General features: G+C 57.9%; 106 protein-coding genes and 1 pseudogene (2 of these 107 cut by a window edge). 38 read left to right on the top strand and 69 right to left on the bottom strand.

The features are described from left to right. Positions 1-1,098 carry the 3' portion of a type II toxin-antitoxin system HipA family toxin YjjJ gene (gene yjjJ / locus EXZ61_RS01325; protein WP_142808375.1) on the top strand. It extends 240 nt beyond the left edge of the window, so the window shows 1,098 of its 1,338 coding nt (coding positions 241-1,338); its start codon lies off the left edge, out of view; it ends in the stop codon at positions 1,096-1,098. 18 nt (positions 1,099-1,116) lie between these two features. On the opposite strand, the gene EXZ61_RS01320 is transcribed toward yjjJ, so the two are convergent. Further along, positions 1,117-1,407, bottom strand: a complete 291-nt coding sequence (locus EXZ61_RS01320; protein ID WP_142808374.1) for a hypothetical protein — start codon at positions 1,405-1,407, stop codon at positions 1,117-1,119. A gap of 124 nt (positions 1,408-1,531) precedes the next feature. On the opposite strand from EXZ61_RS01320, the gene EXZ61_RS01315 reads away from it, so the two are divergent. Further along, positions 1,532-2,371, top strand: coding sequence for a helix-turn-helix transcriptional regulator (locus EXZ61_RS01315; RefSeq protein WP_142808373.1), 840 nt, complete (start codon positions 1,532-1,534; stop codon positions 2,369-2,371). A 42-nt stretch (positions 2,372-2,413) separates the two neighbouring features. Here the strand turns inward: EXZ61_RS01315 and EXZ61_RS01310 are convergent, their stop codons facing one another. After that, complete coding sequence (locus EXZ61_RS01310; RefSeq protein ID WP_142808372.1) at positions 2,414-2,809, bottom strand: VOC family protein; 396 nt, start codon at positions 2,807-2,809, stop codon at positions 2,414-2,416. Positions 2,810-2,956: 147 nt separating this feature from the next. On the opposite strand from EXZ61_RS01310, the gene EXZ61_RS01305 reads away from it, so the two are divergent. Further along, complete coding sequence (locus EXZ61_RS01305; protein ID WP_142808371.1) at positions 2,957-4,087, top strand: Fic family protein; 1,131 nt, start codon at positions 2,957-2,959, stop codon at positions 4,085-4,087. Between the two features lie 157 nt (positions 4,088-4,244). Further along, complete coding sequence (locus EXZ61_RS01300) at positions 4,245-5,348, top strand: PDDEXK nuclease domain-containing protein (protein WP_142808370.1); 1,104 nt, start codon at positions 4,245-4,247, stop codon at positions 5,346-5,348. A gap of 61 nt (positions 5,349-5,409) precedes the next feature. Here the strand turns inward: EXZ61_RS01300 and EXZ61_RS01295 are convergent, their stop codons facing one another. Then, on the bottom strand, positions 5,410-5,790 hold the full coding sequence (locus EXZ61_RS01295) for a VOC family protein (RefSeq protein WP_142808369.1): 381 nt from the start codon (positions 5,788-5,790) through the stop codon (positions 5,410-5,412). 259 nt (positions 5,791-6,049) lie between these two features. Here EXZ61_RS01295 and EXZ61_RS01290 point away from each other — a divergent pair, with 259 nt between their 5' ends. Beyond that, on the top strand, positions 6,050-6,616 hold the full coding sequence (locus tag EXZ61_RS01290) for a YdeI/OmpD-associated family protein (RefSeq protein ID WP_142808368.1): 567 nt from the start codon (positions 6,050-6,052) through the stop codon (positions 6,614-6,616). Between the two features lie 366 nt (positions 6,617-6,982). Here EXZ61_RS01290 and EXZ61_RS01285 read toward each other — a convergent pair whose 3' ends face one another. The 3 genes from EXZ61_RS01285 to EXZ61_RS22325 all read right to left on the bottom strand — a co-directional run bounded on the left by EXZ61_RS01285 (position 6,983) and on the right by EXZ61_RS22325 (position 9,724). Further along, positions 6,983-9,244, bottom strand: a complete 2,262-nt coding sequence (locus EXZ61_RS01285) for a GGDEF domain-containing protein (RefSeq protein ID WP_142808367.1) — start codon at positions 9,242-9,244, stop codon at positions 6,983-6,985. 70 nt (positions 9,245-9,314) lie between these two features. Continuing rightward, the gene (locus EXZ61_RS01280; RefSeq protein ID WP_237219050.1) at positions 9,315-9,596 is read right to left on the bottom strand and encodes a 3'-5' exonuclease; all 282 of its coding nucleotides are present in this window, start codon (positions 9,594-9,596) and stop codon (positions 9,315-9,317) included. Further along, the gene (locus EXZ61_RS22325; RefSeq protein ID WP_281063817.1) at positions 9,593-9,724 is read right to left on the bottom strand and encodes a hypothetical protein; all 132 of its coding nucleotides are present in this window, start codon (positions 9,722-9,724) and stop codon (positions 9,593-9,595) included. Before EXZ61_RS22325 ends, EXZ61_RS01280 begins: the two co-directional genes overlap by 4 nt. A gap of 195 nt (positions 9,725-9,919) precedes the next feature. Between EXZ61_RS22325 and EXZ61_RS01275 the strand changes: the two genes are divergently transcribed. The 3 genes from EXZ61_RS01275 to EXZ61_RS01265 all read left to right on the top strand — a co-directional run bounded on the left by EXZ61_RS01275 (position 9,920) and on the right by EXZ61_RS01265 (position 13,012). Next, on the top strand, positions 9,920-11,422 hold the full coding sequence (locus EXZ61_RS01275; RefSeq protein WP_142808366.1) for an FAD-linked oxidase C-terminal domain-containing protein: 1,503 nt from the start codon (positions 9,920-9,922) through the stop codon (positions 11,420-11,422). A 176-nt stretch (positions 11,423-11,598) separates the two neighbouring features. Continuing rightward, the gene (locus EXZ61_RS01270; protein WP_142808365.1) at positions 11,599-11,895 is read left to right on the top strand and encodes a Bor family protein; all 297 of its coding nucleotides are present in this window, start codon (positions 11,599-11,601) and stop codon (positions 11,893-11,895) included. A 109-nt stretch (positions 11,896-12,004) separates the two neighbouring features. Beyond that, positions 12,005-13,012, top strand: coding sequence for an asparaginase (locus tag EXZ61_RS01265; protein ID WP_142808364.1), 1,008 nt, complete (start codon positions 12,005-12,007; stop codon positions 13,010-13,012). Here the strand turns inward: EXZ61_RS01265 and EXZ61_RS01260 are convergent. From EXZ61_RS01260 to EXZ61_RS01215, 10 genes are all read right to left on the bottom strand, one after another. Continuing rightward, positions 13,009-14,661, bottom strand: a complete 1,653-nt coding sequence (locus tag EXZ61_RS01260; protein WP_142808363.1) for a methyl-accepting chemotaxis protein — start codon at positions 14,659-14,661, stop codon at positions 13,009-13,011. The genes EXZ61_RS01265 and EXZ61_RS01260 overlap by 4 nt on opposite strands. Before the next feature lie 133 nt (positions 14,662-14,794). Beyond that, complete coding sequence (locus tag EXZ61_RS01255; RefSeq protein ID WP_142808362.1) at positions 14,795-15,415, bottom strand: glutathione S-transferase family protein; 621 nt, start codon at positions 15,413-15,415, stop codon at positions 14,795-14,797. A gap of 37 nt (positions 15,416-15,452) precedes the next feature. Beyond that, positions 15,453-16,157 (bottom strand): glutathione S-transferase family protein, encoded by a 705-nt coding sequence (locus EXZ61_RS01250; RefSeq protein WP_142808361.1) that lies wholly within the window; start codon positions 16,155-16,157, stop codon positions 15,453-15,455. 63 nt (positions 16,158-16,220) lie between these two features. Further along, positions 16,221-17,735, bottom strand: coding sequence for a DUF1501 domain-containing protein (locus EXZ61_RS01245; protein ID WP_142808360.1), 1,515 nt, complete (start codon positions 17,733-17,735; stop codon positions 16,221-16,223). A 6-nt stretch (positions 17,736-17,741) separates the two neighbouring features. Continuing rightward, on the bottom strand, positions 17,742-19,562 hold the full coding sequence (locus tag EXZ61_RS01240; protein WP_142808359.1) for a DUF1800 domain-containing protein: 1,821 nt from the start codon (positions 19,560-19,562) through the stop codon (positions 17,742-17,744). A gap of 161 nt (positions 19,563-19,723) precedes the next feature. After that, complete coding sequence (gene pyrF, locus EXZ61_RS01235) at positions 19,724-20,563, bottom strand: orotidine-5'-phosphate decarboxylase (protein WP_142808358.1); 840 nt, start codon at positions 20,561-20,563, stop codon at positions 19,724-19,726. Positions 20,564-20,569: 6 nt separating this feature from the next. Then, positions 20,570-21,592, bottom strand: coding sequence for a uracil-DNA glycosylase (locus tag EXZ61_RS01230; RefSeq protein ID WP_142808357.1), 1,023 nt, complete (start codon positions 21,590-21,592; stop codon positions 20,570-20,572). A 14-nt stretch (positions 21,593-21,606) separates the two neighbouring features. Next, the gene (gene rimI / locus EXZ61_RS01225) at positions 21,607-22,083 is read right to left on the bottom strand and encodes a ribosomal protein S18-alanine N-acetyltransferase (protein ID WP_142808356.1); all 477 of its coding nucleotides are present in this window, start codon (positions 22,081-22,083) and stop codon (positions 21,607-21,609) included. Beyond that, on the bottom strand, positions 22,073-22,822 hold the full coding sequence (tsaB, locus tag EXZ61_RS01220; RefSeq protein ID WP_142808355.1) for a tRNA (adenosine(37)-N6)-threonylcarbamoyltransferase complex dimerization subunit type 1 TsaB: 750 nt from the start codon (positions 22,820-22,822) through the stop codon (positions 22,073-22,075). Before tsaB ends, rimI begins: the two co-directional genes overlap by 11 nt. A 14-nt stretch (positions 22,823-22,836) precedes the next feature. After that, positions 22,837-23,892 carry a DMT family transporter gene (locus tag EXZ61_RS01215; protein WP_142808354.1) on the bottom strand — a complete coding sequence of 352 codons (1,056 nt, stop codon included), beginning with the start codon at positions 23,890-23,892 and terminating at the stop codon, positions 22,837-22,839. Between the two features lie 49 nt (positions 23,893-23,941). Here EXZ61_RS01215 and dacB point away from each other — a divergent pair, with 49 nt between their 5' ends. Further along, positions 23,942-25,459: a D-alanyl-D-alanine carboxypeptidase/D-alanyl-D-alanine endopeptidase gene (gene dacB, locus EXZ61_RS01210; RefSeq protein WP_142808353.1), complete on the top strand. Its 1,518-nt coding sequence runs from the start codon at positions 23,942-23,944 to the stop codon at positions 25,457-25,459. A 52-nt stretch (positions 25,460-25,511) separates the two neighbouring features. Here the strand turns inward: dacB and EXZ61_RS01205 are convergent, their stop codons facing one another. The 10 genes and pseudogenes from EXZ61_RS01205 to EXZ61_RS01165 form a co-directional block, all read right to left on the bottom strand. Beyond that, positions 25,512-26,411: a DUF3108 domain-containing protein gene (locus EXZ61_RS01205; protein ID WP_142808352.1), complete on the bottom strand. Its 900-nt coding sequence runs from the start codon at positions 26,409-26,411 to the stop codon at positions 25,512-25,514. Further along, the gene (locus EXZ61_RS21840; RefSeq protein WP_168224663.1) at positions 26,408-28,702 is read right to left on the bottom strand and encodes a pilus assembly protein; all 2,295 of its coding nucleotides are present in this window, start codon (positions 28,700-28,702) and stop codon (positions 26,408-26,410) included. Before EXZ61_RS21840 ends, EXZ61_RS01205 begins: the two co-directional genes overlap by 4 nt. 2,556 nt (positions 28,703-31,258) lie before the next feature. Beyond that, on the bottom strand, positions 31,259-31,783 hold the full coding sequence (locus EXZ61_RS01195; protein WP_142808350.1) for a pilus assembly PilX family protein: 525 nt from the start codon (positions 31,781-31,783) through the stop codon (positions 31,259-31,261). Between the two features lie 14 nt (positions 31,784-31,797). Continuing rightward, positions 31,798-32,985 carry a PilW family protein gene (locus EXZ61_RS01190; RefSeq protein ID WP_168224662.1) on the bottom strand — a complete coding sequence of 396 codons (1,188 nt, stop codon included), beginning with the start codon at positions 32,983-32,985 and terminating at the stop codon, positions 31,798-31,800. Between the two features lie 13 nt (positions 32,986-32,998). After that, positions 32,999-33,328 carry a hypothetical protein gene (locus tag EXZ61_RS01185; RefSeq protein WP_237219049.1) on the bottom strand — a complete coding sequence of 110 codons (330 nt, stop codon included), beginning with the start codon at positions 33,326-33,328 and terminating at the stop codon, positions 32,999-33,001. Between the two features lie 96 nt (positions 33,329-33,424). Next, positions 33,425-33,484, bottom strand: a pseudogene (locus tag EXZ61_RS22540) (hypothetical protein); the annotation flags it as partial. A gap of 4 nt (positions 33,485-33,488) precedes the next feature. Then, positions 33,489-34,094 (bottom strand): GspH/FimT family pseudopilin, encoded by a 606-nt coding sequence (locus EXZ61_RS01180; protein WP_168224661.1) that lies wholly within the window; start codon positions 34,092-34,094, stop codon positions 33,489-33,491. Then, complete coding sequence (locus EXZ61_RS22535) at positions 34,088-34,486, bottom strand: type IV pilin protein (protein WP_425353636.1); 399 nt, start codon at positions 34,484-34,486, stop codon at positions 34,088-34,090. Before EXZ61_RS22535 ends, EXZ61_RS01180 begins: the two co-directional genes overlap by 7 nt. Positions 34,487-34,774: 288 nt before the next feature. Next, positions 34,775-35,284, bottom strand: coding sequence for a hypothetical protein (locus EXZ61_RS01170; protein ID WP_142808346.1), 510 nt, complete (start codon positions 35,282-35,284; stop codon positions 34,775-34,777). 850 nt (positions 35,285-36,134) lie between these two features. Next, positions 36,135-37,112, bottom strand: coding sequence for a sensor domain-containing diguanylate cyclase (locus tag EXZ61_RS01165; protein WP_142808345.1), 978 nt, complete (start codon positions 37,110-37,112; stop codon positions 36,135-36,137). Positions 37,113-37,475: 363 nt separating this feature from the next. Between EXZ61_RS01165 and EXZ61_RS01160 the strand changes: the two genes are divergently transcribed. Further along, complete coding sequence (locus tag EXZ61_RS01160; protein ID WP_142808344.1) at positions 37,476-37,766, top strand: SemiSWEET transporter; 291 nt, start codon at positions 37,476-37,478, stop codon at positions 37,764-37,766. A 40-nt stretch (positions 37,767-37,806) separates the two neighbouring features. Here EXZ61_RS01160 and EXZ61_RS01155 read toward each other — a convergent pair whose 3' ends face one another. Genes EXZ61_RS01155 through purE form a run of 3 tightly spaced genes read right to left on the bottom strand, consistent with a single transcriptional unit; the run spans position 37,807 to position 40,589 of the window. Further along, on the bottom strand, positions 37,807-38,844 hold the full coding sequence (locus EXZ61_RS01155) for an L-threonylcarbamoyladenylate synthase (protein ID WP_142808343.1): 1,038 nt from the start codon (positions 38,842-38,844) through the stop codon (positions 37,807-37,809). Positions 38,845-38,886: 42 nt separating this feature from the next. Beyond that, positions 38,887-40,086: a 5-(carboxyamino)imidazole ribonucleotide synthase gene (locus EXZ61_RS01150; protein WP_142808342.1), complete on the bottom strand. Its 1,200-nt coding sequence runs from the start codon at positions 40,084-40,086 to the stop codon at positions 38,887-38,889. Next, on the bottom strand, positions 40,083-40,589 hold the full coding sequence (gene purE, locus EXZ61_RS01145; protein WP_142808341.1) for a 5-(carboxyamino)imidazole ribonucleotide mutase: 507 nt from the start codon (positions 40,587-40,589) through the stop codon (positions 40,083-40,085). Before purE ends, EXZ61_RS01150 begins: the two co-directional genes overlap by 4 nt. A gap of 127 nt (positions 40,590-40,716) precedes the next feature. Between purE and trxA the strand changes: the two genes are divergently transcribed. Both trxA and EXZ61_RS22320 read left to right on the top strand, forming a co-directional pair. After that, entirely contained in the window at positions 40,717-41,673 is a 957-nt protein-coding gene (gene trxA, locus EXZ61_RS01140) for a thioredoxin (RefSeq protein WP_142808340.1), read from the top strand. A 228-nt stretch (positions 41,674-41,901) separates the two neighbouring features. Beyond that, on the top strand, positions 41,902-43,548 hold the full coding sequence (locus tag EXZ61_RS22320) for a methyl-accepting chemotaxis protein (protein WP_281063816.1): 1,647 nt from the start codon (positions 41,902-41,904) through the stop codon (positions 43,546-43,548). A 74-nt stretch (positions 43,549-43,622) separates the two neighbouring features. On the opposite strand, the gene EXZ61_RS01130 is transcribed toward EXZ61_RS22320, so the two are convergent. Further along, positions 43,623-44,237 carry a glutathione S-transferase family protein gene (locus tag EXZ61_RS01130; RefSeq protein ID WP_142808339.1) on the bottom strand — a complete coding sequence of 205 codons (615 nt, stop codon included), beginning with the start codon at positions 44,235-44,237 and terminating at the stop codon, positions 43,623-43,625. A 98-nt stretch (positions 44,238-44,335) separates the two neighbouring features. Here EXZ61_RS01130 and purB point away from each other — a divergent pair, with 98 nt between their 5' ends. Beyond that, positions 44,336-45,715 (top strand): adenylosuccinate lyase, encoded by a 1,380-nt coding sequence (gene purB, locus EXZ61_RS01125; RefSeq protein ID WP_142808338.1) that lies wholly within the window; start codon positions 44,336-44,338, stop codon positions 45,713-45,715. Beyond that, the gene (locus EXZ61_RS01120) at positions 45,715-46,275 is read left to right on the top strand and encodes a YaeQ family protein (RefSeq protein ID WP_142808337.1); all 561 of its coding nucleotides are present in this window, start codon (positions 45,715-45,717) and stop codon (positions 46,273-46,275) included. The genes purB and EXZ61_RS01120 overlap by 1 nt, the downstream gene beginning before the upstream one ends. A 32-nt stretch (positions 46,276-46,307) precedes the next feature. On the opposite strand, the gene EXZ61_RS01115 is transcribed toward EXZ61_RS01120, so the two are convergent. Next, positions 46,308-46,742 (bottom strand): DUF3717 domain-containing protein, encoded by a 435-nt coding sequence (locus tag EXZ61_RS01115; RefSeq protein ID WP_142808336.1) that lies wholly within the window; start codon positions 46,740-46,742, stop codon positions 46,308-46,310. Between the two features lie 364 nt (positions 46,743-47,106). On the opposite strand from EXZ61_RS01115, the gene EXZ61_RS01110 reads away from it, so the two are divergent. Together EXZ61_RS01110 and EXZ61_RS01105 are read left to right on the top strand one after the other, a co-directional pair. Then, complete coding sequence (locus EXZ61_RS01110; protein WP_142808335.1) at positions 47,107-47,814, top strand: TerC family protein; 708 nt, start codon at positions 47,107-47,109, stop codon at positions 47,812-47,814. 71 nt (positions 47,815-47,885) lie between these two features. Further along, positions 47,886-48,236: a phage holin family protein gene (locus EXZ61_RS01105; RefSeq protein ID WP_142808334.1), complete on the top strand. Its 351-nt coding sequence runs from the start codon at positions 47,886-47,888 to the stop codon at positions 48,234-48,236. Here EXZ61_RS01105 and EXZ61_RS01100 read toward each other — a convergent pair. From EXZ61_RS01100 to sucC, 11 genes are all read right to left on the bottom strand, one after another. After that, a complete protein-coding gene (locus EXZ61_RS01100; RefSeq protein ID WP_237219048.1) occupies positions 48,207-49,706 on the bottom strand; it encodes a M48 family metalloprotease in 1,500 nt (499 codons plus the stop codon). The genes EXZ61_RS01105 and EXZ61_RS01100 overlap by 30 nt on opposite strands. Positions 49,707-50,072: 366 nt before the next feature. Then, positions 50,073-50,603, bottom strand: a complete 531-nt coding sequence (locus EXZ61_RS01095; protein WP_142808333.1) for a pilin — start codon at positions 50,601-50,603, stop codon at positions 50,073-50,075. A gap of 189 nt (positions 50,604-50,792) precedes the next feature. Continuing rightward, positions 50,793-53,213 (bottom strand): GspE/PulE family protein, encoded by a 2,421-nt coding sequence (locus EXZ61_RS01090; protein WP_142808332.1) that lies wholly within the window; start codon positions 53,211-53,213, stop codon positions 50,793-50,795. Next, entirely contained in the window at positions 53,210-54,001 is a 792-nt protein-coding gene (locus tag EXZ61_RS01085; RefSeq protein ID WP_142808331.1) for an MBL fold metallo-hydrolase, read from the bottom strand. The genes EXZ61_RS01090 and EXZ61_RS01085 overlap by 4 nt, the downstream gene beginning before the upstream one ends. Before the next feature lie 9 nt (positions 54,002-54,010). Continuing rightward, on the bottom strand, positions 54,011-56,251 hold the full coding sequence (locus EXZ61_RS01080) for a CHASE2 domain-containing protein (RefSeq protein WP_142808330.1): 2,241 nt from the start codon (positions 56,249-56,251) through the stop codon (positions 54,011-54,013). Between the two features lie 54 nt (positions 56,252-56,305). Beyond that, positions 56,306-56,983, bottom strand: a complete 678-nt coding sequence (locus tag EXZ61_RS01075) for an FHA domain-containing protein (protein ID WP_142808329.1) — start codon at positions 56,981-56,983, stop codon at positions 56,306-56,308. A gap of 47 nt (positions 56,984-57,030) precedes the next feature. Beyond that, positions 57,031-57,816 carry a Stp1/IreP family PP2C-type Ser/Thr phosphatase gene (locus EXZ61_RS01070; protein ID WP_142808328.1) on the bottom strand — a complete coding sequence of 262 codons (786 nt, stop codon included), beginning with the start codon at positions 57,814-57,816 and terminating at the stop codon, positions 57,031-57,033. A gap of 4 nt (positions 57,817-57,820) precedes the next feature. Next, complete coding sequence (locus EXZ61_RS01065; protein ID WP_142808327.1) at positions 57,821-60,466, bottom strand: CHASE2 domain-containing serine/threonine-protein kinase; 2,646 nt, start codon at positions 60,464-60,466, stop codon at positions 57,821-57,823. A 187-nt stretch (positions 60,467-60,653) separates the two neighbouring features. Further along, on the bottom strand, positions 60,654-61,337 hold the full coding sequence (locus EXZ61_RS01060; RefSeq protein ID WP_142808326.1) for a TerC family protein: 684 nt from the start codon (positions 61,335-61,337) through the stop codon (positions 60,654-60,656). 101 nt (positions 61,338-61,438) lie between these two features. Next, positions 61,439-62,332 carry a succinate--CoA ligase subunit alpha gene (gene sucD / locus EXZ61_RS01055; RefSeq protein WP_142808325.1) on the bottom strand — a complete coding sequence of 298 codons (894 nt, stop codon included), beginning with the start codon at positions 62,330-62,332 and terminating at the stop codon, positions 61,439-61,441. Between the two features lie 11 nt (positions 62,333-62,343). Continuing rightward, on the bottom strand, positions 62,344-63,513 hold the full coding sequence (gene sucC / locus EXZ61_RS01050) for an ADP-forming succinate--CoA ligase subunit beta (protein ID WP_142808324.1): 1,170 nt from the start codon (positions 63,511-63,513) through the stop codon (positions 62,344-62,346). Between the two features lie 193 nt (positions 63,514-63,706). On the opposite strand from sucC, the gene argC reads away from it, so the two are divergent. Continuing rightward, complete coding sequence (gene argC, locus EXZ61_RS01045; protein WP_142808323.1) at positions 63,707-64,642, top strand: N-acetyl-gamma-glutamyl-phosphate reductase; 936 nt, start codon at positions 63,707-63,709, stop codon at positions 64,640-64,642. Positions 64,643-64,723: 81 nt separating this feature from the next. Here argC and recX read toward each other — a convergent pair whose 3' ends face one another. After that, positions 64,724-65,170 (bottom strand): recombination regulator RecX, encoded by a 447-nt coding sequence (gene recX / locus EXZ61_RS01040; protein WP_425353598.1) that lies wholly within the window; start codon positions 65,168-65,170, stop codon positions 64,724-64,726. A 69-nt stretch (positions 65,171-65,239) separates the two neighbouring features. Continuing rightward, positions 65,240-66,328, bottom strand: coding sequence for a recombinase RecA (gene recA / locus EXZ61_RS01035; protein ID WP_142808322.1), 1,089 nt, complete (start codon positions 66,326-66,328; stop codon positions 65,240-65,242). 145 nt (positions 66,329-66,473) lie between these two features. Here recA and EXZ61_RS01030 point away from each other — a divergent pair, with 145 nt between their 5' ends. From EXZ61_RS01030 to EXZ61_RS01020, 3 genes are all read left to right on the top strand, one after another. Further along, on the top strand, positions 66,474-66,950 hold the full coding sequence (locus tag EXZ61_RS01030) for a MarR family winged helix-turn-helix transcriptional regulator (protein ID WP_142808321.1): 477 nt from the start codon (positions 66,474-66,476) through the stop codon (positions 66,948-66,950). 92 nt (positions 66,951-67,042) lie between these two features. Beyond that, positions 67,043-67,717, top strand: coding sequence for a response regulator (locus EXZ61_RS01025; protein WP_142808320.1), 675 nt, complete (start codon positions 67,043-67,045; stop codon positions 67,715-67,717). A gap of 45 nt (positions 67,718-67,762) precedes the next feature. Further along, entirely contained in the window at positions 67,763-69,202 is a 1,440-nt protein-coding gene (locus EXZ61_RS01020; RefSeq protein ID WP_142808319.1) for a sensor histidine kinase, read from the top strand. 3 nt (positions 69,203-69,205) lie between these two features. On the opposite strand, the gene EXZ61_RS01015 is transcribed toward EXZ61_RS01020, so the two are convergent. The 3 genes from EXZ61_RS01015 to EXZ61_RS01005 all read right to left on the bottom strand — a co-directional run bounded on the left by EXZ61_RS01015 (position 69,206) and on the right by EXZ61_RS01005 (position 71,196). Continuing rightward, positions 69,206-69,865, bottom strand: a complete 660-nt coding sequence (locus EXZ61_RS01015; protein ID WP_142808318.1) for an SPOR domain-containing protein — start codon at positions 69,863-69,865, stop codon at positions 69,206-69,208. A gap of 4 nt (positions 69,866-69,869) precedes the next feature. Then, positions 69,870-70,634, bottom strand: a complete 765-nt coding sequence (locus EXZ61_RS01010) for a biotin--[acetyl-CoA-carboxylase] ligase (RefSeq protein WP_237219047.1) — start codon at positions 70,632-70,634, stop codon at positions 69,870-69,872. A 67-nt stretch (positions 70,635-70,701) separates the two neighbouring features. Continuing rightward, positions 70,702-71,196, bottom strand: a complete 495-nt coding sequence (locus tag EXZ61_RS01005; RefSeq protein WP_142808316.1) for an SET domain-containing protein — start codon at positions 71,194-71,196, stop codon at positions 70,702-70,704. A 102-nt stretch (positions 71,197-71,298) separates the two neighbouring features. Between EXZ61_RS01005 and EXZ61_RS01000 the strand changes: the two genes are divergently transcribed. The 4 genes from EXZ61_RS01000 to EXZ61_RS00985 are packed head-to-tail and all read left to right on the top strand — an operon-like array spanning position 71,299 to position 76,337. Next, positions 71,299-74,247: a DNA topoisomerase III gene (locus EXZ61_RS01000; protein WP_425353597.1), complete on the top strand. Its 2,949-nt coding sequence runs from the start codon at positions 71,299-71,301 to the stop codon at positions 74,245-74,247. Between the two features lie 47 nt (positions 74,248-74,294). Continuing rightward, complete coding sequence (locus EXZ61_RS00995; protein WP_142808315.1) at positions 74,295-75,251, top strand: cation diffusion facilitator family transporter; 957 nt, start codon at positions 74,295-74,297, stop codon at positions 75,249-75,251. Then, positions 75,248-75,736 (top strand): TlpA family protein disulfide reductase, encoded by a 489-nt coding sequence (locus EXZ61_RS00990; RefSeq protein WP_142808314.1) that lies wholly within the window; start codon positions 75,248-75,250, stop codon positions 75,734-75,736. Before EXZ61_RS00995 ends, EXZ61_RS00990 begins: the two co-directional genes overlap by 4 nt. Positions 75,737-75,746: 10 nt before the next feature. Beyond that, positions 75,747-76,337 (top strand): 1-acyl-sn-glycerol-3-phosphate acyltransferase, encoded by a 591-nt coding sequence (locus EXZ61_RS00985; protein WP_142808313.1) that lies wholly within the window; start codon positions 75,747-75,749, stop codon positions 76,335-76,337. Here the strand turns inward: EXZ61_RS00985 and EXZ61_RS00980 are convergent. The 6 genes from EXZ61_RS00980 to EXZ61_RS00955 all read right to left on the bottom strand — a co-directional run bounded on the left by EXZ61_RS00980 (position 76,334) and on the right by EXZ61_RS00955 (position 82,427). Next, positions 76,334-77,209 (bottom strand): D-hexose-6-phosphate mutarotase, encoded by an 876-nt coding sequence (locus tag EXZ61_RS00980; protein WP_168224660.1) that lies wholly within the window; start codon positions 77,207-77,209, stop codon positions 76,334-76,336. The two genes, EXZ61_RS00985 and EXZ61_RS00980, sit on opposite strands and share 4 nt — an antisense overlap. A 16-nt stretch (positions 77,210-77,225) precedes the next feature. Next, the gene (locus EXZ61_RS00975; protein WP_142808311.1) at positions 77,226-78,143 is read right to left on the bottom strand and encodes a glucosamine kinase nucleotide-binding domain-containing protein; all 918 of its coding nucleotides are present in this window, start codon (positions 78,141-78,143) and stop codon (positions 77,226-77,228) included. Further along, on the bottom strand, positions 78,140-79,279 hold the full coding sequence (locus EXZ61_RS00970) for an ABC transporter ATP-binding protein (RefSeq protein ID WP_142808310.1): 1,140 nt from the start codon (positions 79,277-79,279) through the stop codon (positions 78,140-78,142). Before EXZ61_RS00970 ends, EXZ61_RS00975 begins: the two co-directional genes overlap by 4 nt. A gap of 13 nt (positions 79,280-79,292) precedes the next feature. Next, on the bottom strand, positions 79,293-80,126 hold the full coding sequence (locus EXZ61_RS00965) for a carbohydrate ABC transporter permease (RefSeq protein ID WP_142814038.1): 834 nt from the start codon (positions 80,124-80,126) through the stop codon (positions 79,293-79,295). A gap of 40 nt (positions 80,127-80,166) precedes the next feature. After that, positions 80,167-81,081, bottom strand: a complete 915-nt coding sequence (locus tag EXZ61_RS00960; protein ID WP_142808309.1) for a carbohydrate ABC transporter permease — start codon at positions 81,079-81,081, stop codon at positions 80,167-80,169. A gap of 95 nt (positions 81,082-81,176) precedes the next feature. Beyond that, positions 81,177-82,427, bottom strand: coding sequence for an ABC transporter substrate-binding protein (locus EXZ61_RS00955; RefSeq protein WP_142808308.1), 1,251 nt, complete (start codon positions 82,425-82,427; stop codon positions 81,177-81,179). Positions 82,428-82,755: 328 nt separating this feature from the next. Here EXZ61_RS00955 and EXZ61_RS00950 point away from each other — a divergent pair, with 328 nt between their 5' ends. The 3 genes from EXZ61_RS00950 to EXZ61_RS00940 are packed head-to-tail and all read left to right on the top strand — an operon-like array spanning position 82,756 to position 86,174. Beyond that, positions 82,756-83,979, top strand: coding sequence for an ABC transporter substrate-binding protein (locus tag EXZ61_RS00950; protein WP_237219046.1), 1,224 nt, complete (start codon positions 82,756-82,758; stop codon positions 83,977-83,979). Positions 83,980-83,989: 10 nt separating this feature from the next. After that, positions 83,990-84,709 carry a response regulator gene (locus EXZ61_RS00945; protein ID WP_142808306.1) on the top strand — a complete coding sequence of 240 codons (720 nt, stop codon included), beginning with the start codon at positions 83,990-83,992 and terminating at the stop codon, positions 84,707-84,709. Then, a complete protein-coding gene (locus EXZ61_RS00940) occupies positions 84,702-86,174 on the top strand; it encodes an ATP-binding protein (RefSeq protein ID WP_142808305.1) in 1,473 nt (490 codons plus the stop codon). Before EXZ61_RS00945 ends, EXZ61_RS00940 begins: the two co-directional genes overlap by 8 nt. A gap of 18 nt (positions 86,175-86,192) precedes the next feature. On the opposite strand, the gene nagA is transcribed toward EXZ61_RS00940, so the two are convergent. The 8 genes from nagA to EXZ61_RS00900 form a co-directional block, all read right to left on the bottom strand. Continuing rightward, entirely contained in the window at positions 86,193-87,317 is a 1,125-nt protein-coding gene (nagA, locus tag EXZ61_RS00935; RefSeq protein WP_142808304.1) for an N-acetylglucosamine-6-phosphate deacetylase, read from the bottom strand. Further along, positions 87,310-88,074, bottom strand: coding sequence for a GntR family transcriptional regulator (locus tag EXZ61_RS00930; RefSeq protein WP_342590561.1), 765 nt, complete (start codon positions 88,072-88,074; stop codon positions 87,310-87,312). The genes nagA and EXZ61_RS00930 overlap by 8 nt, the downstream gene beginning before the upstream one ends. Positions 88,075-88,185: 111 nt before the next feature. Further along, positions 88,186-89,685 (bottom strand): amino acid permease, encoded by a 1,500-nt coding sequence (locus EXZ61_RS00925; protein ID WP_142808303.1) that lies wholly within the window; start codon positions 89,683-89,685, stop codon positions 88,186-88,188. Between the two features lie 292 nt (positions 89,686-89,977). Then, positions 89,978-91,351 (bottom strand): aldehyde dehydrogenase family protein, encoded by a 1,374-nt coding sequence (locus tag EXZ61_RS00920; RefSeq protein ID WP_142808302.1) that lies wholly within the window; start codon positions 91,349-91,351, stop codon positions 89,978-89,980. 46 nt (positions 91,352-91,397) lie between these two features. After that, positions 91,398-92,213, bottom strand: a complete 816-nt coding sequence (locus EXZ61_RS00915; RefSeq protein WP_142808301.1) for a gamma-glutamyl-gamma-aminobutyrate hydrolase family protein — start codon at positions 92,211-92,213, stop codon at positions 91,398-91,400. 3 nt (positions 92,214-92,216) lie between these two features. Beyond that, entirely contained in the window at positions 92,217-93,350 is a 1,134-nt protein-coding gene (locus EXZ61_RS00910; protein WP_142808300.1) for an iron-containing alcohol dehydrogenase, read from the bottom strand. Beyond that, entirely contained in the window at positions 93,347-93,868 is a 522-nt protein-coding gene (locus EXZ61_RS00905; RefSeq protein WP_237219045.1) for a GNAT family N-acetyltransferase, read from the bottom strand. The genes EXZ61_RS00910 and EXZ61_RS00905 overlap by 4 nt, the downstream gene beginning before the upstream one ends. Then, entirely contained in the window at positions 93,855-95,243 is a 1,389-nt protein-coding gene (locus EXZ61_RS00900) for a glutamine synthetase family protein (protein ID WP_142808299.1), read from the bottom strand. The genes EXZ61_RS00905 and EXZ61_RS00900 overlap by 14 nt, the downstream gene beginning before the upstream one ends. Positions 95,244-95,491: 248 nt before the next feature. Between EXZ61_RS00900 and EXZ61_RS00895 the strand changes: the two genes are divergently transcribed. Beyond that, positions 95,492-96,427: a helix-turn-helix domain-containing protein gene (locus EXZ61_RS00895; protein ID WP_168224658.1), complete on the top strand. Its 936-nt coding sequence runs from the start codon at positions 95,492-95,494 to the stop codon at positions 96,425-96,427. Positions 96,428-96,435: 8 nt separating this feature from the next. Here EXZ61_RS00895 and EXZ61_RS00890 read toward each other — a convergent pair whose 3' ends face one another. The 5 genes from EXZ61_RS00890 to EXZ61_RS00870 form a co-directional block, all read right to left on the bottom strand. Further along, on the bottom strand, positions 96,436-97,233 hold the full coding sequence (locus EXZ61_RS00890; RefSeq protein WP_142808297.1) for a substrate-binding periplasmic protein: 798 nt from the start codon (positions 97,231-97,233) through the stop codon (positions 96,436-96,438). A 101-nt stretch (positions 97,234-97,334) separates the two neighbouring features. Next, complete coding sequence (locus EXZ61_RS00885) at positions 97,335-98,441, bottom strand: 2-aminoethylphosphonate--pyruvate transaminase (protein WP_142808296.1); 1,107 nt, start codon at positions 98,439-98,441, stop codon at positions 97,335-97,337. Between the two features lie 47 nt (positions 98,442-98,488). Beyond that, positions 98,489-100,207, bottom strand: a complete 1,719-nt coding sequence (locus EXZ61_RS00880) for a putative 2-aminoethylphosphonate ABC transporter permease subunit (protein WP_142808295.1) — start codon at positions 100,205-100,207, stop codon at positions 98,489-98,491. Further along, complete coding sequence (locus EXZ61_RS00875) at positions 100,207-101,259, bottom strand: putative 2-aminoethylphosphonate ABC transporter ATP-binding protein (protein WP_142808294.1); 1,053 nt, start codon at positions 101,257-101,259, stop codon at positions 100,207-100,209. The genes EXZ61_RS00880 and EXZ61_RS00875 overlap by 1 nt, the downstream gene beginning before the upstream one ends. A gap of 68 nt (positions 101,260-101,327) precedes the next feature. Beyond that, positions 101,328-102,365, bottom strand: a complete 1,038-nt coding sequence (locus EXZ61_RS00870) for a putative 2-aminoethylphosphonate ABC transporter substrate-binding protein (protein ID WP_425353596.1) — start codon at positions 102,363-102,365, stop codon at positions 101,328-101,330. Between the two features lie 183 nt (positions 102,366-102,548). Between EXZ61_RS00870 and EXZ61_RS00865 the strand changes: the two genes are divergently transcribed. The 7 genes from EXZ61_RS00865 (at position 102,549) to EXZ61_RS00835 (ending at position 109,448) form a co-directional block, all read left to right on the top strand. Then, on the top strand, positions 102,549-103,262 hold the full coding sequence (locus tag EXZ61_RS00865) for a phosphonate utilization associated transcriptional regulator (protein WP_142808293.1): 714 nt from the start codon (positions 102,549-102,551) through the stop codon (positions 103,260-103,262). A gap of 25 nt (positions 103,263-103,287) precedes the next feature. Beyond that, positions 103,288-104,514, top strand: a complete 1,227-nt coding sequence (phnA, locus tag EXZ61_RS00860) for a phosphonoacetate hydrolase (RefSeq protein ID WP_237219044.1) — start codon at positions 103,288-103,290, stop codon at positions 104,512-104,514. 69 nt (positions 104,515-104,583) lie between these two features. Further along, entirely contained in the window at positions 104,584-106,002 is a 1,419-nt protein-coding gene (gene phnY / locus EXZ61_RS00855; protein WP_142814034.1) for a phosphonoacetaldehyde dehydrogenase, read from the top strand. Between the two features lie 8 nt (positions 106,003-106,010). Next, the gene (locus tag EXZ61_RS00850) at positions 106,011-106,577 is read left to right on the top strand and encodes a phosphonate degradation HD-domain oxygenase (RefSeq protein ID WP_142808291.1); all 567 of its coding nucleotides are present in this window, start codon (positions 106,011-106,013) and stop codon (positions 106,575-106,577) included. A 19-nt stretch (positions 106,578-106,596) separates the two neighbouring features. Beyond that, on the top strand, positions 106,597-107,985 hold the full coding sequence (locus EXZ61_RS00845) for an FAD-dependent oxidoreductase (protein WP_142808290.1): 1,389 nt from the start codon (positions 106,597-106,599) through the stop codon (positions 107,983-107,985). A 15-nt stretch (positions 107,986-108,000) separates the two neighbouring features. After that, positions 108,001-108,840 (top strand): DMT family transporter, encoded by an 840-nt coding sequence (locus tag EXZ61_RS00840; protein ID WP_142808289.1) that lies wholly within the window; start codon positions 108,001-108,003, stop codon positions 108,838-108,840. Between the two features lie 131 nt (positions 108,841-108,971). Continuing rightward, positions 108,972-109,448, top strand: a complete 477-nt coding sequence (locus EXZ61_RS00835; protein ID WP_142808288.1) for an FKBP-type peptidyl-prolyl cis-trans isomerase — start codon at positions 108,972-108,974, stop codon at positions 109,446-109,448. 20 nt (positions 109,449-109,468) lie between these two features. Here the strand turns inward: EXZ61_RS00835 and EXZ61_RS00830 are convergent, their stop codons facing one another. Beyond that, positions 109,469-110,392, bottom strand: coding sequence for a LysR family transcriptional regulator (locus EXZ61_RS00830; protein ID WP_142808287.1), 924 nt, complete (start codon positions 110,390-110,392; stop codon positions 109,469-109,471). A gap of 110 nt (positions 110,393-110,502) precedes the next feature. Here EXZ61_RS00830 and EXZ61_RS00825 point away from each other — a divergent pair, with 110 nt between their 5' ends. The 3 genes from EXZ61_RS00825 to maiA are packed head-to-tail and all read left to right on the top strand — an operon-like array spanning position 110,503 to position 113,035. Beyond that, positions 110,503-111,045 (top strand): VOC family protein, encoded by a 543-nt coding sequence (locus EXZ61_RS00825; protein ID WP_142808286.1) that lies wholly within the window; start codon positions 110,503-110,505, stop codon positions 111,043-111,045. A 12-nt stretch (positions 111,046-111,057) separates the two neighbouring features. Further along, positions 111,058-112,377, top strand: a complete 1,320-nt coding sequence (gene fahA / locus EXZ61_RS00820; protein ID WP_201799103.1) for a fumarylacetoacetase — start codon at positions 111,058-111,060, stop codon at positions 112,375-112,377. A 10-nt stretch (positions 112,378-112,387) separates the two neighbouring features. Next, a complete protein-coding gene (gene maiA / locus EXZ61_RS00815; RefSeq protein ID WP_142808284.1) occupies positions 112,388-113,035 on the top strand; it encodes a maleylacetoacetate isomerase in 648 nt (215 codons plus the stop codon). Between the two features lie 109 nt (positions 113,036-113,144). Here the strand turns inward: maiA and EXZ61_RS00810 are convergent, their stop codons facing one another. Both EXZ61_RS00810 and EXZ61_RS00805 read right to left on the bottom strand, forming a co-directional pair. Then, the gene (locus tag EXZ61_RS00810; RefSeq protein WP_142808283.1) at positions 113,145-113,897 is read right to left on the bottom strand and encodes an amino acid ABC transporter substrate-binding protein; all 753 of its coding nucleotides are present in this window, start codon (positions 113,895-113,897) and stop codon (positions 113,145-113,147) included. A gap of 118 nt (positions 113,898-114,015) precedes the next feature. Then, positions 114,016-114,522 carry the 3' portion of an ABC transporter ATP-binding protein gene (locus tag EXZ61_RS00805; protein WP_142808282.1) on the bottom strand. 552 nt of this gene lie beyond the right edge of the window, so only the last 507 of its 1,059 coding nucleotides appear in the window; its start codon lies beyond the right edge, outside the window; it ends in the stop codon at positions 114,016-114,018.

Here is a 114,522-nt window from a genome sequence, read left to right as displayed (position 1 = left end):
GACGCACAAGGCCAAGCCAGCCCTTTTGCCAAGCTCGTGCCATTGGCAGGCGGCGCGGTGTGGGTGGACGAAGAAGACGGACTGAGCAAGCGTTTTGATGGCCTACCCTGGTTTCTGGACGATATGCGCCCCCAAGGTTTTATGGGCCGCACCTTTGCGCACAGCCACCCCGATTTACAGCTGGGCAATGACCCGCGCTACTGGAGTGATGACGACGTGCTGCGCGCCTTGGCCCTGTATGGGGATGACCTGCCGGGCAACCTGGTGGTGGGCGAGCCTGCCTTTGCGCGCTTCCACACCCTGGCCGACCGCGCCAGCCGCGCCGCCTCCAGTGAGGACTACCCTGCCTTGGCCGACGCGGCCATGCAAGGCACCTTGGGTGGCTCATCTGCCGGGGGCGAGCAGCCCAAGTTTTGCGCCATCACCGCCGGACGCCCGGTGCTGGTGAAGTTCTCACCCGCGGGCGGCGCACCTGCCGACCAGCGCACGCGCGACCTGTTGGTGTGTGAACACCTGGCCTTGCAAACGCTGGCCAACGCCGGGGTGTCGGCAGCCACAACGCAGATATGCACCGGCGCGGGTCGCGTGTTTCTTGAGGCCGAGCGCTTTGACCGCACCGCCCAAGGCCCCGGCCATGGAGGCGGCCCGGTTGGCCGCGTCGGCATGGTGTCGCTGATGGTGTACGACGCTGAATACGTGGGCGCCATGGACAACTGGGCCGCCACTGCCGACCGCATGCAAGAGCGCCAGTTGCTGCGCCCCGACGACGCCCGCACCCTGCGCCTGCTGGAAGCCTATGGCGTGCTCATCGCCAACACCGACCGCCACTACGGCAACATCTCTCTGCTGCTGCAAGACGACGACTGGGTGCTGTCCCCCGCCTACGACATGCTGCCTATGCTCTACGCCCCCGTAGGCGGCGAGTTGGTACCGCGCAACTTTGCCGAGCGCCCCCTACAACCCACGGCCGCCACACTGCCCGAATGGCCCCGCGCCATAGCACTAGCGCGCACGTTCTGGGCCGCGGCGGCAAACGATGCGCGCATCTCGGCCGGGTTCAGGCAAATATGTGCGGAGAACTTGGCGCACTTGGGCTAGCCACGCCAATTGCGCGCATCAAGCAAGCCGCTTCTTCGCCGTGATGAAGTACAGCAGCGGGCCAAATGAACCGAGGGCGAGGCAGGCTATGGCCCAAGGCACAAAGGGGCGGCCTGTGGCTTGGGCGTCGCGGCGGATGAAGACCAGCAGCAAGCACATGGTGATCACCAGGTCGGCAAATATCTGCCAGCTGGCTGGGTCACGCGTGTAAAACGCCAACCACTCAAGCAGGCCGCCGTAGTGCGCCAGGGTGTAGACGGTCAGGGCACCAAAAGCTATCAGTACGGTGCTCAACAGAGCTTTGTTCATAAATATTCCTTGTGTAGTGGTGTCTGCAACAAACGCCGACCCGCCAAGTGTGCGCAGGCATTTGCATAGCCGCAATTACGTGGCAGGTAATTGCGAACGCGCAGCCCTGTGATTCAATGGTGCTATGGACCCCAGCACCGCCCGCCTGCCAGATAGCTTGCCCGATAGCCTGCAAACCACGCTACAAACTGCGCGCAAGTCCAAGCGCCTGAGCCAGCTAGAACTGGCCCTGCGTATGGGCGTGAGCCAGCGGCATGTGAGCTTTGTGGAGAGCGGCCGCGCCCAGCCCAGCCGGGAGCTGCTGCTGAGCTGGTTGCACGAGCTGCAAGCACCGCTGGCGCTGCGCAACGTGGCGCTGCAACAGGCCGGGTTTGCCCCGGTCTACCGTGGCAGCGAGCTGGCAGACGCCGTGCTGGCCCCGGTGCGCGAGGCACTGGGCCGCTTGCTGCAAGCGCACGACCCCATGCCCGCCATGGTGATGGACGCCGCGTGGAACGTGCTGCAAATGAACCGTGGCGCCCAGTGGCTGGCCACCACCCTCATGCCCTGGCTGGCCGATGTGCCACCCGGCACGCCCATCAACATGATCGACGCCATGCTGCACCCCGAGGGCATGACGCAGCACATCACCAACCTCGAAGAAGTGGCCCCCGCCCTGCTGGCCCACATGCGCGACGACGCCAGCGTGGTGCCCGACATACTGCCCCGCGTGGAGCAGCTGGCGCAGCAACTCCAGAAGCGCCTGGGCAAGCGCGTGCTCAAGCCCTGGCCGCGCCAAATGGCGCCGGTGCTCACCACCCGCTTTGCCACCCCGCACGGCGAGCTGGCGTTCTTCAGCATGTTCTCCACCTTTGGCACGCCGCAAGACATCACGCTGGCATCCCTGCGTGTGGAGCATGTGTTTCCGGCGGATGCGGCTACGCGGGCTGTGTTGACAGCGCAATTGAGCCAAATCGAGCCCTAGCGCCCATCAATCAAGCGCAAGCAGCTATCCAAACTGCAGCAACTACACCTTGGGTGGGCGGAACAGGGCGCAGAGTTTGTTGCCGTCGGGGTCGCGCAGGTAGGCTAGGTAGAGCTTGCCCACGGAGCCGTCGCGCCAGCCGGGTGGGTCTTCGCAAGTAGTGCCGCCGTTGGCTACACCTGCGGCGTGAAACGCGTCGGCCTGCTCGATTGACGCCATGGTGAAGCCGATGGTGCTGCCGTTGCCGTGCGTGGCGGGCTCGCCATTGAGCGGCTGGGTAATGCCGAAGGATCCGGTGGGCGTGCGGTAGAAGTAGCGGCCAACAATGCCGTTGTGCACATTGATACCGGGCTTGACGCCCAGGGTGCCCAACAGGGCGTCGTAAAAGCGTTTGGACGCTTCGAGGTCGTTAACACCAACAATGATGTGGCTGAACATGGGGGCTCCTTTGTTTTATGCCATGGGTGTGCAGAGTTCTACCAGAAAGCCGTTGATGTCGGCCACGGCACGCTCCAAAAAGCGTTGCGGTGAATAAGCGCAATATTCACCGCACATTAAGCGGCGAATGTACCGCATAATCGCCGCATGTTCCCCGACAAGCCCCCACGCGGCCGCACCTACCTCTGGCAACGCCCCGACTGGCCACAGTGGCGGTTTGACGCGGCTGCCCTGGCCGCGCCACTGGCGCAGGTGCACCGCGCGCAAGGCCATCTGGCGGGCCGCATGGCTGAGTTAGGGTTGGCGCAGCGCGACCAGGCCACGCTGCAAGCACTCACCCAAGAAGTCATCACCACCAGCGCCATTGAAGGCGAAGCGCTGAACCTGGACGCCGTGCGCTCGTCTATCGCCCGCAGGCTGGGCGTAGACATCGGCGCGCTCGCACCCGCCGACCGCAACGTGGACGGCGTGGTCGACATGGTGCTGGACGCCACCCAGCAGCACGCCCAGCCGCTCACGGCCGAGCGCCTGTTTGGCTGGCACGCGGCGCTGTTCCCCACCGGCTACAGCGGCCGGGTGCGCATCCAAGTGGGTGCGTGGCGAAACGACGCCGCGGGCCCCATGCAAGTAGTGTCTGGCCCCGTGGGCCGAGAGAAAGTGCACTTTGAGGCCCCACCCGCCAATGCGCTACCCGCAGAGACTGCTGCCTTTCTGAAATGGTTTAACGCCGCCCCCGTGGGCGACGCCCTTGTCCACGCGGGGCTAGCCCACCTGTGGCTCGTCACCCTGCACCCGTTTGACGACGGCAATGGCCGCATCAGCCGCGCCGTAGGCGACATGGCGCTGGCGCGTGCAGAAGGCACAGCCCAGCGCTTCTACAGCCTCAGCGCCCAAATACAGCGCGAGCGCAAACAGTATTACGACCAGCTAGAGGCCACCCAGTGCGGCACGCTGGATGTGACACCTTGGCTGGACTGGTTCTTGGCGTGCCTGCTGCGCGCCGTGCAAGGTGCCGATGGCTTGCTCGCAAGCGTATTGGACAAGGCCCAGTTCTGGCAGCGCTGGGCGGGCACGCCCATGAACGCACGGCAAACGCTGGTGCTGAACAAAGTGCTGGACGGCATGGAAGGCAAGCTCACCAACGCCAAGTGGGCCGCCATTGGCAAGTGCTCGGCAGACACGGCGCTGCGCGACATCAACGACCTGCTGGCGCTCGGCGTGCTGCGCAAGCTGGAGGGTGGCGGACGCAGCACGGGCTACGAAATAGTAGCCAAATAGCACTCTAGCGCCCATGAAATAAGCGCGAGCAGCTATCAAAAGCATAGTATCTACGCCATGGGCGTGAACAGCGCAAACTCAAAGCTGGGCGCCATTTGACTGGTTATAAATACAGTATAAAGGCGAGGTGTCAAAAGCCCTTGTTACAGGAGCAGCCATGAAAAAAACGCCGACCATTCCCGCCGCAGACAAGGCCGAGTCCACGCTGTTTGCCAACATCCGCACGCTGATCGAGTCCGCTCGCAACACGGTCGCCCGTGGTGTTGATCTGGTGCAGGTGCACACCAACTTTGAGATTGGCCGGCACATAGTTGAGTTTGAACAGCAAGGCGTCGAGCGGGCCACATATGGAGATGCACTGCTTAACTTGCTGGCCGACGGATTAACAGCAGAGTTTGGTAAAGGCTTTGGGCGAAGCAACATCGCTTATTGCCGCAGCTTTTACCTGGCTTACCGGGAGCGTGTACCAATTGTCCAGACACCGTCTGGACAATTGGCATTACAAAGCGGCGCTGCTCCATTTCAGATTGGCCAGACAGCGTCTGGACAATCTGAACGCCCGTTTTCCCTCAGCTGGTCCCACTACGTCTTCTTGCTGGGCATCAAGAAAGCGGATGAACGCAGCTTCTACGAAATCGAGGCCACCCACCAGAACTGGACGCTGCGCGAGCTGCGCCGCCAGTTCCAAAGCGGCCTGTACGAGCGCCTTGCCCTGAGCCGCGACCAAGACGGCATTCGCCAACTGGCCCAACAAGGGCAGATCGTCAGCCAGCCTAAAGACCTGCTCAAAGAACCGCTGGTTCTGGAGTTCTTGGGCCTGTCAGAGCAGGCCCGGTTTTCAGAGTCTGACCTTGAGGCGGCCATCATCAACCAGATCGAACACTTCTTGCTGGAGCTGGGCAAGGGCTTTCTGTTTGAGGCACGTCAAAAGCGTTTCACCTTTGACGACGACCACTTCTTTGTAGACCTGGTGTTTTACAACCGACTGCTGCGCTGCTATGTGCTCATCGACCTGAAGCTTGGCAAGCTCACGCACCAAGATTTGGGCCAGATGCAGATGTACGTGAACTACTTTGACCGCCACGTCAAAACCGATGCCGAAGCCGCCACAGTGGGCATCGTGCTGTGCAAGAAGAAGCACGAGGCGCTGGTGGAAATCACCCTGCCCAAAGACGCCAACATCCACGCCCGGGAATACCAACTCTATTTGCCCAGCAAAGAAGAACTGCAGCAAAAACTTGCGGAGTGGACCGGAATTTGAGAGACAAATAAGCCGATAGCGCCCGTGGAATAAGCGCAAGCAGCTATTAAAAGCGTAGTAACTACGCCATAGGCGTGCACAGCTCCACCAAAAAGCCGTTGATGTCGGCCACGTAGGCAATCGTCTGGCCCCAGGGCATGACCTCCACCGGGCGCATGGGCGTGGCACCGGCGGCCACGGCGCGCTCTAGCGCAGCGGGCACATCGGGCGTGCACAGCGCAATCTCAAAGCTGGGCGCATGGGCGTTGGCCGCCTGCGGGTTCTTGCCCAGCTGCTGCATCAGGCGGTGGGCTGAAAACGCCAGCGCCGTGCTGCCCGTCTCTAGCTCGCCGTAGTCCCCGCTTTCATGCAGAAACCGCGTGGTGAGGCCAAAGGCCGCTTGGTAAAACTTGAGCGTGGCGGGTACGTCGGGAACGTAGAGGATGGTGTAGCCGAGTTGCATGGTCAGTTGTCCTTTGGTTTGTGATGTGCACACGATACGCTGGCGACCCGTGTGCGCATGGGCACACAATGCGAAGCACCAGCCCTTTTGAACCAAGAGATTCTGCAATGAAAACACTTTTGACATCGCTGCAGCTCTGCCCCCAAACAACTGCCCTCGGTGGCGATGCCAGCTGCGCCGCAAACTCCAGCGAAACTGATTCTTGCAAGGAAAATTGGCCAGTAGCGCCCGTGGAATAAGCGCAAGCAGCTATCAATTCATGAGCAATCCAACACACCTCACATTTGAAACGCCCGAGCAGCTTCACGCGTGGCTGCAGGTGAACCACGCCAGCGAGACTGAGCTCTTTGTGCGCATCTTCAAAAAGGGGACCGGGCAGCCCAGCGTGACGTGGGACGACTGCGTGGTGGCCGCCATCGCATGGGGCTGGATTGACGGGGTGCGCAAAGCACTGGACGAAACCTCGTTTCTGCAACGCCTAACGCCACGGCGTAAGCGCTCCAACTGGTCGCAAAAGAATGTGCAACATGCCGAGCGGTTGATAGCGCAAGGGCGCATGCAAGCCGCTGGCCTGGCGCAAGTAGAAGCCGCGCGCAGCGATGGGCGCTGGGCCAGCGCCTACGCAGGCAGCGCCACCATGGTGATACCCGAAGACTTTTTGGCAGCACTCCAAAACGACCCCGCTGCCCTGGCCTTCTACGCCACGCTCAAACGTCAAAGCTTGTTCACGATCTACCACCGACTGCACAGCGCCAAGCGGCCTGAGACACGGGAGAAGCGGATGACGGAGGTGTTGGCTAAGTTGGGAAGGGCCGAAACTCCTTGACGTGTGTGCGCTATGACTAGCAGCGTGACAAAGCTAGTTTTTAGCGCCCATTGAGCTGCTGCTCAAACTCGCCATCGCGCACCAGTTTGAGGTTGTCGGAGTACCCCGCCTCGTCGATCTTGAAGGCTTAGCTGCAATGGGGGCAGATGATTTCGTGCATGGGGAGGGGGCCACGTCTTGTTGGTTGGATGGGTCTTTTGCCCGCTTGTTGCGGGCCGTGTAATGAGCAAAACAGCGTCTGAAACGTTTGAAACGCCAGCCCATTTACACGTGTGTCTGCAGGCAAACCATGCTAGCGAGGCTGAGCCAGCGCCAGGGACGTGCAAACGCTGGTTTTGTGAGCAAAATTTGCTCACATCCTGTAATTTAAGTGGCTAACTTAACTTCCCGAAGCTCCTTCATCCAAGTTCTGTATATCTGATGCTTGTTGGGGCCAATAGTCATTCCCTTTGGGAATAGCCTAGGTAGAAGGCTATGGAAGTCAGTTGTACTGACATTTCCGATTTTTTCCATTTCAAGGGAACTTTTACCGTAAGTAACAGCGTAGCTTGATCCGCGGTTACGTTCAAAGAAAGAAAAACTAATAGAACTCAATAATTTATATGCCTCATCGAATTTACCAAGTCGGGCCTTTGTCAATGCAGCATTCGCAGCAAAGAACTGATTCTTGGGCTCTTGCGAATGGGCATTGCCGAAAGCAATATCTGCTAAAGGAAATTTATTTGGATCATCCGCAGCCAAAATAGAAAGCCCAAGTTGGTTTTCCATGGAGGAATCAGTCACTCCATAAGATTTGAATGCTTTGTAATCAGCAAGGCACTCTTCAACCTTGCCGCGATTTTTCCATTCCGCCAGAGTCTCTGAGGGTTTGAAAAACTTGGGTAACGGTTTGTCAGCTGATGCTACCAAGGCCGCCCTTGCAAAGTGCAGCGCAATATCAGCAGTGATGTTGACACCAGCAGGCGTCGACATTGGCATAAAAATTCCTACTCGTGATTTTGTGTGTGTTTCTAGCTTTTTGATTAACGATTCAATATAAGACTGGGCATCTGTCTCTGGATCACTCTCCGGGTCAGGATCCGCTTCAGATTCAATTGGGGGTAAAACCTTCAATGTCACGTAAACATTAAAGCCATCGCCAGCGAAGATCTCAGTTCCAGAAGGAAATATCATGTGAATCGCTGCCGCAAAGTCAGCAAGGAGTAGCGACCTCGCTTCCAAGTCAAGAAAAGGCGGAAATCCAGGAAAAATATACAGTACTGCCAATAATGACTGCCTTGCTATTAAATCTTGGACATTTTCAACAAGTTTCGCACTTCCTGCTATATTCAGTTTTTGATGCCTTGGCTCAACAAATATCGGCTTTGATCCAAGCGGCACACGCCTAAGCAAAGCACCAGTAGGAATCGGTTCGTCGGTCTGCCGACTAACGATCAGGCAGGTGCTAATATTTTCTTGGGCATTTAGCACCCGAATTTTGGCTGATTCAATTGGTATATATGAGCCTAGGCGCTTTTTGCTTCGCCCGTCATCGATGAAGCAATCTTTGTCGCCTGTAAACGGTGGGTAGTAGACTTGGTAAAGATCTCCAGGTTTAACATTGACAGTCCTGCCGATATCAATTACTGCTATGTCTGAGGCCGGATGATATTCAATAACGCGACCATGACTAAGGCTAATATCATCAAAGTATCTAACGCAATCCCGCCCATCATTTTTTGCCCTATAAAGAGCGAGATCTGCTTTTTTTCGAACGTTGTCCATTAGGGATTCGATTGTCGTCCCATCGTGGGTAGAGACCTCATGGGCCACGCCAATGCTAGCAAGTATCTTCTTTGGGAAATTTTCTGTAGCGCCGCCACCTGGATTTATTTCGCTGATTTCTTGGTCGGTTGGAATAGATGGCGTGCGAATTGTTTTTAATATTAATTCTGAAATTTGGTTTAATTGAGTTCTATGGTTACTGCCAATTGAAATGAGTTCAAACTCTTCGCCGCCCGGCCGACTAAGAATGAAGGTATTCGCAGTACTTTTTTCTAATTGGGACTTCGCATGCTTGAGTCTCGATGAGAATATTCTTAAGATCGAATCGCCAACCCCATGACCGAAAGTATCGTTAACCTGTTTGAAATGATCTATATCAAAACTAAAAACAGCCACCGAGTTGTTGCCAGACGTGGATTGGTCTATGTTCTGATCGTCTTCTAGTACAGACAGTCGCTGAAAATATTGCTCGATGCCTAATTTAACGCCGTTGCGATTTAGTAATCCAGTCAGAGAATCATGATTTGCCGCATATTCAAGATTCGCAGCTTTTAATATTCTTTTTAAATCTTGGAGCATTGATTCAATAGTTGATGCCCTCGTCGCTTTCTTAACTTTGACTTTCACGACCAATTGATTCTTGGCCAACCAAAAGAAGACAACGCATTCGTTTTCAAGGTTTAATTTTGTGTAACCAGATTTTGGCTTTTCATTTAGTGCTGAAATAAGGCTTTGATCTACTATTGCTTCGTCATTTGTCGCTTCAATCCAATTTCCTTTCCTCGCAAGCATTAGTTCTGAGAACTTAAAGATGTTGGATTTCCCGAGTTCTTCTTGGAAATAAGATTTTTCTACATAGTCCATATGTTGCTCTACTAATTGATGGGTTAGTTTTGAAGTGAGGTTTAAAATATATGGGTAACAGTTTCAAGTGTTAAAAGGTTAGGCGTTCTAGCTGTCGTCGGAATCTCCCGTTGCCTCCCGACCCGATCACCAACCTCTGCGTAGCCCTCGTAGCCGCCACATAAGGCACCCCCGCCGCGTCCTTCTCGTCCTCCCCGGGCGCAGGCATGTGCCCCACGCCGGGTGGCGCCACCACGGGAAATTCCAAGCCTTTGCTGACCATAATGGTCATGACCTTGATCTTGTTGCTGGTGGGGTCTAAGTCGTCGACGCGAAGTCTGTAGTCGACTGACAGTTTGCTGGAGATAGTCACTCGCAGCTCACTTGATTGAGCAGCCCAATGTCGTCGTCGAGCTTGCTTTCTAGCCGCTCGGCCAGTCGGCGCTCGCCGCTGGTCATGCGCGATACGCACGCGCTGAGCGCTGGTAAGAGGGTTGCCATGCCGGTTGCTCCGTCCCTGAAATAGTTTTTTACAACATTATGGGTGCTAAATAGTGTGCGTCGATGGGCTTGGCGCTGCCCATGCATTGTTCTTTTCACAAAGCCGTGCAAGTTTCTTCACGCAGCGGGCGGGCAATTTGGCTTACAGTGGTTTTCAACTCACTATGCCCAACTCTTGCCTAGCCCTGCCCTGTTATGACCGCCACGCCCACGCTCCAAGCCCCTGATACGCTACTAAAACAAGAGCTGCTCGCGCATATTCTACGGGCGCTAGAGGCACATTTACCCTCACACGCGCTCTTGTACCAGCGTGAAGACACCACGCCCTATGAGTGTGACGGGCTCACGGCTTACCGCGAGCGGCCGCTCTTGGTGGCGCTGCCTGAGACCGAGGCGCAGGTGCAGGCGGTGCTGCGGGCGTGCCATGCCTTGAACGTGCCGGTGGTGGCGCGCGGTGCGGGCACGGGTTTGTCGGGCGGGGCCATGCCGCATGCGCTGGGGGTGACGCTGTCGCTGGCCAAGTTCAACAAGATTGTGCGCATTGACCCGCGCAGCCGCACGGCGGTGGTGCAGTGTGGCGTGCGCAACCTGGCCATTAGCGAGGCGGCCGCGCCGCATGGCCTGTATTACGCGCCTGACCCCAGTAGCCAGATTGCCTGCACCATTGGCGGCAATGTGGCCGAGAACTCGGGCGGCGTGCATTGCCTGAAATATGGGCTCACGCTGCACAACGTGCAAAAGGTGCGCGGCTTCACCATGCAGGGCGAGCCGGTGACCTTTGGCTCGGACGCGCTGGACGATGCGGGCTACGACTTGCTGAGCGTGGTGGTGGGCAGCGAGGGCATGCTGGCCGTGGCCATGGAGGTCACAGTCAAGCTGATTCCCAAGCCGCAAATTGCGCGCTGCATCATGGCCAGTTTTGACGATGTGCGCAAAGCGGGCGACGCTGTGGCGGCGGTGATTGCGGCGGGCATTATTCCGGCGGGGCTAGAGATGATGGACAAGCCCATGACCGCAGCGGTAGAAGACTTTGTGCACGCGGGCTATGACCTGACCGCCGAGGCCATTTTGCTGTGCGAGAGCGATGGCACGGTGGAAGAGGTGGAGGAAGAAATTGGCCGAATGAGCGAGGTGCTGCGCCGCCATGGCGCCACCGCCATTGCCGTGAGCCAAAACGAGGCGGAGCGCCTGCGGTTTTGGAGTGGGCGCAAAAACGCGTTTCCGGCCAGCGGGCGCATTAGCCCCGACTACATGTGCATGGACAGCACCATTCCGCGCTCGCGCTTGGCGGACATTTTGCTGGCCATTGCCGAGATGGAAAAGAAGTACCAGCTGCGCTGCGCCAATGTGTTCCACGCGGGCGATGGCAATTTGCACCCGCTCATCATGTTTGACGCGAACGACCCCGACCAGCTGCACCGCTGCGAGTTGTTTGGTGCCGATATTTTGGAGACCAGCGTGGCCATGGGTGGCACAGTAACAGGCGAGCACGGCGTGGGCATTGAAAAGCTCAACAGTATGTGTGTGCAGTTCAGCGCGCAAGAAAACGCGCAGATGCTGGGCCTGAAACTCGCGTTTGACCCGCAAGGCTTGCTCAACCCCGGCAAGGTAATTCCTACGCTGCACCGCTGCGCGGAGTACGGCAAGATGCTGGTGCGCGGTGGCCAGATCAAGCACCCTGACTTGCCCCGCTTTTAAGCGTTGCGCGGGCTGGTGCCGTGGGCGAATACCCCACGCATTTGCGCAATACGCTGGCTTGCAAAACAGGCCTACTTCGGGGTGTACGGGCTGGGGCTTGCTTCCTATAATGAATTTGCCCTTGGCCCGCTAGGGGTCGGCATGGTTCGATCAAACTTCCTTACGGAGAACTCCTTATGTTGAAAGCTTTGTTGGCAACGGCGTGTGCTGGTGTGCTGTTGATGGGGTGCGCAAACCAGCGCTTTAACATTGCCGGGGAGACGCCGGCGGCGACCTCTGCCAAGCTGACCGATAGCCAAACGTTTTGGGTAGACGGCATTGGCCAAAACACCACCGTAGACGCAGCCCAGGTGTGCGGCGGTGCCAACAAGGTGGTGGCTGTGGAAGTAGAGCAAACCGGCTCTGACGTGATGTTGAACATCGTGACCTTGGGCATTTACTCGCCCCGCACTGTGCGCGTGCATTGCAAGTAAGCATTGCGCTGCCAACCGAACGCCCTTTTGAAGGGCGTTTTTTTTGCCTGGGCTATGCTTGGGCCTCGCTTTCCTTTCCCCATTAGCCCAACCGCCAGGAGCCCACGCCGTGCAACTTGAACCCCTTATTGAGCTGACCCGTGGTGGCATGGCCGAGTGCCTGCATTTTGGTGCGGTGGCCGTGGTGAACACCAAAGGCGAGCTGGTGGCCCATGTGGGCAACCCGCACATGGTGACGTTTACCCGCTCCACCTTGAAGGCGCTGCAAGCCTTGCCCTTTGTGCAGGCCAAGGGGCCGCAGCACTTTGGTTTTAGCAAACCGCAAATTGCGCTACTGTGCGCCAGCCACAACGGCGAGCCCATGCATGTGATGCAGGCGCAAGGCATGCTGGACAAGATCGACCTGGACTACACCGCGCTGCGCTGCGGCTGCCATGTGCCTAGCCTGTTTGCAGCACTTGACCAAGGGCCACCGGCTGACCTGAAGTTTGATGAGCGCCACAACAACTGCAGCGGCAAGCACACGGGCTTTTTGGCGCATTGCGTGCTGCACGGCATGCGCTTGGACGACTACATTGACCCCATGCACCCGCTGCAGCAAGCCATTCGCACCGAGGTGGCCCGCGCCGTGGGCATGGACGCGCAAGACATGCCCATGGGCATTGACGGCTGCTCGGCGCCCAACTACGCCATGCCTTTGTCTAAGCTGGCCTATGGTTATGCGCGCTTGGCCAGCGGCGCGCAAGACGCGGAGTTTGGCGAGAGCTTTGCCTTGCTGTCAGACGCCATGACCGGCCACCCCGAGATGGTGAGCGGCACCGCCCGCAACGACCTGGACTTTATGACGGTGGGCCGTGGCGACTGGGTGACCAAAGTGGGGGCCGACGGGGTGCAGGTGGTGGGCAGCAAGAGCCGGGGCGAGGCCTTTGCGATCAAGATTTTGGATGGCAACAAGCCCGCCTTGTTTGCCGCTGCAGTAGAGGTGCTAGACCAGTTGGGCTGGATGGACGATGCGCAACGCACGGCCCTGCAACCCTGGCGCGCACAAACCTTGCGCAATGCCCGCCAAGTGCATGTGGGCGACCGCCTGCCGGTGTTTAAGCTGCAAACGGCTTAAAAGGTTTCCCAAGCGTCATCCCCGCCCTTGGGCGTGACCTTGGGTGGGCCGGACTTGGCAGCGGCCAAGCGCGGTGCGGGGGCGGCAGGCTTAGCAGGGGCGGCTACACGCAAGGGCGCGCGTGCGGCGGGTGCTTTGGGCGCGGCAATGCGTGGTGCGCTCATGGCTGGGCGCTGCGGCGCAGGGGCGGCACGGGGCGCTGCGCGCGGAGCCGCGCGACGGGGCGTTCCAGCCCCAGCGGAAAACACGGCCACGGTTTGTACCAGCTCTTGCGCTTGGCTTTTGAGGCTGCTGGCCGCAGCGGCCATTTGTTCCACCAGTGCGGCGTTTTGCTGGGTGGCTTGGTCCATTTGCGTGACAGCTTCACCCACCTCGGCCACACCGGCGGCTTGTTCGCTGCTGGCGGCGCTGATCTCGCCCATGATATCGGTCACGCGCTTGATGGAGCTGACCACCTCGGTCATGGTGGCACCGGCTTGGTCTACCAGCGCGGTGCCCTGCTCCACGCGCTCTACGCTGGCGCCAATGAGGCTCTTGATTTCTTTGGCAGCCTCGGCGCTGCGCCCTGCCAGCGAGCGCACCTCACTGGCCACCACGGCAAAGCCACGGCCCTGCTCACCGGCACGGGCGGCCTCAACCGCCGCATTGAGCGCCAAGATGTTGGTTTGGAAGGCAATGCCGTCAATGACGCTGATGATGTCTGAGATCTTGCGGCTGGATTCGTTAATGCCCTGCATGGTGTTGACCACCTGCGCTACTACCTCGCCACCTTGAATAGCCACGGTGCTGGCGCTCATGGCCAGTTGGTTGGCTTGGCGGGCGTTGTCGGCAGACTGCTTCACGGTGCTGGTGAGCGCGGCCATGCTGCTGGCGGTGCGCTGCAGGTTGCTGGCGGTTTGCTCGGTGCGGTCGCTCAGGTCTTGGTTGCCGCTGGCAATCTCAGATGAGGCCACTTCGATGCTGGATGCGCCAGAGCGCACGGCCGATACCGCTGCGTCCATGCGCTCTAGCGTGGCACGCAAGGCACTGCCCCCTTCACTGCTGGTTTGCACACCGATCACGCTCAGGGATATGCCGTCGGCCCGGTTGATGCCGGCCACCAAACGCGAGAGTTCTTTGCCTTGATTAGCCAACTCGTTTTGGTGGTTGGCCAGCGCAGCGCAGACCACGGCCTGGGCCACGACATACAGCGCGTGGACCCACACCCGGGAGTTGGCCGCGTCGGCCGCGAAGTACACGCCAGCCCCGGCGGCTTGCATGCTATCAAACGCGAAGTGGTGCACGATGAAGAGCACTGCGCCATACGCAATGAGCTTCCAGTCGCCATAAATCAAGAGCACACCCATGACGACAAATACGCCAAAGTGGGACTCGCTGGCCCCTTGCGCCAGCTGCATGTGCAAAGCCACCGTGGCGACCAGCAGGGTGGTCAGGCCAAAGCGGCTGACGGGGGTGCCGCCCGACATGGAGAGGAGACCGAAACCTGCAAGAAGAAGAAACAAGCTCAGCCCTAAGGCCAAGCCAATCGAGCCCATTTGCAAACCTAGGGCCAAAGAGACCGCAGCCCCAAGGGCCATGACTGCAAGAAGCGCCTTGTCCCCATACAGCGCCGAGGTGGACTTGTTGCTTGCATTACTTTGATCCGACATAGCGTGGTCTCCAAAGAAAACAAAAAACTGCAGCGGTAGCGCGCCAGTCTAGGCCCATTCGCGCTTTGCTGCTTGCTTATTTTTGTGTGCTTTGGATGGCCTCATCGCGCGCCACGGGCCGGGCCAGCGCGGCCTAGACCTTGGCGCTGGGGCGCGCGTTGATGCGGTCGCGCCAGTCTTGCAAGGCTGCCAAACCGTGGCGATCGGGGCTAAAGCGCATCAAGCCGCGCGCGAATTCCAGGGCGCAGAAGGCGGTAATGTCGGCAATGGTGAAGCGCGCGCCCGCCATAAAGGGCTGGCCTTGCAATATCTGGTCAAACCACCGGGCCAGCTCCAGCACTTTTTCACCCTGCGAGCGGCCAAACTCGGCAAACTGCGGCTGCTCAAGCGCTGCCAAGCCGGGGTGGGTGTGGCGAATGCAGTTGGCAATGCCTGCAAGCAAATACAGCTCGGCCCGGCGGTCGGCCATTTCAATGAAGGCGCGCTCGTCATAGTCCACGCCCATGAGGTTGGGCTCGGGGTGCAGGCCTTCGAGGTAGGTGCAAATGGCGCGTGTTTCGGTCAGCACGCGGCCGTCATCCAACTCCAGCGCCGGGACTTTGGCCAAGGGGCTTTTGACCAAATAGTCGGGGCTGCGGTGCTCGCCCGCGTTGAGGTCGACGTTGACCATTTCTATGCCGGTGATGTTTTTCTCAACCAAGAACATCAGCACACGGCGGGGGCTGGGGGCGCGGTAAGCGCAGTAGAGCTTCATGGCATACCTCTTTCAAACGATGAAAAGCAAACAACCGTCAGGACTTGGCAGACTGCCCCATTTCCACCATGGTGCGGGCCTTGTCGGCAAAGGCTTGGGCTTTGGCGTCGCCATCTTTGCGCAGGTCCAGCGCCGACGGCGGCGCATTGAGCCCGCGCTGTGAGGCGGGCCGCTGGCGAATGGCTTCTAGCCAGCGCTGCAGGTGCGGCAGGTCAGACACATCCACGCCCGACCAGCGGTGGGTGCGGGCCCAAGCCCAGTTGGCAATATCGGCAATGGAGTAGTCGCCTGCCAAGTATTCGTGGTGGGCCAAGTGGCCGTCGAGCACGCGCAAAAGGCGCTTGCTCTCGCCTTGGTAGCGGTCTATGGCGGCTTGAATTTTTTCTGGGAAGTAGCGGTAAAACACATTGGCCTGCCCCATCATGGGCCCCACACCGCCCATTTGGAACATGAGCCACTGCAGCACTTGCGAACGGCCCTTGGCGTCGGTCGGCATGAGCTGCCCGGTCTTTTCCGCCAAGTAAATGAGAATGGCGCCGGACTCAAACACCGCAAAGTCGTCGGCGGCGCGGTCCACGATGGCGGGAATGCGGCCATTGGGGTTGATGGCCAAGAAGGTGGGCGTTTTCTGCTCGCCCTTGGACAGGTCTAGCACCTGCAAGGTGTAGGGCAGGCCTAGCTCTTCAAGCGCGATGGAGACTTTGTGGCCGTTGGGCGTGGCCGCGGTGTACAGGTCGATCATGGGGCTCCTGGGCGGGGTGTGATGCTGGCGCATCGTACTCCCAGCCAGGCGCCCACCCTGTCATCAAGGTGCCTTCATAAACCCCATGTCACGGGGGTAGCCCGTGGTGCCACCAAAGTTGTTGATGTTGGCCACCACTTGGTGGAGCTTGCTGTCATCCACCCCAAACCATTTGGCCATGGTGGCTGCGTATTGGTCTACCGACGTAGTGGGCAGCAAGCGGCCTTGGCCTACGTGCCATTGGTCTTCGGGTGCTGATGTGTTGGTCACACTCACGGGTGGCGGTGTGCCATAAAACGCCCCGCCCTTGACCGCACCACCCACGATGAAGTGGTGGCTGCCCCAGCCGTGGTCGGAGCCATCGCCGTTGGAGGTGAGGGTGCGACCAAAGTCGGATGCGGTGAAGGTGGTGACCTTGTCGTCCAGCCCCATGTCTTTGGTGGCCGAGTAGAACGCAGCAATGGCCTTGTCCACTTGGTCCAAGAGCGCAGGGTGCGCGCTGATCAAGTTGTCATGCAGGTCAAAACCACCAATGGAGACCATGAACACCTGCCTGCGCACACCCAAGGTGGCGCGGCCATTGATGAGTTGGGCCACCATTTTCAGTTGCTTGCCTAAGTTGGTGTTGGGAAACGGCGTGCTGGGGTTAGGCATGGGCTGTCCCGCCGCTGTTCGTACTGTGAGCTCCGCGTCCATAGACCGCTTGGTAATGGCGTTGTACTCTTTGCCGAAGCTGTGCGCCGTGGTGGGGTCTTGAATGATGGAGGCCAGTGCGTTGCGCACGTCTTGTGAGCCAAACAAGGTGTTGTCAGTTGCGGGCTTGATCTTGATCGCCCCGGTCGAACTTATCTGGTACTGCAAGGTCTTGCTGCCCGACAAAAACACCGCGTTGCCGGTGACGGACATACATGTAAACAAAGCGCCAGCACTGCTGTTGACCGTGGTGATGGGGGTGCCTGCCTGTGTGTCATACACCACATCGTCACCCAGCTTGCCGCCCCACCCTACCTTGGCCCCCTCGGGTGCGGAAGACTGCCAAATGGACTGCTGGTCATTGTGGGAGAACAGCTGGGGCGGGCATGGGTAAAGCGTGCGGTTTTTGCTGTCGTACTGTGCGCGGGTCAGGGGTTTAATCAGCGGACCCACATTGAGCTGAATGGCTGCATTGCCCGCATTGAACAGCCCTGCCATGGCTGTCATTTGCGGATGCAAAGCAAACTCCCGCACCACGCCCTGCGGGTCTACCGGAGCTGTGGCGGGGGCCTTGGGCACTAGGCGTGTGGCCGCCAAGTCGCTCCTGGCTAAGGCAATGCCGCCGCTGGCGGCTGGAAGCCGTATGGCCGCGTATTTGTCGTAGCTGGCTTGGTCGTAGGTGACGACGGTGTTGGCGTAGTCATTGGCCCCATACAGAAAAACGCAGACCAGTGCCTTGTAGTCGCCCGGGTCCGTAATGGCGGCCGCTTCACCCAATGCGGCAAGGTTCAAGCCCATAGGCAGGGCCGCACCCACCAAGGCTGCGTGGCCGGTGCTGCGCAAGAAGTTGCGGCGCGAAACGTAGGCAGAAAAATCTGGTGGCATAACGTTCTACTTTTGGATGAGGTATTCGGCCGAGGCCATGGTCAAGAGCACGGCGGCACAGATGCGGTTGCGCTTCAGCACGGCCGAGCTGGTGTTGGTGACCGGGGTCTTGTTCAAGGCGTCCACGATGGTCTTGACGGTCGTGGTTGACAACTGGCCTGCACATAGCAAGAGGTTGATGCGGTTCACCAAGCTGCTTGCGTTGTCCACGATGGCCAATTCGGCGGTGTAAGGCGCTGCGACTGTGTCGACCACTCCGCTGTCCCAGGTGCGAATGCCCACGTCGACAAACCCGAACATGGTGTTGAGGTAGCCCCCCACACTGGTTTCATTGACCTGCTGGAACTCTGGAGCCAAGGTGCCCGCAGTGAGTGAGGCAAACGGCGGCGTGTAACCGGGCCTGAAAAAGTTAAACACCGAGGGTGCCCGCAAAGGGCTTTGCCCCAGCGAGGTGCTAGGGTCGCTCAGGTCACCCACCATGCCCACCTCAGTGGGAGATGTGGCGCCAAACGTGCGCCCCCACTGCGCCAAGCGCACCATGGGCTCGCGCAGCTTGCCAAACTCTGGATGGGTTAGGCCCGCAGCACCCCGTGCCTCCGTGTCGGTCAGTATGGCGGCAAACACGTAGGCCAAGTCTCCACGCACGCCACTGCCGTTGTTGGCAAACACCGCGGCTACCCGCCCGACATAAGCGGGGCTTGGGTTGCTGGTGACCAAGCGCTGAATCAATTGCTTACAAATAAAGGGGGCGGTATTGGCGTGGTTGAACAAGGCGTCCAGTGCCGTTTTGAGCGCACCATCCGCCGGAAAGGCAGGAATGTTGATTCCGGTGCTTAGGCTGTTGTTGAACTTCAGCGTAGCGGCGAGCCCTGAATGGTTGCTGTCGTTCACAACCATAGGCAAACGCGCCAAGTTGATGCTGGGAATCTTGCGTGAACCAATGGTCGTGGGCGTGTTCTTGGTCCAGTCGATGTCATAGCCGGTGAACACGCGGGCCAGGTTACTGACATCATCGGCGTTGTAGCTATCAACAGGCTTCCCACCTACCAAAACGGGGGTGCCGTCCATATGGAGGTTCACCAAGCCGATGGTGAACAACTGCATCACCTCACGGGCATAGTTTTCGTCGGGCAAGCGGCCTGAAGCAGGGTCTTCTTTGCGATTGCCTTTGGTATTCAGGAAATAGCCCATGGCGGGCATCAAGGTGATGGCTTCCAACAGGTCGCGGTAGTTGCCGGTGGCGTATTTGCACAGGGTGTCCCAGTAGTGGGCCATGGCGTGGCCGCGCCACGTCATCTCAATGCTGGTGAGCGAGACCACAAAAATCTCGGACAGAGCCAAGGCCCAGCGTTTGCGCACAGCGGCGTTGCCCGTGAGCAGCTGGTTCCATACCATACGGTCGCCGGTGTAGGAGACGTCGTAGTAGTTTTTGGGGTTGTTAACGTCTGCATAACCACTGGCAGTGAGCCAGTCCCAGCCTGTGGTGTACGAGGCAGCGATTTGCGTTTGCAGCCAGGGTGCGTAGCCTTGCGCTTTGACGGCGGCGATTTCGGCATCGCTTGCAGAGAACTGGGCTTGCAACAAGAAGCGCGCCGCCTCTTGGTCGGTGGCTGGCTTCACTGGGGCTGCGGTGTTGGGCAAATTGACGTTGGGCCCGGGCACCTGCGGCAAGCTGCTAGTCGTGCTTGAGGTGCTCCCGCCGCCACACGCCGCAAGCGCTGCGCTAGCAAGCACACTAAGCAAGGCGGTAGAGGGCACGCCCGGGCCAGCGCGCTGCGGCGTTGTGGGAGGTGCCACAGCTTCTATGACAGTCGAATCTTCATTCACGGGAGGAGTCCTTCACAACGACGCACAGGCCAATTGGGTGGGCCTACGCGCGAAGTCTAGAAGGGGATCCAGATGTTTAGCGCTTGCTTACAAAATGAAACGTAAACAGCCAGTGCAAACTGTGACGAGATGTGCGCCGCTTGCTATCAATTTAGCTGGGTTTAAACCTTGGCAGCTTGCAAGATGTCACGCGTCTTGATGGCTTCTGCACGCGCGGCTTGCACAAAGTCGGCGCCACTGCTGGCGTAGAGCACGGCGCGCGACGAGTTCACGCTGACGGGGGCTGTGGTGCCTTGCGCGTCGCCGCGCCAGCCCGCCTTGACCGTGGCCAAAGCATCACCGCCTTGCGCACCCACGCCAGGAATCAGCAAGGGCACGGTAGGTGCGAGGGCACGCACCCGTTCAATTTCTGCCGGGTAGGTGGCACCCACCACCAAGCCCAGTTGTCCATTGAGGTTCCATGGGCCTTGCGCCAGGGCGGCAATGTGCTCGAACAAGGTGGGTTGCCCCTCTACCGAGGCCAAACGCTGGTTTTGAAAGTCGTCGCCACCGGGGTTGGAGGTGCGGCACAGCAGGTACGCGCCTTTGCCGTGGTACTTGAGGTAGGGCTGGATGGAGTCAAAGCCCATGAAGGGCGAGAGCGTGACAGCATCGGCACCGTAGCGCTCAAAAGCCTCTTTGGCATATTGCTCGGCGGTGCTGCCAATGTCGCCACGCTTGGCGTCCAGAATGATGGGCACGTTGGGCGCAGCGCGGCGCATATGGGCCATCAAGCGCTCCAACTGCGCTTCGGCGCGGTGGGCGGCGAAGTAGGCAATTTGTGGTTTGAAGGCCATGACCAAGTCGGCCGTGGCGTCCACGATGGCGGCGCAAAAGTCGTAAATTTTGCTGGCGTCGCCGTGGAGGTGGGCGGGGAATCTGCTGGGCTCAGGGTCTAGGCCCACGCACAAGAGGGAGCCGTTTTGGCGCTCGGCAGTGCGCAGCTGGTCAAGAAAGGTCATGGGGGTCTATTGTAGGGAGCCGTCTACCGTGGCCATGGCCAGACACAGGTCGGCCCAGGCTTTGGCTTTGTCGGGGCTGTTGCGCAGCAAGGCTTTGGGATGGTAGGTCACCACCACCGGCACGCTACGGTAGCGGTACACCGTGCCGCGCAGCTTGCCCAGCGGTTGCGTGGCCAAGCCGGGCTGCTCTGACAACAAAAGCTGCATGGCAAATCGGCCCATGGCCACGATGACCTTGGGCTGCACCAGGGCCAGCTCGCGGTTCAGGTAGGCCGCGCACTGCGCCAGGTCTGCCGCCTGCGGGATTTGGCTGTGCGGTGGGCGGCACTTGACCACATTGGTGAGGTAGGCCAATTGCTCCGCCTTGGCGGCTGGGTCACCTGCTGCTTGGGCATCTGGGGCCGCGTCTTGCGCTTGGCCCACACGGCTCAGGTGGCAGGCTTTGAGCATATTGCCCATGAGCGTGCCAGCGGCTTGGGCGAACGGGGCGGCTTCGCGGTCTTCGTCTTCATCGGGCGGGTCGCCCACAAACATCCAGTCGGCACGGGCAGCCAGCGGCGCGGCCAAGCTAGCAACCCCTGCAAAAGCGGGCGCACACAAGGTGCTGTTTTTACGGCCTGCACACAAACCACAGGCCGAGCACTGCGCGGCGGTGGCGGCCAAACCCGACCAGTCGGCTTGGGCAATTTCTGCGTTGTCCACGGCCACGATGGCCGGCGCAGCGGGGCGCGCAGCAGGAGTGGCCACGGGCGCACGACCAGGCGCTGTGGCACTGGGGGCGGCCTGCGGCTTGGGCTCAGGCGCGCGAGGGGCGCTTGCGTAGCCCAAGCTGGGATCGTTGTCGTATGCCTCGTCGTAGCGGTAGGCCTCATCGTCGTCATAGTCTGCCAACGCGGGCTGGGGCGCACTGGCCACCGCCTCAGGCTGCAGCAACTCTGCGGGGGGCACAAAGGCAGTTTCGGGCAGCCACACATGCACGCCCATTTCTTGGAGCATGGCGCGCTGGCGGGAGTCGAGTTCAAGTGGCATAGGGCTGCATCATTTCACAGGTTCATGCACATGACCACCGCGTCTTCACGCGTGCCACGGTCGGCGGGGTAGTACTGCTTGCGCTGCCCCACCCGGCGAAAGCCGTGCGCTTCATAGACTTCAAGCGCACGCACATTGCCCACGCGCGCTTCCAGCCATAGCCACTGCGAGCTCTGGCCGCGTGCCCAGGTGGCCAAGGCATCGAGCATCACGCGGGCCCAGCCTTGGCGTTGGTACTCAGGTGCCACCGTGATGTTGAGCAGGTGCACTTCGTCCACCCCTTTCATGGCCACAAAGTAGCCCACCAGCGTGTCGCCTGCCAACAGCAGCTGAATTTGGTTGCCTGACTGCATGGCGTCCACAAAATTGGCGCGGTTCCATGGGTGGGCGTAGGTGCGCTGCTCCACCAAGAGCAAGGGATCTAACAAAGCCTCGGTCAGCGTCTCAAAGCGCACCTCGACCACGGTTTGCGACACGCCCTCAGCCCCCATGCGCCTGCGCCGAGGCCAGCTGCACCGCTGCTTTTTCGGCCATGCGCTCCACCGTGGTTTTGGCGACCTTGTCGCGAATGTAGGTGGGCAAGGCGTGGTCTGCCGGAACGCTCTGGCCTTGCGCCATCAGGCCAGGGGCCAAGCGCAACAAGGCGGCAGCCGTGGGCATGGCCGGTACGCACTGCACTTTAGGCGAGGCTTGCAGCATGGGCGCCAAGCGATCGGCGTACACGCCAAACACATTGCCCGCCCACAAAGCGGCGCCAGTCGCGGGGGCCAGCGCTTCGGGGCGCAGCAAGCTGGCTTCTTGCAGGCATTGCCACACGCCGCTGTCGTAGGCGTAGCGGGCGGTGTACATCTCGTCCATACGAGCGTCCAGCAAGGCGGTGACTTCCAGCTGGCTGCTTGCCGCAAACGCGCTGTGGCGCGCGTCTTCGGCCACCACCAAGAGCGAATCAACGGGCAACACAGGCACCTTGGCGCCAAACGCCAGCCCCTGCACCACCGAGCACGCTGTTCGCAAGCCGGTGAACGAGCCCGGGCCGCAGCCAAAGCCAATGGCGCTGAGGTCCGCAAACGTGAGCTGCGCCTGGGCCATGAGGTCCAAAATGGTGGCGATCAAGCTATTGGACGCCTGCGCGCCACCCGCGCCGCTGTGCAGCCACTGCTGGGCATCGCGGCCACGTGACACGCCCACCGACATCAGCTCGGTGCTGGTGTCCAATACCAAAAAGTTCATAGATTGAGTCAAAACTAGCCCCTAGCGCCCGTAGATGCTGCGCGAGCAGCTTCCAAATCAATAGCATTCACCTTAGGCGCGCTCTGGCGCACGCCAAACACAATTCCAGCTGTCACCAGCCCCAGGCCTACCAGCACGTTCCAAGGCAGGCCTTCCCCCAGCAACACGGCTGCCGCCAGTGCCGACAAGCCAGGCACCACCGCCGTGAGCATGGTGGAGCGCACGGGGCCAAAGGTCTGGATCATTTTGGTAAAGCCAATGCCCGACACGGCCACGGAGCCCACGCCTTGAAACAGCATATGAAAGACCATCAAGCCTAGTGGGGCGGCAAGCAGGCGTCCGGGCACCGCCTCCAAGACCAAGAGCGCTGTGTACACCGGCACATAGGTCACAAAGGCAAACGCGGTGATGGCAGTCGTGGCCCGCACCGCGTCTAGCGCATAGCGGCGCACTTGCACGCTGTACACCGACCACACCATGGCTGCTAGCACGAAAAGCACATCACCCTTCCACACCCCGCCACCCGAAAATGCATGGAGCAAGCTGCTCCCGCCCACCAGCAAGTCGCCACCCACAATCAGCGCCAAGCCCAAGGCCCGCGCGGGGGTGATGCGGTCATGCAAAAACACCATAGCCAGCAGCGCCGTCCACAAAGGCAAGCTGCCCGGCATGAGCACCGAGGCATGTGCAGCGGGCGCATACACAAAGCCGCTGTAGGCCACCATGGCGTAGAGCAAGCCGCCAAACACCCCAATGCGCCATGTGGTCGACCACGGCAGGGGCGACAGGCCCCACACTGAGCTACGGGCATGGCCCTTGAACCCCATGCGTGCGCCCTGAGCCCCTTGGCGTGACAGGTACCAGCCCCACGGCAGCAGCACCAAACTTGCACCCCAGATACGCAGGTAGGCAATATCAAACGGGCCCAGCAAAGCGCCACGCGCCGGGTCTGCACTGGCGCGCGCAATGACAATGAACGAGGTCCAAATCAGCACCGTGACGACAGCAGCAATAAGGCCCACAGTTCTGGTTGAAAAACGGGCAGCAGCGGGAGGAGGCGTCAAAGGCATAGGAGGCTGATTATCCCCGCTGGCCCCGGACCATCTCAGATAATGGGTGATGACCTTTCTACCCACTTTGCCAAGCCGGGTGCGCCGTGCTGTAGCGGGCGCCCTACGTGGCGCGACATCGGCCTCCCTCTTGTGCGCGACGTTCTCCATGGCCTGGGCGCAAAACCTGCCCCCCGAGGCACAAGCTGCGCTGGCGCGCGCCAAAGTGCCAGAAGACGCGGTGAGCGTGCTGCTGGTGGACGCCCAAAACCCCAATGCCGCGCCGCGCCTGAACCTGCGCACCAGCCAGCCCATGAACCCAGCCTCGGTCATGAAGCTGGTCACCACCTATGCCGGGCTCGACCTATTGGGGCCCGCCTACAGCTGGCGCACGCCCGTGTTTGTGGATGGCACCGTGCGTGAGGGCACGCTGCAAGGCAATCTGTACATCAAGGGCCAAGGCGACCCCAAGCTGGTGATGGAGCGGTTATGGCTGCTGCTGCGCCGGGTGCAGGGCCTGGGCATCAAAGCCATCGCGGGTGACATCGTGCTTGACCGCAGTGCGTTTGACGTACCCGATGCCGATCCTGCCAGCTTTGACGGCGAGCCACTGCGCCCCTACAACGCCAGCCCCGACGCGCTCTTGCTCAACTACAAAGCCCTGGTGATGACCTTCACCCCGGATCGCAGCAGCAACACAACGGTGGTGCAGTTCGACCCACCCTTGGCGGGCGTGCTGCTGCAAACCACAGTGCCGCTCAGCAATGGCGACTGCGGCGACTACCGTGGCGTACTTAAAGCCGATTTTTCCGACCCCAAGCGCATCCGCTTTACCGGCGGCTACCCGGCCAGCTGCGGCGAGAAAGTCTGGCCCGTGGCCTATGCGGACCCCAAGACCTATGCGGTGCGCGCGGTGCAAGGCCTGTGGCAAGACCTGGGCGGCAAGCTCTCTGGCAGCGTGCGCTTGGGCACAGTGCCAGCCGCCTTGGCGGCAGCAAAGCCTGCCTTTGAAACCGAATCGGCCCCTTTGGCCGAGGTGATCCGCGACATCAACAAATACAGCAACAACGTGATGGCCCAGCAGCTGTTCTTAACCCTGGGGCGCGAAGTACCGCTGGGGACGCTGGCGAGCACCCCACCGCGCGAGGCGGGCGAACCCGCCCCCGTGCCGGGCAACTTTGCCGCCAGCCGCGCCGTGGTGCAGCGCTGGTGGAAAGAACGCATCAGCCCGCAAGACGTGCCGGTGCTGGACAACGGCTCAGGTCTGTCCAGAAGCGAACGCATCAGCGCCCAAGGCCTAGGGCGCTTGCTGCACACCGCGTATGCCTCGCCTTGGATGTCGGAGCTCATGTCTTCTCTGCCCATTACCGGTGTAGACGGCACACTCAAGCGCGTCAAAACCCGCAACGGTGGCAGCGCCCATTTGAAGACCGGCACCTTAAGCAACGTGGTGGCAGTGGCTGGCTATGTAGACGGTGCCAGCGGCAAGCGCTACGTGCTGGTGGTCCTCATCAACCACCCCAACGCCAGCGCAGCCCGCCCCGCCATTGAGGCGCTGGTGGATTGGGCGGCAAGGGACGGCGGTTAGCAACGCGATCTACATTCTGTTCTTGCGTTGAACCTGGCAGACAAGCGTTCCGTTAGCTAAGTTTCCGTTCCAATTCGGTCGACAACTTTAAGTCCTGAACGCGCCCGTCACCATCTCGGCTTTGAATCCTAATGGGTAGGAAGTCGAAGTCGACAGCGTACCAAACGGTAATACCCGCTAAGTTGGCTTGATCAACAACTCCCCCAATTTTCGCTGCCCTGAATCGTCCAGCTGGGAGTATCAAATCATCCATCGATTCCAGCTGCCAGTACATAAGCTTGGCTTCAGATTTGAATTGAACACGGTAATGCCAAGTTTGTCCGAGCTTCGAGGGTGACTGGGACATGGATTGCTTGGCTTGATTTCTTAGTGACCAAACAATGGAGAGCTGATCCTGTGTGTCACCGGACACCTGCAGTAGGTCTGCAGGCTCCGTTCGCCCGCTGATGTAACGAGGGCGAAACAAGTCGTTTGCTACACCGCTGCTTGTGGTCTCCCACTTATCTTCACCTAGATGCCAAACTGCTCGCGTTACATAACTGCCCGACTGCACTTGAAGATTTAAGTTCATGGTCCCCAGACGCATGTCCAATCCTGCAATGTCTGCCAATTCATAAGCGAGGTTTAGTTCACCATCCACCTGCTTCAGATCAGTAGCGCCCGCCACATCAGGGTTAGGAAGCCCATCTGAGGCGACGGAGTTTGGAGCGGCATCAATGACCCTTGGGGCTGAAGTGCTTGGAGCAGTCACATCATGGTGGGGCACTCCCACGGTCAAAACGTTGTCAGTCACTAGACGAATTGATAAATCATTCTCCGAGTGTTTGATTGGCTTCAACTGCGGGAGCACCAAATCCGGCTTTAGCAGTAGCAGGTGACCCACAAGCACAAGGACCACAACAGTCAGTAAGCGCGGTCCGATAAGCTGCATGCTGCGGGAATGCCATGTCATTTAGCGGTGATTTCTCGCCAACTTGCACGGGTGTTTCCAGGTGGAAGATTGGGTGTTGGCACTACTACCTCTTTGACCGATCCCGTTGGCGTCGTTGTTGGCTGCAGACTGTCCCCGGTACTGGCTTGCGGAACTTTGACCTGCGCGATAACACTGCCGTCTGACGAATTCAGGTAGATCACCCCTACAACTGGCGTCTGGAAGTCATATCCGGGTCCTACTGGCAGTCCATTGGTTGAATTTGCAAAATATGCTTTAGACGTACCTCCAGATCCACAGGTGTTATCTTGTGGCTGTGTAGAGATAATTACTAAGGTCTTCCCAATTAATGCCAATGGGGTTATTACCTTCTCTCCGGATCCGGCTAGGTCTACCAAGAAGCCGTTGCTGCTCACAGATCCACAAGTTCCAACGCATTTGATACTTAGGTCATCCGTCGTCACATAAGGTGTGAGCAGGGATCTCAAACTAGTTGTTACGTTAGTGCTGGACAAACTGTCACGTATCGCATATACCGTTTGCTGCTGTGTATTCGCAAAATCACTTGAGCCAATGAGTCGACCGGTTCCGTAGTAGGCATACGCATCCACTCCGACCTTACCCAGTTCTGGCGGCATAGTAATTGGTTGAACATTTCCATCAGTATCTTTGGCCACACCAATTTTGTATACAGAATCTGTGGTTTCGTCATTAATATTAAATCTCCACATATTCCCATACAAGTCCCCACCATAGACTCTGGCGATGGTTTGATCGACATTTGGTCTTTCAGTCCAACCGCTTATTGGGGTCAGCCCCAAAGGTTTCGTAGCGTCAGCAGTGCCAGCATTGATGGTCTTGATCGACTCGCCGGTCTCTGCATTAACAACGAATAGTGCCGCTTGGCCGGTGCTGTTGTTGTAGCCCGAGGTCAAAAATACGGCCCAGGTGCCATCAGCCATTTTGCCAATGACCGGCTGGCCAAAAGTAAATCCAATACTGCAACCACTACGCGCACAGTTTGAATCATCGAGTTCCCACAGGCTGCGTGGCGACTCAGGATTGGTTATATCTAGTGCGTAGTATCCTTTTCCACCAGCACCCAAGCCTCCGACCAAAATAGTATGCCAAGTTCCGTCTGCAAACTTAACATCGCCGACTCGAGGTGTGCCGTCAACATAAAAACGATGATTGCTTGCGTAACCAACATCTGCCAAGCGGCTAAGGTTAGATATTACTTTCGTAGGAATGTAAGCCCAGGCCTCTTTTCCCTGTTTAGCCAATTGGATACTATCAGCGCTGCTGGGCGGAGCATAAAAGGCATGCAACATGCCATCATTGGCGCCAACATAAATCATGTTCTGACGATTTGCGTTATTAGATTTGAAAGTGTAATAACCGTCATCAGCATATTCAAAGTAAGGTGCTCCAACAAACTGGGGTTTTGAATTAACAATATCGCCTAGCACATTGGTGCGCGACCGATATAGCTTGCCACTCACACCTACGGCAAATCCTTCACTCTGGCGCTGCCCACGCAGGTAATTAACGAGACTCGCAACAGTGGCTTGTGCTTTTTGATCAACTGCCGCAGGGCTAGTTGTCATCGTTGCGTACTGCGATAAAGAGGTCGCACCGCCAAGGAGCCCTTGAAGAGCACTATTCAAATCGCTAGATACCGCGCCAGTTGTGCAGTTTTTCGTTGCTAACGTGAAGGGCCCCAACTTGTTAACCGCACTGGTATCGCGCACGTAGATTTTTCTGTCGTCGCACGCGTTTTGTGTTTGCGCATTTAGTTTTTGCTGCGCAGACCACAGTACTGTCGACAAGTCGCTGGAATCAAATGCTCTGAGATCGCCGACCCACTCCACCGTCTTGTAAAGGGACCCAAAGTTCAAACCCGTTTTTGTGATGTTGATTTGGTCACTGATCGTATTTGCGGAAGACGAACCAGTGCTGGCATTGATGGCCTGCAACGCAGACTGAATCCCGCTAACGACCGAATCTGGATCCGTCGCACTGAAATATTTCCCCCGCCCATTCACCGCGGTGTGCCAGAAATCATCAATTGATTTTGGCGAATTCCAAAGCGCGTCATTGCCCGAATAGTTGATAGTAGGGTCTGGCCAAACGGGCCAGCTTTTGTTGAGCGCTCGAATGTCTGCAAACGAGCCTGTGTTTGAGGTTGCATAGTCAGGCTTGTATGGCAAGGTCCCAGACACGCCCAAGCCCACCACGTAAGTCGACATATGCTGCCATGTTGCACGGTCATCCAGCGGACCAAAGCCCGTGGGTGGCACGATGTTTGGCATGCCGGGGCGTAGATCGGTGGCATAGTAATACTGAGCCACGTCTGCCAATGAATTGGAACTCCCTCCTGTCGCGGAATATGGAACATAGACGGGAGCAAGATACTCCACCTTGGGAGGCGGCACCGGTGTAGGGCTTGGCAGGGCCTTACAGCTGCTGGTTGAAACTGCAGGGCCAACGACAGGGGTTTGGTCAACGACGGTGCCGTTGTCGTAGGTAAATGTTGTGTTCGTGGTGCTTTGCGAACTGGAGTACCAGCCAGTCACAGTCGCGTTAGCGCAAGTGGTAGCAACCCAATTGTTTGCAAGTGTCGCAGGAGCGGCTATGCATGCACCTGGTGTCACAGCACTTGGGATCGACTCGCAGAGCGTCTTGCTGTAATTCGCCGGAGGGCCAGCATTATTTGTGTTCCCACTCACGCACGTTGTGGGATCTACTGCGGGGGTAACCACGCTGAGATTGGACGGGTAGTCACAGGTGGACGTAACATTGCCGGCAACAGTGGGGCCGCCCCCTGTGTATGTACAGGACGAAGGGTTAGTGACTACCGTACCACCACACTGTGCCCCCGGAAGCGCTGGATTGCAAGAACCAACGTTTCGGCATTCCGTGGATGTTGTAGCGTTTATAGCACCAGCGGTGCACGAGGCGGCATTGGTCCAGGCTGTAGGGAACCCGGGCGCGTCGGCGCAAGTCAGATTGCCGCTTGCAGCAAAAGATTGGGTACACGCATTTACGGTTGTGACGACTGGGCTGCTCGCAGTGGTACTTGGCGTGCCTGTGCCGGGCGCATTGGTTGTGCAGGTTGTGATGTGGTAATTCGGGCTACCGGAATTGCTCGCGGTACACGTGTTGCCAGCAACAAAGGTAGGAGCAGTGATGGTATTGACCTGGCACCCATTGACACCCACTGTGCATGGCGAGGACTGAACAACAGACGTCGCGCCGGAACATACCACGCGAATGAAATTTGGGGCAACGGGCTCTTGGGCGATACATGAACCGGATGGAACGGCCACTGTCTTGGTTAAAGCGCTAGGGCCACAGTTTGTCAGTCCCGAGCAATCGCGAACAGGTTGTGAAACTTCCAGCGCAGGGTTGTACCAAACGTTCTGGGTAGTACTCTGAGTCTGCGTAGGAATAACGTATTGCAGCGTCTGCTTGGTTACCTTGTAGCTGCTCTGCCTAAACGATACCGTGCGCGACTGCGCTTGCGTGGAATTGTTCGTCGCACTAGTGACCTGGGTAAGCACTTTGGGTGTGACAGTACGCTTAACCGTGGTGGTCCTATAGCCCGGGACCGTTAAGTTACAAGAAGGATAGCTGAAGGTCGTAGTGACCGATGCAGTTTTGGTGTAAGGCAGTTGCAACAATGTGCCATCAAATACGCCTGCGGGCACCAGTCCGGCGGAGTCTGTATCCGCAGTGCGGGGGTAGTTGGCACCCCCGTCCCGGTTGCCAACGGATGCAGTTCCGTCTATGGTTGTAGGTCCGCCAGCGAGGCCTCCTTTTTCGGCCGCGACGTTCCAATAGCCGTCGGTGGTCATGATGGTGAAATTCTTTTGGCACGCGTATTGCACCGGGTCTGTATTCATGCCCGCGTTGATACCATCTGTTTTACCGGCGAAGTGACGCCCTACCCGTGCCAAACCTTCCCGAGCGGGGGAGCTACCCGCAGGTACTTGACCATAAAACTTGTTGTACCAAAGCGTGCGCTGCGCAGAGTTAAAGTCGGCTAGCGGCTGGTATCGGCTGCTTTGCACTGAAGTCGTAGCGCTACCGTTGGTATCCAACGTTGGATTGACGGTGAGAAACCCCACACGATAGGTATTGCTCAATGACTGAAACGCGAGGCCAATTGAGCTCTTTGCCAGATTGATACGCGTTCTGTAGTAGGTGTACCAAATGGCAAAGTTTTGTCGCTCATCCGCCCTGCCAGTCGGCCCAGAGGTGGGACCTACAAGCACACGGCGCCAAGTGCCCCCTGTAGAAGACACGCTCGCTGCGGACGTATCAGTGACATTGCACGGGGCGGTATTGTAGGTGTACGCCGGTGGGGAACTTGTAGGCACAAAGTAATAGTAATAAGCTGGCTGCGCTGGGTCAGCCACTGCGGTAACTACGTTTTGAACGGTTTTTTCATCGTGGGCCCTAAAGCTAGTGCTAAGGTTCACCGTGATGCTGGGATCTATGAAATAGCTGTAAGGCGCGCTCGTAAAACTCGGCGTCGGCATTGCTGCATTGGCGGCATCCTTGGGCACGGTGTACGTTCGGTTGCGGTTGTAGTACAGCGAATTGCATTCGCTAGACTTGTAGCCAATAGATTGCTTGGCGCCCACAACCTCCAACTGATCCGGCATATGCGTCCATGACATTGAGTTAGACGTATCCAGCATCAACATGATATTGGGCGATGCACCGCCAGTGCTAACCCCAACCAGCGGCACACTCGCTATTTCGGTTGTTTGTGCATATGCTGTCCCAACGGCCAAAGCAAGCGAAACTGGGACCGCTATGCGGGCCAGAGCCCTTGAAAAATAGGTGTTCATAAACAGCCCTCAATAAACCATAACTTGTATATAACTTAGCGTGCTGCGAGGCCCGAGCACTCTTGCTGTAATGCGGTAAAAGGGCGTTTTTATGGCTCCTTGCGCATTCTGATTTTGAGTCTTGGATCCGCCGGTCGATGAGTTGCCCCATACACATTCTTGGCCAGTAGCAGACAAGCTACCTGCTGTGCTGCACATCCGATGGATGACGTAGCTCACCGCATTGCCCGTACCGTCATCGGCGCTTGCCAGAACAGAGTTACCAGCAGTGTCCCAGTCATACTTTGTAGGGTCAAAGCCCACCGTCCAAACCGGGAAATAACCAGCCGTCGCATCCGTCGCTGTCAACTGCGTAGGCGTTCGGGTCAACAACCAAGCCCTCGCAACCTCCACTCCGATGTCACCAACCGAAGTTGCGTTGCGCTTAAACCCAAGGTTGCCAACGATCTCCAATGTGCGATTGTTCGCGTGAAACATTCCTGCAATCGCAAGCAACATGATTGTCAAAGTGACCATCACGACTAATAAAGACACCCCACGCTGCCTTTTCATTGGTTTCGCCCCCACAATGCATTGCGCAATGGCACAACACTTTCTGCCACCGAATATCGATACCGCCGCCAGTTAAGTGGGCTATCTGGGTTGGTGTCTGCCGCACCGCCTATGTCCGTCATGACGAAACCGCCTCCCATCCATGCGGGACTTGCAGTAGTCACGTTTGCCGGCTCGTAATTACGGCTGCGCGTTAATATTGCGTAACGAATAGCCAGCACCCGGGTCCAATCTACCGCCGCACCACTCAGGTCTGGCCTGTGGGTCTCATCCGGGTTGTACCATTCATCTGCACCAATGCGGCCGTCGCCATTGAGATCGTAACCATATTGAGCCTGCAGATTAACAGCGCCTTCCGCCACCTCGCGTGCCCGTGGCGTTGGATAAACACCGTCAACTGGCAATACGCTAAACCGCTGGAGGGCAGGGTTTTGTGCACTATTTGGGCTGGCAGTTGAGATTCGCCACTGATTTGCTTGAGGGGCCGGTCCGAGGTTAAACGCAGCAATAAACTCTATCCCCGTGACTCCACCAGCCTGGTTAAATACAGGGGTACTTGTAGTGCCTGCTGGCTTGTAAAAACTCTGATACGAGGTGGTGTCGTGCCCAAACGCTTTATCTGTCAACACGACAGATGAATCGGTGGAGGTGACTTGAACAATCCGACAATCAGTAAATCCACTGTTACCTAAAATCACGACGTCGCCATTATTGAAACCTGCCCGACTGCTCACCTTTGTTACATTGAATGTAGATCCGCCTAATACAGCTTCTGAGGCCACTCTGTAGTCAGAATTTCCATACAAGGTGACGATTTGGTCTGATGCACCATCAATACCTCGGATGATTTGCACCCCAGTTAGGCGTAAGCCACCAGTACCAGTGGGACTCAATACTACTGAATTGTTGGCACCATTGACAGTGGCAGTGCCGGAGATTGGACATCCCGCACCACCCGAAATCGTTGAATTAGCCGCGCCAAATCCTTGGCCAGATCGCTTGATGTCTTGCTCAATGGCAAACGCGGCGAGTGCAACAGTTGATTGCAAATCATTTGTAGACGACACAGTACGATTTTGCTTGACCCAGTTTGCGTAGATCTGAGCTACCGCAATCGCGGTTATGAGCCCAATGACCAAACTGACCATTAATTCGATCAACGAAAAGCCAAGCGAACGGCGCATAGCACCTCGGGTGCTAATTGACATATGAGCGCAAGACATATTGACGCGGAGCCGCATCGCCGCTGGACTGCCAGCACAAGGTGATGGTCACTTGGTTGTTTGCAGTTGTATCTACAAGAATTTGCTGCATCGCAGGAGTAGATCCCGGGAGTTTCCCGGCACCGGATGTAACGTCTGACACCCAAGCCGTCACCAAGTTGTTGCTCGAGGCGGCACCAGCAAAGTTGCAGGCTTGCTCTGTCCCGGTGAGATGTGCAAAATTCTGTAATGACAAAGCAGTGGCCGCTGGGGTCGTTCGATCCACATTGAGCCACATCGTATTCAACATGGATTCTGCGCGCATAGCTGCCTCGCTTCGTATTTGCACATCCGCCTGATTGCTAACAACCACACCCATTGCACTCACTACCCCGACAACCCCCAACAAAAACAACGCTACGGCGACAAGTACCTCTATCAAAGTACCGCCATGTTCCCTAGGGCGTATATGGTCTCTCATTGTGTTAACAGCTTCGGTTATCTGTTAGAGGTTGATTTGGCTCACACAACCTGGCCTGTCCGCCTGGACTCACACGAACATCAAGACAGCGCACGGCTTCCGTCAAAAGACATTCCGCATTTTGAGTTATGTGTCGAAACTGAACCTGCACGGCAGTCGCACTGGTCGTTTCACCAAGTCCATTGAACTGAATACTGGTAACGCCACCTGCATTGACCGTAACTTTTGTGCCGCCAGCTTCCGCGGCCTGTTTCGAATCGAGCAGCGCATATGTACCAGCAGGTGCCGTATTGGGTGCGCGTATAACCCAATTGGTGCCGCTAGTGGAGCCTGATATGGGCGTGTCAATTGCCTCCATGCTTCCACCCGCCGGTGTGGGCGGTACATCATTGGTCAATACCAGTTCAACAATCCGATTGCGGCGGATAGCTTCTGCTCTGGCCTTTTGAACTGCCGAATAAAACAATTCAGAGGTAGTCCTCAGGCTGTTATTTGCGGCATAAGCAGAATAACTAGGCACAGCAACCATCCACAAAAGACCCAATATTGCCAAGACCACAATAGCTTCTATCAAAGTAAAGCCATTGTTCAAGCGTCTTCCGCTCAACATGACCCATCCTCTTTGGTGACCCAGCATGAACCAGTTTTGGTCCAGCCAGCGGGCACGGAATCCGTGGATTTAGAAACGACACCGCCAGCCAAGCTCAAACTGTAAGCAAAGCCAATCATGGGGCCTTGACCGGTTGCCGTTACTTTGTACGATGTGCTTTCCAACGTGGGGCAGGTATACACAAAGTACCTTGTGTCCGGTGGTTTCAAGGCAAGTGCATTCGTACCACAGGCAGTGGCGTAGGAGCGGTTATCAAGAAATAGCTGCTCCAGCTTGGCTTGCATAGGACCAAGGGTGGCTAACGCGTCCGCAATGCGACCTCGCTTTACATACTGCTGGTAGCTAGGCAAAGCTATTGACGCCAAGATCCCGATAATGGCGACAGTTACCATCAACTCAATCAACGTAAACCCAAGAGATCCTCGCAACGGAGCAATCCGAGCACCGCCGCCTAAGCAATTACGTTTATACATGTCAGTTACCAAGTGTTCGTTACATCGCCCTGCGCCAGCGAATCAATCCATTTTTGCATCGTGCAAACATAGAATTTGGGGTCATCATAGTTAAGAGAACCGCATTGGTGACGCCAACAGACAAGCGTGCGTTTTATTCAGACTAGCGGCGCACCTAGATAGAAACGAATCACAGCAAACCCGACTTTGTAAAGTCTGGACCTATTGCTAGAGATTGATTAACTTTTGATAAATAGCCACGAGTTCGGTATTCAGCGCTTGTCGCACAAAGGGTGCCAGAGCTTGGATGTCTGTCTCACTAATTCGGGCGCCTGCCATTGCTTCGTTTACACACTTAAGCAGCGCTTGAGGGCTAAATGCAGCCAAAGACAAAGCGCCGCAACTCCGGCTTTTCGCTTGGAGGCTCTGGAAGGCCCTATCACTCTCTAGCATCGAGGAATCGATCTCGCCTGCAATACTAAATTCAAACGAAAAACCGCTGCCGTTCACTTCCGACCTAGCACGCGCCATAGCAGCGCGCAAGACTTTTTCAAACTCGACCACTAAGTCACTGCTGCTCATTTTCAAAAGCAACATCAAATATCCTGTGTTCAGAGCAGCAACATCGGTCTCCATTTGACGCTGCATCCGACTCACCAAACGAGCAGCTATTGCGCTGGAATTCTGAATGAAAATTTCGGGAAGATTTTCAAGGGTCTTTTGAAAAGTGTTAGTCATCTATTCACATAAAGTTAAGGCTAAAGCCGATGAGAATCACTCAAACTTATGCATCATCTTGATTGACTGACTCATAAGTTTAGGTCTTGTTTTTTGGACGCACTTCCATACAAAAAACGGCTGCTTTAGCGGTGGACCTCACTAACAAAAAATTTAGCTTTGAGCGCGGATACTTACCCTCGTAAAGTACCGGCCATCGGGCTACATCGGGATTGCAATGAAATGCATCTTTTGTAAAAGCGCCTATCAGCAGATCGCCTCGTTCGAGAAGCTGAACTGGTGACACAATTGTAAGTGGGCAACTTACAATTGCGGACTTTGACCAAAACAATTTAGTCTTATTCAAGCTTGCTTTGCAACATCTTGCATACAAAGAAATGCAAGTCCCACCACGCTTGCGACAATCTGTTCACCTTGGATGTTGCCTATGCTTTTGGCTGACTCCATTGCTTGTGCAGCCACCGTGTTCGCCACCGCCAGGTTTTGCAGCAGACGCTGCGTACCTTTCAAACCAAAGACGTCAGAGGTATTTCGTTGGCAATGTAGAGCGCTTTTTGTTTACAGGGTTGCCATGCAGCTGGCGTACGGGGTTTTAGTCGGTGCGTGGCACGTATTGGACGCAAACGCCATTCCCTTGACACTAGCGGGCACCCCCTTGTGATAAAGCTGACCCACCACGAAGTGTCGATTTCGCAGATCGAGTACACCGGGTACTAAGGGTACGCCTCCAGATCAGTGGCCCGCTCAAGGCGTATTGCCCAACCAACACCGAGAACAACGCTTGCGCCGCCCGCCCCGCCATTGAGGCGCTGGTGGATTGGGCGGCAAGAGATTGAACTTGCTGCTGTGGTTAAGGGCGCGCGTCGATGGGCAGATTGGCCTTGGGTGGCGTCTCAGCGTGGGGATGGTTGGCGGCGCGCCAAGCCAGTTGATTGCGTCCTAGGCTCTTAGCCTCATATAGCAATGCATCGGCTGCTTCAATCAAGGCATTGGGCTTCCAACCAGCTTTGGGATATAGGGTCGCAAGTCCAGCACTCGCGGTGACAAAGCGGCCCACCGGAGACTTGACATTAGGCAGCGCCAGTTCTCGTATGCCGCTGAGAAGCTGCTGTACAACAAGGTGCACATCTTCACTCGTGGAGCCCCCGAACACATACACAAACTCCTCACCGCCGTAGCGCGCAAAAAAGTCACTGGGGCGTTTTCGGTGCGCGCGCAGCACCTCGGCAACTCTTTCAAGACACTCGTCTCCCCGTTGGTGGCCATAGGTGTCATTGACGAGCTTGAAATGGTCAATATCAATCAAGGCCAAAGACAGCGGTTGGCCTTGGCGGATGGAGCGACTCCACTCAGAGTCCAAAAAGTCATTGAACGCTCTGCGATTCGGAATGTTGGTCAGGCCGTCTAGACGTGCTAATTGGGATACAGCCTCCTCCGCCTGCTTTCTCTTGGTAATGTCGCGGTGCGTGACCAAGTAAAAGTTTTCATCCAAATGCTTGAAGTGCTTGACGGTCATCATGAACCAGCGGAAAACGTTCGGGCCATGGCACGGGTACTCCAAGGTGAATGTCCCGCACCCGTCAGCCATCAATCGTCTGATCCCATGGAGAGCACTGACCCCAAAACCATCGCCCGTCGCTGCGGCTGCTTCACATACACGAAGGTAATTCACGCCATCCCACCCTACGGGGGTCATACACCCATTTTCCAGGCCGAAATCAACCCAAGCCTGATTCACGAACCGTATCAGACCCGTGGAATCCATCACCACAATTTGCTCGGAAAGCGAGTCAATGGTGAGCTTGAGAAAGCCATAAGAATCGATCAACTTCGTCCTCCCTGCAAAGACTCAATTTATATTTTGCAGGCTAGTGTTGACCTTTACCTCGATAAGGTCAAGTTGGCGTGATCGTCGCGCTCTCAGTCATCCCACTGCGTTTGGCGGATGTTAGCCTCTTTAGAGTTTTTTGGGCGATGGTGGAAGACATGCAATTTCCACCGTTGAGAAAGCGAGGTCTTCACTCAGCGCCCACGAATCTAGGGTTTACACCTAGAATTCAGCCTCCCCTCCAAACTTAAGCACCATGGCCCGCGTCTGAGGGGCGCGGTGACGACCTACCGCTCCTCCCGTGGGCTGGGCGTCTTGCTGTTTGCGCTGATTTGTTTGCCCCGTTCACCCAGGATTTTGTCCATGCTTTTGACTGACGCCATTGGCTATGCCGCCGCCGTGCTCACCACCGCCAGCTTTTTGCCGCAGGCGCTGCATACCTTTCAAACCAAGGACGTCCGAGGCATTTCTTTGGGCATGTACAGCGCGTTTACTTGCGGGGTGGCCCTGTGGCTGGCCTACGGAATTTTGGTCAGCGCCTGGCCCGTGGTGGGGGCCAACGCCATTACCCTGACGCTGGCAGGCGCCATTCTGGTGATGAAGCTGCGCTACCACGAAGAGCCCATCACGCAAATCGAGCACACCGGGGACTAAAGGCAGTCCACCCGGCGTGCATGCCGTAATGGCGGCAGCTTTAAGCAGCCGCGCGTTGCAAGCGGTCGCGCACGCCGTCCCAAGCCAGCCCGTCTGGCGGGGTCTCCACCCAGATCAGTTGCACGCCCAAGGCATCTAGTTCGCGCAGCACAGAGAACAATTCATGCGCTGCAGGCGCGGCGTCATTAGGCATAGTGCGTTGGGTCACGATGCCGGTCACCACCTTGAGCGGCGCCCGGGCATACACCGCAATGGTGGGGCCACGGGCGTCGGGGGCGCTGGCGGGCAGCATGTCGATGGCGGTTTGCAAGGCCTTGGCGTCCATAAGGCGCACGCGGGCATTGGGCGCGTAGTGCGACTCCAAGGTTCCAGAGGCCCGTGGCGCTTGACTAGACTGCGCCTCTTGCTCTTCTTTAGATAGCAATCTGCGGCCACACGCCGCCTCCACGTCGGCACTGGTGATAGACCCCGGGCGCAGCAACACGGGTGCGCCGCGGGTGCAGTCGATGATGGTGGACTCAATGCCCAAGGTGCACGGTCCGCCGTCCAGAATGAGCAACTCATGGCCCATCTCGCTTTGCACATGGGCCGCTGTGGTGGGGCTCACGCGGCCAAAGCGGTTGGCGCTGGGTGCGGCTATGCCCCACACCTCGGTCTGGCCCTGTGCCGGATGGCGCAAGGCAGCCAACACCGCTTGCGCCGCCGGGTGCGCGGGGCAGCGCAGGCCAATGGAGTCTTGCCCACCGGCAGCGGCAGCGCCCACGCCCGTGCGCCGGGGCAAAATCAGCGTGAGCGGGCCGGGCCAAAACGCCGCCATGAGTTGCTTGGCAAAGGCAGGCACTTGCTGGGCGTAATGGGCCACGCCCGACATACCGCCGTCTAAGGCCGCCACATGCACGATCAGCGGGTGGTCCGCCGGGCGCCCTTTGGCAGCAAAAATTTTGGCCACAGCCTCATCACTGCTTGCGTCTGCGCCCAAGCCATACACCGTCTCCGTGGGCAGGCCAATCAGGGCTCCCGCCCTTATGGCGTCTGCGCAAGAAGCTATGGAATCAGGAGCATTTGAGGCAACAATCATGGGGGCTATGAAGGTATGACGGTGGTGGGCGGGCGGTGCGGCTTAAAACGCCTCAATGCCCAGAATAGCCGCAGCTTGCAGCGCGGTGGCGCGCACATCGGCGGCGCTGGCACCGGTGAAGGTAAGGTGGCCCATTTTGCGCCCCTTGCTTGCATTGGCTTTGCCGTACAGATGCAAATGCGCACCTGGCAAGGCCAGCACTTGGTCCCACGCAGGCACGCCGTTGGCCGGCCAAATGTCGCCCAAGAGGTTGAGCATGACGGCGGCGCTGTGTTGGCGCGGTGGGGTCAGGGGCAGCTGCGCCAAGGTGCGCACTTGCAGCTCAAACTGCGAAATATCGCAAGCATCCAAGCTGTAGTGGCCGCTGTTATGCGGGCGCGGTGCCATCTCGTTGACCACCAAGCCGCCCAGGCCTTGGGCTTGGGGGTGGCTGTCGTCCAAAACAAAAAACTCCACGCACAACACGCCCACATAGCCCAAGCCTTCTGCTATGGATTTTGCAGCTGCTTGCGCACGCTGGGCAAGCGCTGGGGGCAGATTTCCCTCATAGACCTCAGTCACAGCCAAGATGCCATCGCGGTGCAGGTTGCGCTGCACGGGCAGGTGCACGCATTGGCCGTCGGCGCCACGCGCCACGATGACAGAGCACTCCAGCTGCAGGGGCAACATTTTTTCAAGCACGCAGGGCACTTGCTGCATGCTGGCCCAAGCCTCTTGCAGCTCGGCGCGGGTGCGCACGCGGGCTTGGCCCTTGCCGTCATAGCCCATGCGGGCGGTCTTCAGAATGCCGGGCAGCAGGTTGTCAGGCACGGCGTCGAGCTGGGCCTGGGTTTCGATCACCGCATAGGGCGCGCAGGGCACGCCGCAGCGCACAAAGTGGGCTTTCTCCGCCGCGCGGTCTTGGGCAATGCCCACGGCAGCCGCGCTGGGGGACACCGGGCGGCTGGCGGCCAATTGGGCCAAGGCCTGGGCGGGCACGTTTTCAAATTCGGTGGTGATGGCCACGCAGCGTTCAGCCAATTCTTGCAGGCCTGCGGGGTCGGTGTAGCCGGTTTGGATGTGGTGGTGGCTCACCCGGCCCGCCGGGCTCAAAGCATCGGGATCGAGCACAGCGGTGAAGTAGCCCATGGTTTGCGCGGCATGCACAAACATACGGCCCAGCTGACCACCACCCATCACGCCCAAGGTGAGTTCGCGGGGGCCCTGAGCAGGCGTGGTGCCGGGTAACAGGCGCTGGCTCATACGGACTCTGCGCCGGTAATGGGCAAGGCCATGGCGCGTGCGGCTTCTGTTTGCTCAGCCCGAAAAGCGTCTAGCTTGGCGCGCAAAGCCGGGTTGTCGTTGGCCAGCATGGCTACCGCAAACAAGGCGGCATTGGCGGCGCCGGCTTGGCCAATGGCAAAGGTGGCCACCGGAATGCCTTTGGGCATTTGCACAATGCTGTGCAACGAGTCCACGCCGCTTAAGTGCTTGCTAGCCACGGGCACACCCAGCACAGGCACGGTGGTTTTGGCAGCCAGCATGCCCGGCAAATGGGCCGCGCCCCCGGCGCCCGCAATGATGGCGCGGATGCCACGGTCGGCCGCTTGCTCGGCATAGGCAAACATATCGTCCGGCATGCGGTGGGCCGACACCACTTTGGCTTCGAAGGCGATACCAAACTGTTGAAGAATCTGAACCGCGTGGTGCATGGTGTCCCAGTCGGAGCTGGAGCCCATCAACACGCCAATGTGGATTTGCGGCATGGCAGGTGGTGAATGTGGTCGGGAGGCTGGCAAAATCGCCTGCAGTGCCACAATTTGCATTGCGCACCGCGCGCCGAAAATTCGGCGTGGTGCTTGAATTTTACTTTTACACCCTGAGTTAGCCAGCATGATCAATGTCACCATCGAAAACTTCGACGCCGAAGTGGTTGCCGCCTCCCACGAAACGCCTGTGTTGGTGGACTTCTGGGCGCCTTGGTGCGGGCCATGCAAAGTCATAGGCCCCATCTTGGAAAAGGTGGAGCTGGCCTATGAGGGCCGCTTCAAACTCGCCAAGATTGACTCCGACGCTGAGCCCCAACTGAGCCAAGCCTTTGGCATTCGCAGCATTCCCACCTGCGTGCTGATGGTGGGTGGCAAACCGGTGGATGGTTTCCAAGGCGCACTGCCTGAGAGCCAAATCAAAGCGTTTTTGGACAAGCACCTGCCCTCCCTGGACGAGCTGGAAGCCGAGGCGGATGCCGAAGACGCGCAAGCCTTGGCCGCTGCGGGCGACACCCAAGCCGCGCTGCAAAAGCTTTTGGAAGCGCTGTCCATCAACCCCGCCAATGACGACGCGCGCTACGACTATGTGCGCCTGCTGATTGAGAGCGATCTGATTGACGACGCTGAGGCCGCCTTGGCGCCCGCCTTGACCCAAATTCCACGCCAGCTGCGCTTTGAAGCGCTTGAGCAGTTCATCAATGCTATTAAATTTGTAACATCTGACGCCCGTGGTACGTGGGCTATCGAGCAATTTGATGCCTTGATTGCCACCAACAAGCGCGACTTTGACACCCGCTTGGCCAAAGCCCGCGTGCTCATGGTCGGCGGCGACTGGACGGGCGCGATGGAAGAGTTGCTGGAAATTGTGATGCGCGACAAGGCCTGGGGCGATGCGGTGCCACGCAAAACCTATGTGGCTATTTTGGAGCTGCTCACACCGCCCAAGCCCAAGGCTAACCCTGCGGATGCAGGCAAGACCGCCGGTGGCATTGAAATCGCGGGCAAGACCGTGGTGGAGCAAAACCCGCAAGCCCAACTGGTGGCCACCTACCGCCGCAAGCTCAGCATGGCGCTGAACTGAAGCCTGGTCGGCCGCTCTGCTCAGCGGGTCTAACTGAAGCACTCCGCGCGAGTGCTTTTTTTGCGGGCATACCTTGGCTTTGCTTCTGCTGCGCTGCAGCATGAATTCTCATTGTCATGCATTTAAGTTTGCAGTATCGTTTGCCGACATCTAACGAATAGATGGCCTCTGTGCGGAACACCCCGCACCCATCGGTGGACGCAGTTGCGCAAACTTGGAGAGCTACCCGTGAAAATTTCGACCCGCCTCTTTTCACTTCTGGCCCTGATGTCTCTGTTACTCATTGCCGTAGGCGGTGTAGGTTTGGTGGGTATTGCCTCCAGCAACGCCGCTTTGAAGTCTGTGTACGAAGACCGTACGGTCGTGGTTGGGCAATTGGCCTTGATTCAGCGCAATTTGCTGACCAGTGCAAACCTTATTGCCTCAGGTGCTTTGGCGTCATCGCCAGACGTGGCCGCCGATGCCAGCCGACAGATTGACGCTCTCTCTGCCAAGACTAAAAAGACTTGGGAGCAGTACACCGCATCGCCAAAGTCTAGCGACGAAGCCGACGAAGTGAAGAAGTTTGGTGACGCCTATGCCAAGTTCCAAACAGAGGCTTTGGTTCCCGCAGGTGCCGCGCTTACGGGCGGCAACACCATGCAACTGCAGATGATGGTGAACTCTGAGTTGCCACCCCTATTCAAGGCGGCCAACGACAGCTTAGAGGCCTTGATCAAGCTGCAACTGGTGGAAGCTCAAACCGAGTATGAGTCCGCAGCTTCGCACTACACCACCATCCGCAACACCTCGATCGGCGCAGTAGTGTTTGGTCTCGTCGTAGCGGCGGTAGTTGGTGCCCTGCTGATACAAGGCATTGGGCGCTCACTGCAACAGGCGTCTACCTTGTCGCAAGCTATCGCTGAGGGTGACTTGACCGTAAGTGTGGACGTAACAGGTAGGGACGAAATGGCGGTGCTGCTGGGCTCTTTGATGGACATGAAACAGGGCTTGTCTAAAGTGGTGACCAATGTGCGCCAAGGTTCTGAGGCCGTGGCCAGCTCCAGTGCAGAGATAGCGCGTGGCAACCAAGACCTGAGCGACCGCACCGAGCAACAAGCCAGCTCGCTGGAAGAAACCGCGGCTTCCATGGAGGAGTTGGGGTCTACGGTGAAGCAAAACGCGGATAGCGCACGCCAAGCCAATCAACTCGCCATGAGTGCCAGTACGGTGGCTATTCGCGGGGGTGACGTAGTGAGTCAGGTGGTAGAAACCATGAAAGGCATCAATGAGTCATCACGCAAGATTGCCGACATTATTGGCGTGATTGATGGAATCGCGTTCCAAACGAACATTTTGGCGCTGAACGCGGCGGTAGAAGCCGCCCGTGCTGGCGAGCAGGGCCGTGGGTTTGCCGTGGTGGCCTCTGAAGTGCGGTCTTTGGCCGGCCGTTCCGCAGATGCTGCCAAGGAAATCAAGAGCCTGATCAACGCGAGTGTTGAACGGGTTGAGCAAGGCAGTGCCTTGGTAGACACAGCTGGCAGCACCATGACCGAGGTGGTGAGCTCTATCCGCCGAGTGACGGACATCATGGGCGAGATTAGCGCTGCAAGCTCAGAGCAAAGCGCAGGTGTGTCCCAAGTGGGAGAGGCCGTCAGCCTGATGGACCAAGCAACGCAGCAGAACGCAGCCTTGGTCGAAGAAATGGCCGCAGCTGCAAGCAGCTTACAGTCTCAGGCCGACGACTTGGTCCAAACAGTGGCGGTGTTCAAAATCGATGGCGGCAGTGATCGCAGTGCAGTCCCCCGTCTGAGCCACCCAACCAGCAGCGCCGGCGAACCGGGCATGGCGGCCAAGTTGTTGGCCTTGGTGAACCCCACTAAACGACTGAGTTGAGCTCCACAGTTCAGACAAAAAAATAGCGGCTTGCGCCGCTATTTTTTTGTCTTCCATGCTCTGGCGCAGCGTGTTTAAGCCGGCACGGTATCTGCGAAGCTAGGGCGCTGTTGAAGCTTTTCGTAGAGGCGTTGTAGGTTGGGATAGTCTGTGCGCCAATCAATCTGGGCAAAGCGAAAATCCAAATACCCCAAGGCGCAGCCGACCGCAATGTCAGCCAAGGAAAGATGAATACCGGCACAGTAAGGCTTGTCACCCAGGCCGCGCGACATGGCCTTCAATGCGGCATGGATCTTCAGCATTTGACGATCAATCCATGCTTGGCTGCGCTGGGCCTTGGTGCGCCCAGTCCACGTGGCTTCTAGGCGAGCCAAGATGGAAGCGTCTAGCAGTCCGTCAGCCAAGGCTTCCCAAGTTTTGATTTCGGCGCGCTCACGGCCCACACTGGGAATCAGTTTGCCAACCGGGGACAAAGTGTCGAGGTACTCCACGATGACCCGCGAGTCAAACAGTGCCTCTGCGCCCTCCATCACCAAACAGGGCACTTTGCCTAGGGGATTGGACTCCGCGATGGAGGTGTCGGCAGCCCACACATCCTCTGCCACAAAGGTGTAGTCCAGCTTCTTTTCGGCCATGACGACACGCACTTTGCGTACATAGGGACTGGAGGTTGAACCGAGTAATTTCATGTGAAGTGTGAAGTTGCAAACAGGGGGCCATTCTAGCCACTAGGGTAAACCAGAGAATGCTGTGTGACTAACGATAGCGCACAACCTACAATCTGCCTATGACTTTTTCCGCCATTTCCGCACTTTCACCACTGGACGGCCGTTACGCCCCCAAGCTCGCAACCTTACGTCCGCTCATGAGTGAGCAGGGCTATATGCACCGCAGAGTGCAAGTGGAGGTCGCTTGGTTTATCAGTCTGAGCGACGCAGGATTTGAAGAATTCAAGCCGCTGACCCCGGGAGCGCGTACTTACTTATTGTCTTTGGTGAAGAATTTTTCAGAAGCGGATGGTGAAGCTATCAAGGCCATTGAAAAGACGACCAACCACGATGTGAAGGCCGTAGAGTATTGGATTAAGTCCAAGTTTGACGCCCGACCCGAGCTTACTGCCGCAGGTGAGTTTGTGCACTTTGCTTGCACCAGTGAGGACATCAACAACACCAGCCATGCGTTGCAGCTCAAAGCAGCGCGCGAGTTGGTATTGCTACCTTCGCTCGATGCAGTGATTGCCAAGTTGCGCACCATGGCCCACACTTTTGCTGATGTCCCCATGTTGAGCCGCACGCATGGGCAAACAGCCAGCCCTACGACAGTTGGAAAAGAGATGGCGAATGTGGTGGTGCGGCTGAACAACGCACGGGACCGCATTGCTTCCATCAAGATGATGGCCAAGATGAACGGCGCGGTAGGCAATTTCAACGCCCATTTGTCCGCTTGGCCAGAGTTTGACTGGGAGGCTTTTAGCCGCAAGGTCATTGAATCACCCGAGCCGCTTGGCTTGGGCCTGACCTTCCAGCCCTACAGCATTCAAATTGAGCCTCACGACTATATGGCTGAGCTGTTTGATGCCGTGGCGCGCACCAATACTGTTTTGATCGACTTGGCACGTGACATCTGGGGCTATGTGTCTTTGGGCTATTTCAAGCAAAAGCTCAAGGATGGCGAAGTCGGCTCTAGCACCATGCCGCACAAGGTGAATCCCATTGACTTTGAGAATGCCGAAGGCAACTTGGGCTTGGCCAACGCCTTGCTGCGCCACTTGAGTGAGAAGCTGCCCATTAGCCGCTGGCAGCGTGACCTGACCGATAGCACTGTGCTGCGCAACATGGGCGTGGCCCTAGGCTACGCAGTATTGGCCAACCAATCGCTGCTCACGGGTTTGAACAAGCTGGAGATCAACGAATCTGAAATCGCAGCCGACCTCGATGCGTCGTGGGAAGTGCTGGCCGAGCCCATTCAAACCGTGATGCGCCGGTTCGGCCTGCCGCAACCCTACGAACAGTTGAAGAAGTTCACCCGTGGAGCTCCTATGACGCAAGCGTTGATGCAAGGGTTTATCGCTAACCTCGCCATTCCGGAGAGTGAAAAAGCACGCCTCATGGAAATGACGCCCGCCAGCTACACCGGCAAGGCTGCGGAATTGGCTCGGCGCGTCTGATGGCTATCAAATCGACGATTTTCAAAGCCAACCTGCAAATCGCAGACATTGACAACAGCTACTACGCAGACCACGCGCTGACCTTGGCGCGCCACCCCAGTGAGACCGACGAGCGCATGATGATTCGCTTGGTCGCGCTGGCGCTGCAAGCCCACAAGCTGCAAAGTGTGTGTGGTGGAGACGGTACCTTGGCGTTTGGCGCAGGGTTAAGCGACCCCAATGAACCCGATGTGTGGCTGCGTGACTTCACTGGTCAAACCCGGCTGTGGATAGAAGTGGGGCAGCCCGAGGACAAGCCCATGCTCAAAGCCTGCGGCAAGGCGGACGAGGTGGTCTTGTACTGCTTTAACCATGCAGCGGAAGTTTGGTGGAAGGGAATTGAGAACAAGTTGTCCCGGCCTACGAATTTGCAAGTATTTCGCATTCCGACCACGGCGTCACAATCCCTGATCCCCTTGGCCCAGCGCAGCATGCAACTGCAAGCCACCGTGCAAGAAGGTGTGCTCACACTGGGAGATACCGACCGCACGGTGGATATAGAACCCCTGCGCTGGAAATAGCCCTCCGCCGCCCATCCATGCTGCGTGTGCAGCTATTTTTTCAATAGCGCATCAGCAGCACCCTCGGCCGCCCGCTCGGTGTAGGTGGTAAACCGCCACGCCGTGGCTTCTAGGGTGATGCGCCGCCAAGTGGCCCGCTTGTCTGCAGGCCCCATAGCAATCCAGTGCTGCACTTCATGGAATGTACGGCCACAGCCCTTGCACAGTTCGTCCCCTTGACTGGTCGAGCAAATGGCAATGCACGGCGTGTCAGGCGTACTCTCATACCACTGCAGCCACGCATCCATGGCCGTGTCTGACATAGCGTTGGGCGCGACATCTTGCCGGTGTTCGTAGACCATGAGCGCGTACACAGTCGCCAAGGCCCGGGTAGGCGCACAGAGGCTAAACCCGTCAGGCGAAGGCATACGCGCTCGCCAGTAGTTGATAGCCGCCTCAATGTCCGTGATGTGAATACCTGTCGCCATGCGTGTGTTGTTGGTCGGCACTCTTGCCAAGTTGAGGCCCGGTAGCCATCTGATAAAGGGTGGGCATGATAGCGCGCTTGCGATACCCTTTCGTGCCGGTCACTAACCCTTTGAAATGTGGGGGTAAAGCCGCAAGGCATAGAATACCCCTACAAGTTGAAGGGGAGTAGCTCCTTTTGTTGGTGTGTCGTCAATACGGCGGGTCTGTGACCCTCCCGGCACATCAGAAAGCCAAGGCCTTGCAGGCCTCGTCTTTCGAGCAAGACCTTCGCCGTGCACCGGGCAGTGCAGCGCGCGAAGGTTTTTTGCCATCACGTTCCTATCTGCTTCGGTGTTGTCTAACACTGCATTTGAAGGATATACCGTGGAACTCTTTTCTGCCCCTTGGTGGTCGGCCCTGCTGGCCATCGTACTGATCGACTTAGTCTTAGCAGGTGACAACGCCATCGTTATCGCACTTGCGGCACGCCAGTTGCCCCCCCATTTGAAGCAAAAAGCGATTGTGTGGGGGACCGTGGGCGCTATTGTGGTTAGGTCAACGATGACCGTAGGCGTTGTTTGGCTGCTAAAGATACCCGGGCTGATGCTGGTCGGCGGACTGGGTCTGGTGTGGATTGCCTACAAGTTGCTCGCTGACCAGTCGGATGATGAACATGACGGACCAGCGGTGTACACCTTTTGGGCGGCCATGAAAACCATCATCGTGGCCGACGCGTTGATGGGCATTGACAACGTTTTAGGCGTCGCGGGTGCTGCCCACGGGTCGTTTGACTTGGTCATCATTGGCTTGGTGATTAGCGTGCCCATCGTAGTCTTCGGCAGCACGGTCGTTTTGAAATTGGTGGAGCGCTTTCCCATCATCATTCAGTTGGGCTCTGCAGTGCTGGCGTTTACGGCTGCAAAAATGATTGTGGCGGAGCCGTTTTTGTCAGGTCTCTTCGGAACACCTAGCGACCCCGGCGACACCCTGCAAACAGCTGCCCGCTGGGGGGTGTACACCTTGGCTGTCGCGGGCGTTTTGTTGGCGGGCTGGCTGGCCCAGCGCAAAGGCGCGGCCCAGCCATCTGCTTGATACATGGGTTGCCGCTGGCTGCAACCAGCAAGTCACCACATGGCATCCGCACGGGTGCTATGCTTTGACGCATGAAACTTCTTGCTAAATGGTTGCTGAGCGCGGTCGCATTGTTGGCGGTAGCCCATTTGTACAGCGGTGTCGACGTGCAGAGCTTTGGCTCTGCCTTGATTGCCGCCTTTGTGATTGGCCTCTTGAACGTGTTTTTGCGGCCGGTGTTGGTCGTACTGACATTGCCGGTCACGGTGGTCACACTTGGGCTTTTTTTGTTCGTCATCAATGCCCTGATGTTTTGGTCCGCGGCGGGCATTTTGGACGGCTTTCACGTGCGGGGCTTTGGTGCCGCGCTGATTGGCTCTTTGATTTACACCGTGCTAGGCATGGTGATTAACTCAGCGCTCGACCGCTTGTTCTCGAAGTAAAGCCTCAACCTGTCGGGCTCGGCTGTCGACAATAGACGCCTCAAAGTGATCCGCCCCGCCGGTGCCTTGCCGTGCCAACTCCTGCGCTGCTCTGAACCGCGCTGCCGCGCCTGCGTAATCGAGTTGCGCCACGTTGGACTCAGCCTGCGCCCGCACTGCAGCCACGGCGCGACCTTGGGCAGAGTAGACACTTGAGAGCACCTGCCACACCCATGCATCGCGGGGGTGTTCGGCAAGCCACTGTTGGAGGGGCTCCGCCAGTCCGGTGGTGCCTCCCGTTTGCAACTGGGCTTGGGCAATCAGCAGCATTTCAGCCCGCCCTCGCTGATGCGCTTGGTTCGCACTGACGCCCCCACCGGTGGGCACTGCATTGAGAACCACCAGCGCCTTAGCGCCTTGCCCTTGGGCCAAGGCCAACTCAGCGGCCAGTAGCCTGACCAGTCGCGCAGCGCTAAGGTCAGCGCGCGTGAGTTCGCTCAACAGCGCCAAGTGCTTCTGCGCTGCAGCGTAGTCGCGCAGCTTGATCGCAGCCAAGCTCGCGCCGTACAAACTTGCACTTTGCTGGTAGGCACTTTGTTTGTTGAGCACGCTGCGGTCAGTCAGCGGCTCCCAGGCGCGCAACGCGTCGATCTCTGTGTTCGACACAACCCGTGCTCTGGCTGACACCATGGCCTGGGCAAGGTCGGTAGGGGCGGCTCTAGTTGCCAAGCTTGCGGCCCCATCCGGCAAGCGCAGTTGCATATCAGAGATTCGCTCAGTCGTTACAGGGTGACTGCGCAAATAAGGAAAATCACCCGCATCATTCAAGCGAGACGCTTGTTGCAGCTTTTCAAACATGCCCACAAACCCCTGCGGCGCAAAGCCCGCCTGGGTAAGCACGCTGTAGCCCACCCGATCCGCCTCGCGCTCCATGTCCCGTGAGAAGTTGAGCTGCGTTTGCGCACCGGCGGCCTGGCCACCGACGATCAGCGCATTGGCAGAGCGCGGGTCTTTGCTGGCCGCCAGCAAGCCCAAAATCATGGCCCCCATGACCCACGGTGCTTGCCCCGCTTGGCGAGACATCATGCGGGAGATGTGGCGTTGCGTGACATGGCTCAACTCGTGCGCCATGACCGAGGCCAATTCGTCGCGACTGCTCACCACACCCACTAAGCCCAAGTGCAGGCCCATATAAGCCCCTGGCAGCGCAAACGCATTGACCCTGCGGTCACGCCCTAGCAAAATTTCCCAAGCGTACGCTTCGTCCAACTCCGGCGGCAGTTCGCCCCGCTGCCGCGCGGCACTAAGAAGCGGCTGCCAGATGGCTTGGACAAACTCCATGATGACGGGGTCATCAATGTAATCGGGGTCGCGGTACAGCTCCCGGGCAATGCGGTCGCCTAGTTTTCGTTCGGCGGCGGGCGACATTGAGCTGGTGTCGCCTAGGTTGGGGAGGACAACATTGGCGCTGCCCATACTCTGATGGGGCATCGGCTGCGATTGCGCTGCTGCGCCAAACAACAACACTACCACTATGAAAAACAGAGCAGCATGTGCTCGTCTAGTATGGGGTAACAGCACTTTCATTCCTAATTTGCAGCTATGAACCATGTACGCCGATCGACCCTTTACAGTGCCTCTGATGCCACCCAAGCCATGGGGTAATTTACTGCACACGTGGAACACGTCATATCAGGAGTACCAGCCTCGCAGCTCTGCAAGGGAAGTTGTCCCCTTTGCTAGATGGTAGCGGCCGCATTCCCAATTTTTTGGCCAAAAAAAAGGACGTGATGCACACGTCCTTTTTTAACCTCAAATCAAAGCCATTCGTGGCTTTAATTGATCGTTGAAATTCAATTAGACTGCGCCTTCGCTGCAGGTCTTAGGACGAATAGATGCGTTGACATTGGTAGTGCAAATCCAGCTACCGTTAGCTGGGTCATAGGTAAAGCGAATTTTTTTACCCGTCAGCTTATCGGCTACGCCTGTGGCGCGGAATGTTGCTGTCAATGCGCAAGTTGTTCCAACAACAGAAGCTTCAATTTTCTCCACGTATTTACCCGACAATACGACATTATTTTCAACTGCCAGGGCTCCAGCGATTTTTGGGGCCACGTAAGCTGTAGTGACAACGCCGTTACCATCCTTAACTTCAGCAACTTCTGCCACAGACTTATCAGTGCTGCAAGCTTGAGCCAAGGCATTGTTGGACAAAGCTTCAGAGGTTGGAATCTTCAAACCCGCCAACAAGCTCACGCCTTCAGTCGCTTGTGCGCGTGAGGTGTAATCTTGATACGCAGGCAATGCCACGGCGGCCAAGATACCGATGATCGCAACCACGATCATCAATTCGATCAGGGTAAAACCCTTTTGCATAGAACGCTTCATTTGAAACTCCTTGAGATGGATAGAAAGAAAGACTGACCCAACTAATCAGCAGCATTCGTGCCAGCTTTATTCAGCCCCGATACCGCCCATAAGTCAGCCAAATGGCCTGCAAATATCGCTTTTGCGTGCCTTAAATTGGCAGAGTCACTTCAGCAACCTGACACTTTTGTCACCCCAAGGGCTTGCACCTTACTTGATGCACACCTGCCGAACCATTTTGATGTCGGTCAAACCCATCATGACTTTTTCCATGCCGTCCATCTTGAGGGTGCGCATGCCGCCTTCTACTGAGGCAGCAAATAGCTCTGCCACCCGGGCGCGTTCTTGGATCAAGCGTTTGATGCCATCGTCCGCAATCAGCAACTCATGCAAGCCTATGCGGCCTTTGTAACCAGTTTGGTTGCATTTGGCGCAGCCTACGGCGCGGTAGAAGTGCAGTTTGCCTTCTTGGCCGTAGCTGGTCTGCCAGCTTGCCATGAGCTTTTGCGCTTCGCCAACGTGGTCGCGCTTCCAGGCGACGCTGTGGCGGAGTTCTTCGGCGTACTCCGCCGCGAATAGCGTAAGTTCTTCGGCGTCGGGCACATAGGCTTGCTTGCAGTCACAGAGCTTTTTGGCCAAGCGCTGGGCCAAGATGCCCAAGAGGGCGTCGGCAAAGTTAAACGGGTCCATGCCCATGTCTAGCAAGCGTGTGATGGACTCTGGTGCCGAGTTGGTATGCAGGGTGGAAAACACCAAGTGGCCGGTAAGCGAGGCCTCCACGCCCATGGCCACGGTTTCTTTGTCGCGCGACTCACCCACCATGATGATGTCGGGGTCGGCACGCAAAAACGCCCGCATGACCAAGGCGAAGTCAATGCCCGCTTTGCGGTTGATTTGAACTTGGCGCAGGCCTTTTTGCGTGATTTCTACCGGGTCTTCGGCGGTCCAGATTTTGGTGTCTGGCGTGTTAAGGTGTTTGAGGATTGAGTGCAGCGTGGTGGTTTTGCCAGAGCCCGTGGGGCCGCACACGTAGAACAAACCATAGGGTTTTTCGATGGTGCGAATGACACGCTCTTTGTTGTGGGGCGTGAGGCCTAGCTTGTCCAGCGGTATGGGCTCGCCCGCCGCCAAGATACGCATGACCACATCTTCAACTCCGCCTGCCGAAGGAATGGTGGCAACCCGCAGCTCAATGTCCAAGGGACCGTACTTTTTGAACTTGATTTTTCCGTCTTGCGGCTTGCGGCGCTCTGAGATGTCTAGGTCGCACATGATCTTGAGGCGTGTGACCATGGCCTGCCTAAAGTGGGCCGGCACTTCCACATACGGGACCAAGGTGCCGTCAATGCGAAAGCGGATGCCAGTCTTGAACTTACCCGGCATGGGCTCGATGTGGATGTCAGACACCTTTTGGTTATAGGCATCAATGATCACCTTGTTCACAAACTTGACGAGCTCATTGTCGGCCGCGGCAGACTCTAAGGAGTCGTCGTTAGACCCATCATCAATAGGGCCGCCGTCCATGTCGGCCAACAGTTGGTCAATGGTGCTGCTGTCTGCTGCGCCACCAAACAACTGGGCTAAGGTTTCTTGAAACTCGGTTTGCGTGGTGACTCGGTAGGCAAATTTGGTGATTCGCGGGAACACCTGCGGCACCACGCGTGAGCCACGCACGGCTTCTGGGTCCACGCACATGATGACCAGCCCCGCAGGCGACTCCTCCAAGGGCACCCAACCTTGTTCGTCAATGAACTCTCGCTTAAGCGCACCGTGCAGTGTTTCGGAACGGATGCGGCTAGAGACAAAAGGCTCGTACGGCACGCCAAAGAACTTGGAGAGTGATGGCCCAATTTGTTGTGGCTTGATTTTGTACTGCGCCATCAGCAGGTGCTCTACATGGGTGCCCTCGTTGCGCGCGTCTTGAATGCACTGGCCCAGTTCGGCGTCGGTCAGAATGCCTTCGGCTACCAAGCCATCAAACTTGGTCGCTTTTTTACGCGCCCCCTCTTCCGCTCGCGCTGCGCGCTGGCGCATGGCGGTTGCCAGGGTTTTGCACAGTTCAGTGACACCATCGACCTCTAGGTCTCCAAAGGGCTCATCGCTTTTGCTGTTGATGACCTGCAGTACGCCATGCAGCCTGTCTCCGTCCAAGATGGGGGCTACCAGCATTTGTCGGGTACGGTAGCCTGAGCGCGTATCCACCAGCTTTAAGAAACTGAGCGAAGGATGAATTTGCTTGAGCGCTGCATCGTCGTACACATCAGCTAAGTTCAACGGTGCGCGGCTGAAGGCTGCGTAGCCTGCAATGCTTTGGGGGGTAATCGGGAGCTTGAGGTCGCTGGTGGTGTTAAGGCCGGTTTTTACCTTGGAGACGATGGACGCCCCATCAGGGCTCACCGCGTAAAGCGTGAGCCGGTCGGCATTGAGCAGTTTGCAAATGTCTTTACTGGTTTCGAGCATGATTTGCTCGATGTTTTCCGTGTCGTGGATACGGGCGGTGACATGGTGCAGTTGCCTATAAAACAAGGCCTCAAAGGTGACGCCGCGTTTTTTGGAGGGCAACTTTTGCGACTCGTAAAACGCGAGTTCCGCTGCCTTGGCTGCCACGGCTGCGGTTTTGGTGTCGCTCATAGTTCGAACTCCTGGCCAGCACGCAACCAGCGAATATCGTGGCTCACATGCGCGCCCATGGGCTGGGTTTGGTCAAACCGCTGAATTTCGTTCATGATTTGCTCGGTTTCAGCCGGCTTGGTATGGGTGATGTAGATGGGGAACTGCTTGCCTGGTGCAATGCAGTCCAACTCTTGCGCTAAGGCGCGTGGCGAGAGATGCAGGCTGTCTTCGGCCAGTTTGCTTTCACGGTTGCTAAACGCTGTTTCGATGACCAGCATGGACACATCGAGCTGATTGAGGCGCTGCCAAAGCGCAGGGTTCTTTTCTGTATCACCGGTGAACACCCAGTACCCTTGCCCTTGGCTGATGGCAAACCCTGCTGCAGGCACCGTGTGTACGGCGGGGAGCACTTCAATAGTTGTAGCACCCAGTTGCAGCGTTTGCCCAATAGTGATCTCGCTAAAGCGTATAAACGGTGCGGCGACCGAGGGAATTGCGCTGAAGTCAGGCCATATGACGTTGTTAAAGATATGGGCTTTCAAGGCGGCGATGGTGCCAGCCAAGGCGTGGATGGTCACGGGCTGTTGGCGTTGCGACGCAGTGGCATCCACCATCAGAGGCAAGGCTGCGACATGGTCCAAGTGCGAATGCGTGAGCAGCACATGGTCAATGCGGCGCATTTGCTCCAAAGTGAGATCTCCCACACCCGTGCCAGCATCCACCAAGACATCATCCCCGACCAAGAACGACGTGGTTCGGCAGTCTTTGGCTATGGCACCGGAACACCCCAACACGCGTATCTTCATAGTTTGGTCTTATTTGGTTTCGAAGTTGGTCGCACCGTCCCAATGCGGGTCAAACGGCAACAGGCGCAAGGTGGCCACCCGCTCCACATACAAACGATACAAGGCATTGGTAGCGTCTTGTCTTTGCAAGTTCAACAAAGCAACATCCGCTTGGTCCCATTGCTGCGCACGGTAGGCCTTGAGAAACTGCCCCCACAGCTTGAGCGCGTCTTGGGTAGTGAAGCTCCCCTCGATGGTCCCCTGCATGGGCCTAAAGATAGCAACCGCTTGGTCTTTGCCCTTGACGCGAACTTTGTCTAACTCTTGCCATAGCATTGCGCCGGCCTGCTTGCGTGTGGACTCGCTGGCCACAATGTCGGTTGCGTAGACCTTGGACAGGCCTTCTAGACGCGATGCCAGATTCACTGCATCCCCAATGACGGTGTAGCTCTTGCGGATATGGGAGCCCATATCGCCCACGCACATGACTCCGGTGTTCAAGCCGATTCCGATGCCGATTTCGGGTAAGCCCCGTGCGCGGTGCTCGGCATTGATGGTGTGGACTGCCTGCGCCATTTCCAAAGCGGCCTTCACGGCCAACTGGGCATGCTGCGAAGACTCCACAGGCGCCCCCCAAAATGCCATGACGCAGTCGCCCATGTATTTGTCGATCGTGCCAAGGTTACTGCGAATGATGTCGGTCAGCTTGCCAAAAACGCCCGTGAGCAGGGCTTGAAGTTCGGTAGGGGGCATGCTTTCCGACATCTTCGTGAACCCGCGCATGTCGCAAAACATGACCGTCAGTTCCCGATTGGTGGCCTGCATGCTGTAACTCTCGGGCTCTTTCAGCATTTCGTCGACGAGCTCGGGCGGCACATAAGTTCCAAAAAGGTTGGCCAAATCACGCTTGGCCCGGCTTTCCACAAAGTAGCCGTAACTCATGTTCAACGCAAAAGCAGTAAAGGCCATACACAAGCTCGAAGCCAGCGGCAACACCAAACCGAACTGGGTATAAAGCCAAAAATTCAGCGCGGTAAGGCCTGCCAACACAGCAACACTGAGCCCAACGGCCATAGGGGCCGCGAGCAATGGCAGGCCAAAAGCCAGGATCAACCCCGATAAGAGCAACACCACCACTTCATAGCCCAAAGCGTAGTCAGGCTTGACCAATATCTTGCCATCTAAGAACCCAGAAATAGCGTTGGCGTGCACCTCCACCCCCGGATAGGCTTCCCCGACAGGGGTGGCCCGCAGGTCCAGCAAACCCGGTGCCGTTGTGCCTAACAAGACAATCTTGTCCCGCAAAGTGTCAGCAGGGACGCGGTTTTCTAGCACATCCACCGCCGACACGTACTGAAACGAGTTTCCCGTTGGGCCACCTGGGCCTCGGTACGGCACCAGTGAGGAAAGGCGCTCATCCACAGGTACCGCAAGCGATTTTTCACCCACTTGCAACAGCAAGCGGTCCACCGTCTGGTAGGTGCGTGAGAAGAAACGGTCCGAGGTGAAGCCCGGCCTTAGGTCTGGTGATCCGGCCAAGTACCGGAACATGGCCAAGGACAATGACTCGTAGTTTTGGCCCTGGACCTCGGCCAACATGGGCAAGGAGCGAACCAGCCCATCTGCGTCAGGCAGGGTGTTGAAATGCCCCGCACGTGGGGCAGCAGCGGCCAATGCTGCAATGTTGGAGCCGTAGCCACGCCATTGCGTTGAAGGCAGTTTGCGCCCTTGCAGTGCCTCCAAGGGCAGCGCAGGTGCCGGCAGCACGCCTGAAGCTTTGCCTTGGTTAAGGTAGTAGCCCAACACAATGGGCCTTGAAGCCAGGGCCTTAGCGAACGCGGCGTCAAAATCTAAGGTGGGCTCTATCTTTTCCAAGGCCCGGGCGAACTCGGGAGAGGCTTTGAGTTCATGGTCTGCAAGCGCCTTGAGGGTTTTCAGCCCGGAGCTGTCGTCCTCTTCGGCAAACACCACGTCAAACCCTAGCAGGGCGATGTGGTGCTGCTCAAACAACTGGTTCACCAACTCTGCCAAGCGATGACGGCCCCATGGCCAGTGCCCAACTGCAGCTAAGCTTTTTTCGTCAATATCAACAATGACAATGCGTTTGTCCAATGTCTTAGGACTGGTGGCCCGCAGCCGCGCGTCGTAGATGGCATTGTCTAGCTGCCCAATAACACCGATGGGCAACATGCCCACAGCGTGCAGTAGCGCCAAGAACAACGGCAGCAAGGTGACCGCAATTCTGGCCCAATGCTTGGAAATGGCCTTCATAGGGCGCTGCCCGTGCAAAACATGGTGCTTGAACAAGCAGGCCCAAAGAGCTGCTTACAGCAGCATGAACTGCATCTTGGTTCCCGCAAGCTCGATCACATCACCTGACTTGAGCGCAACAGGTGTTTGGTTGATCGGCGCCCCATTCAATGTAGGATTGCCAGCGCCCTCGACATGGTGCACCACAAACCCGGCCTGGCGGCGGGTAATGGCTGCAACAGCGACGCCTGGCTTGCCGACTGTGGTTACCACCTTGGTGAGTGGGACCTCTCTGCCAGACGCAGTACCCGACAAGACTTTAATGGCGGCATGAAAAGCACCCATGCCCGACGAGTCACTCATGACGGTGGGGGCGTTAGACGTTGCACTGGCAAGCCCTGACACAGCCTTAGCACCCGCTGGGCGCGCCATGACGACCATGGTTTTGTCAAAGTTATTGGCTGCGCTGTCGCCAACGAACTTGATCTTGTACTTGCCAACTTCTACCGTGTCACCGTTTTGGAGTTGTTGCTTTTTGATTGCCTTGCCATTGAGATAGGTGCCATTGGTGCTGTTTAAGTCTTCCAAAACAACGTCACCACCGGTCATCTGCAGGACAGCATGCTCGCCGCTCACTGCGAGATTGTCGATCACGATGTCGTTGTACGGCCGACGCCCCAAGGTCGTTCTGTCCTTGGTGAGTTGAACTTCTTTGATTACGACCTCATCGATCGACACGATCATTTTTGGCATGACCGACCCCTTCTTACATAATTGAATTGTGAAAACACGTTATATGTTTATTTGCCAAGCCATCTTGCGATAAGCCCGCGTTTTTCGGCCGATTCGGTCACCCCCACCATCAGCACAGAGATGTTGTCACGGCCCCCACCGTCATTGGCAGCGTTCACCAAAGCATCTGACATTTGCTGCAAATCTCTGTCCGTGGATATGATTTTAGCGATCGCCTCATCGTCGACCATATCAGACAGCCCATCAGAACACATGACATAGAGGTCACCAGTTTCGACAACATGCTCATGGATCTCAAGCAACACAACCTCATCCACGCCCAAGGCGCGCGTAACCAAGTTCTTGATAGGGGAGTTGACGGCCTGTGCAGCTGTCAGTAAACCCGCATCAATCTGCTCTTGCAAGAGGGAATGATCCTTGGTGATTTGCGTGAGGATCCCGGCGCGCAGCCGGTAGCAACGCGAGTCGCCGATGTGGCCTAGCAACAGCTTGCGCCCCCGAAAAACGCCAACTACCAGTGTGGTCCCCATCCCTGTGTACTGGTTATTGGAGTTTGCGGCGTTGAAGATCGATCGGTTGGCATTCTCAACGCACAGCTCTACGGCCCGTCTGACGTCTCGATCTGACGCATCAGCACTAACCTCCAGCAACCAGCGATGGAGCTCTGATTTGATGAATGCAGTCGCCATGCCACTGGCTATTTCACCCGCGTTGTAGCCCCCCATTCCATCTGCGAGGACAGCAACATGGGTCGCATCGTCGAAGACGACAGAGTCTTCGTTGTTTTCTCGCGCCCGCCCCGGATCTGTCTTTGCGTAGAAGCTGTACTTCATGTTCTTATATTTCAATATCGGTAGTACCTTTGGGCACCATAGGAATCGTATGCTGTGCAAACGAAGAGACGGTGCGTTCAAAAGCGCCTTCTTTGGCCGGTGCGTCCAGGCTTGCAGTAGCTGAAGCGGCAACCGTCGGGCTGGCGTTCATGGCCCCGTGAAGGTCATCGGCAAATTCCTGTCCATTTTGGTATCTGAGTTCCGGTGTTTTGACCAAGGCCTTGGCAACCACGGCTGCCAAGGCTGCAGAAAGTTCCGGCCTGACCGTCCTAATGTCTGCTGCCTCTGTATTGGCAATTTTATACATCAGCTCCGCCATCGATTCCCCTCGGAAGGGAAGCACCCCAGCAAGTAATTGAAACAGCATGACGCCCAGCGAATACAGATCCGACCGGCCATCCACTTTTTTGCCCGCCAACTGCTCGGGCGACATAAAGCTAGGCGTACCCAGCACCAATCCCGTCTTTGTTTTACTAGAGTCCGTAATACGAGCGATGCCAAAGTCGGTGACCTTGACGGTATCGCTTTGCATCTCGTACATGATATTGGCGGGCTTGATGTCACGATGGACAACGCTTTGGCGGTGGGCATAGGCCAAGGCTTGTGCCACACGTTCAACAATGCTGAGCACTGTGGACACCGGGAGCAAGTTGTCGGACTTGCAGTGTTCCGACAAATCTTTCCCTTTCAAAAACTCCATGGCTATGTAGGCCAGATCGTGCTCTTCGCCCGCATCAAAAATCGTGACGATGTTTTGATGCTGAAGGCGCCCAGCAGTCTCGGCTTCCCGGAAGAACCGTTCTCGGGCATCCACCAACTCGTCGCCGGCGAATTCTTGGCTCAAGGCCATGGTCTTGATCGCGACAACGCGCCCAATTTTGGGGTCTTTGCCTGCGTAAACGACCCCCATCGCGCCCTTGCCCAATTCGCGCTCGACTTGGTAGCGCCCTAACATGGGCTTTTCGACAGCCCCTTCGTTCAGCAACATGGTGCCACCTAGGTGCCCTGAAGCACCTCCCAGCATGACGGTCTCAGAGAGATTCTTGGCGCGATTGATTTTGGCTTGTATATCTTTGTACGACTTGTCGTAGGCAGCCATGTGCTCGTAAACCGCCCCAGCCTTGTTGAACTGGCGCTTGCGCTCAAAGTCTAGGGCCAGTGTGTAAAGGTTTTCCATGACATCAGCGCCCATGGGCACGCGCCGAAACCGGTCAAACGCCATGTCTAGTTGCCCTTGCCCCTGTAGAGCCAGCCCCATCATGCGATTGGTCTCGGCGGACTCTTCATCTGACTTCAATTTGCCGGCTTCTGTGACCAGAAATCGTTTGGTAGTCAATGCAAGATGGCCCATGGCGAGCAGCGCTGCCGGGAACACCAATTTGAGCCAGATCGCCCCATTGGACAAGAGCAAAAATTCGGTCACAAGTAGCGCTAGGAAGCCGGTCAGAGTCACGCTAGCGGCCACACCTGCCGAGAGCCGAGGTATTCCAGCTAGCACATAGGCTACCACGACAAGAAACAGCCCCAGTGTTGCCCACAGGCCCCAAGCTGGCTGAACAATGAAATGCTCATTCAAAATGCTGGAGGTGATGTGTGCAATGGTCTCAGCAGGCGACAACGCTGGGTTGCCTGGCACAGGAAACTGCACTCCAACACCTGCTGCGGTCGCACCAATGATGACGATTTTGTTGGCGTATTTGCTGGCAGGTATATTGCCATTGAGTACGTCAAAGAAGGAGTCCACGGCAAACGCCGGCTTCCCGTCTTTGCCTCGATAGAACTGGGGCAACATCAATGCAGCCTCATCGGTCTGCACACGCAGCTTACCAAGCTGCACAGACTCACCCGCATTGAGTTTCACATCATCAGCGGTGAGGTTCAGACTTTTGGCTGCGGCCAATAGCGCCATGGACGGCACGTCATTTCCGTAGTAGTTGACCAGCAAGGGTTCGGTGCGCACTGCGCCATCGACATCAGGGAATTGGTTTAAGTGACCAACCCCTTGCGCAGCGGCACCCATCGACTCAATCGGGTACTGGCCGCGTACTGCGGGTATGGAATAACCGTTGGCGTCTTTGATCGTGCTGGCCAACACATAGGGAGGTAAGGCGCTGTCAGCGTTGCCTTGTGGGTTGCCCAAGATGAAGGTGGATGGCAGCAAGACATTGCCCGCGTTCTTGATGCTTGCCGCCAACACTGAGTCAGAGTCCAAGCTCAACTCTGCGTTGGCAATGATTTGGGCGAGTTGTGTGTTTGTTGCTCCCGCGTCAGCACCGGCCTCCAGCGCTTGCTTCATCTGGCGAATGAATGCCAAGCCAGGATCAACCTGGGGCTCAAAAAAGAAGGTGGTCTGAACAATGGTCTTGGCTTTGGCTTCTGCCAACTTGTCAATGAGCTTGGCGTGCACGCTACGCGGCCAAGGCCAGCGCCCTATATTGGCGATGCTTTGGTCGTCGATCGCAATGACTGCAATGCGATCAGACGGTTGGCGTGTCGTGGTAGTGCTGGCGTAGTCGTAAAACTTGCGCTCCAGCACGCCAATGAAATCGGTCCCCACATGCAGGGCCAACACAGCAATCACGATGGCCAAGCCAGCAAACCAATCTGTTTTCCAGAAACCGACTGATTTTTTTGAAGATGATGTCGCCACGTGCCGCCTTCGCTAAGTGTTGCTATCCGGTGAGTAGACAGTAGCGCCCACAACGATACCCGCACTTGCGGCGCGAGTTAACAGGCAACGTTATCAGATGCTTATGGGTTCCACAAGCAACTTTTTGGCAAAATCGGCCGTAAGTTCCTGAAAACTTCCGTCTGAACGACAACAGATCGGTATCGACTCAAACGGGCGCTGACGCGTTTTTGCGTTTGACTAGGCTTGCGATACCCAGCACGGCGATCGCCCCCACTGCCGCAGCCACGTAGTGCAGCCAGTGATAGCTTGCCAACTGCGCCTGCAAGGAGACGTCGCTCACAATCGTTCCGCCAGCCACCCAGCCAATCAAAGCAGCGCCTAGCGTCACGATAAATGGGAAGCGCTCCATGATGCGTATCATCAATGTGCTCCCGAAGATCACCAGAGGAATGCTAATTGCTAGGCCCAACACAAGAAGGACCATATTGCCATGGGCCGTGGCAGCGACGGCAATGACGTTATCCAAACTCATGACCAAGTCTGCGATCAATATGGTGCGCACAGCGCCCATGAGGGAACTGGTAGTACTTGACTCGCCTTCACCGCCTTCTTCACCGGTGATCAGTTGCACCCCAATCCACAGCAGGAGTAACCCCCCCACGATTTGCAAGTAGGGCAGTTGCATAAGTGTGGCGGCGACCAAGGTGAGGCCCACGCGCAAGATTACCGCAGCCCCAGAACCAAACATTACGGCTTTTTTCTGCTGCTCGGCAGGCAGCGAACGTGCTGCCAGTGCGATCACAACAGCGTTGTCTCCGGACAGAATGATGTTGATCCAGACGATTTCGATCAGACTGATCCAAAAATCCGCGCTTGCTAAGAGCTCCATACCCACCTCGTATCGTGTCAAAAAAAAAGTGCCCAAACATCCGTCGGGGCACTTTAGGTTACGTCAAGCCGACCTAGCTTGCGCAAGGGTTGTCAGAAAAACTACAGCATTGCTTTCAACAGCTTCGCCATTTCAGACGGATTGCGTGTGATTTTGAAACCGCACTCTTCCATCACGGCCAGCTTCGCGTCAGCAGTGTCTGCACCGCCGGAAATCAAAGCGCCAGCGTGGCCCATGCGTTTGCCGGGAGGCGCGGTCACACCTGCGATAAAGCCGACGATAGGCTTCTTCATGTTGAGTTTGCACCAGCGAGCAGCCTCTGCTTCGTCAGGCCCACCGATTTCGCCAATCATGATCACGGCGTCGGTGTCCGGATCATCGTTGAACGCCTGCATCACGTCGATGTGCTTCAAGCCGTTGATGGGGTCACCACCAATGCCAACCGCAGACGATTGACCCAAGCCAATTTCAGTCAGTTGCGCAACCGCTTCGTAAGTCAATGTGCCAGAGCGTGACACCACGCCGATGCGGCCTTTGCGGTGGATATGACCCGGCATGATGCCGATCTTGATCTCGTCAGGCGTAATCAGACCTGGACAGTTGGGTCCTAACAGCAAGGTCTTTTTGCCGCCAGCGGCTTCCTTGGCTTTCATGCGGTTACGCACTTCGAGCATGTCTTTGACTGGAATGCCTTCGGTGATGCAAATGGCCAAATCCAGATCGGCTTCTACGGCTTCCCAGATGGCTGCGGCTGCACCAGCCGGTGGCACGTAGATCACGGACACGGTAGCGCCAGTTTGTGTGGCAGCTTCCTTCACCGATGCGTAGATCGGGATATTGAAAATCGACTCACCCGCCTTTTTGGGGTTCACGCCAGCGACAAAACAATTTTTACCGTTTGCGTATTCTTGGCATTTTTCGGTATGGAACTGGCCAGTCTTGCCAGTAATACCTTGGGTGATAACTTTGGTGTCTTTATTGATAAGAATCGACATGGTTCTATTCCTTAGGCTGCGGCATTGACGGCGGCTACCACTTTTTGTGCCGCATCGGCCATGGTGTCGGCGCTGATGATGGGCAAACCAGACTCGGCCAGCATTTTTTTGCCCAGCTCTTCGTTGGTACCCTTCATGCGAACCACCAAAGGCACGCTCAAGTTCACTGCCTTACAAGCGGTGATCACGCCGGTGGCAATGGTGTCGCACTTCATGATGCCGCCGAAGATATTGACCAAAATGGCCTTGACCTTGTCGTTCTTCAACATGATCTTGAAGGCTTCTGTCACTTTTTCAGGGGTAGCACCGCCGCCCACGTCCAAGAAGTTGGCGGGTTCAGCACCAAACAACTTGATGGTGTCCATGGTGGCCATGGCCAAACCCGCACCATTGACCAAGCAACCGATGTTGCCGTCCAAGCTGATGTAGGCCAAGTCAAACTTGGATGCTTCCACTTCGGCCGGATCTTCTTCGTCCAGATCGCGGTAAGCCACGATCTCGGGGTGGCGGAACAATGCGTTGGCGTCGAAGTTGAACTTAGCGTCCAAAGCCATCACATTGCCTTTGCTGTCGCGGTTCAGTGGGTTGATTTCCACCAAAGACGCGTCAGTGTCCATGTAGCACTTGTAGAGCTTTTGGAAGATGTCCACCGCTTGTGCCGTGGAGTCGGCAGGCATGCCAATACCGTCGGAAATTTTCTTGGCTTGTTCATCACTGAGACCTGTCAAGGGATCGATGAACTCAGTGATGATTTTCTCGGGCGTGGAGTGCGCCACTTCTTCAATGTCCATGCCGCCTTCGCTTGACGCGATAAATGCCAGCTTCTGCGTGGCACGGTCAGTCACGATGGACACGTAGTATTCTTTGTTGATGTCTGCGCCGTCTTCAATGTACAGGCGGCGAACCTTTTGCCCCTCAGGGCCGGTTTGGTGGGTCTTGAGCTGCATGCCCAAAATTTCGCCCGCCAGACGCTTCACATCCTCGATGGACTTGGCGACCTTCACGCCACCACCCTTGCCGCGCCCTCCCGCGTGGATTTGGGCTTTGACCACCCAGACAGGACCTCCCAATTTTTGGGCTGCTTCCACGGCTTCTTGCACCGTGAAAGCCGGAATGCCGCGGGGAGTGGGCACACCGAATTGGCGCAAGATTTCCTTGCCTTGGTATTCGTGAATCTTCATGAGGGCTCTCTCAGGAACGGATGATTTTCACCGTGCTGCAATACCACTGGGGTATGCCCACGGCACCGGACGTTTAACAGGGGAAATGTATCATGTTGCGTCGCACAAACCTTGTTGGCGCCTTACAAGCACGGTTCTCGGGCTTGTTTGAAGCACGGATTTAAGCCGCATTTAACTCTATTTAGCACCCAATATGAAGAAGATATTTATTGACGGCGAAGCTGGCACCACCGGTCTTCAAATCCGCGACCGGCTACAAACCATGGCTGGCATTGCGCTCATCAGCATTGACCCGGCCCTGCGCAAAGACGCCGCCGCCAAGCGCGCGTTGTTGGCCCAGGCTGACTTGGTCGTGCTTTGCCTGCACGACGACGCAGCCAAAGAGACCGTGGCCATCATCGACGCTATGAACGCCGAAACCGGTGCAGCAGGCCCCCGCATCATTGATGCGTCAACCGCCCACCGCACCGCAGACGGTTGGGTCTATGGCTTTCCAGAACTGTGTGCAGGTCAGGCGCAAGCTGTGCAATCCGCTTGGCGGGTGTCTAACCCCGGCTGCTACGCCACAGGTGCCATTGCCCTGCTGCGCCCTTTGGTAGATGCGGGCTTGATTCCCGCCGATTTCCCGGTGTGCCTCCCTTCTATCAGCGGCTATACGGGCGGCGGGCGCACCATGATTGAGGCCTATGAACAAGGCAACGCACCACCCATGGAGCTCTACGCCCTGGGGCTTAAGCACAAGCATATTGGCGAAATCATGCGCTACACGGGCTTGACCCGCAGACCGCTGTTCACGCCGTCAGTCGGCAACTTTGCCCAAGGCATGCTGGTGCAGCTGCCTTTGCATTTGGACACTTTGCCCGGCGCGCCCTCCGCCCAAGACTTGCATGCCGCACTGCAAACGCACTACGCGGGCAGCGAGTGGGTCACGGTAGAACCCGCCACCGCCGACTTGAAACTAGACGCCGTGGCGCTGGCCAACACCAACAAGATGGAGCTGCGTGTGTTTGCCAATGACGCCAAGGCCGATGGCTTTGCCCACGCTGTGCTGGTGGCCCGGCTGGACAACCTGGGTAAAGGCGCCAGTGGCGCGGCGGTGCAAAACTTGAAGCTGATGCTGGACCTGTAAGGCCTAGACCCCCATCTCGCGCACTATGCTATTGATAGCTGGCTTCCCAGTATCCATGAGCGCTAGTGCCACTTTTTGGCACTAGTCATCGTCGCCAGCGACCACCCGGCGAATGGTGTCGCCACCAAAACCGCGCGCGGCGAGAAAGCGCATTTGCTTGGCGCGGCCTGCGGGGTCTAGGGCGGGTTCTGCAAACTTTTTGCGCCAAACCTCTTTGGCGCGCTCTAGCTCGGTGGCACGCAGCTGGTCGACCGCCTGCGCCACTGCCTCAGGGGCCAGGCCTTTGCTGTGCAACTCTTGGCGTATGCGTGATGCCCCGAGCTTGGAGGCCCGCCTATGGACCACCGACTCCAGAACGCGCTGCTCGCTGATAAAGCCTTTGGACTGCAAATCATCCAAGGCCAGCGCCAAACTCCCGGGCTCTTCTTCGTAGCTTTGCAAGCGCTTTTCTAGCTCAGCGCGCGAGTACTCGCGCCCGCTGAGCAAGCGCAAGGCCCGGCCTTTGAGCGACAAGGGTGGCATCGCCATCAGTGCCGCCCTTGGAACTTACGCAATAGCGCTACAACAATGAGAGCTGCTTGCGCAATCCACATGGGCTTACTCTGCCTTTTCGGCTTTATCTTGCTTCTTGGAAGACGCTTTGGCCTTAGGCGCAACATCCACGGCTAGCAAAGGAATACCGAGTGACTCACGCACCTTGTTTTCAATCTCAATGGCCAAGTCTGGGTTTTCGCGCAAGAACTCACGGGAGTTGTCACGGCCTTGGCCAATTTTTTCGCCCTTGTAGGCATACCAAGCACCCGACTTTTCCAAGATGCCGGCGTTCACACCCATGTCGATGATCTCGCCGTGGCGGCTGATACCTTCACCAAACAAAATGTCGAACTCGGCGGTTTTGAACGGAGGGCTGACCTTGTTCTTGACCACTTTGACTTTGGTCTCGTTGCCGATAGATTCCTCGCCCTTTTTGATGGTGCCGGTGCGACGAATGTCCAAACGCACGGAGGCGTAGAACTTCAGCGCATTGCCACCCGTAGTGGTCTCAGGGCTGCCAAACATCACACCAATCTTCATGCGGATTTGGTTGATGAAGATAACGGTGCAGTTGGTCTTTTTGATGTGGGCGGTGAGCTTGCGCAGGGCTTGGCTCATCAAACGGGCTTGCAAACCAGGCAAGGAGTCACCCATTTCGCCTTCCAACTCTGCCTTGGGCGTCAAGGCAGCCACGGAGTCCACCACAATCAAATCCACCGCGCCGGAGCGCACCAAGCTATCCACAATCTCCAATGCTTGCTCACCGGTATCGGGTTGGCTGATCAGCAACTCTTGCAGATTGACGCCCAGATTTTGGGCGTATTGAATGTCCAAGGCATGTTCAGCATCCACAAATGCGCAGGTGCCGGCTAGCTTTTGCATCTCGGCAATCACTTGCAGGGTCAAAGTAGTTTTTCCGCTGGACTCTGGGCCATAAATTTCGATCACGCGGCCACGGGGCAGACCACCCACGCCCAGGGCAATGTCCAGCCCCAAGGAGCCGGTGGACACCACTTGGATGTCTTCAATCACCTCGCCCTCACCCAAGCGCATGATGGTGCCTTTGCCAAACTGCTTTTCAATCTGGGCCAGGGCAGCTTGCAGGGCTTTGGCTTTTTCAGCATTAACAGGGGCTTTAACGGGTGCGTCCATGGAAATTCTCCTAAAAAATGGGGCGTACAAGGCGTCAGATAAACAGTGGTTTTAAATACAGGCTGGATACTTGAACAGTAGTTTACAACGCTGTTTGCAAACGCACAATCTTGTTTTTTAGTCAGTTTGCTTTACTATTTGAGGCATGCCTACATCCTCACCGAACCCCACGTTCCAAGACGCCCATGTCGGCCATTGGTTGCGCTTGGCCTTGGCGCGCTTTGATGCCAGGGTGTCGCAACTCATGGCACAGCACCCTGGCGTGTCCTTGGGCCTGTCCAACCTCGTGGCACGAGACCAACTGGGCGCAGCCCACATCCACATCACGCGGCACTTAAACGCAGACGGGGCGCGCTTGACCGACCTCGCGCAACGCGCGGGCATGAGCAAACAGGCGATGGGCGCTTTGGTGAACACCTGTGAGGCCTGGGGCATGGTGGAGCGCGGCCCCGACCCTAGCGATGCGCGCGCGCGTTGGGTCCAATTCACCGCAACTGGACTCGCATGGTTGGGTGCCTACCGAGATGCAGTACGGCAAGCAGAAGAAGAAATGCGCCAGTCCATAGGTGCGGAAGTAGTCACCGTGGTCACCATAGGCTTAGAGGCTTACAGCAGCCAGTAAGGCGCACAGAGCCAGGCTTCGCTAGACCTAGAATAGGCCAAGAGCGCTGCACAACCGCAAGACACACAGCAAGCGCCATACAGGAGACACACATGCGAATTCTCATTGCTGAAGATGACCAGGTTTTGGCGGACGGGCTGATGCGCGGGCTGCGCAGTGCAGGCGCCGCCGTGGACCATGTGGCAAGCGGCACCGAGGCGGACGCAGCCCTCATGACCAACACCGAGTTTGACCTGCTCATCCTGGACTTGGGCCTGCCAAAGATGCACGGCCTAGAAGTACTCAAGAAATTGCGCGGGCGAGGTTCTTCGTTGCCCGTGCTCATTTTGACCGCGGCAGACAGCGTGGATGAACGTGTCAAAGGCCTCGACTACGGCGCTGACGACTACATGGCCAAACCCTTTAGCCTGCAAGAGCTGGAAGCCCGCGTACGCGCTTTAGTGCGGCGAGGCATGGGCGCCAGCAGCAGCAACATCAAGCACGGGCCTTTGCTCTACGACCAAGCGGGCCGAGTCGCCACGATTGACGGCAAGATGGTGGAGTTATCTGCCCGAGAGCTGGGGCTCTTGGAGGTCTTGCTGCAACGCACTGGCCGCCTGGTGAGCAAAGACCAGTTGGTAGAGCGCCTGTGCGAATGGGGCGAAGAAGTGAGCAACAATGCCATTGAGGTTTACATCCACCGTCTACGCAAAAAAATAGAAAAGGGCCCTATCCGCATCGCCACCGTTCGCGGCCTAGGGTACTGCCTTGAAAAGATCCCGAACTGAGCCTAGCCCACTCACTGGCCCCACACGGTTGACGGAGTCGTCTACGTGAAGATCTTTCAACGTGAGCAACGTTCCCTTTTTGGGGAGATTTTGGACTGGATGCTCACGCCTCTACTGTTGCTGTGGCCCGTGAGCTTGGTGCTCACCTGGCTCGTGGCGCAAGGCATAGCCGGCAAGCCCTTTGACAGGGCCCTTGAGTACAACGTGGGGGCACTCGCACAGCTGATCACGGTCAACAAGAGCCGAGCGCAGTTTTCACTCCCCCTGCCTGCCCGAGAGCTTTTGCGCGCAGACGATGCAGACACGGTGTACTACCAAGTACTGGGCTCCGATGGCGAGTACCTCAGCGGCGAGCGTAACCTGCCTAGCCCCCCCGATGACGACCGTTTGGCGGTCGGTGAAATCCACATGCGTGACGCCGAATACAAAGGCGTAGATCTGAAAGTAGCCTACATGTGGGTCAGGCTGGACGTGGCGCAAGGCAAACCGGCCTTGGTGCAAGTAGCAGAAACCATGGACAAACGCTCGGTCTTGGCCACCGAAATTGTGAAGGGCGTGATGCTGCCCCAGTTTGTTATCTTGCCCCTGGCTGTCCTGCTGGTGTGGCTCGCGTTGGTGCAAGCCATCAAACCGCTGAACCGGCTCGAAGAGCGTATTCGGGCACGTAGTCCTGATGACCTGAGCGCTTTAGACGCCCAGGCCGTGCCCCTCGAAGTTGCGCCATTGGTAGAGTCTGTGAATGATTTGCTACTGCGCCTGAAAGACTCCATCGCCACGCAAAAACGGTTCTTGGCAGATGCAGCGCACCAGCTCAAAACGCCGCTGGCGGGTCTGCGCATGCAGGCCGACTTGGCCCAACGTGAAGGAGCCAACGCCGAAGACCTGAAACAGTCCTTGCGCCAAATTGGCCGCTCCAGCATCCGGGCCACCCATACCGTCAACCAGCTGCTGGCGCTGGCTCGCGCCGAGAGCAGTGGCGCGGTCTTGGCGCAGCAACCGTGTGATTTGGCAAAACTCACCATGGAAGTCACCCGCGACTGCGCGCCCCGCGCCATGGACAAAGAGATTGATGTTGGCTACGAAGGTGTGCAACCCGGCACCGCAGGCGGCACGATTGCAGGCAACCCCACCTTGATCAAGGAAATGATCCGCAACTTAGTGGATAACGCGATCAACTACACGCCCTCTAGCGCCGAGACACCGGGTGTCATCACCACCCGGGTGTTGGTAGACCCGTTTAGCAAAGTCCCCGTCCTGCAAGTAGAAAACTCGGGTCCCGGTATACCGGCCGCGGAGCGTGAACTGGTGTTCCAACCCTTTTACCGGGTCTTGGGTACCGAGGCTGATGGCTCTGGACTGGGACTTCCCATCGTGCTGGAAATCGCACGCCAACACCAAGCCACGGTCACCATCGACGACTGCCGCCCCGGCCAGCCCCAGCCGGGAGCATGCCTAACTGTGCGCTTCTCGCCCAGCGGCAGCTAGCTTCTAAGAACAGCTTTTGAGTGGGTGGCCCAGCAAAGCAGGTTTGATGTCTGCCACGCGTGCCTTCAAGGATTCGTTCACCGCTGGCAGCTTGAGCTGTGTGGTGCGACTTTCCTCGCGCTCTTGCACCACCCGCGCGGTGCGGATGCCACGCTGGTTCAGCCGCTGCAACTCGGCTCCAGCGCTAGCCTGCGTCTCAAAGCCCCCCAAAGACAGACCCAACTCCAGCGAGGGGTTGTTGAGTGGCTCGGTTTTGAGGCGCATGGCCGCCAGTTCGGCCTTCTTTTTGGCCATCGCGTCGGTATTGGCAAACTTGCCCATGTAAATGATCCACCGCGCGGGTAAGGTCACCGTGTCCAACTGCCAGGAACCGGCAGGCAGTGCACCCTCCAAGACATTGCGCAGTGCAGCGGCTTGCGCATCGTCAAATGGACCTGCGCGCAAACACTCTTTGGGCGCAAGATCAGCCTGCACTTGCTGCTCAATGCGCTTCAGGTCCGTGGCACTTAAAACCGTCAGCATCTCGGGGTGAAGTTGCTGCGCCAGTCGCTGGGGCTCGCTCTGCGAGGTAGGCGCAAAGCCGTAGTCACGCAACAGCCCCTGCGACCACGCAAAGTACACCCCGTTTGCCAAAATCAAGGCCAAGACAATCAGTCGCACCATGGGTTCACGCCCCGAAAGCAGATGGAGAAGGAGGCGCGGGCGCAGGGCGCACGCTCACCTCGGCACTGGTGATGGAGACCAGCCCCTCTGCAGTATGCACCAGCAGGGCACCACGGCCGTCTACCCCCCGACATGCACCCGACTGGCCATCGCTGCACAACACATCGCGGCCCTGCAGCACATCGCGCTTGGCAAAAGCTGCGCGAAAAGGGACAAAGCCCGTCTCTGAAAACCGCTGAACCGCATGCACCAGGGGCCGTACAACCCGCTCCAAAACGGTGGGTGCTTCGACCCCGGGCAGTACTTCGCGCAACGCGGCAGCAGGGGTGCGCAAACCTTGAGAGTCTGGCATGGTCAGATTCAGGCCCACGCCAATCACCACATAGCGCATATCACCGACACCGGTTGCTGTTTCAATCAAAATGCCGCCCAGCTTGCGCTCATCCAACCACACATCGTTGGGCCACTTCAGCTGCAAGCCAGGATGCAAAGCCTCCACCACCGCCAAGCCGACCACCAAAGACAAACCTGACCAGTCCTGCGGAGCCAAAAGCAATCCCAAAGAAAACGTAAGTGATGCAGCGCCCGCAGCGGCAGGCTGTGTGTCACTGGCCCAGTCACGACCCAAGCGCCCGCGCCCCGCCGTCTGTCGCTCAGCCACCAGCAAAATGGGCTCAAACAGTCCATTACGCGCGCGCCGCATGAGTTCAGAGTTGGTGGAATCCAGTTCTGGGACGATCTCTACCGTAAAACCAGGCAGCGAGGGCACTAGGTCCTCCCAAATTGCTTCGCTGGGCCAGCGGACAATCACGGCATGCCCCCAAGAACAGTGGAACTCATCGCTTCTTAGGTGCCAACAAGGTACCGCGGCAGTTCTTGCTGCCGCACCAGCAGGGGTACTCCGCCTTGAGCTTGGGTGTGTAGCGCTCATCCAGAATCAAGCCGTAGTCGTAGTTCAACTCTTCGCCAGCGTGGATGTTGCGCAGTGCCTTGATATAGATGCGCCCGTTTTCTTCATCCGCTTCGCAGTTGCCGTCGCAGGAATGGTTGATCCAGCGCGACGAGTTGCCGCCATACAGGGCGTCAATCACCCGGTTTTCATCAATATGGAAGTAGAAGGTGTGGTTAGGATCCGTCGGGTCGTGGGGGTGGCGGCGTTGCGCTTCGGCCCAAGTGATGACCTCGCCCACATATTCAATGATGCGTTCGCCCTCTGCAATGTCCTGCACCGCGAAGACGCCTTTGCCATGCACACCGGAGCGGCGGGTTTGGATTCGGCGCGTGGAGTGTGGGGCGGCGGCTCGGGGGGTATTGGCAGATTTTTTGGACACGCGTCAAAAATTTGGTATGGTGAATCGTATGGGCGCACATGCGTGCGCCTGCGTGTGTAGGTGCGCGCCCGTGCGCACGCGAGCAACCGGAATTGTAATCAGATGAAAAACAGCGTTATCGGCAAAACATTGGTCATTGCAGAAAAGCCTTCGGTCGCCCAAGATATTGTGCGGGCGCTGACACCTACGGCGGGCAAGTTCGACAAGCACGATGAGTACTTTGAAAGTGAAGACTATGTCGTCTCCAGCGCCGTAGGCCACTTGGTCGAGATTCAGGCGCCTGAAGAGTTTGATGTCAAACGCGGCAAATGGAGCTTTGCCAACTTGCCAGTCATCCCGCCCCACTTTGACCTCAAGCCCGTGGACAAGACCAAGACCCGCCTCAACGCCGTGGTCAAACTGGCCAAGCGCAAAGACGTGGGGCAGTTGGTGAACGCTTGTGACGCGGGCCGCGAAGGGGAACTGATCTTCCGTTTGATCGAGCAGTACGCTGGTGGCGCCAAGCCTTTGGGCAAGCCGGTGAGCCGTCTGTGGCTGCAGTCCATGACGCCCCAGGCCATCCGCGATGGTTTCGATCACCTGCGCACCAACGCCCAAATGCAACCGCTGGCCGATGCCGCCCGCTGCCGGTCGGAGGCCGACTGGCTGGTCGGCATCAACGGCACCCGTGCCATGACCGCGTTCAACAGCCGCGATGGCGGCTTCTTCCTGACCACCGTGGGCCGGGTGCAAACGCCCACCCTGTCGGTGGTGGTCGAGCGTGAAGAGCTGATCCGCAAGTTCGTGAGCCGTGACTATTGGGAAGTCCACGCCACCTTTGCCGCCCAGGCCGGTGAGTACGCGGCCAAGTGGTTCAACCCTGCCCACAAGAAAGACGCGGATGACGCTGAAAAGAAGGCCGACCGCGTCTGGTCTCTGGCCGAAGCCCGTGCCATTGCAGACGCTGTGCGCGGTCAGCAAGCCACGGTCACCGAAGAAAGCAAGCCCACCACCCAGGCTTCTCCCCTGTTGTTTGACTTGACCAGCCTGCAACGCGAAGCCAACGGCAAGTTCGGCTTCTCCGCCAAGACCACCTTGCAGATCGCCCAAAGCCTGTACGAGCGCCACAAGGCCCTGACCTACCCGCGTACCGATTCTCGCAACCTGCCCGAAGACTATGTGCCGGTGGTCAAGCAAACCTTTGAGATGTTGGCCGACAGCGGCATGCGCCACTTAGCACCGCACGCGCTGACTGCACTGAACAACAACTACATCAAGCCCACCAAGCGCGTCTTCGACAACGCCAAGGTGTCGGATCACTTTGCGATCATCCCCACCCTGCAAGCGCCTAGTGGTCTGAGCGAGGCGGAACAAAAGGTGTACGACTTGGTCGTGCGCCGCTTCATGGCGGTGTTCTTCCCCAGTGCGGAATATCAGGTCACCACCCGCATCACCACCGCGGCCCAGCACGCATTCAAGACCGAAGGCAAGGTGCTGGTCAAGCCGGGCTGGCTGGCCATCTACGGCAAGGAAGCCGCTGCCGAAGTGGAAGACGCCAAGGAAGGCGACAAGGGTCAGAACCTGGTGCCCGTGGCGCCCGGCGAAAAGGTGCGCGGCGAGACAGTAGAAGCCAAGGGTCTCAAGACCAAACCGCCTGCACGCTACTCCGAAGCCACGCTGCTCGGCGCCATGGAGGGCGCTGGCAAAACCGTGGAAGACGACGAGCTGCGCGAAGCCATGCAAGAGAAGGGCTTGGGCACCCCAGCCACCCGCTCCAGCATCATCGAAGGTCTGATTGCCGAGAAGTACATGCTGCGCGAAGGCCGCGAGCTGATTCCCACTGCCAAGTCCTTCCAGCTCATGACGCTCTTGCGCGGGCTGGACGTGCAGGAACTGACCAAGGCCGAGCTCACCGGTGAATGGGAATACAAGCTCGCCCAGATGGAACAAGGCAAGCTCAGCCGCGAGAAGTTCATGGCCGAGATTGCTGCCATGACCGAGCACATGGTCAAAAAAGCCAAGGAATACGACCGCGACACCATCCCCGGTGACTACGCCACCCTGGCAGCCCCTTGCCCCAACTGCGGCGGCATCGTCAAAGAAAACTACCGCCGCTATACCTGCACCGGTGCAGACGGACACAGCGATGGCTGCGGCTTTTCCTTCGGCAAGTCGCCCGCAGGCCGCACTTTCGAGCTGGCCGAGGTAGAGCAATTCCTGCGCGACAAGCACATCGGCCCCTTGGACGGCTTCCGCTCCAAAGCCGGCTGGCCTTTTGTGGCGGAGATGGTCATCAAGTTTGATGAAGAAACCAAAAACTACAAACTGGAGTTCGACTTCGGCGACGACAAGGCTGGCGAAGAGGACGGCGAAATCATCGACTTCAGCGCACAAACTGCGCTGGGCGCCTGCCCCAAGTGCGGCGGCAACGTTTTCGAGCACGGCAAGAACTACGTCTGCGAAAAGTCGGTGCCCACCGATGCGCAGGCCACCCCGAGCTGCGACTTCAAGAGCGGCCAGATCATCCTGCAGCAGCCCATCGAGCGCGAGCAGATGCAAAAGCTGCTGGCCACCGGTAAGACCGACATGCTGGAGAAATTTGTCTCCATGCGCACCCGCCGTGCCTTTAAGGCCATGCTGGCTTGGGATGCGGCCGAAGGCAAGGTGAATTTCGAATTCGCCCCCTCCAAGTTCCCACCGCGCAAGACGGCCGCCAAGGCAACCGCTACTAAAACAGTAGCAGCTCGCGCAGGTACCACGGGCGCCACGGCCAAAAAAGCACCTGCAAAGAAGGCGGCTGCCGTCAAAGAGGCCAAGCCCAAAGCTCCCCGCAAGACCACCGCCGCCAGCGGCAAGCAGCCCAGCGCCGAGTTGGCAGCCGTGATCGGGCCTGAGCCGATCGCGCGCCCGCAGGTCATGAAAAAGCTGTGGGACTACATCAAGGCCAACGGCCTGCAAGACGCCAAGGACAAGCGCAGCATCAACGCCGATGCCAAGCTGCTCGCGGTGTTCGGCAAGGCGCAAGTCACTATGTTTGAGCTGGCCGGCATTGCTGGCAAGCACCTCAGTTAAACGTAAGAAGGCGCCAGTGTGGAGCGACACAGCGTCACCTACCGACCATGAACTTCGTTGAGATTGACGACGACTCCGAACACGCCACGCACACCGCGGCGCAGCGGGCCGCTGCCGCCTCGCGCAGCACGTGGGTGAGTGTGGTCGTCAACGTGGTACTGGCCTCGACCCAAATCGTGATTGGCGTGTTGTCTAAGTCACAGGCCTTGATCGCGGACGGCATTCACTCACTGTCGGACTTGGTATCGGACTTTGTGGTCCTCTTTGCCAGCCACCATAGCCGCAAAGACGCAGACCTGGACCACCCGTATGGGCACCAACGCTTTGAAACCGCAGCATCATTGGCCTTGGGCGTGATTTTGCTGGCCGTTGGCGGTGGCATGGTCTGGTCTGCCCTGCAAAAGCTAGAAAGCCCGGAGACCATTGCCACCGTGCACCGCTCAGCCCTGTGGGTCGCCTTGGCGGCCATTGCGGCCAAAGAGCTGCTGTTTCGCTATATGTTGCGGGTGGCCAAGCAGGTGAAGTCCAGCATGCTGGTGGCCAATGCCTGGCATGCACGGTCTGACGCAGCTTCGTCTTTGGTGGTGAGCATTGGGCTGATTGGTAACTTGGCGGGCTACCCCCTCTTGGACCCGATTGCGGCGCTGATGGTTGGATTTATGGTGGGCAAGATGGGCTGGAGCTTTGGCTGGGACGCGCTGCACGACCTCATGGACCGCGCAGTAGACGAAGCCGAGGTGCAGGCCATTCGCCAAACGCTGCTGCAAACTCCAGGTGTGGCTGGTGTGCACGACATCCGCACCCGCAAAATGGGCGATATGGTGGTGGCCGATGCCCACATTGAAGTCGACGCCCACATTACCGTAGAAGCTGGCCACAACATTGCCGTGGCCGCGCGCCAAGCCGTTATGCAGCGCCACCGCGTTCTCAACCTCATGACCCATGTGGACCCTGCACACCGCCCGGACCGCGACCACGAAACACAGATTTCTCCTCAACCATGAAACGTTTGACTCTATTGCACAGCGCCCTGGCTTTGACATTGGCCCTGTCTGGCGCTTGGGTGGGTGCCCAAGGACGGCCTGCAACGGCTGCCCCGAGCACACTCAATGCCACCACAACCGAAGGCAATGTGTTTGACACCAGCCGCCTCAAGGGCAAAGTGGTGCTGATTTTCTACTGGTCCACGCAATGCGCGGTATGCCGCTCCCATCTGCCGGAGTTGCGAGCCAACATGGCAGGCTGGAAAGGCAAGCCCTTTGAATTGGTGACCGTCAATATGGATGCCAATCCGGAAGAGTGGCGCAGTTACGAGAGCATTGCGGCCAAGACACAGTCGGTGCGGCCCATAGCCTTGTGGTCTGGCGAGAAACTTAACTTCAAACTGCCGGTGACCGTTGTCATCGATAGCGCTGGCAAAGAGGCCATGCGCTTGGAGGGACGTATTGCACCTGACGCGTGGAACATGGTGGCAGATTTGCTTCCCTGATTAGGCCTTTATGCACCGCACTATTTTCGACACCCCGGTAGTCAACACCGTTTTACGTGCTTTTTCCATTTTTTTCTTGAAGGTCACTGGCTGGAAAGTAGAAGGAACATTGCCCCCTGATGGCCACAAATGCGTGCTGATTGCGGCACCACACACCAGCAACTGGGACTTGCCTTACACCCTCATGGTGGCATTTGCATTGCGCTTGCACATCTACTGGATGGGTAAAGAGCAGCTGTTCAAGCCAGGCGTGCGCAGTCTGATGATGTGGCTAGGCGGCATTCCAGTACGCAGGGAGAGTGCCAACAACCTGGTGGCGGCCTCTGCGCAAGCCATAGTTGCAGCGCAGGGACCTCTTATGCTGGTGGTTCCCCCCGAGGGCACCCGAAGCAAGACACGCTATTGGAAGACGGGCTTCTACTACATTGCATTGGGAGCCAAAGTGCCTATCGTCATGGCGTACATGGACTACGAAAAGAAAATCAGCGGCCTAGGCCCCAGTTTTATGCCGACGGGTGATATCGCCGCGGACATGGTGGCCATCAAGGCGTTTTATGCGCCCTTCAAGGGCAAAAACGCCGCGCAGTTTCACGCTGACTAAATCCGGCGCAGGCGCTGAGAGCCTTGCCATTGGCCGCCGGGCTTGAGCGCGGGAGGGTGGCCGATAGCGGCGGCTTCCACGCACACAAAGTGCGTATGCGCGTCGGGAGCGAAGTCAGGCGTTTGCGCCGCGCCTTCTGGCCCCGGGTTCCAAACCACCGCATCGACAAAGCCCTGCTGTGACACATCCAGCGCAGTGGACTGGCTTCGCAAGGTCAAGGGATGCTCTAGGTCGTAGTACACCCGGTCTAAGGGCTCAGAGAAGCGCAACAAGGGCGCAAGCTCGCGTTGCGCTTGGGTACTGTGCGCATCGGTAAACGCACAACCTTGCAGGCCCTCCAGGCTTGCACCCTCAAAAGCAGGTATCGCCAAGTAGGTATGTAAGGCCGCGGCAAAGGAGAACGCTTGGGCACTGTGGTTATGCACCGTGAGTTGCACATCCAAGCCATCGCTCACCAGCGCGACGTGCAACTCACACGCAAACTCGAATGGCCATACACCCAAGGTGCTTGCATCACTTGTGAAAGTAAAGCGCGCACTTTCGCCTTCACATTGGGTGAGCACCCATTCACGCGTACGGGCCAAGCCATGCCGCGGCAAGGGCCCTTGGGTGCTGAACTGCGGAAAAATCACAGGAATACCGCCCCGCACCGCGGTACCTGCTTGAAACTTAGACCACGGGCTGAGGTAGAGACGCTCGGACCCTGTTGCGTCGACCCACGAAACCACGTGCGCGCCGTGCAGCAACACGACGGCACTGGCACCCTGCAGGTCGTGCACCCGCACCGCAGGGAGGCCTGCAAAGGTACCAAGTTGGGGAGTGTCCGCGTCAGGGACAAATTTCAATATTGGAGGAGAGACGGCGTTTGACATGCGTACATGGTAACGCTCACCCCTGCCCTTGCGCGAAGGTACACAAGAGTAAAGCGCCATCCATCGCATCCCCTACCGGGGTCACCAAGCGTGCGCCTAGGCGGTTGCGCAAACGGGGCGCAAGTCGCTGGCCAATGCTGCCCCACAAAGCCACAGGCAGACTGCCATCTGGGTCCAAGGCCTGGGCCATTTGCGCCACCGCATCCACCGCTTCTTGAAGCAGCTGGGCCGCCATCGGATCGGTGGCTTCGCATTCGAACACCAAGGGCGCCAAGGTCGCGTACTCGGCTTGGCCTGCTTTGCCGCACCAGTCCATCAACCTCGCGGGCGTGCCCCCTACCGCTTGCAAAACTGCGCGGGTTAAAGGGCTTGCGACACGCCGTTTGTCGGCGGCTTGTTGGGTCAAGCCCATCGCACGCAGACCTAGTGCGGCACCACTGCCTTCATCGCCTGAGGGGAAGCCCCAACCACCAGCCTCGCCACGGCTGCCATCGGGATACAAGGCTTGTGCGGTACTTCCGGTGCCAGAAATCACGACGGTCCCTGGGCGCCCCTGGTGCGCGCCTAGCACGGCAGTGAACGCATCCCACGCCACAAACAGGTGCGCGAAACCCGGATTGGCGTCAATAAACTGTTGGTTCCACACCGGGTTGTTGACGCCCGAGAGACCGGCACCCAAAGCGCAGTTCTGCATATCAGGCGGCGCTCTCCCCTGCAGATCACTGGCCTCAATGGCCATTTGCCACGCTTGCACCACATGGCGCCAGGCTTGGTCTATGCCTTGGCCTAAGGCAGAGGCACCTGAACGCCCTTCACCCAAGACCAAGCCGTCGCGTGTCACCAAGCGCGCACGGGTGCTGGAGCCGCCCCCGTCTACCCCAACCCGATACAAGACATGGTCCGGCAAGGCCGATGTCGCAGGCTCAAAGCTCATCGTGCGTTGGCTGATCGCATATTGCCGGGCCGCAGGCGGGGGCAGGCCATTCCGTCCGCACGGAACAAATACAAGGCCTCGGGCGCTGCACGCACGATGACGGAGTCACCCAAGTGCACCTCTGCGCTGCCATCACCCCGGATGATGAGCTCTTGGCCGTCATCGGTCTTCAGGTACAGCAGATTGGATTCACCCAAGTGTTCGACCAAGGTGATCTCTGCGTCAAACGCGGCGTCGTCAGGGCCCGGAGGGGTGCCTGCGGGCAACACATCACAGTGCTCGGGGCGCAAGCCCACTTCAACAGACTCTCCCACTTGCAAACCCGTGGTGTCTACCGTGGCCAACAAGCGGCACCCATTGCCCAGTTGCACACGCGCACCTTGCGCCGATACGTCGGTCACTCGCCCTGGCATCAGATTGATGGTGGGCGAACCAATGAAGGTTGCGACAAAACGATTCGCAGGCTGTTGGTACAGCGTGAGCGGTGTGCCCGCTTGTTGCACGCGCCCTTCATGCAGCACGACTATTTTGTCGCCCAGGGTCATGGCCTCTACTTGGTCGTGGGTCACATAGACCATGGTGGCAGCCAAGTCCTTGTGCAGACGCGCAAGCTCAATGCGTGTTTTGGCACGCAATGCCGCATCCAGGTTGGACAACGGCTCATCAAACAAAAACAGTTTGGGTTCACGCACAATCGCGCGCCCAATCGCCACCCGTTGGCGCTGCCCACCCGACAACTCGCGGGGCAAACGCTCTAGCAAGTGGTCGATATGCAAAACCTTGGCAGCATCGCGCACGCGCTTGTCGATTTGGGCTTTGTCTTCGCCTTGGATCTTCAAACCAAACGCCATGTTGCGGTACACCGTCATATGGGGGTACAGCGCATAGCTTTGGAACACCATGGCGATGCCGCGCTGTGCGGGTGGCAAGTCATTGACGATGTCATCGCCAATGCGCAACTCACCGCTGCTGATATCTTCTAGACCACACAAAACGCGCAACAGTGTCGACTTGCCGCAGCCGCTAGGGCCAACCAGTACGACCAGCTCACCGTGCTCAATTTCCAAGTTGATGTCTTGCAGAACCGAGGTTTTGCCGTAGGACTTGGAGATGTTTTTTAAGGAAACTCGTGCCATGATTTTTCTGAGGTTATTTCACTGCACCCGCGGTGATGCCGCGAATCAGTTGACGGGAGAACAATGCATACAAGATGATGACCGGCACCATCGCCAAGGTGAGCGAGGACATCACGCCATTCCAGTCGGTGGAGTACTGCCCCACGAACTGCTGCACACCCAAGGTGATCGTGGCCGTCTGGTCTGAGGGTGCCAGGATCAAGGGGAACCACAGGTCATTCCAAATAGGCACCATGGTGAACACCGCCACGGTGGCCAATGCCGGGCGAATCAAGGGCAAGATCACGTGGTAAAAAATGCTGTATTCACTGATGCCGTCGCAGCGCGCCGCGTCTTTGAGTTCCTTGGGTACCTGCGCCATGAACTCCGACAAAATCATCACTGCCAAGGGCAAACCTTGGGCGATGTAGACCAAGATCAAGGCCGTAAGGGTATTGACCAAATCGGCCGCCACCATGATCTTCAAGATGCTCACCGTGCCCAAGCGAATGGGAACCATGATGCCGAACGCGAAGAACAACGCCAGCCAACGGTTGCCTGGAAAACGGTACTCTGACAAAGCCCAGGCCGCCATGGCACCAAACAGCAAAATGAAGAACAGGGACACGACGGTGACGATCAGACTGTTGCTGAAGTAGTTCAGTACATTGGCCTGTTCCAGCACTTTGACGTAGCCCACCAAGGAGAAGGTTTCGGCAGTCGGCAAGGCCAGGGGACTGTCAAAAATGGCATCCCGACGTTTGAACGAATTGACCAAAACCAACAGAATAGGAAACAGTGCCAACACGGCGTAAGCCATCAATGTGACATGTACAAAGAAGCGGCTAGGCGCCACGCGTTTGAACATGCTGGACTTAGAGTAGGAGTTCGGGGTTCGCATCACAGCCTCACAGGGAATAGCGCTGCAGGCGGCGCTGAATAACGACGAAGTACACACCCACACCCATCAAAATGACTAGGAACATCAGCGTGGCCACCGCAGCACCCATGGTGGGGTTGGCCACTTGGGACTGAAAGCCGAAGAAGGTGCGGTAGAACAAGGTGCCCAAGATATCGGAACTGTAGTTAGGCCCAGCCACTGCACCCTTAACCGCGTAAATCAGGTCAAACGCATTGAAGTTTCCGACAAACGTCAAAATGGTTGTGAGGCCTAGTGTGGGCAAGATCAGAGGCAAACGGATCTGCCAAAAGATGCGCCAGGGTGAGGCACCTTCCACCAACGCAGCTTCAATGATGTCGTCGGGAATCGAAATCATGGACGCATAGATCAGCATCATGGGGATGCCTACATACTGCCAGTTCGACATCAGCGACAAGGTCGGCAAAACAGTCTCTTCCAAACCCAACCACGGAGCGAAGTACTGACCGATGCCCAACATATTCATGAAGCCTTCGGCCACGCCCCAGCGTGGAGAAAGAATCAGCTGCCATGTAAAGCCCACAATGACCACGGACAACAATGTCGGCAAGAAGAACACGGTGCGGTACGTTGCCGAAAAGCGCACGTTGGGCAGCGACAACAGGGCCGCCAGCAACAAGGCGATCGGGTTTTGCACCAACATGTGGAACCCGAAGAACTTCAGGTTGTTGTACATGGCATTCCAAAACGTGTGTGACCACTGCGGGTCCATCAAGATCGTTTGGTAGTTTTGCAGGCCTACAAAGCTGTAGACCCCTGCATCACTTTGGGTGAATAGACCGGTGTACAGCGTGCCAATCAAAGGAAAGGCGCTGAGCACGGCGTAAATCAGCAGTGCCGGTGCCACGAACACCAGCGCGTGCCACGGAAATTTCTTTTTCATGATTCCTATCTGCCTTGTGGTTATTGGGTATTGGCATTCACTACGAACAAAGGCCCGCCCACAGGGGCTGGGCCTTTGTATCTCACGTCAACGGCTTAGTTTGCGGGTTTGTACCACTTAGCCAAACCATCCGCCAGTTGCTTGCCACCCGCTTCGGGGCTCAACTTTTTGTTGATCACGCCTTGTCCAACCACTTGCAGCTCAGCGCCCAGGCTAGGCTGGCCCTTGTCCAAGTGTTGCACTTGGGCACGGATGGTGGGCTTGCAATCCTTGCGCCAGCTCAGCATCTCTGCCGCGACTGGGTTCGTCAACTTCACAGGTGCAGAAGACAGTGGGAAGAAGCCGGGTGTCTTGTTGCCAAACAACTCAGCAAACTCAGAGCCAGCCATCCAGTTCAAGAACACTTCAGCGTCTTTCTTGTTCTTGGTCTTAGAGTTCATACCCATGGCCATGTCGATATGGTCAGAGATGTAGCAAGTGTCGCCCTTCTTTGGCACCACAGGACGGAATGCGCCGTATTCCAAGCCCTTGCCTTCTTTGTCATAGAAAGAGATGTCCCATGAACCGGTGGGGATGATGGCTGCTTTGCCGCTGGCAAACAGGGTTTGGCTGTCGCCATAACCTTGTGCTTGGTAACCCTTTGGCAGGTAGTCCGCCAATTTTTCCATGAACTTCAAAGGTGCAACGAATTCAGGATCGCTGAACTTCTTAGTGCCTTTGATCAGCCCTTGGCGGCCTTCTTCACCCTTCCAGTAAGCAGGGCCCTGGCCGGTGTATACGATTTCGGAGGTTTCCCAACCGTCAGCTGTACCCAAGGACACGGGGGCCACTTTGCCAGCGGACTTCACTTTAGCCAACACGTCAAAGAATTCAGCTTCTGTCGTAGGAACCTTCAGGCCCAGTTCAGCAAATACTTTCTTGTTGTAGAAGTAGCCGTGGATCACAGAAGCCATGGGCATGCACCATGCGGACTTCGCATCGGCGGTCTGCCATGCCAACTTGGCGCTGGTGGGGAAGTTCTTCATGCCGGGCAGCGCGGCGATATCAGCCAAGTTGCCTGCCTTGTACATGGTTTCAGCCAAGTCGAAAGGACGGCATTGGATCAAGTCACCGGCGGTGCCAGCGATAAAACGTGCGTTCACTGCTGCGTTGTATTCGTTGGGGGTGGTGGTCAAGAACTTGACGGTGATGCCAGGATTGGCCTTTTGGAAAGCAGGAATCAACACTTGTTCCCAAGTCGCCTTGTCGTCACCGCGCCAGCTTTCGATGGTCAAAGTGCCCGCTGTTGCGATACCGGTACAAACGAGTGCGGCCGCTGCGGCAGCAATGCGTAGTTGGAAAGACATAAAGATTTTTCTCCGAATCGTTGGTTTAAAAAACTGTCTGCGCGCTGTGCGTTTTGTAACTGACAGTGCGCCGGAGGTTATGCTCAGGGCCATGTAATATCAAGCAAGCTTGGACCCAAGGCCTGCTTTCACTAAGTTGTTGATTTTGTTGATGTTTATTTCGAAATCTCTGCTGCCAACTTACGTTTCTTTACCTTCGTGTGCGAGCACTCGCAGGGAAAGCAGAGGTCTGCAGCCATGCGTGATAGATAACATTACAAAACGCTAGGTAATGAAAGCTCTTTCATCCGGGTTTCTACCAGTGTCAAGATGGCTTTTTGGCTGTTTTGTGGCTCTTCAAGTGTCCGTTGCTTGGGCCCAGCAGGCCTCGACGGTCGATGTATTGCATTGGTGGACCTCTGCGAGTGAACGCAAGGCGGCGGACCAACTCATTGCCCATTTGGCGGCTAACGGCGTGCAGTGGAAAGATGCTGCCATTCCTGGCGGCGGGGGCATGGCCGCAGTCAAAGTGCTCAAAAGCCGGGTGCTGATGGGTGACCCGCCGGATGTAGCCCAGCTCATTGGCACCACATTGACCGACTGGGCGGATGTGGGTTTGGTCTTGCCTTTGAATGCGGTGGCTGAACGGCAACGCTGGGCCCAGAACCTGTTCCCTACCGTCATGGACCTGGTGACCTATAAGAGCGATGTCATTGCGGTGCCCCTGGGCATTCACCGCATCAATGTACTGCTCTACAACCGCCGCGTTTTCGCCCGGATTGGGTTGCCCCCCCCGACCACGTGGGGCGAATTTGAAGCCGTGGCACAGAAGCTCAAAAGCATCCAGGTACGTCCACTGGTGTGGAGCGATGAGCCATGGCAAGTGGCCACCATTTTCGAATCAGTTTTGTTGGGTGAAACCGGCCCGGCCTTGTACAGAGAGCTCATCGTGCAGCGCAAAAGTGCCGCCTGGATGGACCCTCGCGTGGAGCGCGCCCTTAACCGCTTGCGCTTGCTGCGCAAGCTCAGCACTGAGACCCCCAGCGAACGCACGTGGACCGAAGGTGCTCGCGATTTGCTGGAAGACAACGCCGGCATGATGATCATGGGGGACTGGGCTAAAGGCGAGCTCATGGCGTGGGGTGCCAGTCCCAACAAAGACTTTGGCTGTGTGGTGGTACCTGGCACTGCAAAGACACACCTCTACAGCATTGATACCTTGGCCATGTTGAACAGTCCGCGCCAACGCGAGGCAACCCAAGAAAAGGTGGCGGAACTGGTGTCGAGCGCCAGTGCGCAATTGGCCTACAACCGGCACAAAGGCTCGGTGTCGGTGCGCCGTGACGTCGACAGCTCCACCCTGGACAGCTGCGCCCGAGATTCATGGTCTACCTTTGCCGCACCGAGCACTGCGCGCGTACCCAGCTTAGCCCACCGCATGGCGGCCGACGAAGCGATCAAAGACGCCGTGGCGCAAACCTTGTGGCGCTACTTAACAGACCCGAGCATGGACGCATCGGAGGCCCAACGCCGGCTCTCCAGCGTGATCCGCACGTCCCGCAACGACCGCTGAGAAAACCCGTATGACACGCACTTTGCTCATCGTCGATGACGACCAAAAGACCCGCAACCTGCTCAAAACCTATTTGGAAAAGCAACAGTACGACGTGCGCGTCGCCCACGATGGCGCCAGCTTTATGGTGGAGTTTGAGCGTTTCAAAGACGATCTGAGCTTGGTCATTTTGGACGTGATGCTGCCGGACACCGATGGCTTTACGTTATGCCAAGCCGTACGCAAACAGTCCACGGTGCCTATCATCATTCTTACCGCGAGCGCGGATTACACCGACCGCATTGTGGGCTTGGAACTGGGTGCCGATGACTACATCGCCAAGCCCTATAACCCTCGCGAGCTGCTCGCAAGAATTAAAGCCATACACCGTCGTATGCAACTCGCTGGCCCTGGCGCGAGCGCGCGATATCTGCGTTTTGCTGGCTTCACCATGGACCTCGTAGAAAGACAATTGCACGACCCGCAAGGCGCGGCTGTCATCTTGACCAGTATGGATTTCAATTTACTGCGTTTTTTTGCAGAGCACGCTGGCGAAACGCTGGACCGCGGACGCCTGATGGAGCAAACCCGTGGCCGCGATTTGGGACCGCTAGACAGGTCACTGGATGTCCAAATCAGCCGATTGCGCCAGCGCCTGCACGACGATGGCAAGCAGCCCGCCTTGATCAAGACCATTCGCGGCAGCGGCTACGTATTCTCCGCCGACGTCAGCGCGTCTGCCGATGCCTAGCTGGTGGAGCCAGTGGACGCGCCGCTGGCTGCCTGACAGCCTGCTAGGCCGCATCGTCTTGGTGATGGCGCTGGGCGTTGTCAGCGCGCAATTGGTCGGTACCATGCTGTGGGCCCGCCAGTTGCGCGAAAGCGCAAAGGCCGAGTCCCTGATTGCGGGCAAGCATTTGGCACTCAATGCCGCGGGTACTTTGCGTTTCTTCCGCGACCTGCCCCCTGCTTACCGACCTATCGTGATTGAACAATTGCGCACCATGGGGGGTACGCGTTTTTTTGTCAATGTCAACCGGGCTAAGGTGGTGGTCCACCCCATCAAGAACAACGCTTTGGTAGACGCGGTCACCCAGGTGGTTCGCGACGACTTGGTGCGCAACCTGCAAACATCACAGGTGCCTGAGGTAGCGTTTGCCTGGCCTGAGGGGCTACAAGTGTCGGATGACGGGCGGACGGTACAAGACCTCCCCGAGTCTTGGGTGGAGGCGACCCTGCTGCTGCGCCCTCGGCCTGCCCCGGTGCTGGTGATTCAGTCAGAGTTTGAAGCGGGTCGCTGGTTGTACTTGGCCGCTCCTATGCCGGACCCGTACTTTTTGGACAATGCCAACCCTTTGACCTATGACCGGGTGCTGCAGCAGTTGGTAACGCTGGCGACCGTGTTGTTGCTGTCCGTCCTATTGGTGCGCGGCATGATTCGACCACTCAACCGCATTGCCACGGCCGCCAATGCTTTTGGCAGTGACAGCGCCGACCACTCGGTCCCAGAGACAGGCACCACCGAGTTGCGCCGCACGGCCCGCGCGTTCAACCAAATGCAGGCGCGCATCCAACGCTACATGGTGGACCGCGAGCGCTTGTTCTTAGGCATTTCCCATGGGCTTAAAACACCCATCATGCGCTTGAAATTAAGGACGGAGTTGTTAGACGATGACGCTTTGCGTGGAGACTTTCACGAAGACCTAGACGACCTCGACGTCATGGTCAATTCAGCGTTGCAAAGCGTCAGAGACTCCGACATTCATGAAAACCTCACCCTCGTGCGCTTGGACACGCTGCTGGCCCGCCTCGCCAGGCGCCCCATTTACCCAGACGCCAGCATTGAGTTCAACGTAGAAGTCGTCAGTGTGCAAGGCAAGCCACTGGCCTTGGAACGCGCGTTTGGCAACCTGATTGACAACGCGGTGCTGTACGGTGAGCGCGTGCAAATCGTTTTGGGCGCGCGTGGCGCTTTGGCCGTGGTGGAGGTGCGAGACTTTGGCCCCGGCATTCCCCAAGCCGCCATGTCTACCGCCTTTGAACCCCATGTGCGCCTGAGCCATGGCCAGCAAAAGAACCGCAGTGGGACGGGCTTGGGCTTGGGTATTGCACGCAACATCATCCAAGCCCATGGCGGGGAGATTCGTCTGCACAACCACGCCGAAGGCGGCTTGGTCGTTACGGTACTGCTGCCCTTGGTCAGCAACTCGGACTAAGCCGCGCCAGCAGACGGGCTAAGGGTTCAGCGCAAGCGCTTCGCCTTCTACCAACACCTGCTGCAGTTGCAACGCGTCATTCAAGACCACGACATCGGCCCACGCGCCCACCACTAAGCGGCCCCGATCTGCAAGGCGCAAATGGTCGGCGGCGTAGGTGGATACGCGGCGCGACGCATCTTGCACGCTCAAGCCCAAGGTGTTCACCAAGTTGCGCAACGCCTGGTCCATGGACAAGGTGGAGCCCGCCAAGGTGCCATCTTCCAAGCGCACCCCGCCCATGCATTTGAAAACTTTGTGACGGCCCAGCGCATATTCGCCATCGGGCATGCCTGCGGCAGAAGTGGAGTCGGTCACACAGTACAAGCCGGGTATGGCGCGCATAGCCGCTTTGATGGCGCCTGGGTGCACATGCAAGAGATCGGGAATGATTTCCGCATACGGTGCATGCGCCAAGGCGGCCCCCACCATGCCTGGCTCGCGGTGGTGCATGGGCGACATGGCATTGAACAAATGGGTAAAGCCGGTTGCACCGTGGCCCAAGGCCTTGACACCGTCTTCGTAGGTGCCGCTGGTGTGGCCCAATTGCACCCGGTAGCCTGCTGCGCACAGCGCGGCAATCATGTCCATATTGCTGTCCACTTCAGGGGCCAGCGTGATCAGGCGGATGGGGGCCACTGCGTTGAGGCGCGCGATCTCATCAACGCTCACGGGGCGCGCGTAAGGTGGTTGTGCCCCCAGCCGTGTTTCACTGATGAAGGGCCCTTCCAAGTGCACCCCCAGAACCCGCGCACGCCCGGGCGCGCGCTGGGAACACACCCCAGACAGCGCTGCAAACGCCGCATCCAAGTCACTCAGGGGAGCGGTCATGGTCGTCGCCAAAAGCGAGGTAGTGCCGTGGCGGGCATGGATGTCGGTCACAAAATCCACCGCTTGCCCCCCTTCCATGATGTCGTGACCCGCGCCCCCGTGCACATGCAAGTCAATAAAGCCGGGCAATACCAAGGCGTCCCCGCTATCGCGCGCTTGCGCTTCGCTAATCGCTTGTCCTTGGATAGCGGCAATGCGACCCTGTGCATTCAGCTGCAGAGTGCCCGCGACAAAGCCGCCGGGGGTAAGGATGTTTCCAGACAGGCTATGCATGAGACCTCTTCATTTCAACCACAAAATCGTAATAGTCGCTGCGGCAGTAAGACACGGTGCACTCCACCACTCCACCCCCCACGCCGTAGGCGGTGCGCGTGACCCACAAGAGGGCTGTGCCCGCGCGCAGGTGCAAAAGCTTGGCCAAGCGCGTGTTGGCGTTCATGGCCCGGATATGTTGCTTGGCCTCTACCGGCGCGTATTGGGTTTGGCTCAACTGGGCGTACAACGACTCTTCAATGGCAAAGGGCGATGACAGAGCGTCGCGCGGCAATAGCGTGCGCTCATAGGCGACGGGTCGCCCATCCGCCAGGCGCAAACGCTCCAGGCACAAAATCTTGTTGGGCCACATCAAGCCTAGGCTATGGCACTCTTCTTTGGTACCGGGACGCACCGTGCGGTCCAACCATTCTGAGGAGGCTTGGTAGCCACGTTTGCGCATCTCCTCCGAGAAGCCAGTCAACCCGCTGAGGTTTTGCTCTAAGCGCGGGGCAATAAAGTTGCCCGACCCGTGCCGCCGCTGCACCAGCCCCTGGGCCACTAACAAATCAATGGCTTTGCGGGCGGTCACTCTGGAAACTCCATGCGACGCAACCAGCTCGCGCTCAGGGGGCAAAGCCTCGTCCACCCGAAAGTGACCGGTTCTGATTTCTTGCTCCAAGCGTTTGGCCAGCAGTCGGTACAAGGGTGCTCTCGCACTTGCCGATTCACTGGCTACGGTCGCTGGCTCTTGTTGGGGGTCAAGCATGGTTTGCATAGTATCTATGCTACCAGTGCCATACCACTTTGGCCAGTCATATCAAAGTTGCCACTAGGTGCGGGGCGAAAAAAAGCCCGGCGAGCCGGGCTTTGCTAAGGTCTGAAAAGCTTAGTTTTTCATCTTGGCCATGGGTGGGCCTTTGAAGCGACGACGCTCAAAGCCAAACCAAATCACGGCGGTCAACACCAAGAACGCCAGCGTAATATTCAAGGCCGCATCATTGGGCGGTTGCACTCCCAAGTACAAAATCAAGACGGATGCCAAGGCAACGATCAAAGAGATGAGCTTGTAGATGGGGCCCAAGTTCCATGGGCCCATATGGGTCCATGACTTGCCGTAGGCCAAACCACCCAGCACCACAGGCATGCCGTAGGAGATGAAAATGAAGATCACGGTCACGGACACGATAGTGGTGTAGGCCGGTGTGTACAGCGTGAACAATACCGAGATGACAGCAGCGGTCCAGATCGCCAACACGGGGGACTTGAGCGTGGCGTGGACCTTCTTCAAGGCATTGGAGCCAGGCAAGCCACCATCACGGGCGAAGGCAAAAATCATGCGCGAAGCAGACGTTACTGTGGCCAAACCGCACAAAAACTGTGACAAGAAGATGGCTGCGTACAGAACGTTTTTGAACGTACTGGGCACTACCGCATCCATGGTTCCAAAGAAGACACCGCCGCCGCTCTTCGCTGCACCGTCCATGTCAGGAATGGCAATCACAAAAGCGCACAGCATCAGGTAGCCGAACAATGAAGACCACAGCACGGAAGTCACGATGCCCTTGGGCACGGAGCTCGATGCGTCATGGGTTTCTTCTGCGGTGTGAGCGGATGCATCAAAACCGGTGATGGTGTAGATCGGCAACAACAAGCCTAAGCCAAACAAGAGCCACATGCTCTTGGTTTCAGGCCATACGCCACCGCCCACGTCACCGCTGTAGTTTTTAAACGTCCACAGGCGCGACAAATCCCAATGTGGCGCGTATGCCAACAAGGCCACCGTCAGTGCCAAGGCCGTTGCGAAGATCAAATAGCCGCTGATGTCAGTCAAAAAGGCGGTGAGCTTGATACCCACATGGTTGGCAAATGCTTGGATCAAGGTGATACCAATCACAAACGCAGCCTGTATTTCAAAGCTCGGCTCCAAGCCCAAAGCGGGGCCAAAGGCGCCAATGAAGAAGTAGAAGGTCCCCACGTTAATGGCACCGAGCACTGTCACCAAACCAATCAGGTTCAGCCAGGCGGTCAACCAGCCCCAACCACGGCCGCCCAAGATCGAGCTCCAGTGGTACAGGCCACCCGCCGTAGGAAATGCAGAGCCAATTTGCGCCATGCCCAAGGCAAACATCAGGCTGATGGCACTGCCCACCAACCAGCCGATTCCAATGGCGGCACCACCAACACCCGAGATGCCTTGCGACAAGGAGTTAATGCCGCCCGACAAGATACAAATAATGGAAAACGAAATTGCAAAATTCGAGAACGGATTCATGCTGCGCGAGAGCTCTTGGGTGTACCCCATGCTCTGCAAGACTTTGACATCGTCCGCAGTGCCGGTGCTTTGCGCACCGCCCCGCTTCAGATTGTCTTTGGGAACTGCCGTCATACCTGTCTCCTGTAAATGGTGGTTGTGGAGTAAGAACTGGACCATCGTAGGAAGCGCTATCTGCAATGACTATCCCAAATCGGCACACCGAGGGTAAGCCCCCGTACGATGCCTCGCGCTGTCACACATGGTCCATGTGTTGCACTACGCAATGTGTGTGCCAGCGCAGCACAAAAAAATAGCCCTGTTTTGACACCACGTGGTGCAAAACAGGGCTATGTCCCTGATGAATAGTGCGTAGGTAGCTAGGTTTTACATAGCACGCTCAAGCCCACTTGTGTGCATGCACCACTTAGGCTTGGCGCAAATGCCACGCTTTGGGGCGCGTGAAAGTTTGGATGCCATAGGTGGACAAGGTAAGGCCCACTCCCGAGTCACCGTGGCCGCTCCAAGGCAGGCGCGGGCTTACGCGGTCGCAGCAATTCCAGTACACGGTACCCGCATTCACTTGCGCCAATACCGCTTTGGCGCGCGCCTCGTCGGGAGTGAACACACCCGCCGTCAAACCATAGCGCGTGTCGTTCATGAGCTGCACAGCTTCTTCATCGCTGCTCACCTTTTGAATGCCGATGATGGGGCCAAAGCTCTCTTCGCGCATGAGCTCCATGCTGTGGTTCACATTCGAAAACACGGTAGGTGCAAACCAGTTGCCGGGGCCAGGCAAACGGGTGCCGCCCACCAACAAAGTCGCGCCCTTGGCTTTAGCGTCAGCCACTTGGGCTTCCAGCACTTCCAACTGGGGTGCGCGGGTAATGGCACCAATGTAGGTGTCTTCGCTATCAGGCGCGCCCACTTTGAAGCTTTTCACCGTGTCCACAAACGCGGCCACAAAGGCGTCGTAAATGCTCTCGTGCACATAGACACGCTCCACCGAGCAGCAGCTTTGGCCGGTGTTGTACATAGCGCCATCGGCCAAGGACTCTGCAGCGTTTTTGACGTTGGCGTCGGCACAGACATAGGTCGGGTCTTTGCCACCGAGTTCGAGCTGCAGCTTAACCATGCGCGGTGCCAAAAACTGGGCAATCTTCGCGCCTGTGGCGGCTGAGCCAGTGAAGAACATGCCATCAATCTTTTGCGCCTGCAGGGCCACGCCCACATCGCCACCACCGACCAAGACGATGAATGCGTCATCGGGAATGCCCGAGGCGTGCAACAGGCGGGCCATTGCCAAACCGGTTTGGGTGGCGAACTCTGATGGTTTGTAAAGCACCACATTGCCAGTGAGCAGCGCCGGAATGTACACATTGCCGCCTACAAACCAGGGGTAGTTCCACGCAGAGATATTGGCCACCACGCCCAAGGGCGTGTGCTGAATTTGCTCGGTCATTCCGCCTTCGGCGTACACGGTTTCGGTGACCAACTGGGCGTCCACCTCAGCCAAGAAAAAGTCAATCCGGCCCAACAGACCATTGAGCTCGTTGCGCGACATCTTGATGGGCTTGCCTGTCTCGGCCGTCATGGTGGCGGCCAAGCCGTCTAGCTCGGCCACGATGGCGGCGCGAAAACGGGTGATGCAAGCTTTGCGATCCGCTAGAGACACTGCCGCCCAAGCGGGCTGCGCAGCACGGGCGCGCGCCGCCTTGATGGCGACGGTAGAAGCGTTGTCAGCGGTCACATCGGCAATCAAGGCGCCAGTGGCGGGGTTGTGAATAGCAAGGTGGTTCATAAAAGGTGTCTCTGTTCTATTGCAATGCGTGTCTAAGCGGATCTGCTTAGGCTGCAGACTTCGCAGCCTGCGCGGCCGCCAAAAAGTCAGTCAGCAAAGGGGTGTCGTCCAAGGTGCCGAGGTCAGACTGGTGGAACTCGGGGTGCCACTGCACCGCCGCCACATAGGCAGGCCCCGTGTGGCGAATGGCTTCAATCATGCCGTCGTCAGGGCAACGCGCTTCCACCACGAAATTAGGCGCCAAGTCCTTGATCCCTTGGTGGTGAATGCTATTGATTTTGTAGCTCTCCGCACTGGGTAGAAGCGCGCTAAGCCGTGTTTCCGGCACAATTTCTAAGCCATGGAAGTTGTAGTCGTACACCGCAGCATCCCGGTGTTGCAAAGCATCGGGGCGCTGGGTGGGAATGTCTTGGATCAAGGTGCCGCCAAAGGTCACATTGATGAGCTGCAGCCCACGGCATACGCCAAACACCGGCTTGCCCGCTGCCACAAAGGCCTTGACCAAGGCGCTTTCGTATTCGTCGCGGTTGCGGTCGCCGTGCCAGCGTTTGTCCATGGGCGTCTCGCCATAGCTGCCTGGCCACACATCGGCGCCGCCGTGCAAGACCAAGCCATCTAGCCACTGTGCGTAGTCTTCAAACCCAATGTCCCCACGGGCGGTTTCACCCACGGGCGAGGGAATCATCACAGGCACAGCGCCCCCTGACATGATCCAGTGCGCCATGGATTGCTCCACGTATTGCAGTGTTTTGGTGGCAAACGCTGCGCGTGCCGGATCGGGGTAAAAAAAGCAGGCGCTGATACCAATTTTCAGACGCTGCGTGGCTTTAGGGGTGCTAGATGTGGCTTGGCTGGTACTCATGGTTTACATCGCTGCTTTGAACAGCGCCTCGAAATCCACCGCCGTGCAAGGGCGGGGGTTGGTTTGGTGACAAATATCGGCGGTCGCTATTTGTACCAGACGCGGCAGGTGTTCGGCTTTTACCCCGTGCGCCGCAAGCCCGCCGGTGATGCCTAGGCTGGCTTTCAAGCTTTTGAGCCATGGGACAAATGCGGCACCACCGCCTGGCACCTTGCACACATGGGCGAGTTCATCAAACTTGGCAGGCACAGACTCCAGGTTCCAGGCCAGCACGGTGTCGATCATCAGCGCATTGGCCAGACCGTGGTGCAAGTCGCACACCGCGCCCAGGGCATGGGCACAGGAGTGCACAGCGCCCAAGTCTTTCTGGAAGGCAATGGCACCCATCATGGACGACATCATCATGTCGGAGCGGGCTTGCAAGTTGCCGGGCTCTTTCACCGCGGTGAGCAGCGCAGCGGCAGCAATGCGCGTGCCTTCCAGCGCAATGCCATCGCACAGCGGGTGGTAAGCAGGTGAGAGATAGCTCTCAATGTTGTGCGTCAACGCGTCCATGCCGGTCGCTGCGGTCACGTGGGCGGGCAAGCCCACGGTGAGTTCTGGGTCGGCGAACACGGTTTTGGCCAAAATTTTGGGGCTGAACACCACGCGCTTGAGGTGGGTGTCGTTCTCGCTCACCACGCTAGAGCGGCCGACTTCCGAGCCTGTACCGGAGGTGGTGGGCAGCGCCACAAAGTACGGCAGTGGTTTGTCGATAGGGCGCACTTGGGGGTGGTCCCACACGTACTCCAAGATGTCGCCTTCGTGGGTGGCGGCTATACCGACCACCTTGGCCACGTCCAGGGCCGCGCCACCGCCAAAGCCGATGATGCAGTCGGCGTTGTGGGCCTTGTAAGCAGCGCCACCCTCCATCACCTGGCTACAGGTGGGGTTGCCAAACACGCCGGAAAACACCGCCACATCCAGCCCGGCCAAATGCGATTTGAACTCAGCCAGCACGGGCAAGGCACCCAGTGCTTTGTCGGTCACGATCAGGGGGCGTTTGCAGCCCATTTCTAGCAAATGGGCGCCCACCAGCTTGCGTGCTCCCACGCCAAATTTGATGGGGGTAGGAAAAGAAAAAGAGGTAATGCTCATGGTGTGCTCAATGGAAAAAACATGTGGTTTTTATTGAAACGCTGATTTTCGACCTTTATGGCGCCGGGCTCAATGCCGAAAGACGTAAAGCCCATGCTCAGGTAGAGTTTTTCAGCTCCTAGGTTGCCTTGGGTCACCGTCAAGACCAGCAGTTCCAAATCGCTGGTGCGTGCCGATTCCAACAAGGCGGCGAGCAAGGCGCGGCCTACACCGCGCCCTGCAAATTCCGGTGCCACAAACATGCCAATGACGACTGCTTTGTGGCGGTTTTTGGTGCGCGACTCACGGTCCAGCCCCACCAAACCCATCAGGGTATTGCCTTCCCAAGCGCCCCAAAATGTGGCGCTGGAATCTGACCCCAAGCGGGCCTGGGCATACGTTAAGGGGCGCTTAACCTCCTCCTCATAACTGGAGGTAAAGGCGCTGGGGTGTTCACGAAAGCCGCGCAGCCGCAAGTCCCAGTAGACACTGGCGTCTTCAGGGGTCAAGCGGCGAATATGCATCTCAAATGATTTCAAAGTAGCGTTTCATTTCCCAATCGGTCACGCCGTCCAACCATTGGCGCCATTCCCAGTCACGGGTCGCGGCAAAGTGGTCTACAAAGCCGTCGCCCAACCAGTCACGGGCCACGCCAGACTTCTCAAAAATGCGGGTGGTTTCAATGAGGGTGCGCGGTGCGCGCGGTATGTTCTCTGCCCCCACGTTGGTGCCGGTGATGGGCGGCGCAGTGAGTTTGAGGCCTTTTTCCACGCCATCCAAACCAGCAGCAATGACGGCCGCCATGGCCAAGTACGGATTCACGTCCGCACCTGGGCAACGGGTTTCCAAGCGCGTGGCTTTGGGGCTGCCCGCAATCACGCGGAAGCTGGCCGTGCGGTTGTCCATACCCCAGGTGGGTTTGACCGGTGCCCAAAAGCCATCCACCAAACGTTTGTAGCTGTTGATGGTGGGCCAAATCATGGGGGCAAAGTCCATCATGTGCGCGACTTGGCCCGCGAGGTAGCTCTCAAAAAGCTTGCTCATTTTTCGCGGGCTCTTGGCGTCATAAAACAGATTGGTTTTGCCGTCCGACAAGCTTTGGTGAATGTGACCACTGCAGCCTGGCAGTTGCTGGTTGGGCTTGGCCATAAAGCTCGGCATGATGCCAAAGCCTGCTGCAATTTCTTTGGTACCGGTCTTGAACAAAATCGCGCGGTCCGCCTGCTCCAAGGCTTCGCTAAAGCCAATGGCAGCCTCATACACGCCGGGGCCTGTCTCGGTGTGCAGGCCTTCTACTGGCACGCCAAATTGCAGCATCTCATCCATGATGGAGTTGAAAAACTCGCGGTTTTGGTTGATGCGCAAGAGCGAGTAACCAAACATGCCCGGGGTCAGCGGCTCAGGGCCTACGCCCTTTTTAGCGGCCCAGCTTTGCGGAGTTTCGAGAAAGTTGAACCACTCAAACTCCATGCCCGTCATCACCTTAAAGCCCATTTTCTCGGCGCGCTTAAGCACGCGCTTCAAGGCTTGGCGCGGACATTGCGCGTGGGGCGTGCCATCGCCATTGACAAACTCGCCCAAGAAGAACGGCACACCATCGTCCCAGGGCACGTTGCGCGCGGTGTTGAGGTCCAAACGCGCCAAGGCGTCTGGAAAACCATGCTGCCACCCTGTGGCGGTGGTGTTGTCGTAGGTGTTGTCCATCATGTCCCACCCCAAGACCACATCACAAAAGCCAAAGCCTCCATTGGGGAAGGCCTCAGCCGCACCTAAAAACTTGTCAATGTGCAGGTACTTGCCCCGCAACACACCGTCAATATCGCTCACCGCGACCTTGACCTTCTTTGCGCCAGACTGGCGCACCGCTTGGATAGCGGGGTGTTCATTCAATGCTGCTTTTTTGTTTGTCGCCATAGTAATTGTGAGGGGTGAAAAGAGTTGAAGAACTGGGCTGGTATCCATCGTAGGCATGCGAATTGCGTCTGACTATCCCGAATTGGCATTTGCCAAGTGCGATCTGCAAATCGTGTTTTTTGAGCGCCTAGGGGTCCGCCCCAATGGTGAAAACCCGCCTACGTTGACACCACGCTTACTGCGAGAATGAAAAAATGCATGCCTGTGCCACCAGCCTTTTGCCCCCCATCTCCACCTATTTAGGTGCTGTGGGACACCCATTGCCCGGCGCTGGTGCCCTGCGTTTTGATGACGCACAAGAGCAAGCCTCAGCACTTACTGGCTGGAACCAAGACTATTTGCAACTCACCGCAGGCACGTTTCGCGGCGAGCTGGCCCAACTTCAGGGCACCGGCATCAAACTATTCATCGAACAGGTGCAGCAGTCGGTGTTTCAAACCGGCGTGCTCCCTCAAAACGTGCTGGCTTTCGGTGTGCCCTTGGATTCCGTGGGCCAAGGCATGTTTTGCGGCCAAGTCTGCGGTGCGCAAGACTTTCATGTGTTTTCTGGCTCCTCCGGCTTTGAGTTTCGCTCGGCCCAACAGCACACCATCTTGGGCGTAGAGCTGGAGCTGGGGGCGGGTTGGCTGCAAACCGAGACAGGGCGTGGCGCCCTCTTTCCTGCCCAAGCCCGCGCCTTGCACGTGAGCCCTGCGGCCTTGGCCGAAGTCAAACAGTATTTGCTCAAGCTCTTTCAGTCCGCCCATGCCTCCCCCCAGCTGCTGGCCACCTCCGCCGTGGTGTCTACCGTGGCTGACTACCTGCTGGACCAGGTATCCCAGGTAGTGCGCCAAGGCGAGACGGCAGGCGACACCAAAACACAGTGGAAGTTGGTGCAACAGGCTTGTAGCTTGGTGCAAAGCCAAGTGGAAGACGCCCCCACCGTGGCGCAACTGTGTGTGGACTTGGGCGTGAGCCGGCGCACCTTGCAAAACAGCTTTCAAAAGGTGCTCAACATCAGCCCCTTGGCCTACCTCAAAGCCTTGCGCTTAGGCCATGCCCGCCGCGCCTTGAAGCGCATGGACTCCGTCACCGAAGCCGCGACCTCCAGCGGCTTTTGGCACTTCGGACACTTTTCGCAAGACTACCAAGCCATGTTTGGCGAGCGCCCGTCGGACACGCTCAAACGGCACCACGGGGTCTAGTGCGGTGTCTACTTCTTGCGCAAGTAGTACTTGGCAAGAATTTTGTCGTATTCACCCGTCTTCTTGATCTTGGCTAGGCCTTCGTTGAAGCGGTGCAGGATGGCGGCTGAATTCGGGTAACTGCGCGACACCATCACACCGTTGGGCGTGCGGGCCCCAAACGGTACTGCCAGCGCGCGGAATTTGCTAGCCTCAGAGGGAAACAAACGGTTCACCGCATCGAAGATGGTCGCCTCATCATCGACGTAGATATCGAAGCGACCTAGCCTTAGCATTTGTACCAGCTGGTCTACCGTCGTCACTGACTCATAGGCAATGTTGAGCTGCTTCAGCCTAGGTTCTGCGAATGAGCCGGAGATGATCCCAAACTTGTACTCCTTTAAGCGGGACAGCTCTTCACTTCCGCTCAGTGCACTAGCGCGGGAGTTTCCGTCGTAGTACACCAAGGCATTGGAGACGACATACAGCTCGTCTGAAAAATCGAACTGCTGTTTACGGGCAGGATTGGCTGAATAGGGAAACGCACCAAAGACCAAGCCATTGGCGAGGTTGAGTTCAGCCCGCTTCCAGGGAACAAAAACGAACTCCGGCACGATGCCCGCAGCATTGCAAATGGCAGTGACCAGTTCCGTGGTGGCGCCCAGGTTGGGCATGGATTCAGACGTGTAGGGACGGTACTCGCCTGTCGCAAAGGCTACCTTCAATGGTTCAAGGCGCTTGGCGTCTTGCGCATGCACACCACCAACGCCATACAGCGAATAGCACACCACCCAGACCATGACAATCCGCTTCAAGCACGCATGCATATCGCCCTCCTTCGCCTGTGATTGCGCCACTGCGTGGCAGTCTAGCAGTTGCGCTCAGAGCGCTAGGGCCTGTCACTAGGGCTGAGCCAGCACGCCGCCCCTCACCCCTGTGCGATCCCCAAGGTTTGCAGTGTCTGCGCCACGGCGTGCACGGCTTGGCGCATTTCGTTGGGGCCTATGGCGCCTATGCAGCCGACGCGAAAGGTTTCTACCTGCGTGAGCTTGCCGGGGTAGAGCAAGAAGCCGTATTGCTTGGCGCATTCGTAGAAGCGCTTGAAGTCGTAGTTGGGGTGGGTGGGCGCGTGGAAGGTGACGATGATGGGCGCTTGCTCTGCGGGGTCCAAGAAGGGCTTGAAGCCCAAGCCTGCCATGCCTTGCACCAATGCTTCGTAGTTGGCACGGTAGCGCGCCAAGCGGGCGGGTTGGCCACCCTCCGCCTCGAACTGGGCAATAGCCTCTGCCAAAGCCACCACCACATGGGTGGGCGGGGTGAAGCGCCATTGGCCGGTTTTTTCCATGTATTGGTACTGGTCGTACAGGTCCATGGCGAGTGACTGGCTGTTGCCAGCGCAAGCGTCCAGAATGGCTTTGCGGATGAACACAAAACCCATGCCGGGCACGCCTTCCAAGCATTTGCCACTGGCGGCAATGAGGGCGTCAAACTGGCAGGTGCGCGCATCAATCTCCAAAGCACCAAACGAACTCATGGCGTCCACGATCAGACCCTTGCCGTGGCGCGCACACACATCGGCCACGGCTTGCAGTGGGTTGAGCACGCCCGCCCCGGTTTCGCAGTGGATCAAGATGACGTGGGTGATGCTGGGGTCTTGGGCTAGCAAACCGTCCAACACGCTGGCAGACACTGCATGGGCTTCATCGCTTTCGTGGATGGTGCAACGCCGCCCCATGAGGGTGGTGAGGCGCCCTGCCCGCTTGCAGTACGCGCCGTTGTCCAAGACCAAGACGTGGCCATCACGCGGCACGACGGTGGCTACAGCTGCCTCCACGCTGAAGGTGCCACTGCCTTGCAGGGGCACCACCACATGGCTCTCTTGACCGTGCACGATGTTGAGCAGGCTTTTGCGCACACTGGCAGTGACCGCAATAAAGTCTGCGTCCCATGAGCCCCAGTCTTTGAGCATGGCCAGCTTGGTGCGCAAGGTGGTGGTCAGTGGGCCGGGGGTGAGCAGTATTTTGTCTCTGTCCATGGGTGTCTCCTGCTGTGTGTTTGAGATGTGGGCTTGGATTGCGATAGCTAGCGCGCGCTGTTGCGCCAAGCTTGGGTGTGTTTGGTCACGAACCAACCCAGCACCATAAAGAGCAAGGTCGCCACGGTGGAGGTCAGACCGATCAGCACGGCCATGGCTGCGGCTGCGCCCATTTCACCGGATTCGTCCAAGTTCAAAATGGCAATGGAGGCCACTTTGGTCTCTGGGGCGTACAGAAACACCACGGCCGAGATGGTGGTCATGGCATTGATGAAAAAGTAGCGCGCCATGTCGATCAGCGCGGGCGCACACACGGGCAAGGTCACGCGCCAGAACGTTTTGAAAAATGGCACTTTGAGTGAGGCACTCACGGCCTCGAACTCGCTGTCCAAGGCTTTGAGCGCGGTGACTGCGGTGAGGTGGCCCGTGGTGTAGAAGTGCATGATGGTGCACACCGTCATAAGAGTCAGCGTGTGGTACATCGCACTCAAGGGGTTGCTCGGCGCGTTAAAGAAAAAGATGTAACCCAAGCCCAGCACCAAGCCAGGCACCGCCATAGGCAGCACCGCCAGCAGGCGCACCAGTCCGCGCAGACGGTCCATGCCTTTGGTTTTTTCTAGCAGGTAAGCACCTGAAAACACCACGGCGGTACCAAACACCGCAGTGCCGGCTGCCATCTTTACGCTGTTGAAAAAGGCCTCTCCCACCTCCGCGTCTAGCAGGCCCAGGGTGTAGTGACGCCAGCTGGGGGTCAAGTTGTAGGGCCAGAACGTCGCGAACGAAGCAAACACCGCCATGCCCAACATGGCAAGCACCAGCGCGGCAATCACGCAGCAGAACGCGGTCATCCAACGGTCGTGCGTGGCGGAGGGCTTGGGGCGGTATGGCACAGCGCGCGCGGTCAGCATGGCGGTTTGGCGACGGCTCACGTAGCCATCCACCGCAAAGCTCAACAATGCAGGGGCCAAAAGCACAATGGCAACCACCGCGCCCTTGGCAAAGTCTTGCTGGCCGATCACCAGCTTGAACACGTCGGTAGCCAACACATTGAAGTTGCCGCCAATCACCTTGGGAATGCCGAAGTCGGTCACCACCAAGGTGAACGTGACCATAGCGGCAGAGATCAGACCGTACTTGGCACCGGGCAGGGTGATGGTGAAAAACTTGCGCCGCGCGCTGGTGCCCATGGCGTCTGCCGCCTCGTACAAGCGTGCGTCGGAGAGGCTCAAGGCCGTCACCAAGATCATCAGCGCATGGGGGAACACGGCAAAGCACTCGGCCAAGATGATGCCGGGTGCACCATAAATTTCGGAGATGCCCACTGCGTGCATCCAGCCCTTGAGCACCCCCTGGTTACCAAACCAGTAGATCAAAGAGATCGCCGACAGCAGCGACGGCGCCAGCAGCGGCACCAAGGTAATACCGCGAAAAAAGGCCTTGAACGGCATGCACGAACGCGTCAATGCATAGGCAAAGGTAAACGCCAAGGGCAGCGTGATCACGGTGACCACGGCCGACACCCACACGCTGTTCCACAAACTGCCTAGGAGCGCTGGGGTTTTGGCGTAGGCCACAAAGTTGTCAAACCACACAAAGTTGCCATCGGCATTGGCGGTGGACTGCACCAAGATCGCCAGCAGGGGCGACGCCAAAAATGCTATCAAAACCAGAGCTATGATCGCAATAGCCACGTGCGCCAGACGGTCAATCCAGTGTTGTTTGAGCTGCACCGGGGCAGCGGCACAAATGGGCAGCACGGCAGACATCAAAACACCTTCATGCGCTCAGGCAGCAACTTGAGTGGCAGGCTGGAGCCCACTTGCAAAGACTGCTCTGACAAAAAGTTGAGCGACAGGTAGACCACCAAGTCGTGCGCATTCAAGGCAGGCGCGTTCACATGCACATGGCAGTACGAGCCTAAAAATTCGATCTTGTCGATGCGGGCGTCAAACACATGCGCATCACCCGCTGCAATGGGGCGGGCCAGCACGTCTTCAGGGCGCAGGTACAAGCGCACGTCGCGGCTCACACCCTCAAACGGCAAGCGCATGCCGCCGACATGCAGCTCGCCTTGCTCCAAGCGGGCAGGCAGCACGTTGACCTTGCCCACAAAGTCGGCCACAAAGGGCGAGGCAGGCTCGCGGTAAATCTCCATAGGCGTGCCCACCTGTTCAATGGCACCTTGGTTCATCACCACAATGCGGTCGGCCACGCTCAGGGCCTCTTCTTGGTCATGGGTGACCATGATGGTGGTCACCCCCAAAGACTGCTGCAGCGCCCGAATTTCTTGGCGCAAGCGCACGCGCTCCAGCGCATCCAGAGCGGATAAGGGCTCGTCCAGCAACAGCAAGCCGGGTGAGGTCGCCAAGGCGCGGGCTAAGGCAATGCGCTGCTGCTGGCCACCCGAGAGCTGCCCCGGGTATTTGCCTTCGCTGCCGGGCAGGCCGACCAACTTCACCAGCTCAGACACGCGCTGCTTCACGTGGGCACGCGGTGTGTTGCGGTTCACCAAGCCATAGGCCACGTTGTCCGCCACCGAGAGGTTGGGGAACAGGGCATAGCTTTGGAACACGATGCCGTAGTCACGCAAGGCAGGCGGCAGCAGCGACACATCGCGCCCCCCTTGGGAGATGTGGCCACGGGTCTGCACCTCTAGGCCAGCAATGATGCGCAGCAAGGTAGTTTTGCCACAGCCCGAGGGGCCCAGAAAGCACACGAACTCTCCCTTGCCAATGTCAAGGTCAATGTCTTGCAGCGCCGTGAAGCTGCCAAATTCTTTGCGAACTTGGCGCAATTGGAGGAAAGGGGTGGAACTCATGCTTTGGGTCGGTAAGGGCCACTGCACCGTATGCAGTGGCCCAAGGTGCCTCAGGTACGTACAGGGAATTAGCGCTTTTCGCTCTTGCCGTCGTAGCGCTTGGTCCACTCGGTCAAGATACGTTCGCGTTGCTCTGCTGCGTAGCCAAAGTCCAGCTTGACCAAACGCTGCTCATAGTCTTTGGGCACATTGGCCAAAGGTGCGGCCACGCCAGGTTGTGCGGTGATGGCAAAGTTTTTGCCGTACAGCATCATGGCGTCTTTGCTCGAGGCCCAGTCCGCCAACTTCTTCGCAGCGTCTAGCTTCTTGGTGCCCTTGTGGATGGCAAAGGCTTCCAGGTCCCAACCCAGACCTTCTTTGGGGAACACCAAGTCAATGGGTGCGCCCTTGGCTTTGTTGGCATTGGCGCGGTATTCAAACGAGATGCCCACCACGTATTCGCCGCTGGCCGCCATATTGCAGGGCTTGGAGCCTGAGTGGGTGTACTGGCCAATGTTGTCGTGCAGCGCATCCATGTACTTCCAGCCGCCGCCCTTGCCGTCTTTGTCGCCAAACAAGGTGAGCCACGCCACTACGTCAAAGTAACCCGTGCCGCTGGATGCGGGGTTAGGCATCACGACTTGGCCTTTGTAGACCGGTTTGGTGAGGTCTTGCCAAGTTTCTGGCTTGGGGATATTGCGCTTTTGGGCTTCTACGGTGTTGAAGCAGATGGTGGCGCCCCACACATCCATACCCCACCAGCTAGGCACCTTCTTTTTGTCACGGTACTGGCTCATGATGGCGTCCAAGTTCAAGGGCGCATAGGGCTCCAGCATGCCTTGCTTGTCCATCAGGGCCAAGCTGGTGGCCGCCACGCCCATGATGGCGTCGGCTTGGGGGTTGGCTTTTTCCGCCAGGAGCTTGGCAGTGATCACACCGGTTGAGTCGCGTACCCATTTCAACTCGATGTCGGGGTTGACTTTGTTGAAGGCCTCTTGGTAGGCCTTCAGCTGGTCAGTTTCCAGTGCGGTGTAAACCAGCAGCTGGGTTTTTTGGGCGGACGCGAAGCTGGCAAATGCCAGCAGCCCGGTTACGACAAGCGCCTTAGACACAGTGGAAATTTTCACGTGAAGCTCCTTGGTTGAAAGACCGCAATGCTCAGTTTTTAATGTGACAAGGTGATGACATTTTTAACCATTAATCATGTCACCTCACATGTCTCACTCTTAATTGAACGATTCAGCAACACACTTGTCAATTGTTTTTTGTAGATTGTTGACAATTTAATGCGTTGTGCTCCAATACCATGCATGAACGCTGTGACCAACCCCACCATTGCACTGCTACAGAGCAGCTCACTCGCCACTGTGGTGCAACAAGAAATTGAACGTGCCATTCTTGCGGGCGAATATCCACCCGGCAGCCAGCTGATTGAAGTCACCCTGGCTGAAAAAATGGGCGTTTCGCGTGGCCCCATTCGTGAAGCTTTTCGCATGCTGGACGAAGCCGGCTTGGTACGCACGGAGAAAAACCGTGGCGTGTTTGTCAAAGCCATTCCGATCGAAGAAGCCATCGAAATCTTTGACCTGCGCGCCGCCATGGACCAGATGGTGGGCCGCAAGCTCGCCACCGAGGCCACACCCCAGCAGCTCAAAGAACTGCGCGAGTTGGTAGACGCCATGAAAAAAGCCGCCAAAGCCGATGACACCTACCAGTACCACCTGCTGAACCTGAAGTTTCACGACCGCTTGGTGGAGATGACGGGCAATAGCAAGCTGGTCGCTATTTACCGCAAGCTCATCAAAGAGCTCTCGCTCTTTAGGCGCCTGAACCTGTCTGAAGGCTGGAAGATGCCCGTGTCTGCCAACGAGCACCAAAAGATTTTGAAAGCCATTGCGTCCAAAGATGCAGATGCCGCCGGGCAGGCCATGTTTGAGCACGCCATGCAGAGCAAAGAACGCACCATTGCCAACGACCTGCGCCGCCAAGGTCACACGCCTGCAACATCCAAAACACACGCTTAGTTAAAACCCACTCTGAGGAATCCCCGTGGCCACCACCCGCATCACTGTCAACGCCAAGACCTACCAACTCCCCACCCAAGCCACTGTCATCGTGTGCGTAGACGGCTGTGAGCCTGACTACCTGGCACAAGCCGTGGCGACAGGCCATATGCCTTGGCTCAAAGGCGCACTCGCCCGCGGCACGGGTTTGGTTGCTGACTGCGTAGTGCCCAGCTTCACCAACCCTAACAACCTGTCCATCGTGACTGGCGTGCCCCCCAGCGTGCACGGCATCTGCGGCAACTACCTGTACGACACCGCCACCAACACCGAAGTCATGATGAATGACCCCAAGTGGCTGCGGGCCCCCACGATCTTGGCAGCACTGGCCGATGCGGGTAAATCCGTGGCCGTGGTCACGGCCAAAGACAAGCTACGTGCCCTCTTGGGCCACCACATGAAAGGCATTTGCTTCTCGTCAGAGAAGGCGGACCAAGCCACGGTGGAGACCAACGGCATCACCGACGTGGTGCAGTTGGTGGGCAAGCCTGTGCCCAGCGTTTACAGCGCTGACTTGTCGGAGTTTGTATTTGCCGCCGGTGTGCGCTTGATGCAAGTCCACAAGCCTGATGTGATGTACCTCTCCACCACCGACTACATCCAGCACAAGCATGCACCCGGCACGGCGGGTGCCAATGCCTTTTACACCATGATGGACGGCTACCTGGGCCAACTCGACGCCATGGGCTGCGTGATCGCACTCACCGCCGACCACGGCATGAACCCCAAAGTAGCCATGGACGGCACGCCCGACGTGGTCTACCTGCAAGATTGGTTTGACGCTTGGCTGGGCGCTGCTGCCGCCCGCGTGATCTTGCCCATTACCGACCCCTATGTGGTGCACCACGGTGCCTTGGGTTCTTTTGCCACGGTGTACCTGCCACAGGCTTGTGACGTGGCTGCAGCATGCGCCAAGCTACAAGCCGTCAAAGGCATGGAGGTGGTGCTCACCCGTGAGCAAGCAGCCGAGCGTTTTGAGTTGCCAGCCGACCGCATTGGCGACTTGGTGGTGGTATCCGAGCGCTTTACCGTGATTGGCACCTCCAAGTCCCGGCACGACCTCAGCGCCCTTGAAGTGCCGCTGCGCTCGCACGGTGGCATCAGTGAGCAGCGCGTGCCGCTGATTGTGAACCGCAGCTTGCCCGGCCTAGACACCGCACGGCGCTTCCGCAACTTTGACGCGTTTGAACTCGCGCTGAACTACGCGCAGTAACGCAGCCCGCCACTGAACACAAGGCACACCGTGATTCAACAGTACATCCAAGACCAGCGCCTCAATGCCATGCGCATCGCAGGCCGGGTGGTCGGCCAAGACCGCAGTGAGGACCGCAGCATTGCGGTCTACAACCCCTTCACCGAAGCAGTGATAGGGCGCGTGCCCAAGGCCACGCTGGAAGAAGTGCGCGAGGCATTTGCCACCGCACATGCTTACCAGCCCCAACTCAGCCGCTATGAGCGCGCGGCGGTGCTCAACAAAGCGGCCGCCATCGTGACCCAGCGGCGCGAGGCCATTGCCCAGCTCATCAGCGCCGAGTCGGGCCTGTGCATCAAAGATGCGCTGTACGAAACCGGCCGCGTGAGCGACGTGCTGGTGTTTGGCGCCAACGAAGTGCTCAAAGACGATGGCCAGGTATTTAGTTGCGACCTCACCCCCCACGGCAAAAAGCGCAAGGTGTTTACCCAGCGTGCACCGCTGCTGGGTGTGATCACCGCGATCACCCCGTTCAACCACCCCATGAACCAGGTGGCGCACAAGGTGGTGCCCAGCATTGCCACCAACAACCGCATGGTGCTCAAGCCCTCGGAAAAAGTGCCCTTCTCGGCCATCTTGTTTGCCGACATCTTGTACGAAGCAGGTCTGCCACCCGAAGCCCTGAGCGTGATCACCGGCGACCCACGCGAGATTGCGGACGAACTCATCACGAACCCCCACGTGGACCTGGTCACCTTTACCGGTGGCGTGGCCATCGGCAAATACATTGCCAGCAAGGCCGGCTACCGGCGCATGGTGCTGGAATTGGGCGGTAACGACCCCATCATCGTGATGGAAGACGCCGACCTGGACGAGGCGTCTACCTTGGCGGTGCAAGGCTCTTACAAAAACTCTGGCCAACGCTGCACGGCCGTCAAGCGCATGCTGGTGCACAGTGCCGTGGCTGATGCTTTTGTCGAGCAGGTGGTGGCCAAGACCCGCGCCTGGAAGTTTGGCAACCCGGCAGATGCCAGCAACGACATGGGCACCGTCATTGACGAAGCAGCTGCACGCTTTTTTGAAAGCCGTGTGAACGAAGCCGTGGCACAAGGCGCGCACCTCTTGGTAGGCAATGCGCGCCAAGGCGCGCTTTACAGCCCCACGGTGCTGGACCATGTGCACCCCGACATGCTGGTGGTCAAAGAGGAAACCTTTGGCCCGGTCTCACCCATCATCCGCTTTAACAGCATTGACGAAGCCATTGCCATCTCCAACGGCACGGCCTACGGTTTGTCCAGCTCGGTGTGCACCAACCGCATGGACTACATCACACGTTTTGTGAACGCCCTGCATGTGGGCTCGGTGAATGTGCGCGAAGTGCCAGGCTACCGCCTAGAGCTCACGCCCTTTGGCGGCATCAAAGACTCTGGCTTGGGCTACAAAGAAGGCGTGCAAGAAGCCATCAAGAGCTTTACCAACGTCAAAACTTTCTCGCTGCCTTGGCAGTAAGGCACGCCATGGCACTCAACTTAGACGACATCCGCACCCTGTTTCTCACCAAGGGCGACGCGCAGTACAGCGGTGAGCCGGTCACCCAACTGGAGCACGCCTTGCAAACCGCTGCCTTGGCCGAAGAGGCCGGTGCCAGCGACGCACTGGTCACCGCCGCCTTGTTGCACGACCTGGGTCACCTGCTGCATGACATGGGTGAAACCCCCACCCTCGCGGGCGTGGACGATGTGCACCAGTACCGCGTGATCCCCTTTTTGCGCGGCCTGTTTCCTGACAGCGTGCTCAGCGGCATACGCCTGCACGTAGACGCCAAACGCTACCTGTGCGCTACACACGCAGGCTACCAAGCGGCCCTGTCCGCCGATTCACAGCGCAGTCTTGCCTTGCAAGGCGGCGTATACACTGCGCAGCAAGCTACAAAATTCATAGCGCAAGAGGGCGCACATGAGGCGGTATGCCTGCGCCTGTGGGACGACTTGGCCAAAGACCCCACGCGCACAACACCGAGCTTGGATCACTTCATGGCACGGGCTGCACGCTGCGCCTTGCCCGCCGCGCCTGTGCTGGCCTAACTTGGACTGAGAGCTTTTGATGCGTCCCTTTTGGTTAGAGCAAGCCTTGTTTCGAGACGGTGAACTGGCCCCCGCACTGCATGGCGATCACACCGCCGATGTGTGCATCGTGGGCGGCGGCTTCACCGGTTTGTGGACCGCCATACAAGCCAAGCAACACAACCCCTGCCTAGACATTGCCATCTTGGAGAGCGACCTGTGCGGGGCCGGTGCCAGTGGGCGCAACGGCGGCTGTGTACTCACCTGGTCGGCCAAGTTCTTTACCCTGCGCAAGCTGTTTGGCGAAGCCGAGGCCGTGCGCTTGGTGCGCGCCTCCGAGGCAGCGGTGCAACACATCGGTGATTTTTGCAAAAAGCACCAGATCGACGCGGAGTACCGCCAAGACGGCACCCTATACACCGCCACTGCTTCCGTGCACATTGGCGCGCTCGACCCGGTGATCGCTGCGCTGGAGTCGTGCGGCCTGCACTCTTACCACGCCATGCCCGCAGCCGAAGTGGCACAGCGCTCAGGCTCCAAACGCAACTTGGCCGGCGTGTTTTCACCCTATGCCGCCACGGTGCACCCGGGCAAGCTGGTGCGCGGCCTGCGCCGTGTAGCGCTGGAGATGGGCATTCGCATTTATGAGCGCAGCCCCATGCTTGACTTCAGTACCGACCAGCCGGTGGTGGTGCGTACGCCCGGCGGCAGCATCACCGCAGGCAAGCTGGTGCTGGCCATGAACGCGTGGATGGCCAGCAGCTTCAAGCAGTTTGAGCGCAGCATTGCCATTGTGTCTAGCGACATGGTCATCACCGAGCGCTGCCCGGAACTCTTGGCGCACATCGGCCTGCGCGACGGCGTCTCGGTCTTGGACTCGCGCACCTTTGTGTACTACTACCGCACCACCATGGACGGCCGCATCATGCTGGGCAAAGGCGGCAACACCTTTGCCCGTGGCGGCCGCATGGAGCCGGTGTTTGACCAGCGCTCGCCTTACGAAGCCCAGCTCACCCAAGCCATGCGTGGCTTTTTCCCGCAGCTGGGCAAGCTGCCCATGACGGCGAGCTGGAACGGCCCGTCGGACCGGTCGGTCACAGGCTTCCCGTTTTTTGGGCAACTCAATGGCGCGCGGCACATCGTGTACGGCTTTGGCTACTCGGGCAATGGCGTGGGGCCCAGCTACATGGGGGGCCAGATTTTGTCTTCCATGGTCTTGGGCTTGGACAATGCCTGGACGCGCAGCCCACTGACCCAAGGGCCTTTGGGTCAGTTTCCACCAGAGCCGGTGCGCTATGTGGGGTCTATCATGGTGCGCAATGCCATTCGACGCAAAGAACAAGCTGAGGACGACAACCGCACACCGTGGTTGCTAGATCGTTGGCTCAGTACCTTTGCCAACGCGGCAGGCAAATCCGACAAAGCCTAACCCCAGCCCCATTTGATGCTCAGTGGAACCGTAGTTGCCGCCGTTTTGTTTGCGGCGCTTTTGCACGCCAGCTGGAACGCGCTGGTGAAGTCCAGCACCGACAAAGACCTGGACACCGCCCTCATCCACCTGATTGGCTCCTTGCTCGCCATCCCATTGGTGCTGTGGGTTGGCCTGCCTGAGCCAGCGGCGTGGCCCTATATTGCAGCGTCCTTGTGTGTGCACATTGGCTACTACTTGGCCCTCACCGGCGCCTATCGCCATGGAGATTTGGGCCTCACTTATCCGTTGATGCGCGGCGTAGCGCCCATGCTGGTGGCACTGTCTGCCACCCTTACTTTGGGCGAACACCTCACACCTTTGGCGTGGGCGGGTGTATTGGGCATTTGCGGCGGCGTCATGGTCTTGGGTTTAAGCGCCCAAGCTCTCAAGGTGCCCAAAGCTATTGCGTTTGCATTAGCCAATGCCGTCATCATTGCCATGTACACCGTGATCGACGGCCTAGGTGTGCGCCTCAGTGGCAACGCCATTGCCTATGTGGTCACCCTCTTTTTGTTAGACGGTTGGCCCTTTGGCCTGATGGTGTGGGCCAAACGCAAAGGAGAGTTCACCCGCTACGCGCGCAAGCGCTGGCCCATCGCAACACTGGGGGCGTGTGCGTCCTTGGGCTCCTACGGCATCGCCCTGTGGGCCATGACCCAAGCTCCCGTAGCCACCGTGGCTGCACTGCGCGAAACCTCGGTGCTGTTTGCGGTGCTTCTGGGTGCATGGTTGCTCAAAGAAGCATTCACCGTGCGCCGTGCACTGGGCACGGCCATCATCCTGGGTGGCGTAGTGGCCCTGCGCTTGGCGTGAGCTGGCAAAGACCGCATCGCGCAGGCTGATCGGCCCCTGCCCAGTGACTCGCCGATCACCACGCAATGCCGCGCCTCCCGCCAATCGGCGAAAATCAGCACATTCCTTATTAACTCCCCCACCGTCTCCCTATGAAAATCGACAAAGACACCGTTGTGACCCTGCGCTACAAAGTTTCTGATGCGCAAGGCAAGCTGATTGAAGAAGCCAAAGAACCCATGGCCTACCTGCATGGCGGTTACGGCAACACCTTACCCAAAATCGAAGAAGCGCTGGATGGCCAAGAAGCGGGCTACCAAACCACGTTGGCTTTGGCTGCAGCGGATGCGTTTGGTGTGCGCGATGAAACCTTGGTGCAAACCATTGCCAAGAAAGACTTTCCGGCTGGCGTCAAGGTGGGTGGCCAGTTGCAAGGCCGCACGCCAGAGGGCCAAGAAATTGCCTTTACCGTCATGAAGATCAAGGGTGACACCGTGTTCTTGGACGGCAACCACCCTTGGGCGGGCAAAGACCTCCGCTTTAGCTTGAAAGTGACCGAAGTGCGCGCTGCGTCTAGCGAAGAAATCCAACACAAACATGTGCACGGCGCACACGGCCACCACCACTAAGCGGTTGGGCCTGAGAGGGCTTAGTCTTCGATGTTTTGCGTGTCGGGCCAGTCGTGGCACGCCACGTAATCCATCAAAAAGGTCTCAAACCGCAAGGCTGCGGGTGACAGAGGCCGGTCTTTGCGGGTAAACACAAAGAAACGCCGCTCAATAGCGGGCTCTACCAAGGGCCTGCTGAGCAAGCGGTGCCGCTGGATCAGGCTGTTGGCATAGGGGGAGCAGGTGGTCACCCCCAAGCCTGCACTCACCATGGCCAGTGCGGTGGTCATAAAGGTCACCTCATTGGCAGGGTTGAGCGCCAAGTGCCGCACCGACTGGTGCAGGTCCAGGCGCAAACGTTGGGTGAACTCCCCCTGCAAAGCCACCAAGGGGTGCTGCAAAGCCTGCGCCCAAGTCACGTGTTCCAATGGCTCCAGCGGGTGCCCTTTGGGGAACACCACAACAAACGGCATCTCAAACAAAGTCTTGGCCTCGATGTCGGCCATAGGCTCACGCTCAGGCCCTATGCCAAAGTCCACCTCGCCGCTGTGCACTTTGGACAACACGCTCTCCACCATGCAGTCAAACAAACGCACTTGAATTTCGGGGTAGTGCTGCTGAAACTGGGCAATCACCTCGGGCAACACCGTGCACGACATGAGCTGTGGCGCGGCGATGCGCACCAAGCCACGCTTGAGCGCTTTCAAGTCGGCCATGGTTTCCAAGGCGCCGTCTAAGTCTTGCAAGACTTTGGTGGCAAGCGGGTAAAACTCGCGCCCTACTTCGGAGAGTTGCACTTTGCGCGTGCTGCGGTTGACCACCTGGACGCCCAGGGTTTGCTCGAGTTCTTTGATCAAGCCGCTGAGCGCAGACTGCGTGACGTGCAAGCTGGCGGCGGCATCGGTAAAGCTGCTGGTTTGGGCGAGTGCACAAAACGCCCGCAACTGCCTAAGGGTGACGTTCATTTGATTGACTTATATATTCATCATAAAAACTTGCTTGAATGATAGATCAAATGCTTCTCTAATTGCGCAATGGGGCACACGCCCTGCGCAACTGCCTTGGAGAAAACTACATGCTGATTCAAAAAATCCACCACGTGGCCTACCGCTGCATCAATGCCAAACAAACCGTGGAGTGGTACCTCAAACACCTGGGCATGGACTTTGTGCTGGCGATTGCCGAAGACGAAGTGCCGTCCACCAAAGCCCCCGATCCGTATATGCACGTATTCATTGACGCGGGCATGGGCAATGTGCTGGCCTTTTTTGAGCTGCCCAACAGCCCCGCCATGGACCGCGACCACAACACCCCTGCATGGACGCAGCACATTGCATTTGAAGTGGGCAGCATGGATGAACTGCTGGCGACCAAGCAGCGCTTGCAAGACGCGGGCATTGAGGTCATTGGGGTGACGGACCACGCCATCTTCAAGTCCATCTACTTCTTTGACCCCAATGGTCACCGCTTGGAACTGGCGTTCAACACCGGCACGCCTGCGATGATGAATCAGCTCAACAGCGTGAAATGGGACATGCTCAACGAATGGGACCGCACCAAAAAAGCCCCCAAACACGCCGCATGGATGCACGACGGCAAAGGCTTTGTGGAAGCCTAAGCAATGAGCGCTATGCAACTGAACGACACCCACAACCCCAGCCTGCAAAGCTGGGTTACTTCAGCCAACCAAGCGGGCTGCGACTTCCCCATTCAAAACCTGCCGTTTGCGGTGTTTCGCCGCGTGGGCAGTGGCCAAGCGTTTCGCGGTGGCGTAGCCATCGGCGACCACATTGTGGACTTGGCAGCCGCCTTAAGCGCTGATGTGTTCACGGGCACAGCGCACACAGCCGCACAAGCCTGCGCAGCCAGCACACTCAACGCCTTCATGGCGCTGGGGCCCAAGGCATGGTCTGCCTTACGCGCCGCCTTGTCGCAAGCCCTGCGCACCGGTGCCGCTGAGCAAACCCGCTTGACCGCCTGCTTGGTACCGCAAAGCGAGGCAGAATACGCGGTACCCGCGCAGATTGGCGACTACACCGACTTCTACACTTCGGTGCACCACGCCACCAATGTTGGCAAGCTGTTTCGCCCCGAGAACCCGCTGCTGCCCAACTACAAGTGGATTCCCATTGGCTACCACGGCCGCTCCTCATCCATTGGCATCTCGGGCCAGGCCTTTCACCGCCCCGTGAGTCAGTTGATGAAGCCAGGCGCCACCGCACCCGTGGTGGAGCCCACCAAACGTTTGGACTATGAGCTGGAGCTTGGGGTGTACCTCGGCACGGGCAATGCCTTGGGCGAGCCCGTGGCGCTGGACGAGGCAGAGAGCCATGTGTTTGGCTTGTGCCTGTTTAACGACTGGTCTGCCCGCGACATTCAGGGGTGGGAATACCAGCCGCTGGGGCCGTTTTTGTCCAAGAACTTTGCCAGCACCGTGTCGCCATGGATTGTCACCGTGGAAGCCTTAGCGCCCTACCGCACAGCCTGGACACGCCCCAGCGACGACCCACAGCCCCTGCCCTACCTAGACTCTGCTACTTTGCGCGCCTCAGGTGCCATCGACATTGAGCTAGAGGTGTACTTGCAAAGCGCCACCATGCGCGAGCAAGGCCTGGCGCCCCACCGCTTGTCGCGCAGCAACTTCCGCGATGCGTACTGGAGCGTCTCCCAAATGGTGGCGCACCACACCGTCAATGGCTGCAACCTACAGCCAGGCGACCTGCTGGGCAGCGGCACCCAGTCCGGCCCCACGCTGGAAGAAGCAGGTGCTTTGATTGAGCTGACTGTGGGCGGCAGCCGCAGCCTGAGCCTGCCCTCGGGCGAGACACGCACCTTCTTGGAAGACGGCGACACCGTGACCTTCAAAGGCTTTGCCCAAGTGCCCGGCGCGGCCCGCATTGGCTTTGGCGAAGTGGCAGGCACCGTGCTACCCGCCAAGCCGCGCGCCTAAGGCACCGAGCATGTTCAAGCTTTACACCTACTGGCGTAGCTCTGCCTCTTACCGTGTGCGCATTGCGCTGCACCTCAAAGGGCTGCCCTTTGAGTCAGTGCCCGTGCATTTGCTACGCGACGGGGGGGAGCAACACAGCGCCACTTACGCAGCGCTCAACCCCTCAGAGCTGGTGCCTACCTTGGTGGACGGGGCCGAGGCACTCACCCAGTCGCTGGCCATCATCGAGTACCTCGAAGAGGCCTACCCTAGCCCGGCACTGCTGCCAAGCGGCTCCTTGGCGCGGGCGCGCGTGCGGGCGCTGAGCCAGTTCATCGCCTGCGAAATGCATCCGCTCAACAACCTGCGCGTGCTGCAGTACTTGGAACGCACCTTGGGTCTGGACGAGGCGACTAAAACGGCCTGGTACCGCCACTGGGTGACCACCGGATTTGCGACTTTGGAAACCATGCTGGCCAACAACCCTGCCACGGGACGCTTTTGCCATGGCGACACCCCGACCATGGCCGACTGCTTGCTCATTCCCCAGATTTCCAACGCACGGCGGTTTGCGGCACCCTTGGACGCCTTCCCCACCGTGCGCCGTATCGAGACTGAGTGCATGCAAGTGCAAGCCTTCTTGGACGCGAGGCCCGAAGTGCAAGTGGACGCGGCTTAACGAAGCCAGATCGTTGGTGCAAGCACGTTTCAAGGCAAAAAGTGCCGCTGGCGCTGGTGCTCATTGCGCAAACAGCTACTTAATCAATAGCAAGTTGCACCAAAATCAGCTACTGTGCCGCCATCCACTTGTCGTAAATGCGTTTGGCCGTGCCGTCGTCCACCATGGTTTTGAAAATGGCGTTCACTGGGGCCTCGTCGGCAATGTGGGGGGATTTCTTGGAATACGCCACGGTGAAGTGCGTGGTGTTCAAGTGGATGGTGTCGCCAAACTCTGATTCCAAGTGCAGCTTGCTGATGATGTTGTTGATCGTCGATAAGGAGCCCGCCACGGCTTGCGAGTCGCGGCGCATGGCGGTCTTTTTGATGCCCATGGTGTAGTCCACCACATAGTCTTTGCGCAACTCGGTATCGACGTCAAAGCGTGGGTCCACTTTGAGCCCGCGCGGCGCACTGGTGGTGATGGTGGCCAAGTCCGCATAGCTTTTGAGACTGACGCTCTTGTGTGCGCGCACCCCAAACTCCAAAGGCACAAAGGCCGTGCCCCGGTTGGCATAGGCCGCGCGAACGGGGCCCCAAGCCATCAGGGAAAAATCGTTCCAACCGTTCTCTAGGTTTTTTTCGACCCGCACATAGGGCGTGAGCACCCGCGTGGTGGTGTGGCCGCTGCGCCGCTCAAACTCATCCAAAAGCTCAGGCACGATGCCAACCAATAGCCGTGGGGACTGGCCATCTGGGTTTTTCATCGCCCAAGGATCAAACTGGATCAGGTCCACCTTGTACTCAGTCGCACCGCACCAAGCACTGGCAAGCCAAAGCCCCAAGCAGGCGGAGCATTTCAGAACGCGGTGTGTGAACCCCATGTGCGCTAGTCCCTAACTACTGCTGCGCGCCTTGCCGCACAGTGCGGAGGCGCAAGCAGTCCAAGAATACGCCCATGGCTTGGCCGCAGCAAGACCCAAGCCCTAGGTCTTGCGCGCCTTACTTCAGGATTAACAAATTCTCGTAGGCAAAGCTCAAGGAAACGGACACGCCGCGGGCAGGCAGCGTCTGGTTGGGGTCGTTGAACACGTCAAACGAAATGACGTCGCTGCCCACGCGGGTGCGAATGCGCACGATGGAGCCCAAGAAGCTCACGTCTTCCACAGTAGCTTGCACCATGTTTTTGCCGTCGGAGGGCGCATTCAATTGAATGGCTTCAGGGCGGATAGCCAACACGCAAGGCTGACCCGCAGTTAAGCCGTTGACGGGGTTGGTGGACACCAAAATTTGGTCCCCCACTTGAATGGTGCCGGCTTGCACGTCGACCACCGTACCGTGGAGTTGGTTCAAGGTGCCCACAAAGGACGCCACAAAACGGGTGCGGGGGAAGTTGTAGATCTCTGAAGGAGTGCCAATCTGTTCCACGCTGCCTTCGTTCAGCACCACGATGCGGTCAGAGATGGACAAGGCCTCTTCTTGGTCGTGGGTGACGAACACGGTGGTGAT

It is taken from the genome of Rhodoferax aquaticus (assembly GCF_006974105.1).
GTDB classification, from domain to species: domain Bacteria; phylum Pseudomonadota; class Gammaproteobacteria; order Burkholderiales; family Burkholderiaceae_C; genus Allorhodoferax; species Allorhodoferax aquaticus_A.
The sequence above is the reverse complement of the archived record's forward strand: the minus strand, read 5'-3'. Positions and strand labels throughout refer to the sequence as shown.

Excerpts from the sequence above, each read along its gene's own strand:
- EXZ61_RS01320 (WP_142808374.1), bottom strand. The coding sequence starts at position 1,407 with ATGAACAAAGCTCTGTTGAGCACCGTACTGATAGCTTTTGGTGCCCTG.
- EXZ61_RS01315 (WP_142808373.1), top strand. The coding sequence starts at position 1,532 with ATGGACCCCAGCACCGCCCGCCTGCCAGATAGCTTGCCCGATAGCCTG.
- EXZ61_RS01310 (WP_142808372.1), bottom strand. The coding sequence starts at position 2,809 with ATGTTCAGCCACATCATTGTTGGTGTTAACGACCTCGAAGCGTCCAAA.
- EXZ61_RS01305 (WP_142808371.1), top strand. The coding sequence starts at position 2,957 with ATGTTCCCCGACAAGCCCCCACGCGGCCGCACCTACCTCTGGCAACGC.
- EXZ61_RS01300 (WP_142808370.1), top strand. The coding sequence starts at position 4,245 with ATGAAAAAAACGCCGACCATTCCCGCCGCAGACAAGGCCGAGTCCACG.
- EXZ61_RS01295 (WP_142808369.1), bottom strand. The coding sequence starts at position 5,790 with ATGCAACTCGGCTACACCATCCTCTACGTTCCCGACGTACCCGCCACG.
- EXZ61_RS01290 (WP_142808368.1), top strand. The coding sequence starts at position 6,050 with ATGAGCAATCCAACACACCTCACATTTGAAACGCCCGAGCAGCTTCAC.
- EXZ61_RS01285 (WP_142808367.1), bottom strand. The coding sequence starts at position 9,244 with ATGGACTATGTAGAAAAATCTTATTTCCAAGAAGAACTCGGGAAATCC.
- EXZ61_RS22325 (WP_281063817.1), bottom strand. The coding sequence starts at position 9,724 with ATGGCAACCCTCTTACCAGCGCTCAGCGCGTGCGTATCGCGCATGACC.
- EXZ61_RS01275 (WP_142808366.1), top strand. The coding sequence starts at position 9,920 with ATGACCGCCACGCCCACGCTCCAAGCCCCTGATACGCTACTAAAACAA.
- EXZ61_RS01270 (WP_142808365.1), top strand. The coding sequence starts at position 11,599 with ATGTTGAAAGCTTTGTTGGCAACGGCGTGTGCTGGTGTGCTGTTGATG.
- EXZ61_RS01260 (WP_142808363.1), bottom strand. The coding sequence starts at position 14,661 with ATGTCGGATCAAAGTAATGCAAGCAACAAGTCCACCTCGGCGCTGTAT.
- EXZ61_RS01255 (WP_142808362.1), bottom strand. The coding sequence starts at position 15,415 with ATGAAGCTCTACTGCGCTTACCGCGCCCCCAGCCCCCGCCGTGTGCTG.
- EXZ61_RS01250 (WP_142808361.1), bottom strand. The coding sequence starts at position 16,157 with ATGATCGACCTGTACACCGCGGCCACGCCCAACGGCCACAAAGTCTCC.
- EXZ61_RS01245 (WP_142808360.1), bottom strand. The coding sequence starts at position 17,735 with ATGCCACCAGATTTTTCTGCCTACGTTTCGCGCCGCAACTTCTTGCGC.
- pyrF (WP_142808358.1), bottom strand. The coding sequence starts at position 20,563 with ATGACCTTTCTTGACCAGCTGCGCACTGCCGAGCGCCAAAACGGCTCC.
- EXZ61_RS01230 (WP_142808357.1), bottom strand. The coding sequence starts at position 21,592 with ATGCCACTTGAACTCGACTCCCGCCAGCGCGCCATGCTCCAAGAAATG.
- rimI (WP_142808356.1), bottom strand. The coding sequence starts at position 22,083 with ATGGGGGCTGAGGGCGTGTCGCAAACCGTGGTCGAGGTGCGCTTTGAG.
- tsaB (WP_142808355.1), bottom strand. The coding sequence starts at position 22,822 with ATGAACTTTTTGGTATTGGACACCAGCACCGAGCTGATGTCGGTGGGC.
- EXZ61_RS01215 (WP_142808354.1), bottom strand. The coding sequence starts at position 23,892 with ATGCCTTTGACGCCTCCTCCCGCTGCTGCCCGTTTTTCAACCAGAACT.
- dacB (WP_142808353.1), top strand. The coding sequence starts at position 23,942 with ATGACCTTTCTACCCACTTTGCCAAGCCGGGTGCGCCGTGCTGTAGCG.
- EXZ61_RS01205 (WP_142808352.1), bottom strand. The coding sequence starts at position 26,411 with ATGACATGGCATTCCCGCAGCATGCAGCTTATCGGACCGCGCTTACTG.
- EXZ61_RS21840 (WP_168224663.1), bottom strand. The coding sequence starts at position 28,702 with ATGCCAAACATCGTGCCACCCACGGGCTTTGGTCCGCTGGATGACCGT.
- EXZ61_RS01190 (WP_168224662.1), bottom strand. The coding sequence starts at position 32,985 with ATGCGCCGTTCGCTTGGCTTTTCGTTGATCGAATTAATGGTCAGTTTG.
- EXZ61_RS01185 (WP_237219049.1), bottom strand. The coding sequence starts at position 33,328 with ATGCGCGCAGAATCCATGTTGAATACGATGTGGCTCAATGTGGATCGA.
- EXZ61_RS01180 (WP_168224661.1), bottom strand. The coding sequence starts at position 34,094 with ATGTTGAGCGGAAGACGCTTGAACAATGGCTTTACTTTGATAGAAGCT.
- EXZ61_RS22535 (WP_425353636.1), bottom strand. The coding sequence starts at position 34,486 with ATGGTAACTGTCGCCATTATCGGGATCTTGGCGTCAATAGCTTTGCCT.
- EXZ61_RS01170 (WP_142808346.1), bottom strand. The coding sequence starts at position 35,284 with ATGACTAACACTTTTCAAAAGACCCTTGAAAATCTTCCCGAAATTTTC.
- EXZ61_RS01160 (WP_142808344.1), top strand. The coding sequence starts at position 37,476 with ATGCTTTTGACTGACGCCATTGGCTATGCCGCCGCCGTGCTCACCACC.
- EXZ61_RS01155 (WP_142808343.1), bottom strand. The coding sequence starts at position 38,844 with ATGATTGTTGCCTCAAATGCTCCTGATTCCATAGCTTCTTGCGCAGAC.
- EXZ61_RS01150 (WP_142808342.1), bottom strand. The coding sequence starts at position 40,086 with ATGAGCCAGCGCCTGTTACCCGGCACCACGCCTGCTCAGGGCCCCCGC.
- purE (WP_142808341.1), bottom strand. The coding sequence starts at position 40,589 with ATGCCGCAAATCCACATTGGCGTGTTGATGGGCTCCAGCTCCGACTGG.
- trxA (WP_142808340.1), top strand. The coding sequence starts at position 40,717 with ATGATCAATGTCACCATCGAAAACTTCGACGCCGAAGTGGTTGCCGCC.
- EXZ61_RS01130 (WP_142808339.1), bottom strand. The coding sequence starts at position 44,237 with ATGAAATTACTCGGTTCAACCTCCAGTCCCTATGTACGCAAAGTGCGT.
- purB (WP_142808338.1), top strand. The coding sequence starts at position 44,336 with ATGACTTTTTCCGCCATTTCCGCACTTTCACCACTGGACGGCCGTTAC.
- EXZ61_RS01120 (WP_142808337.1), top strand. The coding sequence starts at position 45,715 with ATGGCTATCAAATCGACGATTTTCAAAGCCAACCTGCAAATCGCAGAC.
- EXZ61_RS01115 (WP_142808336.1), bottom strand. The coding sequence starts at position 46,742 with ATGGCGACAGGTATTCACATCACGGACATTGAGGCGGCTATCAACTAC.
- EXZ61_RS01105 (WP_142808334.1), top strand. The coding sequence starts at position 47,886 with ATGAAACTTCTTGCTAAATGGTTGCTGAGCGCGGTCGCATTGTTGGCG.
- EXZ61_RS01100 (WP_237219048.1), bottom strand. The coding sequence starts at position 49,706 with ATGCCCCATCAGAGTATGGGCAGCGCCAATGTTGTCCTCCCCAACCTA.
- EXZ61_RS01095 (WP_142808333.1), bottom strand. The coding sequence starts at position 50,603 with ATGAAGCGTTCTATGCAAAAGGGTTTTACCCTGATCGAATTGATGATC.
- EXZ61_RS01090 (WP_142808332.1), bottom strand. The coding sequence starts at position 53,213 with ATGAGCGACACCAAAACCGCAGCCGTGGCAGCCAAGGCAGCGGAACTC.
- EXZ61_RS01085 (WP_142808331.1), bottom strand. The coding sequence starts at position 54,001 with ATGAAGATACGCGTGTTGGGGTGTTCCGGTGCCATAGCCAAAGACTGC.
- EXZ61_RS01080 (WP_142808330.1), bottom strand. The coding sequence starts at position 56,251 with ATGAAGGCCATTTCCAAGCATTGGGCCAGAATTGCGGTCACCTTGCTG.
- EXZ61_RS01075 (WP_142808329.1), bottom strand. The coding sequence starts at position 56,983 with ATGCCAAAAATGATCGTGTCGATCGATGAGGTCGTAATCAAAGAAGTT.
- EXZ61_RS01070 (WP_142808328.1), bottom strand. The coding sequence starts at position 57,816 with ATGAAGTACAGCTTCTACGCAAAGACAGATCCGGGGCGGGCGCGAGAA.
- EXZ61_RS01060 (WP_142808326.1), bottom strand. The coding sequence starts at position 61,337 with ATGGAGCTCTTAGCAAGCGCGGATTTTTGGATCAGTCTGATCGAAATC.
- sucD (WP_142808325.1), bottom strand. The coding sequence starts at position 62,332 with ATGTCGATTCTTATCAATAAAGACACCAAAGTTATCACCCAAGGTATT.
- sucC (WP_142808324.1), bottom strand. The coding sequence starts at position 63,513 with ATGAAGATTCACGAATACCAAGGCAAGGAAATCTTGCGCCAATTCGGT.
- argC (WP_142808323.1), top strand. The coding sequence starts at position 63,707 with ATGAAGAAGATATTTATTGACGGCGAAGCTGGCACCACCGGTCTTCAA.
- recX (WP_425353598.1), bottom strand. The coding sequence starts at position 65,170 with ATGGCGATGCCACCCTTGTCGCTCAAAGGCCGGGCCTTGCGCTTGCTC.
- recA (WP_142808322.1), bottom strand. The coding sequence starts at position 66,328 with ATGGACGCACCCGTTAAAGCCCCTGTTAATGCTGAAAAAGCCAAAGCC.
- EXZ61_RS01030 (WP_142808321.1), top strand. The coding sequence starts at position 66,474 with ATGCCTACATCCTCACCGAACCCCACGTTCCAAGACGCCCATGTCGGC.
- EXZ61_RS01025 (WP_142808320.1), top strand. The coding sequence starts at position 67,043 with ATGCGAATTCTCATTGCTGAAGATGACCAGGTTTTGGCGGACGGGCTG.
- EXZ61_RS01015 (WP_142808318.1), bottom strand. The coding sequence starts at position 69,865 with ATGGTGCGACTGATTGTCTTGGCCTTGATTTTGGCAAACGGGGTGTAC.
- EXZ61_RS01000 (WP_425353597.1), top strand. The coding sequence starts at position 71,299 with ATGAAAAACAGCGTTATCGGCAAAACATTGGTCATTGCAGAAAAGCCT.
- EXZ61_RS00995 (WP_142808315.1), top strand. The coding sequence starts at position 74,295 with ATGAACTTCGTTGAGATTGACGACGACTCCGAACACGCCACGCACACC.
- EXZ61_RS00990 (WP_142808314.1), top strand. The coding sequence starts at position 75,248 with ATGAAACGTTTGACTCTATTGCACAGCGCCCTGGCTTTGACATTGGCC.
- EXZ61_RS00985 (WP_142808313.1), top strand. The coding sequence starts at position 75,747 with ATGCACCGCACTATTTTCGACACCCCGGTAGTCAACACCGTTTTACGT.
- EXZ61_RS00980 (WP_168224660.1), bottom strand. The coding sequence starts at position 77,209 with ATGTCAAACGCCGTCTCTCCTCCAATATTGAAATTTGTCCCTGACGCG.
- EXZ61_RS00975 (WP_142808311.1), bottom strand. The coding sequence starts at position 78,143 with ATGAGCTTTGAGCCTGCGACATCGGCCTTGCCGGACCATGTCTTGTAT.
- EXZ61_RS00970 (WP_142808310.1), bottom strand. The coding sequence starts at position 79,279 with ATGGCACGAGTTTCCTTAAAAAACATCTCCAAGTCCTACGGCAAAACC.
- EXZ61_RS00965 (WP_142814038.1), bottom strand. The coding sequence starts at position 80,126 with ATGTTCAAACGCGTGGCGCCTAGCCGCTTCTTTGTACATGTCACATTG.
- EXZ61_RS00960 (WP_142808309.1), bottom strand. The coding sequence starts at position 81,081 with ATGAAAAAGAAATTTCCGTGGCACGCGCTGGTGTTCGTGGCACCGGCA.
- EXZ61_RS00955 (WP_142808308.1), bottom strand. The coding sequence starts at position 82,427 with ATGTCTTTCCAACTACGCATTGCTGCCGCAGCGGCCGCACTCGTTTGT.
- EXZ61_RS00945 (WP_142808306.1), top strand. The coding sequence starts at position 83,990 with ATGACACGCACTTTGCTCATCGTCGATGACGACCAAAAGACCCGCAAC.
- EXZ61_RS00940 (WP_142808305.1), top strand. The coding sequence starts at position 84,702 with ATGCCTAGCTGGTGGAGCCAGTGGACGCGCCGCTGGCTGCCTGACAGC.
- nagA (WP_142808304.1), bottom strand. The coding sequence starts at position 87,317 with ATGCATAGCCTGTCTGGAAACATCCTTACCCCCGGCGGCTTTGTCGCG.
- EXZ61_RS00930 (WP_342590561.1), bottom strand. The coding sequence starts at position 88,074 with ATGCAAACCATGCTTGACCCCCAACAAGAGCCAGCGACCGTAGCCAGT.
- EXZ61_RS00925 (WP_142808303.1), bottom strand. The coding sequence starts at position 89,685 with ATGACGGCAGTTCCCAAAGACAATCTGAAGCGGGGCGGTGCGCAAAGC.
- EXZ61_RS00920 (WP_142808302.1), bottom strand. The coding sequence starts at position 91,351 with ATGAACCACCTTGCTATTCACAACCCCGCCACTGGCGCCTTGATTGCC.
- EXZ61_RS00915 (WP_142808301.1), bottom strand. The coding sequence starts at position 92,213 with ATGAGTACCAGCCAAGCCACATCTAGCACCCCTAAAGCCACGCAGCGT.
- EXZ61_RS00910 (WP_142808300.1), bottom strand. The coding sequence starts at position 93,350 with ATGAGCATTACCTCTTTTTCTTTTCCTACCCCCATCAAATTTGGCGTG.
- EXZ61_RS00900 (WP_142808299.1), bottom strand. The coding sequence starts at position 95,243 with ATGGCGACAAACAAAAAAGCAGCATTGAATGAACACCCCGCTATCCAA.
- EXZ61_RS00890 (WP_142808297.1), bottom strand. The coding sequence starts at position 97,233 with ATGCATGCGTGCTTGAAGCGGATTGTCATGGTCTGGGTGGTGTGCTAT.
- EXZ61_RS00885 (WP_142808296.1), bottom strand. The coding sequence starts at position 98,441 with ATGGACAGAGACAAAATACTGCTCACCCCCGGCCCACTGACCACCACC.
- EXZ61_RS00880 (WP_142808295.1), bottom strand. The coding sequence starts at position 100,207 with ATGTCTGCCGTGCTGCCCATTTGTGCCGCTGCCCCGGTGCAGCTCAAA.
- EXZ61_RS00875 (WP_142808294.1), bottom strand. The coding sequence starts at position 101,259 with ATGAGTTCCACCCCTTTCCTCCAATTGCGCCAAGTTCGCAAAGAATTT.
- EXZ61_RS00865 (WP_142808293.1), top strand. The coding sequence starts at position 102,549 with ATGAACGCTGTGACCAACCCCACCATTGCACTGCTACAGAGCAGCTCA.
- phnY (WP_142814034.1), top strand. The coding sequence starts at position 104,584 with ATGCGCATCGCAGGCCGGGTGGTCGGCCAAGACCGCAGTGAGGACCGC.
- EXZ61_RS00850 (WP_142808291.1), top strand. The coding sequence starts at position 106,011 with ATGGCACTCAACTTAGACGACATCCGCACCCTGTTTCTCACCAAGGGC.
- EXZ61_RS00845 (WP_142808290.1), top strand. The coding sequence starts at position 106,597 with ATGCGTCCCTTTTGGTTAGAGCAAGCCTTGTTTCGAGACGGTGAACTG.
- EXZ61_RS00840 (WP_142808289.1), top strand. The coding sequence starts at position 108,001 with ATGCTCAGTGGAACCGTAGTTGCCGCCGTTTTGTTTGCGGCGCTTTTG.
- EXZ61_RS00835 (WP_142808288.1), top strand. The coding sequence starts at position 108,972 with ATGAAAATCGACAAAGACACCGTTGTGACCCTGCGCTACAAAGTTTCT.
- EXZ61_RS00830 (WP_142808287.1), bottom strand. The coding sequence starts at position 110,392 with ATGAACGTCACCCTTAGGCAGTTGCGGGCGTTTTGTGCACTCGCCCAA.
- EXZ61_RS00825 (WP_142808286.1), top strand. The coding sequence starts at position 110,503 with ATGCTGATTCAAAAAATCCACCACGTGGCCTACCGCTGCATCAATGCC.
- fahA (WP_201799103.1), top strand. The coding sequence starts at position 111,058 with ATGCAACTGAACGACACCCACAACCCCAGCCTGCAAAGCTGGGTTACT.
- maiA (WP_142808284.1), top strand. The coding sequence starts at position 112,388 with ATGTTCAAGCTTTACACCTACTGGCGTAGCTCTGCCTCTTACCGTGTG.
- EXZ61_RS00810 (WP_142808283.1), bottom strand. The coding sequence starts at position 113,897 with ATGGGGTTCACACACCGCGTTCTGAAATGCTCCGCCTGCTTGGGGCTT.